106 protein-coding genes and 1 tRNA gene (2 of these 107 running past the window's edge) are annotated in these 114,034 nt (G+C 71.7%); 67 read left to right on the top strand and 40 right to left on the bottom strand.

Annotated elements, in window-relative coordinates; all coding sequences use genetic code 11:
- The 3 genes from OG247_RS10325 to OG247_RS10315 all read left to right on the top strand — a co-directional run.
- Positions 1 to 884, top strand: the 3' portion of a protein-coding gene (locus OG247_RS10325; protein WP_327251957.1) for a CitMHS family transporter. Its footprint begins 601 nt before the window's first position; only the last 884 of its 1,485 coding nucleotides appear in the window; the start codon falls outside the window, past its left edge; its stop codon occupies positions 882 to 884.
- Positions 885 to 1,099: 215 nt separating this feature from the next.
- Entirely contained in the window at positions 1,100 to 2,512 is a 1,413-nt protein-coding gene (locus tag OG247_RS10320; RefSeq protein ID WP_327251956.1) for an aldehyde dehydrogenase family protein, read from the top strand.
- A gap of 91 nt (positions 2,513 to 2,603) precedes the next feature.
- Entirely contained in the window at positions 2,604 to 3,683 is a 1,080-nt protein-coding gene (locus OG247_RS10315; RefSeq protein WP_327251955.1) for an alcohol dehydrogenase catalytic domain-containing protein, read from the top strand.
- A gap of 137 nt (positions 3,684 to 3,820) precedes the next feature.
- Here OG247_RS10315 and OG247_RS10310 read toward each other — a convergent pair whose 3' ends face one another.
- The gene (locus OG247_RS10310) at positions 3,821 to 4,468 is read right to left on the bottom strand and encodes a TetR/AcrR family transcriptional regulator (RefSeq protein WP_327251954.1); all 648 of its coding nucleotides are present in this window, start codon (positions 4,466 to 4,468) and stop codon (positions 3,821 to 3,823) included.
- A gap of 81 nt (positions 4,469 to 4,549) precedes the next feature.
- On the opposite strand from OG247_RS10310, the gene OG247_RS10305 reads away from it, so the two are divergent.
- The 3 genes from OG247_RS10305 to OG247_RS10295 all read left to right on the top strand — a co-directional run bounded on the left by OG247_RS10305 (position 4,550) and on the right by OG247_RS10295 (position 6,787).
- The gene (locus OG247_RS10305) at positions 4,550 to 5,701 is read left to right on the top strand and encodes an acyl-CoA dehydrogenase family protein (protein ID WP_327251953.1); all 1,152 of its coding nucleotides are present in this window, start codon (positions 4,550 to 4,552) and stop codon (positions 5,699 to 5,701) included.
- Positions 5,702 to 5,788: 87 nt separating this feature from the next.
- The gene (locus tag OG247_RS10300; protein ID WP_327251952.1) at positions 5,789 to 6,100 is read left to right on the top strand and encodes a YiaA/YiaB family inner membrane protein; all 312 of its coding nucleotides are present in this window, start codon (positions 5,789 to 5,791) and stop codon (positions 6,098 to 6,100) included.
- Between the two features lie 63 nt (positions 6,101 to 6,163).
- Positions 6,164 to 6,787 carry a TetR/AcrR family transcriptional regulator gene (locus OG247_RS10295; RefSeq protein ID WP_327251951.1) on the top strand — a complete coding sequence of 208 codons (624 nt, stop codon included), beginning with the start codon at positions 6,164 to 6,166 and terminating at the stop codon, positions 6,785 to 6,787.
- A 90-nt stretch (positions 6,788 to 6,877) separates the two neighbouring features.
- Here OG247_RS10295 and OG247_RS10290 read toward each other — a convergent pair whose 3' ends face one another.
- Positions 6,878 to 7,339, bottom strand: a complete 462-nt coding sequence (locus OG247_RS10290; protein WP_327251950.1) for a MaoC family dehydratase — start codon at positions 7,337 to 7,339, stop codon at positions 6,878 to 6,880.
- A 114-nt stretch (positions 7,340 to 7,453) separates the two neighbouring features.
- Here OG247_RS10290 and soxR point away from each other — a divergent pair, with 114 nt between their 5' ends.
- Positions 7,454 to 7,900 carry a redox-sensitive transcriptional activator SoxR gene (soxR, locus tag OG247_RS10285; RefSeq protein WP_327251949.1) on the top strand — a complete coding sequence of 149 codons (447 nt, stop codon included), beginning with the start codon at positions 7,454 to 7,456 and terminating at the stop codon, positions 7,898 to 7,900.
- Here soxR and OG247_RS10280 read toward each other — a convergent pair.
- From OG247_RS10280 to OG247_RS10265, 4 genes are all read right to left on the bottom strand, one after another.
- Positions 7,878 to 8,741, bottom strand: a complete 864-nt coding sequence (locus OG247_RS10280; RefSeq protein WP_442813246.1) for a 3-keto-5-aminohexanoate cleavage protein — start codon at positions 8,739 to 8,741, stop codon at positions 7,878 to 7,880. The two genes, soxR and OG247_RS10280, sit on opposite strands and share 23 nt — an antisense overlap.
- 107 nt (positions 8,742 to 8,848) lie before the next feature.
- Positions 8,849 to 9,448: a hypothetical protein gene (locus tag OG247_RS10275; protein WP_327251947.1), complete on the bottom strand. Its 600-nt coding sequence runs from the start codon at positions 9,446 to 9,448 to the stop codon at positions 8,849 to 8,851.
- Positions 9,449 to 9,600: 152 nt separating this feature from the next.
- On the bottom strand, positions 9,601 to 11,025 hold the full coding sequence (locus OG247_RS10270) for a serine-threonine protein kinase (RefSeq protein ID WP_327251946.1): 1,425 nt from the start codon (positions 11,023 to 11,025) through the stop codon (positions 9,601 to 9,603).
- Between the two features lie 66 nt (positions 11,026 to 11,091).
- Positions 11,092 to 12,354 (bottom strand): exo-beta-N-acetylmuramidase NamZ family protein, encoded by a 1,263-nt coding sequence (locus OG247_RS10265; RefSeq protein ID WP_327251945.1) that lies wholly within the window; start codon positions 12,352 to 12,354, stop codon positions 11,092 to 11,094.
- 148 nt (positions 12,355 to 12,502) lie between these two features.
- On the opposite strand from OG247_RS10265, the gene OG247_RS10260 reads away from it, so the two are divergent.
- From OG247_RS10260 to OG247_RS10250, 3 genes are all read left to right on the top strand, one after another.
- Positions 12,503 to 13,267 carry an SDR family oxidoreductase gene (locus OG247_RS10260; RefSeq protein ID WP_327251944.1) on the top strand — a complete coding sequence of 255 codons (765 nt, stop codon included), beginning with the start codon at positions 12,503 to 12,505 and terminating at the stop codon, positions 13,265 to 13,267.
- A gap of 26 nt (positions 13,268 to 13,293) precedes the next feature.
- The gene (locus OG247_RS10255; RefSeq protein WP_327257407.1) at positions 13,294 to 14,997 is read left to right on the top strand and encodes an AMP-binding protein; all 1,704 of its coding nucleotides are present in this window, start codon (positions 13,294 to 13,296) and stop codon (positions 14,995 to 14,997) included.
- A 64-nt stretch (positions 14,998 to 15,061) separates the two neighbouring features.
- Positions 15,062 to 15,670 carry a TetR/AcrR family transcriptional regulator gene (locus OG247_RS10250; RefSeq protein ID WP_327251943.1) on the top strand — a complete coding sequence of 203 codons (609 nt, stop codon included), beginning with the start codon at positions 15,062 to 15,064 and terminating at the stop codon, positions 15,668 to 15,670.
- Between the two features lie 44 nt (positions 15,671 to 15,714).
- On the opposite strand, the gene OG247_RS10245 is transcribed toward OG247_RS10250, so the two are convergent.
- The 8 genes from OG247_RS10245 to OG247_RS10210 all read right to left on the bottom strand — a co-directional run bounded on the left by OG247_RS10245 (position 15,715) and on the right by OG247_RS10210 (position 21,703).
- Positions 15,715 to 16,350: an acetate uptake transporter gene (locus OG247_RS10245; protein ID WP_327251942.1), complete on the bottom strand. Its 636-nt coding sequence runs from the start codon at positions 16,348 to 16,350 to the stop codon at positions 15,715 to 15,717.
- Positions 16,351 to 16,487: 137 nt separating this feature from the next.
- Entirely contained in the window at positions 16,488 to 17,726 is a 1,239-nt protein-coding gene (locus OG247_RS10240; RefSeq protein ID WP_327251941.1) for an acyl-CoA dehydrogenase family protein, read from the bottom strand.
- A 9-nt stretch (positions 17,727 to 17,735) separates the two neighbouring features.
- Positions 17,736 to 18,800: a phosphotransferase family protein gene (locus OG247_RS10235; RefSeq protein ID WP_327251940.1), complete on the bottom strand. Its 1,065-nt coding sequence runs from the start codon at positions 18,798 to 18,800 to the stop codon at positions 17,736 to 17,738.
- A 179-nt stretch (positions 18,801 to 18,979) separates the two neighbouring features.
- On the bottom strand, positions 18,980 to 19,891 hold the full coding sequence (locus OG247_RS10230; protein ID WP_327251939.1) for an MBL fold metallo-hydrolase: 912 nt from the start codon (positions 19,889 to 19,891) through the stop codon (positions 18,980 to 18,982).
- Positions 19,892 to 20,013: 122 nt separating this feature from the next.
- Complete coding sequence (locus OG247_RS10225) at positions 20,014 to 20,316, bottom strand: hypothetical protein (RefSeq protein ID WP_327251938.1); 303 nt, start codon at positions 20,314 to 20,316, stop codon at positions 20,014 to 20,016.
- 92 nt (positions 20,317 to 20,408) lie between these two features.
- On the bottom strand, positions 20,409 to 20,750 hold the full coding sequence (locus OG247_RS10220) for a DUF202 domain-containing protein (protein WP_327251937.1): 342 nt from the start codon (positions 20,748 to 20,750) through the stop codon (positions 20,409 to 20,411).
- Positions 20,747 to 21,148 (bottom strand): YidH family protein, encoded by a 402-nt coding sequence (locus tag OG247_RS10215; protein ID WP_327251936.1) that lies wholly within the window; start codon positions 21,146 to 21,148, stop codon positions 20,747 to 20,749. The genes OG247_RS10220 and OG247_RS10215 overlap by 4 nt, the downstream gene beginning before the upstream one ends.
- Positions 21,149 to 21,157: 9 nt before the next feature.
- Complete coding sequence (locus OG247_RS10210; RefSeq protein ID WP_327251935.1) at positions 21,158 to 21,703, bottom strand: NUDIX domain-containing protein; 546 nt, start codon at positions 21,701 to 21,703, stop codon at positions 21,158 to 21,160.
- 82 nt (positions 21,704 to 21,785) lie between these two features.
- Here OG247_RS10210 and OG247_RS10205 point away from each other — a divergent pair, with 82 nt between their 5' ends.
- Positions 21,786 to 23,441, top strand: a complete 1,656-nt coding sequence (locus OG247_RS10205) for an FAD-binding dehydrogenase (RefSeq protein ID WP_327251934.1) — start codon at positions 21,786 to 21,788, stop codon at positions 23,439 to 23,441.
- A 19-nt stretch (positions 23,442 to 23,460) separates the two neighbouring features.
- Here OG247_RS10205 and OG247_RS10200 read toward each other — a convergent pair whose 3' ends face one another.
- Complete coding sequence (locus OG247_RS10200) at positions 23,461 to 23,886, bottom strand: ASCH domain-containing protein (RefSeq protein ID WP_327251933.1); 426 nt, start codon at positions 23,884 to 23,886, stop codon at positions 23,461 to 23,463.
- Positions 23,887 to 24,134: 248 nt separating this feature from the next.
- Here OG247_RS10200 and OG247_RS10195 point away from each other — a divergent pair, with 248 nt between their 5' ends.
- Together OG247_RS10195 and OG247_RS10190 are read left to right on the top strand one after the other, a co-directional pair.
- Positions 24,135 to 25,082 (top strand): hypothetical protein, encoded by a 948-nt coding sequence (locus OG247_RS10195; protein ID WP_327251932.1) that lies wholly within the window; start codon positions 24,135 to 24,137, stop codon positions 25,080 to 25,082.
- 106 nt (positions 25,083 to 25,188) lie between these two features.
- The gene (locus OG247_RS10190) at positions 25,189 to 26,784 is read left to right on the top strand and encodes an APC family permease (protein ID WP_327251931.1); all 1,596 of its coding nucleotides are present in this window, start codon (positions 25,189 to 25,191) and stop codon (positions 26,782 to 26,784) included.
- A 75-nt stretch (positions 26,785 to 26,859) separates the two neighbouring features.
- On the opposite strand, the gene OG247_RS10185 is transcribed toward OG247_RS10190, so the two are convergent.
- Positions 26,860 to 27,219 carry a zinc ribbon domain-containing protein YjdM gene (locus tag OG247_RS10185; protein WP_327251930.1) on the bottom strand — a complete coding sequence of 120 codons (360 nt, stop codon included), beginning with the start codon at positions 27,217 to 27,219 and terminating at the stop codon, positions 26,860 to 26,862.
- A gap of 90 nt (positions 27,220 to 27,309) precedes the next feature.
- Positions 27,310 to 27,397: transfer RNA gene (locus OG247_RS10180), tRNA-Leu, on the bottom strand.
- Positions 27,398 to 27,565: 168 nt separating this feature from the next.
- Between OG247_RS10180 and OG247_RS10175 the strand changes: the two genes are divergently transcribed.
- From OG247_RS10175 to OG247_RS10165, 3 genes are all read left to right on the top strand, one after another.
- On the top strand, positions 27,566 to 28,891 hold the full coding sequence (locus tag OG247_RS10175) for a M20/M25/M40 family metallo-hydrolase (protein ID WP_327251929.1): 1,326 nt from the start codon (positions 27,566 to 27,568) through the stop codon (positions 28,889 to 28,891).
- 178 nt (positions 28,892 to 29,069) lie between these two features.
- Entirely contained in the window at positions 29,070 to 29,303 is a 234-nt protein-coding gene (chpH, locus tag OG247_RS10170; RefSeq protein WP_243333973.1) for a chaplin ChpH, read from the top strand.
- Positions 29,304 to 29,480: 177 nt separating this feature from the next.
- The gene (locus OG247_RS10165; protein WP_327251928.1) at positions 29,481 to 30,278 is read left to right on the top strand and encodes a chaplin; all 798 of its coding nucleotides are present in this window, start codon (positions 29,481 to 29,483) and stop codon (positions 30,276 to 30,278) included.
- A gap of 39 nt (positions 30,279 to 30,317) precedes the next feature.
- On the opposite strand, the gene OG247_RS10160 is transcribed toward OG247_RS10165, so the two are convergent.
- The gene (locus OG247_RS10160; RefSeq protein WP_243333977.1) at positions 30,318 to 30,506 is read right to left on the bottom strand and encodes a DUF5703 family protein; all 189 of its coding nucleotides are present in this window, start codon (positions 30,504 to 30,506) and stop codon (positions 30,318 to 30,320) included.
- 47 nt (positions 30,507 to 30,553) lie between these two features.
- Between OG247_RS10160 and OG247_RS10155 the strand changes: the two genes are divergently transcribed.
- A complete protein-coding gene (locus tag OG247_RS10155) occupies positions 30,554 to 31,240 on the top strand; it encodes a hypothetical protein (protein WP_327251927.1) in 687 nt (228 codons plus the stop codon).
- Between the two features lie 88 nt (positions 31,241 to 31,328).
- Here the strand turns inward: OG247_RS10155 and OG247_RS10150 are convergent, their stop codons facing one another.
- Positions 31,329 to 33,584, bottom strand: coding sequence for an ATP-dependent RecD-like DNA helicase (locus OG247_RS10150; RefSeq protein ID WP_327257406.1), 2,256 nt, complete (start codon positions 33,582 to 33,584; stop codon positions 31,329 to 31,331).
- 152 nt (positions 33,585 to 33,736) lie between these two features.
- Positions 33,737 to 34,729 (bottom strand): aldo/keto reductase, encoded by a 993-nt coding sequence (locus tag OG247_RS10145; RefSeq protein WP_327251926.1) that lies wholly within the window; start codon positions 34,727 to 34,729, stop codon positions 33,737 to 33,739.
- 100 nt (positions 34,730 to 34,829) lie between these two features.
- Here OG247_RS10145 and OG247_RS10140 point away from each other — a divergent pair, with 100 nt between their 5' ends.
- Both OG247_RS10140 and OG247_RS10135 read left to right on the top strand, forming a co-directional pair.
- Positions 34,830 to 35,879: an LLM class F420-dependent oxidoreductase gene (locus tag OG247_RS10140; protein WP_243333982.1), complete on the top strand. Its 1,050-nt coding sequence runs from the start codon at positions 34,830 to 34,832 to the stop codon at positions 35,877 to 35,879.
- A 184-nt stretch (positions 35,880 to 36,063) separates the two neighbouring features.
- Positions 36,064 to 36,852, top strand: a complete 789-nt coding sequence (locus tag OG247_RS10135) for a ferritin-like domain-containing protein (RefSeq protein ID WP_327251925.1) — start codon at positions 36,064 to 36,066, stop codon at positions 36,850 to 36,852.
- A 60-nt stretch (positions 36,853 to 36,912) separates the two neighbouring features.
- Here the strand turns inward: OG247_RS10135 and corA are convergent, their stop codons facing one another.
- Complete coding sequence (gene corA, locus OG247_RS10130; RefSeq protein ID WP_327251924.1) at positions 36,913 to 37,896, bottom strand: magnesium/cobalt transporter CorA; 984 nt, start codon at positions 37,894 to 37,896, stop codon at positions 36,913 to 36,915.
- A 62-nt stretch (positions 37,897 to 37,958) separates the two neighbouring features.
- On the opposite strand from corA, the gene OG247_RS10125 reads away from it, so the two are divergent.
- The 4 genes from OG247_RS10125 to mshC all read left to right on the top strand — a co-directional run bounded on the left by OG247_RS10125 (position 37,959) and on the right by mshC (position 41,513).
- Entirely contained in the window at positions 37,959 to 38,681 is a 723-nt protein-coding gene (locus OG247_RS10125; protein WP_327251923.1) for a histidine phosphatase family protein, read from the top strand.
- 77 nt (positions 38,682 to 38,758) lie between these two features.
- Positions 38,759 to 39,349 (top strand): DUF3090 domain-containing protein, encoded by a 591-nt coding sequence (locus tag OG247_RS10120; RefSeq protein WP_243333987.1) that lies wholly within the window; start codon positions 38,759 to 38,761, stop codon positions 39,347 to 39,349.
- The gene (locus OG247_RS10115) at positions 39,313 to 40,158 is read left to right on the top strand and encodes an SCO1664 family protein (protein ID WP_327257405.1); all 846 of its coding nucleotides are present in this window, start codon (positions 39,313 to 39,315) and stop codon (positions 40,156 to 40,158) included. The genes OG247_RS10120 and OG247_RS10115 overlap by 37 nt, the downstream gene beginning before the upstream one ends.
- Before the next feature lie 125 nt (positions 40,159 to 40,283).
- A complete protein-coding gene (gene mshC / locus OG247_RS10110; protein ID WP_327251922.1) occupies positions 40,284 to 41,513 on the top strand; it encodes a cysteine--1-D-myo-inosityl 2-amino-2-deoxy-alpha-D-glucopyranoside ligase in 1,230 nt (409 codons plus the stop codon).
- Positions 41,514 to 41,714: 201 nt separating this feature from the next.
- Here the strand turns inward: mshC and OG247_RS10105 are convergent, their stop codons facing one another.
- The 5 genes from OG247_RS10105 to OG247_RS10085 form a co-directional block, all read right to left on the bottom strand.
- Positions 41,715 to 42,716, bottom strand: a complete 1,002-nt coding sequence (locus tag OG247_RS10105; RefSeq protein WP_327251921.1) for a PAC2 family protein — start codon at positions 42,714 to 42,716, stop codon at positions 41,715 to 41,717.
- A gap of 127 nt (positions 42,717 to 42,843) precedes the next feature.
- On the bottom strand, positions 42,844 to 44,451 hold the full coding sequence (locus OG247_RS10100; RefSeq protein WP_327251920.1) for a glycerol-3-phosphate dehydrogenase/oxidase: 1,608 nt from the start codon (positions 44,449 to 44,451) through the stop codon (positions 42,844 to 42,846).
- A gap of 43 nt (positions 44,452 to 44,494) precedes the next feature.
- Entirely contained in the window at positions 44,495 to 46,021 is a 1,527-nt protein-coding gene (gene glpK / locus OG247_RS10095) for a glycerol kinase GlpK (RefSeq protein ID WP_327251919.1), read from the bottom strand.
- Positions 46,022 to 46,099: 78 nt separating this feature from the next.
- Positions 46,100 to 46,882, bottom strand: a complete 783-nt coding sequence (locus tag OG247_RS10090) for an MIP/aquaporin family protein (RefSeq protein ID WP_327251918.1) — start codon at positions 46,880 to 46,882, stop codon at positions 46,100 to 46,102.
- A gap of 329 nt (positions 46,883 to 47,211) precedes the next feature.
- Positions 47,212 to 47,979 (bottom strand): IclR family transcriptional regulator, encoded by a 768-nt coding sequence (locus OG247_RS10085; RefSeq protein ID WP_327251917.1) that lies wholly within the window; start codon positions 47,977 to 47,979, stop codon positions 47,212 to 47,214.
- A 263-nt stretch (positions 47,980 to 48,242) separates the two neighbouring features.
- On the opposite strand from OG247_RS10085, the gene metH reads away from it, so the two are divergent.
- From metH to OG247_RS10065, 4 genes are all read left to right on the top strand, one after another.
- Positions 48,243 to 51,752, top strand: a complete 3,510-nt coding sequence (metH, locus tag OG247_RS10080; protein ID WP_327251916.1) for a methionine synthase — start codon at positions 48,243 to 48,245, stop codon at positions 51,750 to 51,752.
- Positions 51,753 to 51,960: 208 nt separating this feature from the next.
- Positions 51,961 to 52,662 (top strand): HAD family hydrolase, encoded by a 702-nt coding sequence (locus tag OG247_RS10075; protein ID WP_327251915.1) that lies wholly within the window; start codon positions 51,961 to 51,963, stop codon positions 52,660 to 52,662.
- Positions 52,663 to 53,142: 480 nt separating this feature from the next.
- On the top strand, positions 53,143 to 54,747 hold the full coding sequence (locus tag OG247_RS10070; protein ID WP_327251914.1) for an ABC transporter substrate-binding protein: 1,605 nt from the start codon (positions 53,143 to 53,145) through the stop codon (positions 54,745 to 54,747).
- 109 nt (positions 54,748 to 54,856) lie between these two features.
- Positions 54,857 to 56,437, top strand: coding sequence for an ABC transporter substrate-binding protein (locus tag OG247_RS10065; protein WP_327251913.1), 1,581 nt, complete (start codon positions 54,857 to 54,859; stop codon positions 56,435 to 56,437).
- A 106-nt stretch (positions 56,438 to 56,543) separates the two neighbouring features.
- Here the strand turns inward: OG247_RS10065 and OG247_RS10060 are convergent, their stop codons facing one another.
- The gene (locus OG247_RS10060) at positions 56,544 to 57,218 is read right to left on the bottom strand and encodes a response regulator (protein ID WP_243334010.1); all 675 of its coding nucleotides are present in this window, start codon (positions 57,216 to 57,218) and stop codon (positions 56,544 to 56,546) included.
- A 76-nt stretch (positions 57,219 to 57,294) separates the two neighbouring features.
- Positions 57,295 to 58,188, bottom strand: a complete 894-nt coding sequence (locus OG247_RS10055) for a RecB family exonuclease (protein ID WP_327251912.1) — start codon at positions 58,186 to 58,188, stop codon at positions 57,295 to 57,297.
- A 242-nt stretch (positions 58,189 to 58,430) separates the two neighbouring features.
- On the opposite strand from OG247_RS10055, the gene OG247_RS10050 reads away from it, so the two are divergent.
- From OG247_RS10050 to OG247_RS10040, 3 genes are all read left to right on the top strand, one after another.
- Positions 58,431 to 59,564, top strand: coding sequence for a site-2 protease family protein (locus tag OG247_RS10050; protein WP_388504255.1), 1,134 nt, complete (start codon positions 58,431 to 58,433; stop codon positions 59,562 to 59,564).
- An 18-nt stretch (positions 59,565 to 59,582) separates the two neighbouring features.
- Complete coding sequence (locus tag OG247_RS10045) at positions 59,583 to 60,533, top strand: tRNA (adenine-N1)-methyltransferase (protein WP_327251910.1); 951 nt, start codon at positions 59,583 to 59,585, stop codon at positions 60,531 to 60,533.
- Positions 60,534 to 60,779: 246 nt separating this feature from the next.
- A complete protein-coding gene (locus OG247_RS10040) occupies positions 60,780 to 61,397 on the top strand; it encodes a hypothetical protein (RefSeq protein WP_327251909.1) in 618 nt (205 codons plus the stop codon).
- Positions 61,398 to 61,401: 4 nt separating this feature from the next.
- Here the strand turns inward: OG247_RS10040 and OG247_RS10035 are convergent, their stop codons facing one another.
- Positions 61,402 to 61,722 (bottom strand): ferredoxin, encoded by a 321-nt coding sequence (locus OG247_RS10035; protein ID WP_266910134.1) that lies wholly within the window; start codon positions 61,720 to 61,722, stop codon positions 61,402 to 61,404.
- A gap of 265 nt (positions 61,723 to 61,987) precedes the next feature.
- Between OG247_RS10035 and arc the strand changes: the two genes are divergently transcribed.
- From arc to prcA, 6 genes are all read left to right on the top strand, one after another.
- Complete coding sequence (arc, locus tag OG247_RS10030; RefSeq protein WP_327251908.1) at positions 61,988 to 63,754, top strand: proteasome ATPase; 1,767 nt, start codon at positions 61,988 to 61,990, stop codon at positions 63,752 to 63,754.
- Positions 63,755 to 64,005: 251 nt separating this feature from the next.
- Positions 64,006 to 65,517, top strand: a complete 1,512-nt coding sequence (gene dop / locus OG247_RS10025; RefSeq protein WP_327251907.1) for a depupylase/deamidase Dop — start codon at positions 64,006 to 64,008, stop codon at positions 65,515 to 65,517.
- A 193-nt stretch (positions 65,518 to 65,710) separates the two neighbouring features.
- Positions 65,711 to 65,923: a ubiquitin-like protein Pup gene (locus OG247_RS10020; RefSeq protein WP_133898495.1), complete on the top strand. Its 213-nt coding sequence runs from the start codon at positions 65,711 to 65,713 to the stop codon at positions 65,921 to 65,923.
- 30 nt (positions 65,924 to 65,953) lie between these two features.
- Positions 65,954 to 66,547, top strand: coding sequence for an endonuclease VII domain-containing protein (locus tag OG247_RS10015; protein WP_327251906.1), 594 nt, complete (start codon positions 65,954 to 65,956; stop codon positions 66,545 to 66,547).
- Complete coding sequence (gene prcB, locus OG247_RS10010) at positions 66,499 to 67,338, top strand: proteasome subunit beta (RefSeq protein WP_327251905.1); 840 nt, start codon at positions 66,499 to 66,501, stop codon at positions 67,336 to 67,338. The genes OG247_RS10015 and prcB overlap by 49 nt, the downstream gene beginning before the upstream one ends.
- Before the next feature lie 43 nt (positions 67,339 to 67,381).
- Positions 67,382 to 68,146 (top strand): proteasome subunit alpha, encoded by a 765-nt coding sequence (prcA, locus tag OG247_RS10005; protein ID WP_327251904.1) that lies wholly within the window; start codon positions 67,382 to 67,384, stop codon positions 68,144 to 68,146.
- Positions 68,147 to 68,213: 67 nt separating this feature from the next.
- Here prcA and OG247_RS10000 read toward each other — a convergent pair whose 3' ends face one another.
- Positions 68,214 to 69,215 carry a LacI family DNA-binding transcriptional regulator gene (locus OG247_RS10000; protein ID WP_327251903.1) on the bottom strand — a complete coding sequence of 334 codons (1,002 nt, stop codon included), beginning with the start codon at positions 69,213 to 69,215 and terminating at the stop codon, positions 68,214 to 68,216.
- 148 nt (positions 69,216 to 69,363) lie between these two features.
- On the opposite strand from OG247_RS10000, the gene OG247_RS09995 reads away from it, so the two are divergent.
- The 13 genes from OG247_RS09995 to OG247_RS09935 all read left to right on the top strand — a co-directional run bounded on the left by OG247_RS09995 (position 69,364) and on the right by OG247_RS09935 (position 82,546).
- A complete protein-coding gene (locus OG247_RS09995; protein ID WP_327251902.1) occupies positions 69,364 to 70,653 on the top strand; it encodes an MFS transporter in 1,290 nt (429 codons plus the stop codon).
- Between the two features lie 125 nt (positions 70,654 to 70,778).
- Positions 70,779 to 72,140, top strand: a complete 1,362-nt coding sequence (gene pafA / locus OG247_RS09990; RefSeq protein WP_053678744.1) for a Pup--protein ligase — start codon at positions 70,779 to 70,781, stop codon at positions 72,138 to 72,140.
- A gap of 136 nt (positions 72,141 to 72,276) precedes the next feature.
- The gene (locus tag OG247_RS09985; RefSeq protein ID WP_327251901.1) at positions 72,277 to 73,215 is read left to right on the top strand and encodes an FKBP-type peptidyl-prolyl cis-trans isomerase; all 939 of its coding nucleotides are present in this window, start codon (positions 72,277 to 72,279) and stop codon (positions 73,213 to 73,215) included.
- A 48-nt stretch (positions 73,216 to 73,263) separates the two neighbouring features.
- A complete protein-coding gene (locus tag OG247_RS09980; protein ID WP_327251900.1) occupies positions 73,264 to 73,641 on the top strand; it encodes an FKBP-type peptidyl-prolyl cis-trans isomerase in 378 nt (125 codons plus the stop codon).
- Between the two features lie 171 nt (positions 73,642 to 73,812).
- Positions 73,813 to 74,775: a helix-turn-helix transcriptional regulator gene (locus OG247_RS09975; protein ID WP_327251899.1), complete on the top strand. Its 963-nt coding sequence runs from the start codon at positions 73,813 to 73,815 to the stop codon at positions 74,773 to 74,775.
- Positions 74,776 to 74,895: 120 nt separating this feature from the next.
- Positions 74,896 to 75,954, top strand: coding sequence for a helix-turn-helix transcriptional regulator (locus OG247_RS09970; protein ID WP_327251898.1), 1,059 nt, complete (start codon positions 74,896 to 74,898; stop codon positions 75,952 to 75,954).
- A gap of 23 nt (positions 75,955 to 75,977) precedes the next feature.
- On the top strand, positions 75,978 to 76,190 hold the full coding sequence (locus OG247_RS09965; RefSeq protein ID WP_327251897.1) for a hypothetical protein: 213 nt from the start codon (positions 75,978 to 75,980) through the stop codon (positions 76,188 to 76,190).
- A 26-nt stretch (positions 76,191 to 76,216) separates the two neighbouring features.
- Positions 76,217 to 76,417, top strand: a complete 201-nt coding sequence (locus OG247_RS09960) for a hypothetical protein (RefSeq protein WP_327251896.1) — start codon at positions 76,217 to 76,219, stop codon at positions 76,415 to 76,417.
- Between the two features lie 170 nt (positions 76,418 to 76,587).
- Complete coding sequence (gene tatA, locus OG247_RS09955) at positions 76,588 to 76,887, top strand: Sec-independent protein translocase subunit TatA (RefSeq protein ID WP_327251895.1); 300 nt, start codon at positions 76,588 to 76,590, stop codon at positions 76,885 to 76,887.
- A 61-nt stretch (positions 76,888 to 76,948) separates the two neighbouring features.
- Positions 76,949 to 77,914, top strand: a complete 966-nt coding sequence (tatC, locus tag OG247_RS09950) for a twin-arginine translocase subunit TatC (protein ID WP_327251894.1) — start codon at positions 76,949 to 76,951, stop codon at positions 77,912 to 77,914.
- 37 nt (positions 77,915 to 77,951) lie between these two features.
- A complete protein-coding gene (locus OG247_RS09945; RefSeq protein WP_327251893.1) occupies positions 77,952 to 78,878 on the top strand; it encodes a diacylglycerol kinase in 927 nt (308 codons plus the stop codon).
- A 65-nt stretch (positions 78,879 to 78,943) separates the two neighbouring features.
- On the top strand, positions 78,944 to 81,805 hold the full coding sequence (locus OG247_RS09940) for a DEAD/DEAH box helicase (protein WP_327251892.1): 2,862 nt from the start codon (positions 78,944 to 78,946) through the stop codon (positions 81,803 to 81,805).
- A 90-nt stretch (positions 81,806 to 81,895) separates the two neighbouring features.
- Entirely contained in the window at positions 81,896 to 82,546 is a 651-nt protein-coding gene (locus tag OG247_RS09935; RefSeq protein WP_327251891.1) for a TetR/AcrR family transcriptional regulator, read from the top strand.
- Between the two features lie 13 nt (positions 82,547 to 82,559).
- Here OG247_RS09935 and OG247_RS09930 read toward each other — a convergent pair whose 3' ends face one another.
- From OG247_RS09930 to OG247_RS09915, 4 genes are all read right to left on the bottom strand, one after another.
- Entirely contained in the window at positions 82,560 to 83,531 is a 972-nt protein-coding gene (locus tag OG247_RS09930; protein WP_327251890.1) for an RluA family pseudouridine synthase, read from the bottom strand.
- 18 nt (positions 83,532 to 83,549) lie between these two features.
- Complete coding sequence (locus OG247_RS09925; RefSeq protein ID WP_327251889.1) at positions 83,550 to 85,106, bottom strand: serine hydrolase; 1,557 nt, start codon at positions 85,104 to 85,106, stop codon at positions 83,550 to 83,552.
- Between the two features lie 477 nt (positions 85,107 to 85,583).
- Positions 85,584 to 86,432 carry a siderophore-interacting protein gene (locus OG247_RS09920; protein ID WP_327251888.1) on the bottom strand — a complete coding sequence of 283 codons (849 nt, stop codon included), beginning with the start codon at positions 86,430 to 86,432 and terminating at the stop codon, positions 85,584 to 85,586.
- A 61-nt stretch (positions 86,433 to 86,493) separates the two neighbouring features.
- The gene (locus OG247_RS09915; RefSeq protein ID WP_327257404.1) at positions 86,494 to 87,399 is read right to left on the bottom strand and encodes a 5'-3' exonuclease; all 906 of its coding nucleotides are present in this window, start codon (positions 87,397 to 87,399) and stop codon (positions 86,494 to 86,496) included.
- 186 nt (positions 87,400 to 87,585) lie between these two features.
- On the opposite strand from OG247_RS09915, the gene OG247_RS09910 reads away from it, so the two are divergent.
- Both OG247_RS09910 and OG247_RS09905 read left to right on the top strand, forming a co-directional pair.
- On the top strand, positions 87,586 to 88,239 hold the full coding sequence (locus OG247_RS09910; RefSeq protein WP_442813245.1) for a helix-turn-helix domain-containing protein: 654 nt from the start codon (positions 87,586 to 87,588) through the stop codon (positions 88,237 to 88,239).
- 4 nt (positions 88,240 to 88,243) lie between these two features.
- Positions 88,244 to 88,963, top strand: coding sequence for a helical backbone metal receptor (locus tag OG247_RS09905; RefSeq protein ID WP_327251887.1), 720 nt, complete (start codon positions 88,244 to 88,246; stop codon positions 88,961 to 88,963).
- On the opposite strand, the gene OG247_RS09900 is transcribed toward OG247_RS09905, so the two are convergent.
- Positions 88,960 to 90,096, bottom strand: a complete 1,137-nt coding sequence (locus OG247_RS09900) for a TDT family transporter (protein ID WP_327251886.1) — start codon at positions 90,094 to 90,096, stop codon at positions 88,960 to 88,962. The genes OG247_RS09905 and OG247_RS09900 overlap by 4 nt on opposite strands.
- Before the next feature lie 70 nt (positions 90,097 to 90,166).
- Here OG247_RS09900 and OG247_RS09895 point away from each other — a divergent pair, with 70 nt between their 5' ends.
- Positions 90,167 to 91,108: a LysR family transcriptional regulator gene (locus OG247_RS09895; RefSeq protein WP_327251885.1), complete on the top strand. Its 942-nt coding sequence runs from the start codon at positions 90,167 to 90,169 to the stop codon at positions 91,106 to 91,108.
- Between the two features lie 625 nt (positions 91,109 to 91,733).
- On the opposite strand, the gene OG247_RS09890 is transcribed toward OG247_RS09895, so the two are convergent.
- From OG247_RS09890 to OG247_RS09880, 3 genes are all read right to left on the bottom strand, one after another.
- Positions 91,734 to 92,432: a gamma-glutamyl-gamma-aminobutyrate hydrolase family protein gene (locus tag OG247_RS09890; protein WP_327251884.1), complete on the bottom strand. Its 699-nt coding sequence runs from the start codon at positions 92,430 to 92,432 to the stop codon at positions 91,734 to 91,736.
- Between the two features lie 34 nt (positions 92,433 to 92,466).
- A complete protein-coding gene (gene eat / locus OG247_RS09885) occupies positions 92,467 to 93,939 on the bottom strand; it encodes an ethanolamine permease (RefSeq protein ID WP_327251883.1) in 1,473 nt (490 codons plus the stop codon).
- 119 nt (positions 93,940 to 94,058) lie between these two features.
- The gene (locus OG247_RS09880) at positions 94,059 to 94,805 is read right to left on the bottom strand and encodes a FadR/GntR family transcriptional regulator (RefSeq protein ID WP_327251882.1); all 747 of its coding nucleotides are present in this window, start codon (positions 94,803 to 94,805) and stop codon (positions 94,059 to 94,061) included.
- Positions 94,806 to 94,882: 77 nt separating this feature from the next.
- On the opposite strand from OG247_RS09880, the gene OG247_RS09875 reads away from it, so the two are divergent.
- From OG247_RS09875 to OG247_RS09860, 4 genes are all read left to right on the top strand, one after another.
- A complete protein-coding gene (locus tag OG247_RS09875; protein ID WP_327251881.1) occupies positions 94,883 to 96,262 on the top strand; it encodes a glutamine synthetase family protein in 1,380 nt (459 codons plus the stop codon).
- 147 nt (positions 96,263 to 96,409) lie between these two features.
- A complete protein-coding gene (locus OG247_RS09870; protein WP_327251880.1) occupies positions 96,410 to 97,774 on the top strand; it encodes an aldehyde dehydrogenase family protein in 1,365 nt (454 codons plus the stop codon).
- A 5-nt stretch (positions 97,775 to 97,779) separates the two neighbouring features.
- A complete protein-coding gene (locus OG247_RS09865; RefSeq protein ID WP_243334068.1) occupies positions 97,780 to 98,574 on the top strand; it encodes a 3-oxoacyl-ACP reductase in 795 nt (264 codons plus the stop codon).
- Positions 98,575 to 98,682: 108 nt separating this feature from the next.
- Positions 98,683 to 99,996 carry an HAD family hydrolase gene (locus OG247_RS09860; protein WP_327251879.1) on the top strand — a complete coding sequence of 438 codons (1,314 nt, stop codon included), beginning with the start codon at positions 98,683 to 98,685 and terminating at the stop codon, positions 99,994 to 99,996.
- On the opposite strand, the gene OG247_RS09855 is transcribed toward OG247_RS09860, so the two are convergent.
- Positions 99,993 to 101,195 (bottom strand): amino acid deaminase/aldolase, encoded by a 1,203-nt coding sequence (locus OG247_RS09855; RefSeq protein ID WP_327251878.1) that lies wholly within the window; start codon positions 101,193 to 101,195, stop codon positions 99,993 to 99,995. The genes OG247_RS09860 and OG247_RS09855 overlap by 4 nt on opposite strands.
- Positions 101,196 to 101,450: 255 nt before the next feature.
- Here OG247_RS09855 and OG247_RS09850 point away from each other — a divergent pair, with 255 nt between their 5' ends.
- Genes OG247_RS09850 through OG247_RS09840 form a run of 3 tightly spaced genes read left to right on the top strand, consistent with a single transcriptional unit; the run spans position 101,451 to position 104,278 of the window.
- Positions 101,451 to 102,314 (top strand): hypothetical protein, encoded by an 864-nt coding sequence (locus OG247_RS09850; RefSeq protein WP_327251877.1) that lies wholly within the window; start codon positions 101,451 to 101,453, stop codon positions 102,312 to 102,314.
- Positions 102,311 to 103,495 carry a type VII secretion-associated serine protease mycosin gene (gene mycP / locus OG247_RS09845; protein WP_327251876.1) on the top strand — a complete coding sequence of 395 codons (1,185 nt, stop codon included), beginning with the start codon at positions 102,311 to 102,313 and terminating at the stop codon, positions 103,493 to 103,495. Before OG247_RS09850 ends, mycP begins: the two co-directional genes overlap by 4 nt.
- Before the next feature lie 42 nt (positions 103,496 to 103,537).
- The gene (locus tag OG247_RS09840; protein WP_327251875.1) at positions 103,538 to 104,278 is read left to right on the top strand and encodes an SseB family protein; all 741 of its coding nucleotides are present in this window, start codon (positions 103,538 to 103,540) and stop codon (positions 104,276 to 104,278) included.
- Between the two features lie 89 nt (positions 104,279 to 104,367).
- Here OG247_RS09840 and OG247_RS09835 read toward each other — a convergent pair whose 3' ends face one another.
- Positions 104,368 to 104,739 carry a DUF1844 domain-containing protein gene (locus OG247_RS09835; RefSeq protein WP_327251874.1) on the bottom strand — a complete coding sequence of 124 codons (372 nt, stop codon included), beginning with the start codon at positions 104,737 to 104,739 and terminating at the stop codon, positions 104,368 to 104,370.
- 323 nt (positions 104,740 to 105,062) lie between these two features.
- Between OG247_RS09835 and infC the strand changes: the two genes are divergently transcribed.
- The 8 genes from infC to OG247_RS09795 all read left to right on the top strand — a co-directional run.
- Entirely contained in the window at positions 105,063 to 105,851 is a 789-nt protein-coding gene (infC, locus tag OG247_RS09830) for a translation initiation factor IF-3 (RefSeq protein ID WP_327257403.1), read from the top strand.
- A 104-nt stretch (positions 105,852 to 105,955) separates the two neighbouring features.
- The gene (gene rpmI, locus OG247_RS09825; protein WP_215021864.1) at positions 105,956 to 106,150 is read left to right on the top strand and encodes a 50S ribosomal protein L35; all 195 of its coding nucleotides are present in this window, start codon (positions 105,956 to 105,958) and stop codon (positions 106,148 to 106,150) included.
- 103 nt (positions 106,151 to 106,253) lie between these two features.
- Positions 106,254 to 106,640, top strand: a complete 387-nt coding sequence (gene rplT / locus OG247_RS09820; RefSeq protein ID WP_214948116.1) for a 50S ribosomal protein L20 — start codon at positions 106,254 to 106,256, stop codon at positions 106,638 to 106,640.
- 147 nt (positions 106,641 to 106,787) lie between these two features.
- Entirely contained in the window at positions 106,788 to 107,648 is an 861-nt protein-coding gene (locus tag OG247_RS09815) for a TrmH family RNA methyltransferase (protein ID WP_327251873.1), read from the top strand.
- A gap of 56 nt (positions 107,649 to 107,704) precedes the next feature.
- Positions 107,705 to 108,994, top strand: coding sequence for a sensor histidine kinase (locus OG247_RS09810; protein WP_327251872.1), 1,290 nt, complete (start codon positions 107,705 to 107,707; stop codon positions 108,992 to 108,994).
- A 152-nt stretch (positions 108,995 to 109,146) separates the two neighbouring features.
- A complete protein-coding gene (gene pheS, locus OG247_RS09805) occupies positions 109,147 to 110,274 on the top strand; it encodes a phenylalanine--tRNA ligase subunit alpha (protein WP_327251871.1) in 1,128 nt (375 codons plus the stop codon).
- Positions 110,274 to 112,802 carry a phenylalanine--tRNA ligase subunit beta gene (pheT, locus tag OG247_RS09800; protein WP_327251870.1) on the top strand — a complete coding sequence of 843 codons (2,529 nt, stop codon included), beginning with the start codon at positions 110,274 to 110,276 and terminating at the stop codon, positions 112,800 to 112,802. Before pheS ends, pheT begins: the two co-directional genes overlap by 1 nt.
- A 700-nt stretch (positions 112,803 to 113,502) precedes the next feature.
- Positions 113,503 to 114,034, top strand: the start of a protein-coding gene (locus tag OG247_RS09795) for a transcriptional regulator (RefSeq protein WP_327251869.1). 806 nt of this gene lie beyond the right edge of the window; 532 of the gene's 1,338 nt are visible here — the first part of the coding sequence; it begins with the start codon at positions 113,503 to 113,505; its stop codon lies off the right edge, out of view.

Here is a 114,034-nt window from a genome sequence, read left to right as displayed (position 1 = left end):
GCCGCCTCGGCCTCCTGACCCTCCCCGCCGACACCGAGCGGTCGGCGGAGCCGGCCGAGGAGCTCCTCGTCGCGGCCGGCAAGGGCCCGGCGGCCGCCGGGAGCGCGAGCCCCCGTACGCCCTCCGCAGGCTCCGCCCCGTCCGAGGCGTCCACCCCGTCCACCCAGTCGGACGCGTCCGAGGCGTCCGAGGCGTCCGACGCGTCCGAGGCCGCCGAGGGCGCCGCCCACGGCGAAGACGGCTTCCAGGGCCTCGACCCGCACCGTTCGACGCTGCGTCCCCGCCTCTACTGGTTCAACGCGGGCCTCACCGTCGCCCTGCTCACCGCGATGATCATGGAGTTGCTCCCGATCCCGGTGCTCTTCCTCCTCGGTGCCGCCCTCGCCCTCACCGTCAACTTCCCCCACATGCCGGACCAGAAGGCCCGGATCGCCGCCCACGCCGAGAACGTACTGAACGTCGCCGGCATGGTCTTCGCCGCCGCCGTCTTCACCGGCGTCCTCACCGGCACCGGCATGGTCAAGCACATGGCCGACTGGCTCGTCGGCGCCATCCCGGAGGGCATGGGCCCGCACATGGCCCTGGTCACCGGCCTGCTCAGCCTGCCCCTCACCTACTTCATGTCCAACGACGGCTTCTACTTCGGCGTCCTGCCGGTCCTCGCCGAGGCCGGCGCCGCCCACGGGGTCTCCCCGCTCGAAATCGCCCGCGCCTCCCTGGTCGGGCAGGCACTGCACATGTCGAGCCCGCTCGTTCCGGCCGTCTACGTCCTCGTGGGCATGGCCAAGGTCGAGTTCGGTGACCACACCCGTTTCACCGTGAAATGGGCGGCCCTGACCTCCCTGGTGGTCCTGGCGGCAGGGATGCTTTTCGGCATCATCTGACCCCGTCCGCCCCCTGGCGACACAAAACTACCGGCGCTAGTTTGTAGGGTGTTGGCGACGTAGGATCCGAGTGAGGTCGGGTCGGGTCGGGTCGAGTGGAGTCGACTCGACTCGAGCCGATCGCACGTCACGCGTCACACGCCACACGGTTCAGGTTCACAGCAGGTCCAGAGGTCCACAGGTCCACGCGTTCGCGCGTGCTCGGGAGGATTGCCATGAAGGCCCACGACGGGATGTACATCGGCGGCGAGTGGCGGGCTGCCCTCGGGCAAGGCCGCATCGAGGTCCTCAACCCGGCCGACGAGCAGCTCATCGACTCGGTCCCGGCCGGTACGGCCGAGGACGTGGACGCGGCCGTACGCGCGGCACGCGCGGCCTTCCCGGCCTGGGCGGCCACGGCTCCGGCCGAGCGGGCCGCCCTCATCGGAGCCCTGCGCGACGTGCTGGTCGCCCGCAAGGGGGAGATAGCGCAGGTCATCACCGCCGAGCTGGGATCGCCGCTCGGGTTCTCGGAGATGGTTCACGTCGGGGCGCCGATCGCGGTGGCTTCCTCCTTCGCCGAGCTCGGGGCCTCGTACGCCTTCGAGGAGCGGATCGGGAACTCGACCGTGCTGCTGGAGCCGGTCGGCGTCGTCGGGGCGATCACCCCCTGGAACTACCCGCTGCACCAGATCGTTGCCAAGGTGGCACCCGCTCTCGCCGCAGGCTGCACCATCGTCCTCAAGCCCGCCGAGGACACCCCGCTGACCGCACAGCTCTTCGCCGAAGCCGTGCACGAGGCGGGCATCCCGGCCGGGGTCTTCAACCTGGTGACCGGCACCGGCCTGGTCGCCGGTCAGGCCGTGGCCGCGCACGAGGGAGTCGACCTCGTCTCCTTCACCGGTTCCACCGCCGTCGGCAAGCAGATCGGCGCCACCGCCGGCGCGGCCGTCAAGCGGGTCGCCCTGGAACTGGGTGGCAAATCGGCCAATGTCATCCTGCCCGGAGCCGACCTCGCCAAGGCCGTCGCGGCGGGCGTGGGCCACGTCATGAACAACGCCGGCCAGAGCTGCAACGCGCTCACCCGCATGCTCGTCCACCGCGACGAGTACGAGGAGGCGGTGTCCCTCGCGGCCGCCGCCGCGGCCAAGTACGCCTCCGGCGACCCCCTCGACCCGGGCACCCGGCTCGGCCCGGTCGTGAGCGCCAAGCAGCGCGACCGCGTCCGCGGCTTCATCACCAAGGGTGTGGAGGAGGGCGCGCGCCTCGTCGCGGGCGGGCCCGAGGCGCCGCACGAGCAGGGGTACTTCATCGCCCCGACCGTGTTCGCCGACGTCACGCCCCAGATGACCATCGCCCAGGAGGAGATCTTCGGCCCGGTGCTGTCGATCCTTCCCTACGAGGACCAGGACGAGGCCCTGGCCATCGCGAACGGCACCGACTACGGGCTGGGCGGGGCCGTCTGGGCGGCGGACGCGGAGACGGCCGTGGCCTTCGCCCGCCGGATGGACACCGGCCAGGTGGACATCAACGGTGGCCGCTTCAACCCGCTCGCACCCTTCGGCGGGTACAAGAAGTCGGGCGTGGGCCGCGAGCTGGGTCCGCACGGCCTCGCCGAGTACCTCCAGACCAAGTCCCTGCAGTTCTAGTTCCGCAGCCCGCAGCCCGCAGCCCGCAGCCCGCAGCCCGCAGCCCGCAGCTCCAGCCCAACACGACCCCGCACACACGGAGACGACGATCATGGTTCGCGCCGCCATCCTGCCCGCCGTCGGAGCCCCCCTGGAGATACGGGAGATCGTGCTGCCCGATCCCGGCCCCGGCCAGGTCCGGGTGCGGCTCACCGCCGCCGGGGTCTGCCACTCCGACCTCTCCCTCACCAACGGCACCATGAAGGTCCCCGTACCCGCCGTCCTCGGACACGAGGGCGCGGGCACGGTCCTCGCCGTCGGCGAAGGGGTCACCCATGTCGCGCCCGGCGACGGGGTGGTGCTCAACTGGGCCCCGTCCTGCGGGCAGTGCCACTTCTGCTCGATCGGCGAGGTCTGGCTCTGCGCCAACGCGCTCGCCGGGACCGGGGCGGTGTACGCCCGCGACGCCCGGGGTGTCGATCTGCACCCCGGGCTGAACGTGGCCGCCTTCGCGGAGGAGACGGTCGTCGCCGCCAACTGCGTACTGCCCGCGCCCGCCGGGATCCCGCTCGCCGAGGCGGCACTGCTCGGCTGCGCGGTCCTCACCGGCTACGGAGCCGTCCACCACAGCGCGCAGGTGCGCCCCGGCGAATCGGTGGCCGTCTTCGGGGTCGGAGGTGTGGGACTGGTCGCCCTCCAGGCGGCCCGTATCGCGACGGACGGACCGATCGTGGCCGTGGACGTCTCCCCGGACAAGGAGGACCTGGCCAGGGCGGCCGGGGCCACGGAGTTCCTGCTCGCCTCGGAGACCACCGCCAAGGACATCCGCGCCCTCACCGGCGGCCACGGCGTGGACGTGGCCGTCGAGTGCGTCGGCCGGGCGCAGAGCATCCGGGGCGCCTGGGGATCCACCCGGCGCGGCGGCCGTACGACCGTCGTCGGCATCGGCGGCAAGGAGCAGCAGGTCACCTTCCACGCCCTGGAGATCTTCCACTTCGCCCGCACCCTCACGGGCTGCGTCTACGGCAACAGCGACCCCGCCCGCGACCTCCCGGTGATCGCCGACCACGTCCGCGCGGGCCGGCTCGACCTCGGATCCCTGGTCACCGACCGGATCACCCTCGACGGCATCCCGGCGGCCTTCGACGCGATGCTGGCGGGCAAGGGCGGCCGCTCCCTGGTCGTCTTCTAGCAGTCGGCGAGTCGGCGAGTCGGCCAGTCAGCCAGCCGGCCAGTCAGCCCGGGAGGCCCGCCCCTGCAGGCCTCCCGTCAGGCCGTGTCAGGCCCAGTCGGGCCGAGTCGCGCCGGGGCAGGTGCCCTCAAGCAGCGTCAGGCCGTCTCCCGCAGCGCCGCGTACTGGAGGGCCAGGCCGTCCAGGAGTGCCGTCAGGCCCGTCTCGAAGGCGCCCTCGTCCACCTCGCGCTGGCGTTCCGCCAGCAGGTGGGCCTGGCCCAGGTGCGGGTAGTCCGACGGGTCGTATGCCGTCTCGTCGTCCACGAAACCCCGGGCGAAGGAGCCCACGGCCGAGCCGAGGATGAAGTACCGCATCAGTGCCCCGATCCGGGTCGCGTGCGCCGGCGGCCAGCCGGCCGCGGTCATCGCCCCGTAGACGGCGTCGGCCACCCGCAGGCCGGCCGGCCTGCGGCCCGGTCCGCGCGCCAGCACCGGCACGATGTTCGGATGGTCGGACAGCGCGGCCCGGTAGGAGTGCGCCCAGTCGCGCAGTGCGACCTGCCACTCCCGGCCGTCCCCCGCCTCGAACATCGACAGGTCGACCCGCGCGCTCACCGCGTCCGCGACCGCGTCCAGGATCTCGTCCTTCGTGCGGAAGTGGTTGTACAGCGAAGGCCCGCTGACTCCCAGCGCCGCCGCCAGCCGCCGCGTCGAGACGGCCTCCAGCCCCTCGCCGTCCACCAGGGACCCCGCGGCCTCGACGATGCGGGATCTGCTGAGAAGGGGCTTGCGCGGTCTGGCCATGCGCCACATAGTAAAGCCTGCCGCATTTAAACTAGCGGTGCTAATTAACCCGTCCGATCCCGTCCCGCCCGGAGGTGCCCGGTGAATCTGGAGCTCAGCGAGGAGCAGTCCGCCGTCCGTGATCTCGCCCGTGCGTTCACCGAGCGCGAGATCGTCCCGTACGCCGCCGCGTGGGACCGCGCCGAGAGCGTGGACCGGGCCGTCGTGAAGAAGCTCGGCTCCGTCGGCTTCCTCGGCCTGACCGTCCCCGAGGAGTACGGCGGCTCCGGCGGGGACCACCTCTCCTACGTCCTGGTCACCGAGGAACTCGGCCGAGGGGACTCCGCCGTGCGCGGCATCGTCTCGGTCTCCCTGGGCCTGGTCGCCAAGACCGTCGCCGCCTGGGGGAGCGAGGAGCAGAAGCGCGCCTGGCTGCCCCGCCTGTGCTCCGGCGAAGCCCTCGGCTGCTTCGGGCTCACCGAGCCCGGTACCGGCTCCGACGCCGCCGCCCTGACCACCCGCGCCCGGCGCGAGGGCGACGCGTACGTGATCAGCGGCAGCAAGATGTTCATCACCAACGGCACCTGGGCCGATGTGGTCCTGCTCTTCGCCCGCACGAACGAGGACCCCGGCCACCGCGGCATCTCCGCGTTCCTCGTGCCCACCGACGCCCCGGGCCTGACCCGCCGCGAGATCCACGGCAAGCTGGGCCTGCGCGGCCAGGCCACCGCCGAACTCTCCCTCGACGGCGTGCGCGTGCCCGCCTCCGCGATGCTCGGCCCCGAGGGGAAGGGCTTCTCCGTCGCCATGTCGGCCCTCGCCAAGGGTCGGATGTCCGTCGCCGCGGGCTGTGTCGGCATCGCCCAGGCCGCGCTGGACGCGGCCGTCTCCTACGCCGCCCAGCGCGAGCAGTTCGGCAAGCCGATCGCCCACCACCAGCTCGTCCAGGAGCTGATAGCCGACATCTCCGTCGACGTGGACGCGGCCCGGCTGCTGACCTGGCGGGTCGCCGACCTGGTCGACCGCGGACTGCCCTTCGCCACCGAGTCCTCCACCGCCAAGCTCTTCGCCTCCGAGGCGGCGGTCCGCGCCGCGAGCAACGCCCTCCAGGTGCACGGTGGTTACGGCTACATCGACGAGTACCCGGCCGGCAAACTGCTGCGCGACGCCCGCGTGATGACCCTGTACGAGGGCACCAGTCAGATCCAGAAACTCCTCATCGGCCGTGCCCGTACGGGGGTTTCGGCCTTCTGAGCACCTGAAGTCGCTGAGTACGTACGTGAGGTGCGCATGAGTACGCGCGCGGATGTGCCGAGGCCCGGTCCGCCCGAAGCTGGACCCATGAACGAGACACCGGTCAAGCAGCAGAACACGGGGGCCTACTACGGCCAGGCCGTCGCCTCCTTCGGCATCGCCATCGGCGCGGTGGCCCTGGGGATCTACAACCTGGAGGCGAACGGCTGGGTCCGCGCCTTCCTCGGCATCGCGGTCCTCTACCTCACCACCTCCGCCTTCACCCTCGCCAAGGTGATCCGCGACCGCCAGGAGGTCACCCAGATCGTCACCCGGGTCGACCAGGCCCGGATGGAGAAGATCATGACGGGCTACGATCCCTTCGCCACCCCGAAGCAGCCCACCGCCCAGGATCGCTAAGCGCTTGCTCACCACCCTCCGGTAGGCTGTTCATTCCTACAGGCCGAAGAGGGTGAGCGAGCGATGGACAGCGCGGAGGAGATCGGCGGCTACCGGCCGTGGTCGGAGGTCACTCCCGACGCCGCGCGGCGGCTGCTCGTCGCCGCCGTGGAGGCCTTCGCGGAGCGCGGGTACCACGCCACGACCACGCGGGACATCGCGGGACGGGCCGGCATGAGCCCGGCCGCGCTCTACATCCACTACAAGACCAAGGAAGAGCTGCTCCACCGGATCAGCCGCATCGGCCACGACAAGGCCCTGTGCATCCTGGACACCGCGGCCTCCGGACCCGGCAGCGCCGCCGAGCGGCTCGACGCGGCCGTACGGTCCTTCGTGGGATGGCACGCGGCGCATCACACCACCGCGCGCGTGGTCCAGTACGAGCTCGACGCTCTCGCTCCGGAGCACCGCTCCGAAATCGTGGCACTGCGCCGGCAGAGCGACGCGGCCATCCGCCGCATCCTCGCCGACGGCGTCGAGGCCGGGGAGTTCTTCGTCCCGGACGTCCCCGGCACCACCCTCGCCGTGCTGTCGCTCTGCATCGACGTCGCCCGCTGGTTCAGCGCGGACGGCCGCCGCACGCCCGACGAGGTCGGCGCGCTCTACGCCGGTCTCGTGCTCCGCATGGTGGGCGCGGGCCGCGAGTAGCGGGTCGCAAGGAGCGGTCCAGGAGGAGCCGTTCAGAAGGAGCCGTTCAGAAGGAGGGGTCCGGAAGGAGCGGTCCGGAAGGAGAGCGGCTCAGAAGTAGTACCGGGACACCGACTCCGCCACGCACACCGGCTTCTCGCCGCCCTCGCGCTCGACGGTCACCGTGGCCGACACCTGGACGCCACCGCCCGCCTCCACGACCTCGGTGATCAGCGCGGTCGCGCGCAGCCGCGACCCGACCGGCACCGGCGCCGGGAAACGCACCTTGTCGACCCCGTAGTTGATGCCCATCCTCATGCCCTCGACCCGCATGATCTGCGGCACCAGGCTCGGCAGCAGCGACAGCGTGAGGTATCCGTGCGCGATCGTGGAGCCGAAGGGTCCGGACGCCGCCCGCTCCGGGTCCACGTGGATCCACTGGTGGTCCCCGGTGGCGTCGGCGAAGAGGTCGATCCGCTTCTGGTCCACCTCCAGCCAGTCGCTCGGGCCGAGCGGTGCGCCGACCCCGGCGGTGAGCTCCTCGGCGGACGTGAAGATCCTCGGCTCGGACATACCCGTACCTCTCCCTGGCGAATAAGCGCTTGCTCAGCATGCTGGGGGCGTCGTGGATCTGTCAACGACGTACCCGGCCCCGGATTCCCGGCCCGGCCGATTACCCTCGGCGGTGTGCCGCAGATCCCCGAGAAGGTCCATGAGCTCACCGTCGGCCAGCTGTCCGCCCGCAGCGGCGCGGCCGTCTCCGCACTGCACTTCTACGAGACCAAGGGGCTGATCAGCAGCCGCCGCACCTCCGGCAACCAGCGCCGCTACACCCGTGACACGCTGCGCCGCGTGGCGTTCGTACGGGCCGCCCAGCGCGTCGGCATTCCCCTCGCCAGCATCCGCGACGCCCTCGCCCAACTCCCCGAAGGCCGCACCCCCAACCGTGAGGACTGGGCCCGGCTCTCCGGGAGCTGGCGGGCCGAGCTCGATCAGCGCATCGCCCAACTCGGTCGCCTGCGCGACCATTTGACCGACTGCATCGGCTGCGGATGTCTCTCCCTGGAGAACTGCGCGCTCTCCAACCCGGACGACGTCTTCGGTGAACGCATCACCGGCTCCCGGCTGTTGTGACCTCCCGCGCGCGGGCCGCCGCCGCGACCAGCTCGGCGTTCGACCGGGCCGCCCGTCCGTCCGGCAGGTGCAGCACGTCTCCTACGCCGATCCGCGCCCCGGCGCCGTACCGCGCGGCCAGCCGCAGCGCCGGCCAGGCCGCCGCCTCCCGCCCGAACAGCAGCACCGGCACCGGCGGCAGCCGCCGCAGCAGCTCGGCGACCGGCCCCGGGTCGGCGGAGGCCAGCTCCGCGACCAGCCGGACCCGCGCGGGATCCCGTACCGGCCACGCCAGGAACCGCGCGAGCGAGCCGGACACCGCGCCCGCCGCGCCCGCCGCGATCTCGGTGCCCGCCCAGTCCGCCCCGCGCCCCGTTCTCGCCCCGCCCCCAGTGCCCGCCCCGCCGACCCCGCCCACCCCGCCCACCGCGACCTCCGCGTCCACCGCCGGCCCGCGCTCCAGGAGCGCCTCCGCCAGCTCCCGCGCTCCCGGCTCCGCGAACCGCACCACCGCCCGGTCGGGCAGCACCGTCCAGCTCCGCACCCGCGCCAGCCGCCCCGCGTGATCCGGCTCGGCCCCCGGGCTCACGGCCACGGAAACCGCCACCCCACCGCCGGGCCCGGGGCCGCCCGGGACCCTGCCCCCGCCCCTGAGGCCCCCGCCCCCGAGCCCCGCGTCGCGCAGGGCCTCCAGCAGCGGCCCGACCACCCGGGGCGAGAGGCTCTCGCGCCCGCACGGGGTGCGCGGATGGACCAGCACCTCCCGGGCCCCGGCGGCCACCGCCGCCAGCGCGGCGTCCACCAGGTCCCCGGGGCTCATCGGGACGGCCGGGCCGTCGGCGGCGCCCCGGGATCCGTTCAACGACACCACCAGGGTCGGCCCCGCTCCCGGCCCCGCTCCAGCCCCCGGCCCCGGTCCAGCCCCCGCTCCCGGCCCCGCTCCAGCCCCATCCCTCGCCCTCGCCCCGCTCACGCCGCCCCCGCCAGATCGGCCCCCTGCAGCGCCGTGACCGCGAGCGCCGGTCTCGGCACCACGATGCCGCAGCCCGCGCACACCGGCCCGTCCCACGCCCACCCGACGGCCGAACCCCGGGCCGCCGCCGACGGCACCGGCCAGTGCAACTCCCGCGCCCCGCACACCGGACAGCCCGTCCCCGGCTCCGACTCCAGTGCCTCCACCAGGCGTCTGAGCACCTCGCCCAGCGCCCCCTGCGGCCGCACACCCGGATCGGCGCACCGCACCACCGCGTCCCCGCTGCCGCTCCACGCCCACTCGGGCCGCCGCAGCCCGTCGTGCTTCTCGCGCCTGCGGCGCGCCGCGAACTGCCGCTCGTACTCCAGCCAGACCGCCCGCGCCTCCTCCAGCTCCTCCAGCGCGGCCACCAGCCGCGAGGGGTCCGCCGCCCGGTCCTCCGGGCCGATCCCGTGCCGGTCGCACAGGTGCCACCAGGTCGCGCGGTGCCCGTACGGGGCGAACCGTTCCAGGCAGCGGCGCAGCGAATGGCGCCGCAGGGCCCTGTCGTTGCGTGTATCGCGCACCTGATGGGCCAGACTCCGGAATCCCGCCATCACACCTTCACCTCCGCCGAGCGCCCAGCACCGGGCGCCGTGCCCGCCGCGCTGTGTTCCCCACAGGACCGGCGCCGTGTGCCCAACATGCCCGGCCCGGTGCGGGCGCATGCGGGGGCGGTCGAGGCGTGCGGGTGGCACATGGCCGGAACTCAGCGCCCCATGCGCCCCGCGGCCACCACCAGCCGGGCCAGCTCCTCGTGGCAGATGTCGCTGTGCGCCCCCGAGGGGGCCCCGCCGCGCCGGACCACGGAGCCCGCGTCCACGCTCACGCAGCCCGCGGCGGGCAGGCCGCCCCGCAGCGCCGCGTCCAGTGTCAGCCGCGGGGTTCCCGGCACTCCGTGCACCCCGTCGTGCCCGATCGCGCCCCACCGCTCGTCGAAACCGAGCAGACCGGCCGAATCGCCGGCCATCCGGGAGGCCAGCGGGTAGAACACCTTGAGGGAGGAGTCGTACGGGGAATGGCAGGCCGTCAGCGGCCCGTCGACCCTGCTCTGCAGCCCGCGCAGGGCGCCCCCACGCCCCCGGTCGTGCGGCAGGCTGTCGGCGAACGCGTAGTGGGAGAAGGCCCCTTGGAGGAGGGTCAGGGACTTCACGTTCCGCGCCCCGGACGGCAGCCCGCGCAGCGCGAAGGACACCACCCGGCCGCCGAAGCTGTGGCCGATGAGGTGGACCCGCAGGGCGGGGCGACGGCCGGCCAGCTCCGCCAGCAGCGGCCCGAGGCCGTGCTCGCCGACCACTCCGGCCCGCGCCTTCATCTGGTAGTACGTGGCCTGGCGCAGCACCTCCTTGGCGCCGTTCCACAGCGTCCGCATCCCGCCGCCGGCCGAGAAGCCGGGGGAGTCCCCGGCGCCCGGAGGCTCCCCGGGGAGCGTGGCGCCCGCCTCGGCCAGGGCATCGGTGAACTCCCGGCACACCCGCAGGACGTCCCCGCTGAGGAAGTCCGGCACCTCGCGCGGGGCGAAGGCGGCCGCCAGATCGTCGCCCGTGCCGACCCCGTCGACCCCGGCCAGTTCCCGTACGAGCGCGCCGAACTCGGTGAAGTCGCCCTCTCGCGTGGGCCGTTCCTCCAGCAGCTCGGCGATCCGGTCCAGCTCCGCCGCCCGGCCCGGCCAGAACGCGCCGAGGGCCCGCCGGGTGACCGGGTCCAGGGCCGTTCCGTGGCCCGGCTCCCCGGCGCCGCCCACACCTCCCACACCGGCCCCCGCTCCGCCCACGGCGCCGGGGGCGTCGAAGTCGGGTATCGGCTCGTCCGAGAACCGGATCGAGGGCCACACCACCCCCACGTACCCCAGCCGCACCCCGGTCCCCACCAGATCCGCGAAGGGGGCGTAGAACCGGTCGAAGAGCCGGATCGCGGTGGACCGGTCGGAGTTCCATCCGTGGGCGAAGACCAGCAGGTCCGTGGCCTCGATCCCGAAGACCGCCTCCCGCGCGCCCGGGCCCGCGTCGCCCTGCGCGTCGAAGGTCAGCTCCACGTACGGCCGGGCTCCGATCCCCACCGCCGTCCCCGTCCCCGTCCCGGTCGTCCGCGCGGGCACCGCCCCGCCGATGTGCACCATGACGTCCCCCTCCACGCCGTGTCCCTGCCCGCAGCATCCTGCGGAACGGGCCGCCCGGCCAGCCCCTGCGCACCCACCGGTTCACGGATACAGCAGGTACTCCTCCCGTACCGCGGCGAACCCCGCCAGCCCCGCCGCCCAGTCGCCCGCGATCTCCTCCACGCCCGCCCCCGCGTCGACCATCCGCCGGACCCGGTCCGAGCCCGTCAGCCGGTCGATCCACTGGTCGGATCGCCACGCGAAGCCGCTCCACACCCGCCGCGCGGTGACCAGCAGTCCGATCCCGGCCCGTACCGGATCGAAGCCCTCCCGGTCGTGGACGAGCAGCCGGACCCCGCCGCAGGTCTTGCCCGCGTATTTGGAGAAGGAAGGCGTGAAATAGGCCTCCCGGAACCACACCCCGGGCAGCTCCAGCGCGTTCGCGGCCTCCGCCCACCGCCGGTCCACGCCCTCCGCGCCGACCAGCTCGAAGGGGGTGGTGGTACCGCGCCCCTCCGACAGGTTCGTCCCCTCGAACAGGCAGGTCCCGGCGTACGCCAGGGCCGTGCCCGGCGTCGGCATGTTCGGGCTCGGCGGCACCCAGGGCAGCCCGGTCTCCTCGAAGAAGGACTCCCGCCGCCACCCGGCCATCCGCACCACCTCCAGCCGCGGGGCGGGGCCCGCTCCCCGCAGGAACTCGCCCGCGAAGAGCCCGGCCAGCTCGCCCGCCGTCATCCCGTGCGCCAGCGCGATCGGCTCCCGGCCCACGAAGCTCGCGTACGGGCGCTGCAGGACGGGCCCGGCCGCCCGCCGGGCGCCGACCGGGTTGGGGCGGTCCAGCACCACCACCGCCTTGCCGGCGAGGGCGGCCGCACGCATGCAGTCGTAGAGGGTCCAGATGTAGGTGTAGAAGCGGGCGCCGACGTCCTGGATGTCGAAGACGACGGTGTCGACGCCGGCCGCCGTGAAGACGTCCGCGAGGCGCTGCCCGCTCTTGTCGTACGTGTCGTACACGGGCAGCCCGGTCGCCGGATCCCGCCCGGCCCCCTCCGAACCGCCCGCCTGGGCCGTCCCCCGGAAGCCGTGCTCGGGGCCGAACACCGCGACCAGGTCCACCGCCGCGTCCGCGTGCAGCACGTCGACCAGGTGGCGGGCGTCCGCGGTGATCCCCGTCGGGTTGGTGACCACCCCGACCCGCTGCCCGGCCAGTACGGCGTACCCGTCGGCGGCGAGCCGCTCGAACCCGGTCCGCACCCGCCCCGCGGGCGTGCCCGCCGCCCCCGTTCCCGGGGCTCCCGCCCCCAGGGCGCCCGCGGCGCCCGCCGCCCCGGCCAGACCCAGCAACCCGCGTCGCGACAGCGTCATCGCGCCAAAGTAGGGCTCCGCACCCTTCCGCCGGGACATACCGACTGGTTAGTCTGCCCGTGATCCGGCAGACGGCGCAGGCACCCAGGCGGCGCAGGCACGCAGGGCGCCGGGGCAACCAAGGCACCACCACACGAAGGGCGGACCCGTGAACGCGTTCCAGGACCAGCGAGTCGTCGTCACCGGCGCGGGCGGCGGCATCGGAGCCGCCCTCGCCCACCGCTTCGCCGCCGAGGGGGCCACCGTCGCGGTCAACGACCTCGACCCCGCCAAGGCCGCCTCCGTCGCCGACGCGATCGGCGCCCGCGCCGTCGCGGTGCCCGGCGACGCCTCGGCCGTGGTCGCGGAGGCCCGTGAGGCGCTCGGCGGCACCGTGGACGTCTACTGCGCCAACGCGGGCCTCGCCTCCGGCGGCGACGCCTTCGCCGACGAGGCCGTCTGGGAGGCGGCCTGGGACACCAACGTCATGGCCCACGTCCGCGCCGCCCGGCTGCTGCTGCCCGACTGGCTGGAGCGCGGGACCGGCCGGTTCGTGTCCACCGTCTCGGCCGCCGGGCTGCTGACCATGATCGGAGCGGCCCCGTACAGTGTCACCAAGCACGGCGCGCTCGCCTTCGCGGAATGGCTCTCGCTGACCTACCGCCACCGCGGGCTCCGGGTCCACGCCATCTGCCCGCAGGGTGTCCGGACCGACATGCTCACCGCCGCCGGATCGGCGGGCGAGCTGGTCCTCGCGCCGACCGCGATCGAGCCGGAAGCGGTCGCGGACGCACTGTTCGACGGCATGGAGAAGGGCCGGTTCTTGATCCTCCCGCACCCCGAGGTCGCGGACTTCTACGCGTCCCGCGCCACCGAGCCGGACCGCTGGCTGAGCGGCATGAACCACCTCCAGCGCAAGTGGGAGACCCGGTGACCGCGGACCCGGTGACCCCGGTCCCGGTGACCGCGGACCCCGTGCCCCCGGCCTCCTCCGCCCCCGCGCCGCAGCCCTCCCGTTACGCCGCCAAGCCCTGGCTCGGCCTGCTCAGCCCGGTCCAGCGGGCCCCGATCACGCCCCCGCCCAGCGTGCTCCACGCCTTCCGCGCCGCGGTCGCCCGCGCCCCCGGGCACACCGCGCTGGCCTACTTCGACGGCCGCCTGACCTACGCCGAGGCCGACGCGCTCTCCGACTCCCTCGCCGGCCACCTCGCCTCGAACGGCACCCGCCGCGGGGACCGCGTCGCCGTCATGCTCCAGAACACCCCGCACTTCGTGCTGGCCGTCCTGGCCGCCTGGAAGGCCGGGGCGGTCGTGGTCCCGCTCAACCCCATGTACAAGTCCGGCGAGGTCGGCCACATCCTGCGCGACTCCGGGGCCACCGCCCTGGTCTGCGAGGCCCGCGCCTGGTCCGCGTACCTGCGCGGGGCCGCGCGGGAGACCGCCGTACGCACCGTCCTGACCGCCTGCGACCTGGACTTCCAGACCCGCGACGACGTACGGGTCCTCACGCCGGGCCGCCCGGAGCAGGCGGCCGACGCCGCCGACCTGCACACCGTGGCCCGCCGGGGCCACCCCGCCCCGCCCGACCCGGAGCTCACGGCCGCCGACACCGCCCTCATCAGCTACACCTCCGGCACCAGCGGCACGCCCAAGGGCGCCATGAACCCCCACGGCGCGCTCACCCACAACGCCGTGCGCCAGGTCACCGGCCACCCCCTCCCCGAAGGCGCCGGCTACTTCGCGCTCGCCCCGCTCTTCCACATCACCGGCATGGTGTGCGAGCTCGCCGCCTGCTTCACCAACGCCGGCACCCTCGTCCTCGCCCACCGCTTCGACGCCGGAGCCGTCCTCGACGCCTTCCTCGAACACCGCCCCGCCTACGCCGTGGGCCCGGCCACCGCCTTCATGGCGCTCGCCGCCCACCCCGGGGCCACCTCGGACCACTTCGCCTCGTTCCAGGTGCTCTCCTCCGGCGGCGCCCCGCTGCCGCCCGCCCTGGTCGAACGCCTGCGCGCCGCCTACGGCTTCTACCTGCGCAACGGCTACGGCCTCACCGAGTGCACCGCCCCCTGCGCCTCCGTGCCGGTGCACCGCGAAGCCCCCGTGGACCCGGCCTCGGGCACCCTCTCCGTGGGCGTGCCCGGCGCCGACACCCTCGTACGGATCCTCGACGAGAGCGGCGCCGAGGTGCCCTTCGGCGAGACCGGGGAGATAGCCGTACGCGGACCGCAGGTCGTACCCGGCTACTGGGGCCTGCCCGAGGACACCGCCAAGGCCTTCCCGGACGGCGAACTGCGCACCGGAGACGTCGGGTTCATGGATCCCGAGGGCTGGCTCTACGTGGTCGACCGCAAGAAGGACATGATCAGCGCCTCCGGTTTCAAGGTCTGGCCGCGCGAGGTGGAGGACGTGCTCTACACCCACCCCGCCGTGCGCGAGGCGGCCGTCGTCGGCATCCCGGACCCCTACCGCGGGGAGAGCGTGAAGGCCTACGTCAGCCTGCGCCCCGGCGCCGAGGCCGACCCGGCGGAACTGTCCGCGTACTGCGCCGAGCGCCTCGCCGCGTACAAATACCCGCGCCGTGTGGAGATCCTGCCTGTCCTTCCGAAGACGACCAGTGGCAAGATCCTGCGACGGGAACTGCGGATACGTGACCACGGCTGAAAACGGCCGGACCGCGTCCGCACGGGACCGCACACGCGAGGACCACGAAAGGGAGGCGACAGCCATGGCCGCCAAGACCACGACGGAGACCGTCGGGGCGCACGAGGCCCCGGTACCGCGCCGGCTGCTCGCCGTCGCGACCAGGCTGTTCGCCGAGCGGGGCTACGACCGCACCTCGGTCCAGGAGATCGTCGAGGCGGCCGGGGTCACCAAGGGCGCGCTCTACCACTACTTCGGATCCAAGGACGATCTGCTGCACGAGGTGTACGCGCGCATGCTGCGGCTCCAGCAGCAGCGGCTCGACGCGGTGGCCGGTTCCGGCGCACCCGTGGAGGAGCGGCTGCGGGCCGCGGCCGCCGACGTGGTGGTCACCACGATCGAGAACCTGGACGACGCGGCGATCTTCTTCCGCTCCATGCACCAGCTGAGCCCGGAGAAGTTCAAGCAGGTCCGGGCGGAGCGCCGGCGCTACCACGAGCGCTTCCGCGCCCTGGTCGAGGAGGGCCAGCGGACCGGGGTCTTCTCCGACGCCACCCCGGCCGACCTGGTGGTGGACTACCACTTCGGCTCCGTCCACCACCTGTCGACCTGGTACCACGAGGACGGCCCGCTCACCCCGCAGCAGGTGGCCGACCACCTCGCGGACCTGCTGATGCGGGCGCTGCGCCCGTAGCGAGCACGGGGCCCGTAGCGAGCACGGGGCCGGGCCGCAACGGACTAGCCGAGCGGTGCGACCTCGCGGCCCCAGGTCTCCTTGGCGACCACGGCGAAGGAGATGTACCAGGCGACGCCCGCGGTGAAGAGGCCGAGGAAGCCGCCGGTGTGGCCCAGCGCCGTGCTCTGCGCCAGGTCGCCGAGAGCGAGGAACAGGAAGGTCAGCGCCAGCGAGACGAACAGCACGCGGTGGGCGACGTCCAGCTTCATGGCGGCGATCGACATGTACGCCGTGAAGATGAACCAGGCCACGAGGAACCAGCCGGTCGCCACGTGCGCCTGGTCGGCCGGCAGCGTCGGGACGACGAACTTCACGTAGCCGGCGAAGGACATCCAGAACGCGCCGTACGAGACGAACGCCGTGGTCCCGAAGGTGTTGCCGCGGCGGAACTCCATGACGCCCGCGACGAACTGCGCGAGGCCGCCGTAGAACAGCGCCAGCGGCAGTACGACGGCGCTGAGCGCCGCGTTCGAGATCAGCCCCGAGTTGAAGAGGCTGAGCACGAAGGTGGTGAGGGCGAACGCCGCCAGGCCGAGCGGGCCGGGATTGGCGACCCTTGCCGACGGAGCCGCGGACGCGGTGACGGGGGAGGCCGTGGCGTGCGGCGCGGCGGCGGGGGCCAGGGTGGAGCTGGGCATGGCGAAGGGCACTTTCACTTGGGGGAAATACCGAATATATCGGACTTCCCAAGTGGTCTGGACCACTAAAGGTCCGGTCCCGCGGGACCGAAGTCCCCGCCCCGCCCGCCCGCCCCGCCCGCCCCGCCCGCCGGAGGCTACCGGTACCGCTTCAGCTCCCGGTGCGCGAGCGAGCGCTGGTGCACCTCGTCCGGCCCGTCCGCCAGCCGCAGCGTCCGCGCCGCCGCCCACAGCTCGGCCAGCGGGAAGTCCTGGCTCACCCCGCCCGCGCCGTGCAACTGCACCGCGTCGTCCAGGATCCGCACCACCGCCCGCGGGGTCGCGATCTTGATCGCCTGGATCTCGGTGTGCGCGCCCCGGTTGCCCGCCGTGTCCATCAGCCAGGCCGTCTTCAGCACCAGCAGCCGCAGCTGCTCCACGGTGACCCGGGCGTCCGCGATCCAGTTCTGTACGACGCCCTGCGCGGCCAGCTCCTTGCCGAAGGCGGTACGTCCCACCGCGCGCCGGCACATCAGCTCGATGGCCCGCTCCGCCATGCCGATGAGCCGCATGCAGTGGTGGATCCGCCCCGGCCCGAGGCGGGCCTGGGCGATGGCGAACCCGCCGCCCTCCTCGCCGATCAGGTTCCCCGCGGGGACCCGGGCCCCGTCGAAGACGACCTCGGCGTGCCCGCCGTGGTCGTGGTCCTCGTACCCGTACACGGTCATCGCGCGCCGGATCTCGACGCCCGGAGTGTCCCGGGGCACCAGGATCATGGACTGCTGGCGGCGCGGGTCGGCGCCCCCGGGGTCGGTCTTGCCCATGACGATGAAGATCTTGCAGTCCGGGTTCATGGCACCGGAGATGAACCACTTGCGGCCCGTGATCACGTACTCGTCGCCGCTCGCGGACCGCTCGATGCGGGTCTCGATGTTCGTGGCGTCCGAGGAGGCCACCTCCGGCTCGGTCATCGCGAACGCGGACCGGATCTCCCCGGCCAGCAGCGGCTCCAGCCACTGCTTCTTCTGCGCCTCGTTCCCGAACTGCGAGAGCAGCTCCATGTTCCCGGTGTCCGGAGCCGCGCAGTTCGTCGCCGTCGGCGCCAGGTGCGGGCTGCGTCCGGTGATCTCGGCGAGCGGGGCGTACTGGAGGTTGGTCAGCCCGGCGCCGTACTCATGGTCCGGCGAGCTGTGCTGGTTCGTGAAGAAGAGGTTCCACAGCCCCTGACGGCGCGCCTCGGCCTTCAGTTCACCGAACACGGCCGGGGTGTCCCAGGGCGAGGCCAGCCGCGCGCGCTGCTCGGCGGCGACGGCTTCCGCCGGGTAGACGTACTCGTCCATGAACGCGAGGAGCCGTCCGCGGAGTTCCTCGGTGCGGGCGTCGAATGCGAAATCCATGGGGGTTCCTCAGCCTTCGTGCGGTTGCCGGAGTGTGGTCAGACCGTGCTCGATGAAGACCGGGACCAGCTCGCCGATCCGGTCGAAGCCCGAGCCGACGGTCTGCCCGAGCGTGTAGCGGTAGTGGATGCCCTCGAGGATCACCGCGAGCTTGAACCAGGCGAAGGCCGTGTACCAGGAGACCTGCGAGGCGTCCCGGCCGGAGCGGGCCGCGTACCGCTCGATCAGCTCGGCGGGCGCCGGATGGCCGGGGGCCGCGCTGGTCGTGCTGACCGGGGAGTCGGTCAGCCCCAGGTCGGAGCTGTACATCACCAGCAGCCCGAGGTCCGTCAGCGGATCGCCGAGCGTGGACATCTCCCAGTCCAGCACCGCCCGGATCCGGTCGCCGCCGCCGCCGATCAGCACGTTGTCCAGCCGGAAGTCCCCGTGCACCACGGTGGCCGCGGGGGAGTCGGGCAGGGCGCGTCCGAGGGAGCCGTGCAGTTCGTCGATCCCGGAGAGCTCCCGCCCCCGGGAGGCCGCGAGCTGCTTGCCCCAGCGGCGCAGCTGGCGGTCCAGGAAGCCCTCGGGCCGCCCGAAGTCGCCCAGGCCCACCGCCTCCGGGTCCACCGCGTGCAGGTCGACCAGGGTGTCCACCAGGCCCAGCACCGCGCGCCGGGTCCGCTCGGGGCCGAGCGCCGCGAGCTCGCCGGCCGTCCGGTACGGCACCCCGTCCACGTACTCCATCACGTAGAACGGCGCCCCCAGCACGGCATCGTCCTCGCACAGCAGCAGCGGCTCGGGCACCGGCACCGCGGTGCCGTGCAGGGCCGCGATGACCCGGTGCTCGCGCCGCATGTCGTGCGCGGTGGCCAGTACGTGCCCCAGCGGCGGCCGGCGCACCACCCAGCGCGAGCTCCCGTCGCCCACCTCGTACGTCAGGTTCGAGCGGCCGCCTTCGATCAGCCGGCCGGTCAGTGGCCCGACCACGAGGCCCGGCCGCGCCCGGTCGAGATGGCCCCGCAGCCGCTCCAGATCGAGGCCTCGCGGGCCGGAGGGGGCTGCGGAGGGGGCCGGGCCCGGGGCTGAGGTCATGGTGCGCGCCTCCGTACGGAGTTGACGACGACGGAACGATCGCGACCCATGATGCCGACCAGTCGGTATGCCGTCCAGTGCGTGAGCCGAAGGGACCTCGGTTCCGCCCCCCCGCTCCGCCCTTCCGGCCCGCCCCTCCGGCCGTCTCCCTGCCCCCTCGCGTTCCCCCGCCCGTCCCGTCAGGCGTGGCAGAGGATCGGGGTCCCGCCGTTCATCACCGTCATGTCCCGCAGCACCGCGAGGATGTCCAGCGGGACCCCCTCGGGCTCCCCGGCCAGTTCCGCGTAGGCCCGGTGCAGGTTGGCCACCAGCCGTTCGCTCTCCCGCCAGGCGGCGAATTCCCCGAGGTCGGCCTCCCGGGCGGCCTCCAGCGGGGTCAGCCCCTTCGCGCGGCCCTCCCGGGCCAGCTCGGCCACGTACCGCAGATAGCGCTCGGTGGCCTCGTACGCGCCGGGATCCGTCAGCGGCCCGTGTCCCGGTACGACCGTCTCCGCGCCGAGCGAGCGCAGCAGCTCCATCGCCCGCAGCGAACCGGCCAGCGAGCCCATCGCCAGGAACGGCGTGCCCTCCGCGAAGACCAGGTCGCCGGTGAAGACGATCCGCTGCTCGGGCAGCCACACGAGGGAATCGCCCGTGGTGTGCGCGACACCCGGGTGCAGGACCCGCACCTCGGTCTCCCCGACGTGCAGCGTCAGCCGGTCGCCGTAGGTCAGATCGGGCGCGGTGATGTCCACGGCGCCGAAGTCGGTCGCCGGCCAGATCATCTCCAGCTGGTGCCCGGCCGCGAGTTGCTCGGAGCGTGCGTTGTGGTGCCCCACGATCAGCGCCTCCGGGGCGAACACGCCGTTGCCGTAGGTGTGGTCGCCGTGATGGTGGGTGTTGACCACGGTGCGGGGGAGCGGCGCCCCGGCGGCCAGCACCGCCGCACGCAGGGCCAGCGCCCGCCGTTCGGTGGCCGCCGTGTCGACGAGCAGGGTCCGGCCGCCGCCGGTCACGAAGCCGGCGTTGTTGAGGCACCAGCCGCCGTCCGGCTGCACGTAGGCGTACACCCCCGGCGCGGGCTGGAGGAGGTACGGCTCTTCGACGGGCATGCGCGGTCTCCCCGGGTCGCTGTGACGGGCTGTCGGCATCCTGCCAGTCGCGGCGGCCCGGGGGGAGGGCGTGTTCGGTCAGCGCTCGTCGGCGCTCGTCGGTGGTCGTCAGTGGGCAGTGGTCAGTGGTCGTCGTAGTGGTCTTCGTGCTCCGCGTGCCGGTGCCCGTCGTGCAGGTAGTCGACGTGGTCGCCGTGCGGGACCGAGGAGTGTCCGCAGTCCGCGCCGTGGGCGTGCTCGTGGGCGGAGTGCGGGGCGTGCCCGGCGGGCTCGCACTCGTCCCAGTGCCCGGAGTGCTCGCGGTGCAGATGCCCGTCGTGCGCGTAGTCGACGTGGTCTCCGTGCTCGACCGCCTGGTGGCCGCAGGCCGGACCGTGGGCGTGGGCGTGCTCGTGCGCGGGGTGCTCCTGGTGCAAGGTCGTCATGGCGCCGAGGCTAGTGCGGAACGACCCGGATCGCCCCTTGTGTCCCCTGTGTGCCGAGGGTGGGCCACAAGTCGGACCATCGGTTCGTCACCTCAGATGACGACCGCCATCGCGAAGACCGCGAGACCCACCGTGCACACCGTCGCGGCCACCGCCGCACTGGATGCGAGCCCGGCGGGGCGCGCGGCCGCCAGCTCCCGCATCCGCCGGTGAGCCACCCACACGAAGGCCAGCCAGAGCAGCACGATGACCGCCACCCCCACCAGCTCCATCGGCGAGCCCGGTCCGCGCAGGGCCTGGCGCAGGCCCAGTACGGCCGTCACCACGCACGAGAGCGTCGTACGCCGCCACGCGAGCCGGGTCCGTTCGGGCTGCAGCCCCGGGTCGCGGTCATCGGTCCCCCCGGGGTCGGCCGCGTCGGCCGAGGCGCTCACCGCCCGGTCGTCCAGCCGAGCAGGATGACCACCACCATCCCCACCGCGACCAGCCCCACCCCCAGGCTCAGCACCACCGGGAACCGGGACATCGGCAGGTCCTCCCCCCGCCGCCGCATGGCCCGCTCGCACTGCACCCAGTGGTTCACCGCACGCAGCGCGCAGGCGGCGCCCAGCGCGAGCAGCGCGAAGGCCATCGCCACGCGCACCGCCCACCGCAGGTCGGGCAGGAACTGGTCCACGGCGAACCCGCCGCCGATCAGGGCCAGCGCGGTCCTGATCCAGGCGAGGAAGGTCCGCTCGTTGGCCAGCGAGAAGCGGTAGTCGGGGGTCACGCCCTCGTCCCTCACCCGAGCCGGCGCGAACCACAGCCGCACGTCCTTGACGAAGTCGATCACCAGCCCAATCTACTGGCGCTCCGGCCCACCGGCGCTCCGAGCCGAACCGCGGAACTCCAGCAGCCTGCGGTACGCCTCCAGCCCGTCCGGCACCCACGGCCACGAGCCGTCCGCGACCCGCCGCGCCACCTCCTCCTCCGGGAGCCACGCGTGCCAGGCCACCTCCGAGGCCTGCGGCCGGACCGGCAGCTCGCAGCGCACCTCGTGCACGTGGCTCCACCAGGCCCCGCCCGGACCCTCGTACAGGAACTTGAACAGCGGCTCGGGCTGTTCCAGCCCCGTCACCCCCAGCTCCTCCTCCGCCTCCCGCAGGGCCGCGGCGGCGTAGCCCTCGCCCGCGCCGACCACCCCGCCGACGAACATGTCGTAGTGCGAGGGGAAGACCAGCTTCGAATCCGTCCGCCGGTGCGTGAAGACCCGCCCCCGCCCGTCCCGGGCCAGTACGAACACGCAGCGGTGGATCAGCCCGGCCGCGTACACCTCGCCCCGCGGGGCGCGCCCCGTCACCCGGTCCTCCCGGTCCACCACGTCCAGTACCTCGTCGGCCGCGCTCATGCCGTGATCCCTCCGCTCCTGTTGACTGGTTACCGCTCCGTAGCAAAGGATCGCCCCACCACCGACGGAGGACGGGTTCCACATGACGTACGACGCAGACGTGATCGTGATCGGGGCCGGGCTGGCGGGCCTCGTGGCCACCGCCGAGCTCGTCGACGCCGGCCGCAAGGTCATCCTGCTCGACCAGGAGCCGGAGCAGTCCATGGGCGGCCAGGCCCACTGGTCCTTCGGCGGCCTGTTCTTCGTCGACTCGCCCGAGCAGCGCCGCATGCGGATCAAGGACACCCGCGAGCTGGCCCTCCAGGACTGGTCCGGCACCGCAGGCTTCGACCGCGAGGAGGACGCCTGGCCGCGCCGCTGGGCCGAGGCCTACGTGGACTTCGCGGCCGGCGAGAAGCGCCCCTGGCTGCACGCCCAGGGCGTCCGCTTCTTCCCCGTCGTCGGCTGGGCGGAGCGCGGCGGCTACGACGCGAACGGCCACGGCAACTCCGTCCCCCGCTTCCACATCACCTGGGGCACCGGCCCCGGACTGGTGGAGCCCTTCGAACGCCGCGTACGGGCCGGAGCGGCCCGCGGGCTGGTCCAGTTGAAGTTCCGCCACCGGGTCACCGGGCTCTCCCGCACGGCGGGCACCCTCGACACCGTGACCGGCGAGGTCCTGGCCCCCTCCGACGCCGTCCGCGGCACCGCGAGCGGCCGCGAGGCCACCGGGGAGTTCTCGCTGCGCGCCCAGGCCGTGATCGTGACCAGCGGCGGCATCGGCGGCAACCACGAGCTCGTACGGGCCCAGTGGCCGGCCCGCCTCGGCACCCCGCCCGCGCGGCTGCTCTCCGGGGTCCCGGCCCACGTGGACGGCCTGATGCTGGGCATCGCGGAGGGGGCGGGCGCCAGCCACATCAACAAGGACCGGATGTGGCACTACACCGAGGGCATCGAGAACTGGAACCCGATCTGGTCCAAGCACGGCATCCGCATCCTGCCCGGCCCGTCCTCGCTCTGGCTGGACGCCACCGGCAAGCGGCTGCCCGTACCGCTCTTCCCGGGCTTCGACACCCTGGGCACCCTCGACCACATCATGAAGACCGGCCACGACCACACGTGGTTCGTCCTCAACCAGCGCATCATCGGCAAGGAGTTCGGACTCTCCGGGTCCGAGCAGAACCCGGACCTGACGGGCAAGTCGGTCCGCGGGGTCATCGACCGGGCCCGCCAGGCCGTCCCCGGACCCGTGAAGGCCTTCATGGACAACGGCGCCGACTTCGTGGTCGAGAAGGACCTCTCCGCGCTGGTGCGCGGCATGAACGCGATCACCAAGGACGGACTCCTCGACGAGGAGACCGTCCGCCGCGAGATCGTCGCCCGCGACCGGGAGATCGCCAACCCCTTCACCAAGGACCTCCAGGTCACGGCGATCCACGGCGCCCGCAAGTACCTCGGCGACAAACTGATCCGCACCGCCGCCCCGCACCGGATCCTGGACCCCGCGGCCGGCCCGCTGATCGCCGTCCGGCTCTCCATCCTGACCCGCAAGTCCCTGGGCGGCCTGGAGACCGACCTCTCCTCCCGCGTCCTGACCGCCACGGGAGAACCCCTCCCGGGCCTCTACGCGGCGGGCGAGGCGGCCGGCTTCGGCGGCGGCGGGGTCCACGGCTACCGCGCCCTGGAGGGCACCTTCCTCGGCGGCTGCATCTTCTCGGGCCGCGCGGCCGGCCGCGCGGCGTCGGCCGCCGTCTCCTGAACCGGGCCGCCCCGGCCGCTCAGGGCCGACGGCTCACCAGGCGGAACCGCTCCGCCACGACCGGGGTGTCGTCGTCGACCGTGAAGCCGGGGTCGCCGACGGCCTCCCGCATCTGCGGGCCGTGCCAGAACTCCTCGTGCCCGGCACGCCATTCGGCCACTGACGTGAACCCCTCGCCCTCGTCCAGCGCGTGCCGCAGGTCCACGTCCGCCAGCCGCAGCACCCGTACGTCCGTCACCTCCAGGACGCCCACCGGACGCCCGCCGGAGTCCACGATCACCATCCGCTCGCCCGCCACCGGCAGCGGATCCCCCGCTGCCTCGTAGTCGGCCAGGACGCCCGTGGTCGTGGTCTTGGCACCGCTCAGGACGGCCGCCACCAGCCTGTCGCGCAGCGGCCCCGGGAAGGCGAACTCGATGGGCGGGAGGTCTTCGTAAGCCGTCATGGATCCCAATCTACGGTCCTGCGGGTGCCCCCGCCCGGGCGGGGGCACCCTGCGGGCAACCTGCCGGCAACCCGGCGACAACCTGTCACGAACCGGAACAACCGCATCAACTCACCTGTGGGAAACACCAGTTGAAACGAGCCACGCGGTGGACTGGACCTTGACGCGGAGCTGTGCGTACCGCTTTGCTGTGCGTGATCTTCCAGCCACATCGTCCAACCGCCCGCGTCCTGGAGGGAAATCCGCGGATGTCGCCCCCTCCGCCGCCCCTCGGCCGCGTCCGCAAGCGGGACGCCCAGCTCTTCGACCCCGCCCTCTGCGACACGGAACTCGTCGACGTCCGCGCGCAGTTCACCCAGGGCCGCTGGGTCAAGGCCCGCACCCTCCTCGTCGCCACCGGTGACGACTGGGACCGCCGCGGGCACCGCCTCGTCGTCCTCGCGGAAACCCCGGCCGCCACCGCGTGGGCGCGCGAGTGGCTCCTCGCCGAACCGGAGAGCGCCGACGCCGTCACCCTCCTCGCCTGCGCGGCCGTCTTCGGCGCCCTGCGCCGCAAGGGCACCCCCGAGGCCGCCGAAGAGGCCTGCCGCCGCGCCGCGGCCCTCCTCCCGGCCGACCCCACCCCCTGGCTCGGCCTGCTGCTCCTCACCCGCGCCTTCGGCACCGAAGAGGAGTTCAGCCGTCACTTCGACCAGGTCCGGGCCCGCCACCGCGAGCACCACCACGCCCACCACCTGATGGTCTCCCGACTGGCCGAACGGGCCCCCGCCGCCGGCCGCGACCCGCTCCACGAGGTCTACGACTTCGCCGCCTGGGCCGCCGAGGAATCCCCGGCCGACTCCCCGCTCGCCGTCCTTCCCGTCATCGCCCACGCCGAGCGCTACCGCGTCCTCGCCGCCGGGCAGGGCCGCGTCCCGGGCGCCGGAGCCGAGCACTGGTCCGGCCGCCGCGCCCGCCACGTGCTGCGCTCCGCCTTCGACTGGTGGCTCGAATGGGAGCGCGAGGACCACCCCCGCAACCGGGTGGACCTCAACTTCCTCGCCCACGCCAAGCTCTGCGAGGGCCGCCCCGCCGAGGCCGCCGCGCTCTTCCAGCGCATCGGCAGCCACGCCACCCAGGCCCCGTGGTCCTACCCGGACCTCGACCCGCACAAGGCCTTCCTCGCCGCACGCAGCGCCGCGCTCGGCACCGCCTGACCCCGGCCCGGCCGCCACAGCCCGGCAAGTACCGCTTAGCCAGAACAGCTCGGCAAGTACCGCTCAGCCAGAACCGCTCAGTCCCCGCCCCGAAAGGACCCCCGCCATGCCGACGGGCAGATCCACCACGCTCACCGATCCGGCCGGCCAGGCCGAGATCCGTACGTACAAGGGTCAGGACCGCGCCCTGCGCGCCGACCGCCTCGGCACCGCCGGCCTGCTGCTCTCCGTACTCGCCGCGAGCGCGCCCCTGATGGTCGTCGCGGGCGTCATGCCCACCATCTTCGGGGTCATGGGCATCGCCGGACAGCCCCTGCTCTTCGTGATCCTCGGCGCCGTCCTCGCCCTCTTCAGCGTCGGCTACGCCGAGATGAGCCGGCACGTCCACAACGCCGGCGCCTTCTACGCCTACATCGCGCGCGGACTCGGCCCCACCGCGGGCGCCGGCGCCTCGCTCGTCGCCCTCGTCGCCTACAGCGCCATGCAGGTCGGCGTCTACGGCATCCTCGGCTTCGAGATCTCCGGCCTCTTCGCCACCTACCTCGACACCGAACTCGCCTGGTGGATACCGGCCCTGGCCGCCGTCGCCCTCACCGGAGCCCTCGGCTGGCTCAAGATCGACCTGAACGCCAAGGTCCTCGGAGTCCTCCTGCTCATCGAGGTCCTCCTCGTCGTCGTCTTCGACGTCGCCGCCCTCGGCAAGCCGGGCCCCGACGGCCTCTCGCTGCACGCCTTCGACCCCGCGACCCTGACCGGCGCCGGTCTCGGCACCGCCCTGTGCTTCTGCATCGCCGCCTTCGTCGGCTTCGAGCAGTCCCCGGTGTACGCCGAGGAGACCAGCAGGCCGCACATCGTCGTCTCCCGGGTGATGTTCCTGGGCGTCGGCTTCGTCGCCCTCTTCTTCGCCTTCAGCGCCTGGGCCCTCACCGTCGCCACCGGCCCCGGCGAGGTGGTCAAGGCCTCCGCGGAGGCAGGCCCCGGACTGCTCTTCCAGCTCACCGAGAGCCGCCTGGGCGCCACCTTCACCGACGTCCTGCACATCCTCTTCGTGACCGGCATGTTCGCGGCGATGCTCAGCTTCCACAACGTCGTCTCCCGCTACGCCTTCGCGATGGGCCGCGAGGGCCTGCTGCCGGCCGCCTTCGGCCGCACCAACGCCGGCACCGGCGCGCCCGCCACCGGCTCGCTCCTGCAGACCGTGGTCTCCGTCCTGGTCGTCCTGGCCTTCGCCTTCACCGACGACACCCCGGCCGGTGACCCCACCGTGCCCGTCCTGCACCTGTTCACCTGGATGGGCAGCGTCGGCGCCCTCGGCGTGACCCTCCTCATGGCCACCGCCTCCTTCGCGGTCATCGCCTTCTTCGTCCGCCGCGGCACCGCCGGCGCCCAGCTCTGGCGGCTCGGCGCGGCGGGCCTCGCAGGCCTCGCGCTGCTCGCCATCGCCGTCTACACGGTCAAGGACTTCGGGGTCCTGGTCGGCGCCGCGGAGGGCTCCGCGCTGAGCTGGGTCCTGCCCGGCATCATCGCCGCCGCCGCCGTCGTGGGACTGGCGTACGGGTTCTTCCTGCGCTCCGCCCGCCCCGCGGTGCACGCCCGCATCGGTCTGGGCAACGAGGCCTTCCGTCTCGACCAGGTGGCGGAGTCGGAGGCGGAGTCGGGGTCGGGGTCGGCCGGCCCCGTGATCCCCGCCCCGCGCGGCTGACCCGTACCGGACGCACGAAGAGGGGCCCCGCCAACGGCGGGGCCCCTCTTCGCGTCTTCGCGTGTGGAGCGGTGTTCAGGCCTTCTTGACCACGCTGGACTTCAGCTGCATGGCGCCGAAGCCGTCGATCTTGCAGTCGATGTCGTGCCCGTCGACCCCGTCGATCAGCCGGATGTTGCGCACCTTGGTACCGGCCTTGATCCCCGAGGGGCTGCCCTTGACCTTGAGCGCCTTGACGACGGTCACGGTGTCGCCGTCGGTCAGCACGTTCCCGACGGCGTCCTTCACGACCTGCTCGCCGGCGTCCCCGCCGGTCTCGGCGTCGCTCTCGGCGGGCACCCACTCGTGACCGCACTCGGGGCACACCACGAGCGCGTTCATCTCGTAGGTGTACTCACAGGAGCATTTCGGACAGGGGGGAAGGTTCTCGTTCACCGGCCCAGAATATCCCGTACTCGCCCTGCACCGCTCGCCGCGCGATGCTCCCCAAACGCAGAAAACCCCACGTGAAGTGGGGTTTTCGCTTGGTGTCCGAGGGGGGACTTGAACCCCCACGCCCGATAAAGGGCACTAGCACCTCAAGCTAGCGCGTCTGCCATTCCGCCACCCGGACAAGGTGTCTGTCTCGCGTCCCTCGCGGGCCGTTCCGACGTGGAAAACATTACCAAACAATCCGGGGTCCTCGATCACACCCCCCGACGGCCGGGGATCGCCCTTGGGGGAAGCGGCCCGGAGCGCGAGGATGGAGTCAGTTCGGTACTGATCAGTGGGAGGAAGCAGCGTGAGCGAATCGGGCGCGGGCAGGACCGTCTCCGGCGAGGACGAGGTCGTCGACCTCTGCCGGGACCTCATCCGGATCGACACCAGCAACTACGGGGACCACTCCGGGCCAGGTGAGCGCAAGGCGGCCGAGTGGGTCGCGGAGCAGCTCGCCGAGGTCGGGCTGGAGCCGAAGATCTTCGAATCGCACAAGGGGCGCGCCTCGACCGTGGCGCGGATCGAGGGCGAGGACCCCTCACGGCCGGCCCTGCTGATCCACGGGCACACCGACGTGGTCCCGGCCAACGCCGCCGACTGGACCTACGACCCCTTCGCCGGCGAGATCGCCGACGGATGCGTCTGGGGCCGCGGCGCGGTCGACATGAAGGACATGGACGCGATGACGCTGGCCGTCGTACGCGACCGCATGCGCAGCGGCCGCAAGCCCCCGCGCGACATCGTGCTGGCCTTCCTCGCCGACGAGGAGGCGGGCGGCACCTACGGCGCCCGGTACCTCGTCGACAAGCACCCCGACCTCTTCGAGGGCGTGACCGAGGCGATCGGCGAGGTCGGCGGCTTCTCCTTCACCGTGAACGAGAACCTGCGGCTGTACCTGGTGGAGACGGCCCAGAAGGGCATGCACTGGATGCGTCTGACGGTGGAGGGCACCGCGGGCCACGGGTCGATGACCAACAACGACAACGCCATCACCGAGCTCTGCGAGGCCGTGGGGCGCCTGGGCCGCCACACCTGGCCGGTACGGGTCACCAAGACGGTCCGGCACTTCCTGGACGAGCTCTCGGACGCGCTGGGCACCCCGCTCGACCCGGACGACATGGACGCCACGCTCGCCAAGCTGGGCGGCATCGCCAAGATGGTCGGCGCGACCCTGCGCAACTCCGCCGCCCCGACGATGCTCGGCGCCGGCTACAAGGTCAACGTCATCCCCGGCCAGGCCACCGCCCACGTGGACGGCCGCTTCCTGCCGGGCTACGAGGACGAGTTCTTCGCCGACCTCGACCGGATCCTCGGGCCGCGCGTGAAGCGGGAGGACGTCCACGCGGACAAGGCGCTGGAGACGGGCTTCGACGGCAAGCTCGTCGACGCCATGCAGACCGCCCTGAAGGCGCACGACCCGATCGCTCGCGCGGTCCCGTACATGCTCTCCGGCGGTACGGACGCCAAGTCCTTCGACGACCTCGGCATCCGCTGCTTCGGCTTCGCGCCGCTCCAGCTTCCGCCGGAGCTGGACTTCGCCGGGATGTTCCACGGCGTGGACGAGCGGGTGCCGGTGGAGGGTCTGAAGTTCGGTGTGCGGGTGCTCGACCGGTTCATCGACGAGTCCTGAGGCCGCCGGGAGCGGTCCGGGAGCGGAACGGGCGTAGCTAACGCCCGGGAATCGGGAAGGTGTGCGGAATCCACTGAGAAGAGTGAATGCGCTCATACGCTCGTAGCCCCGGTGATCCCTCCTCGTTACAGGTGGTGCGGTCCGCGGCTGGGACCGCGCTTGCCTACTAGGAGGAACAATGTTCAAGAAGGTTGCCGCCGCTGCGGCTGTCACCGGTGGTCTGGTTCTCGCGGGTGCGGGTCTGGCTGTCGCCGACGCGGGTGCCCAGGGTGCGGCCATCGGCTCCCCCGGTGTCCTGTCCGGCAACGTCGTCCAGGTTCCGGTCCACGTTCCCGTGAACGTCTGCGGTAACACGATCTCCGTGATCGGCCTGCTGAACCCGGCTTTCGGCAACACCTGCGTCAACGCCTGACGTATCTGAAGTACTCGGCCCCGGAGCGCATTCCAGCGCTCCGGGGCTGCCGGGCTTTACGGGCCCGATGACGATCTTTTCGGCGCGCCAGGCGGGGGAGCCTGTGCGGCCGGTGCGCCGATCGGGCGTGCACGTGCGTGCGCGTGCACGACGCACACACCAGGGGACGAAGTACAGATGCGACGACAGGTACAGGTCACCGGCAAGAAGACCTTGATCACCATGGCGGCCGCGGGGGGTCTGCTCGCGCTCGGAGGGGGCTACGCGCACGCGGACTCCGGCGCCTCCGGCCGCGCCGCACACTCACCGGGACTGCTGTCCGGGAACGCCCTCGAGGCACCCGTGGACGCACCGCTGAACGCCTGCGGGAACACGGTGACGGTGGTGGGGGCCCTGAATCCGGCCTTCGGAAACCGCTGCGCGAACCTCCCGGGCCGGCCCGGACATCCGCAGCACCCACAACACCCTCAGCACCCGGACCACCCCGAACACCCCGAACACCCAGGCAACCCGCACGAACCGTGCGACGAGGACACCGGCCCGGGGCACCCGGACCACCCGGGCGGTCCGGGCGACCACGGGAATCCGGGCGGTCCGGGGGATCACGGGAATCCGGGCAACCCCGGTGACCACGGCAACCCCGGTGGCCCCGGCGGTCCTGGTGACCACGGCAACCCGGGCGGCCCCGGCACCCCCGTCGGTCCGGGTACCGGGCAGCAGCCCGGTACTCCCGCCGGGCCCGGCCCCGGTGCGGGCCCCGGAACGGGTCCCGGCGCCGGCTCGGCGACCCCGGTGACGCACCCCGCCCAGGGAGCCGGCCCCGGGACGGGGGCGGGTAGCGGGACTGGTGCAACCCCCGCCGGGGGACTCGCCGCCACGGGTTCCGGTGACGTCCTCACCGCCGGGGTGCCCCTGGCCGCGGGCATGCTGCTGGCCGGCGCCGTGCTCTACCGCCGGGCACGCAGCGCGGCCTGACGGTTCCTCAGGACGCGGGCCCCGCCCCAGGGGCCCGCGTCACCAGGTCGCGCGGACCTGGCGGATGATCCGGCGGCGCAGTCGCACGCGGCGACTGCCGTCCCGAAGCAGGGTCAGCCGGTCGAGCTCCCAATGCCCGTACTCGGCGTGTTCTGTCAGCAGGCGGGTCGTTTCCTGACGTGGAACCCCGCGGGGCACGTACAAGTCGACAAATTCGTATTCCGGCATCGCATCTATTGTGCCGCGAGAGCCCCGCTACGGATAGCGTCTGCACTATGTCTGATGCCGCTCTGCCCACTGTTGCCGAGGTACGCGCCGCCGCCGAGGCGGTCAAGGCCGCGCTCGACCGTCACCTCGCCGCGGTCGAGAGCAGGATCGGGGACGATGATCCGGACGTCTACGCCGCGTTCAACGAACTCGCCGCCGCCGCCGAGGAGTACGACGAGCTCCTCTACGACCGCTACGACGAGGTCACCCCGTTCGAGATCCCCACTCCCGAGGACGGGCTCCCGTACACCGGCCCCGCCGAACCCGCCGCCTTCAGCGTGCTCATCCGCCGCGACTACGCCGTCGTCGAGCCGGCGCGCCTGATCGCCCAGGCCGAACGCGTCGTCGCGCACGACCGCGAAGCCGAACTCGACCACGACGGCGGCACCGCCGACGCGCTCGGCGTTCTCTTCGGCGAGTACGAGCCGGACGAAATCGCCTCCCGCGCCAAGGACTTCGGTCTGGAGGAGGGCGACTCCACGCTGTGGATCGCCGCTTCGGAAGAGGTCGCCGAACCGGGGGAGTGGCTCGGCACGCCCTTCGCCCACATCGACCCGCAGGACGTGATGCACCGGTTCGACGTCAGCTCGGTCTTCGACGGGGAAGACGAAGACGACGAGTACGCGGAGGACGCCGAAGGCGGCGAGGGGGCCGAGGACGGCGCGCCGGCCGAGCGGGGCCTGACCCCGGCCTGACCCCGGTCTGGCCCCGACCCGCGCGACACCTCGTACGGAACGCACCGCGGCCCCCGTCCCACCCGGGACGGGGGCCGCGGTACGTCCGTCAGAGGGGCTCCGCCGTCGCGGACGCCACGAGCGCCCGCAGTAGACCCGCCAGCCGGGTCGTACGGGGCTTCGCCGGTACTTCCGCGACCGCACGCGGCAGCGCCTGGTCCACTCCGTGCACCACCGACAGGTGACGCTCGGCCCGGCCGAAAGCCGTGTAGACCCAGTCCCGCGACAGGGCCTGAGCCGCGTCCCCGGGCAGGACGACGACCGCCGCGGGCCAGCGCGAGCCGACGGCCTGGTGCGCCGTCACGGCCCAGCCGTGCCGCACCTGCGACTCCACCCGCTCCTTCGGTACGACGATCCGCGCGCCCGCGGCTCCGGCCAGGTGCAGCCCCTGTGCGTCGGCCGACACCACACGGGCCGGCAGCGCCCGCCCGGCGGAGGGCACGTGGACGACCCGGTCACCGGGGTCGAAGCCGCCGAACCGGCCGGGGCCCGGGTTCAGCCGCTCCTTGAGGGCCGCGTTGAGCGCGCGGGTGCCGGCCGGGCCGCCGTGGCCCGGGGTGATCACCTGGACGGCGTCCGCCGGGATCCCGAAGGCGCGGGGCACCGACTCGGCGACCAGCTGTACGGTGCGGTGCACCGCCTCCCCGGCGTCGCGGACCGGGACGATGACGACCTCCTTGCCGGGGGCGTCGACCTGGTTCAGCTCGCCGACGCCGACGCCCGAGACCAGCTCGCCGATCGGGCCCCTGTCGGGGATCCGGGAGACGAGCTGCGGGCAGGCGCGGGCCGCGAGCACATCGGCGAAGACCCGGCCGGGACCGGCGGAGCCGAGCACCGACGGGTCGCCGGACAACACCAGGCGGGCGCCGTCGGGGACGGACTCCACCAGCGCGGCGGCCGTCTCCACGTCCAGCTGCGGGGCGTCCAGGACGATGAGCAGGTCCAGCGCGAACTGCCCGTCCGCGTCCCGGCCCGGGCCCTCGGCGCCTGCCAGCAGGCCCGCCACGGTGACGGCCCCCTCGGCCGGGGCGTGCGCGGCCAGGCAGGCCCGCAGGCCGAACTCCCGGGCGGCGGCGAGCAGTGCGCGGGGTTCGGCGCGGGCGGCCTCGCCGCCGGTGTGGGTGACCAGCCCGTGCCCGGCGGCGGCGCGGATCAGCTCGGCGCCGGTGCCGGTGGCGGCCTTGTTCCAGTCGGCGGGGTCCGTGAAGGTGTTGGCGAGCCGGGCCAGGCCCTCGGCGAGGCTCTCCTCGGCCATGGCGCAGCCCTCCAGGCCCACCAGGATCCGTACGGGCTGCTCCTCGTCCTCGGTGGGCTCGGCTACGGGCGGCCCGACGGGCTCCTCGAAAGCCAGCGCGGCGCCCTCGCCGACGGCCGCCTCCAGGGCCTCCGCGGGGTCCGGCACGCCGTACTGGGCGAGGGCCGACTCCAGGGTCGGGGCTTCGAGCACGGTGTGGCCCTTGGCGGCGGCCTGCGCCAGCAGCCAGCCCACCAGGGCGGCGGCCCGCCGCTCGTCCCCGGGGCCGGTCGCCTCCGCGCCGAGCAGGGCGCGGGCGAACCCGTCGGCCTGGGTCGGGCGGACCCCGGCGACGGCCAGCAGCCGCCAGGGGGACTCGGCGAGCTGCTCGGCGGCGTCCTCGCCGAGGGCGGCGGCGGTCTGCGGGGCGAGGGTCTCGGGGGCGCCGCCCCTGGCCAGGACGGCTCGGATCGCCTGGACGGCGTCGGGGGAGGGGGCGTCCGCCTGCGGCGCGGGGGCGGGTGCGGGGGTGCGCGCCGGGGTGGGCGCCGCCGCGGGCTCCGGCCGGCGGGGCGCCGGGGGCGCGTCGAACACGGCGGGGGGCTTGCCGCCGCCCTCCACGGCCCGTACGGCGGCCAGCAGGTCGGCGGCCGTGCCGCTGAGCTTGGCGCCGGCCTCTACGGGGGCTTCGCGCTCCGCCTTGCGGCGGGCGATGCGCTCCCGCTCGATCTTCTGCGCGGCCAGCTCGGCCGCGGCTTCGCTGAGCTGGGGCGCGGCCTCGGCGGCCCCCGCCGCCCCCGTGCCGCCGTCGGTGGGCCCTGCGGGGCTTTCCCCCACCCCGCCCCTTCCCGAAACCGAGGGCTCCGCCCCCGGCCCCCCGTCCAGCTCCACGGCTTCGCCGTCCGCACCTTCGGCTTCGCCGACAGAACCCGCGGCTTCGCCGCCCGGCTCCCCGGCTTCGCCGTCCGGGCCCCCGGTCTCGTCCTCCGGCTCCCCGGCTTCGCCGGAGGCGGCCGTCTGGGGTTTCGGCTCGTCGGTGTCGGGGGCGTCGGAGTCGGTCGGCTGGGGCATCGGGGTGGGTTCCGGTGCCGGCGGGTGGGTTTCCGCGGGTGCGTCACCTTGGGCCGGGGCGGTCTCCGGGTCCGGTGCCGTCCCGGGCTCCGCAGCGGGGGCGGCCGGGTCCTCCGGGGCCGCGGCGGCGGCATCGGTGGCGGCGGTGTCGCTCACAAAGTGCTCCAGTCCTGATCGGGGTAGCGGTGGACGGGCGCCGAGACGTCGTCCAGCGCTTGGCGGATCTCCTCCGGAAGACTAAGGGCCTCCACCGACAGGGCCTGCCCGAGCTGCGCCGACGTGCGCGCGCCGACGATCGGGGCGGCCACCCCGGGGCGGTCCCGGACCCAGGCCAGGGCCACCTGGAGCGGGGTCACCGCCAGTCCGTGCGCGGCCGTCGCCACCGCGTCCACGATCCGGCTCGCCGGCTCGTCGAGGTACGGGTCCACGAACGCCGCGAGGGTTTCCGAAGCGCCCCGGGAGTCCGCCGGGGTGCCGGACCGGTACTTGCCCGTCAGGACGCCCCGGCCCAGCGGGGAGGAGGGGAGGAGGGAGACCCCCAGGTCCAGCGCGGCCGGGACCACCTCCCGTTCCACGCCGCGCTGGAGCAGGGAGTACTCCATCTGGGTCGACGCCAGCCGGGTGCGTACCCCCGGCGCCGCGAGCTGCCAGGTCGCCGCCTTCGCGAGCTGCCAGCCGCTGAAGTTCGACACGCCCGCGTACCGCGTCCGGCCGCTGCTCACCGCGATGTCCAGCGCCTGGAGGGTCTCCTCCAGCGGGGTCCAGGGATCGAAGGCGTGGACCTGCCAGAGGTCGACGTAGTCCGTGTCCAGACGCGCCAGGGAATCGTCCAGCGCGGCAAGGAGGTGGCCGCGCGAGGCGTCGAAGCGGCGGTCCGGATCCGCGACGCCGCCCGCCTTCGTCGCGATCACCAGATCCCGCCGCGGGACGACGGAACCGATCAACTGCCCGAGGAGGTACTCCGCTTCACCGCCGCCGTACACGTCGGCGGTGTCCACGAGCGTGCCGCCCGCGTTCCAGAACGTCTTCAACTGCGCGGCCGCTTCCGCCTCGTCCGGTCCGTCCGCCGACCGGCCCCAGGTCAGTGTGCCGAGACCGATCCGGGAGACGCGCAGTCCGGTGCGGCCGAGATGCCTCTGCTCCATGAGGGCTGAGACTACTGCCGCACTGACGCGGGACGGCCGGGCGCGCTACAGTCCCCGCAGACCTACGTTACTGATCGGTAAACCGGTAAGGGGACGACTTATGCGGCTCGGCATCAATCTCGGCTACTGGGGCGCTGGCATGGACGCCGACAACCTGGCCGTCGCGCAGGAGGCCGACCGCCTCGGCTACGACGTCTGCTGGGCCGCGGAGGCCTACGGCTCCGACGCGCCGACCGTGCTCGCCTGGGTCGCCGCCCAGACCGAGCGCATCGACGTGGGCTCCGCCATCCTGCAGATCCCGGCCCGCCAGCCCGCCATGACGGCCATGACGGCCGCCACCCTCGACTCCCTCACCAAGGGCCGTTTCCGGCTCGGCCTCGGGGTCTCCGGACCCCAGGTGTCCGAGGGCTGGTACGGGGTGAAGTTCGACAAGCCGCTCGCGCGGACCCGCGAGTACGTGGAGATCGTCCGCAAGGCGATGACCCGGGAACGGCTGTCCTACGAGGGCGAGCACTGGACCCTGCCGCTGCCCGGCGGGCCGGGCAAGCCGCTCAAGCTGACCGTGCACCCCGAGCGAGAGCACATCCCGCTCTACATCGCCGCCATCGGCCCGAAGAACCTGGAGCAGACCGGCGAGATCGCCGACGGCGCCCTCCTGATCTTCCCGGCCGCCGAGCACCTGGAAGCCACCGCGCTCACCCACATCCGGGCGGGCCGCGAAAAGGCCGGGCTGACGATGGACGGCTTCGACGTCTGCCCGACCGTGCCGCTGGCCCTCGGCGAGGACGTGGCCGGGCTCGCGGACATGTTCCGCCCCTACACCGCCCTGTACGTGGGCGGCATGGGCAGCCGCAAGCAGAACTTCTACAACCAGCTGGCCCAGCGCATGGGCTACGAGAAGGAAGCCGCCGAGATCCAGGACAAGTACCTGGCGGGCGACAAGCAGGGCGCGGCCGCCGCGGTCCCGCACTCGCTGATCGACTCCACCACCCTGCTGGGCCCGGTCGAGCGGATCGCCGACGGGATGCGGGCCTACGCGGAGGCCGGGGTCACCACCCTGACGCTCGCCCCGGCCGGCTTCACCCTGGAGGAGCGGACCGCCGCCCTGCGGGCCGGCGTCGAGGCCATGGAGCTCGCCGGCCTGGCGTGAAAAAGGAGATCTGCGGCCGTGGTGGGGGCTCGGGGGGTCTTCCCCGCCACGGCCGACACAGCCAACAACGCGCGGGGTGCCCGGGGGGTTACGCCCCCGGCCCCACCGGTCGCGGTCGTTCATTCGGCCGAGCCGTACGCCGCACCCGGTTGCCCCGCCCGCGAATCGGCCCTTGACTCGAGACATGCTCTCTGCGCGCAGCCTGTTCCGGGAGATCGTCGACCACGACGCTTCCTTCCAGCTGTTCTGCTCCATCGCCGCCGGCGGCGAGTCCCAGGGCGGCTGGGAGAACGCCCGGATCGCGGCCCTGGTGCCCGATTCCATGCGCGACCTCGCGCCCAAGATCACCCGGCACGGCGCCGACGAGGACAAACACGGCCGGATCTTCAACGCGCTGCTCCGCAAGCGCGGCCTGCCCCCCGTACCCGTCCCGCCGGAGACCGACTACACGAAGCTGCTGGAGCGCCGCGGCGTCGGCCTGAGCCACGAGAAGCTGCGCGGCGAGCGGGCCCTGAGCGAGGAGGACATCGTCGTCTACCTCGCGCACAGCCGGGTCACCGAGCAGCGCGCCGCCGACCAGATGGTCATGCTCGTCCGGTACTTCGGGAGCGACCCGGAGCTCGGCAAGGCCATCCGCATCATCGGCGGGGACGAGGACAACCACCTGGCCTACTGCCACGAGGAACTGCTCCGCCTCGCCCGCGCCGGCCACGGCCGCACCATCCACCGGGTGCTGCGCGAGTGCGCGCTCGCCGAGATCGGCGTCTACCGGGACGTGAGCCTCGCCGTCATGGGCCACATGGGGCGGCTGCTGGGCTGGCCCGCACCGAAGGCGGCCGCGCTGGCCGCCGGGATCCGCGGGATGTACGCGTACGAGCGGTTCAGCGGCTGGCACCGCATGGTCGACCTGCGCCCGCCGGAGCGGAGCAACCCGCTGGGCGGCACGCCGACCTCGGCACCCGAGTTCGCCTAGGCCGTCCCTTCAGACCGTCCCGTTCGGACCCGGCCCGGCCCGGGTCCGCCCGGACACCCCCTAGAGCCAGCCGCGCCGCTTGAACATCCGGTGCAGGCCCACGCAGACGACCGCCATCACCAGCAGCACCAGCGGATAGCCCCAGCGGTGCGTGAGCTCCGGCATGTGCTCGAAGTTCATCCCGTAGATCCCCGCCACCATGGTCGGGACCGCCGCCATGGCCGCCCAGGCGGAGATCTTGCGCATGTCGTCGTTCTGCCGGACGCCCATCTGCGCCAGGTGCGCGGCCAGCGCGTCCGACAGCAGCCGGTCCAGGCCCTCGATGTACTCGTTCGCCTTCGTCAGGTGGTCGGCGACGTCGCGGAAGAACGGCTGCGCGTGCTCGTGCACGAAGGGCACGTTCCCGAAGGCGAGCCGGTCCATCGGCTGCAGCAGCGGACTCGTGGCCCGGCGGAACTCCAGGACCTGCCGCTTGAACCCGTAGATCCGGGCGGCGGTGTTCTTGCTGTCCGCGGGATTCGGAGAGAAGACCTCCGCCTCCAGCTCCTCCAGATCCGCCTGGAGCTCGGCTGCCACATCGATGTAGTGGTCCACCACGGCGTCCGAGACCGCGTACAGCACCGCCGTGGGGCCGTGCCGGAGCACCTCGGGGTCCTGCTCCAGGCGGTGGCGCACGGCGGCCAGCGCGGCCCCCTCGCCGTGCCGGACCGTGACGACGAAGGAGTCGCCGATGAACACCATCAGCTCGCCCGTGGTCACCGTGTCGGCAGCGTCGTCGTACATCACCGGCTTCAGGACCACGAACAGCGAATCGTCGTAGACCTCCATCTTCGGCCGCTGGTGCGCGGTCAGCGCGTCCTCCACCGCCAGCGGGTGCAGCCCGAACTCCTGGCTGACGTGCTCGAATTCCTTCTCCGTGGGCTCGTACATGCCCACCCAGAGGAAGGCGTCGCCGATGGACCGCGCCTCCTCGAGGGCATCGGAGAAGTCGTCGGGCGCCTCTGAGCGGCGGCCTTCGCGGTACATGGCGCAGTCCACAATCACTCGCGCATTGTTCCCTGCCCCGGCCCCGTCCGCACGCCGGCGGTACCGCATACCCTTCTGCCATGGCCACGCTGATCCTCGTACGACACGGGCGGTCCACCGCCAACACCGCAGGGCTGCTCGCCGGATGGACCCCGGGGGTGACCCTCGACGAGCACGGAGCCGCACAGGCCGCCGCGCTGCCCGGGCGGCTCGCCGCCGTGCCCCTGGCCGCGGCCGTCACCAGCCCGCTGGAGCGGTGCGGCGAAACCCTGGCCCCGCTGCTGGCGGCCCGGCCCGGTCTCGCCCTGCACACCGACGAGCGGATCGGCGAATGCCACTACGGCGACTGGTCGGGCCGCAAACTCTCCGAACTGTCCGGAGAACCGCTGATGCGCATCGTCCAGCAGCACCCCTCGGCCGCAGCCTTCCCCGGAGGCGAGTCCATGCGCGCCATGCAGGCCCGCGCCGTGGACGCCGTACGCGACTGGAACGCGCGGATCGAGGAGGAGCACGGCGCCGACGCCGTGTACCTGATGTGCTCGCACGGCGACATCATCAAGTCCCTTGTCGCGGACGCCCTCGGCATGCACCTGGACCTCTTCCAGCGGATCCACGTCGACCCCTGCTCCGTCACCGCCATCCGCTACACGCCGACCCGACCCTTCCTGCTCCGCCTCGGCGACACCGGGGACTTCTCCTCCTTCGCGCCCCGCGACAACGCGTCGCCGGACGCCGCCGCGGCCGGGGACGACACGGAAGCGGGCGGTGAGGCGGTCGTAGGGGGTGGTGCGGGCGCGGTGTGATCGAACGGCGCAGTAGGGTGGACGGGCCAACCCATGGGCGCAGCCCTGCCCCTGCTGCCGACGCTTGGAGACTGGACGTGCCCCGTCAGGTGTTCCTCTACGACCCACCGGACCGTTTCGTGGCCGGCACGGTCGGCCTGCCTGGACGCCGTACGTTCTTCCTGCAGGCCTCCACCGGCCCCCGCGTCACCTCCGTCTCCCTGGAGAAGACCCAGGTGGCGGCGCTCGCGGAGCGGATGGAAGAGCTGCTCGACGAGGTCGTACGGCGCACCGGGGGCAATGCCCCCGTCCCGGCCGTGGCCCCCGCCGAGGCGACCGACACCGCACCCCTGGACGTCCCCGTCGAGGAGGAGTTCCGCGTCGGCACCATGGCCCTGGCCTGGGACGGCGAGGACCAGCGCATGATCGTCGAGGCGCAGGCCCTGGTGGAGCTCGACGCCGACTCGGAGGAGGACCTCGCCGAGGCGGAGGAGCGGCTGCTCCAGGACGAGGAGAACGGGCCGCCCATGCTGCGCGTCCGCCTCACCGGCGCCCAGGCCCGGGCCTTCACCAAGCGGGCCCTGGACGTGGTCAACGCGGGCCGTCCGCCCTGCCCGCTGTGCAGCCTCCCGCTGGACCCAGAAGGGCACGTCTGCCCGCGCCAGAACGGCTACCGGCGCCAGGCGTGAACGCCACGGGGGGAACGGCGGCATTGGAAGCACTGCTGGCCCGCGGGGAACTCACCGTCGTCGGCCGGATCCGGGAGGCGTCCAACGCCGTCCTGTTGTGCACCGTCACGCACGGGGACGCGAGCACCGACTGCGTCTACAAACCGGTCAAGGGCGAGCGCCCGCTGTGGGACTTCCCCGACGGGAACCTCGCCCAGCGCGAGGTCGCCGCGTACCTGGTCTCCGAGGCCACCGGCTGGGGGCTGGTGCCCCCGACCGTGCTGCGCGACGGACCGTACGGCGAGGGCATGGTCCAGCAGTGGATCGAGACGGGGGAGTCCCCCGAGGCGGAACTGCTCGCGCTCGTGGACGGCGAGGAAGCGGGGGAGGGCTGGAAGCCCGTCGCCTTCGCCGAGGTCGGCGAGGGCCGCACCGCGCTCCTCGTGCACGCCGACGACGAACGGCTGCGCCGCATGTCCGTCCTCGACGCGGTGATCAACAACGGCGACCGCAAGGGCGGCCACCTGCTGCCCGCTCCCGGCGGACGCCTCTACGGCATCGACCACGGAGTGACCTTCCACACCGAGGACAAGCTGCGCACCCTGCTGTGGGGCTGGGCCGGGGAGCCGCTGACCGAGGAAGCGGGATCCGTGCTGAGCTCCCTGGAGGCCGCCCTGGCCGCCGGGCAGCCCCTCGCCACCCGCCTGGCCGAACTGGTCACCACCGCCGAGCTGGACGCCGTACGGGCCCGCGTGGCCCTGCTGCTGCGCACCGGGAAGCATCCTCAGCCCTCGGGTCAGTGGCCCGCGATCCCGTGGCCGCCCGTCTGACCGGGCCGGGCCGGGTCCCGCAGCAGGACGTACGCACAGAACCGGCCGTGGCGCAAGAGTGCCGATCAGGACAACAGTGCAGGTCCGGTTCGTTTGATGAACACCTGTCCGGTTAGGCTCGAGACATGCATGCCTGGCCCGCTTCTGAGGTCCCCGCCCTTCCTGGCAAGGGCCGCGACCTCCAGATCCACGACACCGCGACCCAAGGGACGATCACCCTCGCCCCCGGTCCCGTCGCCCGTATCTACGTCTGCGGGATCACCCCGTACGACGCGACGCACATCGGTCACGCGGCGACCTACAACGCGTTCGACCTCGTGCAGCGCGTGTGGCTCGACACCAAGCGGCAGGTCATCTACGTCCAGAACGTCACGGACGTCGACGATCCACTGCTGGAGCGGGCCCTGCGCGACAACCAGGACTGGACCGAGCTCGCCGAACGCGAGACCGCTCTCTTCCGTGAGGACATGACCGCCCTGCGGATGCTGCCTCCGCAGCACTACATCGGCGCCGTCGAGGCCATACCCGGCATCGTGCCGCTGGTCGAGCGGCTGAGGGACGCGGGCGCCGCCTACGAGCTGGACGGCGACGTCTACTTCTCCGTGGAGTCCGACCCGAACTTCGGCAAGGTGTCCAACCTGGACGCCGAGGCGATGCGGCTGCTGTCGGCCGAGCGGGGCGGCGACCCGGACCGCGTGGGCAAGAAGAACCCGCTCGACCCGATGCTGTGGATGGCGGCCCGCCCGGGCGAGCCGAGCTGGGACGGCGGCTCGCTGGGCCGCGGCCGGCCCGGCTGGCACATCGAGTGCGTGGCCATCGCCCTGGACCACCTGGGGATGACCTTCGACATCCAGGGCGGCGGCTCCGACCTGGCCTTCCCGCACCACGAGATGGGCGCCTCGCACGCCCAGGTGCTGACGGGCGAGTTCCCGATGGCCAAGGCGTACGTGCACGCCGGGATGGTCGCGCTGCACGGCGAGAAGATGTCGAAGTCCAAGGGCAACCTGGTCTTCGTATCGGCGCTGCGCCGGGCCGGCGTGGACCCGGCGGCGATCCGCCTGGCCCTGCTCTCGCACCACTACCGCGCCGACTGGGAATGGACCGACGAGGTCCTCGCGGAGGCGGTGGCCCGCCTGGAGCGCTGGCGCGCGGCCGTCTCCCGCCCCGACGGCATCGCGGCGGACGCCCTCGTCGAGGAGGTCCGCGAGGCCCTCGCCAACGACCTGGACGCCCCTGCTGCTCTCGCGGCGGTGGACCGCTGGGTCGAGCGCCAGCTCGTCTCCGACGGGGACGACGAATCGGCGCCGGGCCTCGTGTCCCGCACGGTCGACGCCCTGCTGGGCGTGGCCCTGTAAGCAACCTGCGGCGCCGTGGCCGGGGGCTCCGCCCCCGGACCCCCGCGCCTGGACGTAACCGGAGGGGCTGGGACTGCCGTCAGGCAATCCCAGCCCCTCCGGCGTTTGAGGAGCGGGGTCCGGGGCGGAGCCCCGGGATACGGCGAAAGGGCGGGGCGGGGAGAAGATCCCCGCCCCGCCCTTTCGCGGCCCACCGTCCGGCTACGCCTCCGGAGGCGTCTCGTCCTCGTCCGGCGAGGCCGCCGGAGGGGCCGGGGGCTCGTCCCCGGACCCGGACGGCTCAGACTTCCGCTTCGGCGCCCGCGGCATGCCACCCGAGGTGTCCCTCAGGTACGACCCGTCACCCGGCTCCGCGCCGGCGGAAGGATCCCGCCGCCGCAGGTACCGCTCGAACTCCCGGGCGATCGCGTCCCCGGAGGCCTCCGGCAGGTCCGCGGTGTCCCGCGCCTCCTCCAGCGTCTGGACGTACTCCGCCACCTCGCTGTCCTCCGCGGCCAGTTGGTCCACGCCCAGCTGCCACGCCCGCGCGTCCTCGGGGAGTTCGCCCAGCGGGATCCGGATGTCGATCAGATCCTCCAGCCGGTTGAGCAGCGCGAGGGTGGCCTTCGGGTTCGGCGGCTGGGACACGTAGTGCGGCACCGCCGCCCACAGGGACACCGCCGGCACCCCGGCATGCGTGCAGGCCTCCTGGAGGATGCCCACGATCCCCGTCGGGCCCTCGTACTTGGTCTCCTCCAGGTCCATCGTCCGCGCCAGATCGGCGTCCGAGGTCACCCCGCTGACCGGCACCGGGCGCGTGTGCGGGGTGTCGCCCAGCAGCGCCCCCAGGATGACGACCATCTCCACGCCCAGCTCGTGGGCGAAGCCCAGGATCTCGTTGCAGAACGAACGCCACCGCATGGACGGTTCGATGCCCCGCACCAGCACCAGGTCGCGCGGTTTGGTCCCGCCGATCCGGACCACCGAAAGCCGGGTCGTCGGCCACGTGATCTTCCGTACCCCGTTGTCCAGCCACACCGTCGGCCGGTTGACCTGGAAGTCGTAGTAGTCCTCGGCGTCCAGAGCCGCGAAGACCTCGCCCTTCCACTCCCGGTCCAGGTGTGCGACCGCACCGGAGGCCGCGTCACCCGCGTCGTTCCAGCCCTCGAACGCGGCCACCATGACCGGGTCGATCAGCTCGGGCACGCCCTCAAGCTCGATCACCCAGGTCTCCTTCCGAAGTTCCCTTGTGTACGTGGGTCAGCCTAAGCCTTCATGAGGCACCGGCCACAGCCCACGACAGAGGGGCGGTTCCCCCTGGAACCGCCCCTCTGCCCTTTCACGCCACCGCTTATGCCTTGTCGGCCAGCATCTCCTCGACCCGGCCGCGCACTTCGGCGCTGTCCAGACCGCGCACCGTCACCGTCGTACGGCGGCGCAGCACGTCGTCGGCCGTCTCGGCCCACTCGTTGTCCCGTGCGTAGGCGACCTGCGCCCAGATCTCCGGCCCGTCCGGGTGGATCCGCTCGGCCAGTGCCGGGTCCTCGTTCGCGATCCGCGCGATGTCGAAGGCCAGCGAACCGTAGTGCGAGGCCAGGTGCCGGGCGGTCAGCGGGTCCATCCGGGAGCCCGGCTCGCGGTCCACGAGCAGCCGGTGAGCCACCGCGTTCGGGTTGGCGACACCGGGCAGCGCGATCCGTCGTACGAGGGACTTCACCGGCTCCATGTCGTCGGTCAGCGGGCTGCCCGGAAGCTTGGCCAGCTTGTCCATGACCACGCGGCCGATGTGCCGGTACGTGGTCCACTTGCCGCCGGCCACCGACAGCATGCCGCCCGCGCCCTCGGAGACGACCGTCTCGCGCTTGGCCTTCTCCACCCCGCCGGGACCGCCGGGCAGCACGCGCAGGCCCGCGAAGGCGTACGTCATCAGCGAGCGGTCCAGATCGGCGTCCTTCACCGAGAAGGCCGCCTCGTCCAGGATCTGCTGGATGTCGCCCTCGGTGGCCCGCACGTCCGCCGGGTCGCCCTCGTACACCTCGTCGGTGGTGCCCAGCAGCAGCTGGTCCTCCCACGGCAGGGCGAAGGTGATGCGGTACTTGTCGATCGGGGTGGCCATGGCGGCCTTCCACGGCGACTTGCGCTTCATCACGATGTGCGCGCCCTTGGAAAGGCGGATGGACGGCATCGAGTGCTTGTCCTCCATGCGCCGCAGGTGGTCCACCCACGGGCCGGTGGCGTTGAGCACGACGCGGGCGTCCACACCGAACTCGGTGCCGTCCAGGCGGTCCTTGAGCTCGGCGCCCGAGACCCGGCCGCGCGTCATGCGCAGCCCGGTGACCTCGGCGTGGTTCAGGACGACCGCGCCCGACTCGACGGCCGCGCGGACCGTCATGACGGCGACGCGCGAGTCGTTCATCTGGTGGTCGTAGTAGACGGCTACGGCCTTCAGGTTGTCCGTCTTCAGACCCGGGTTGTCGGCGGCGGCACGGGCCGGAGAAATGATCTTGCCCATGCCGTCGCCGAAGCCCGACAGCGCCGAGTACGCGAACACGCCCGCGCCCAGCTTCGCCGCGCCCACCGGACCGCCCTTGTAGACGGGGAGGTAGAAGGTGAGCGGGTTGACCAGGTGCGGGGCCACGTCCTTGGCCAGGACCCGGCGCTCGTGGTGGTTCTCGGCGACCAGCTTGACCGAACCGGTCTGCAGGTAGCGCAGGCCGCCGTGGACGAGCTTGGAGGAGGCCGAGGAGGTGGCGCCGGCGAAGTCGCCGGCGTCCACCATGGCGACCCGCAGACCCGACTGCGCGGCGTGCCAGGCCACCGAGGTGCCCAGGATCCCACCGCCGATGACCAGCAGGTCGTACGTGGCCTTCGCCAGCTGCTCACGGGTCTCGGCGCGGCTCGCGTTCGAACCGGCGGTCGGGTGCGTACCCAGGGTGGGAACGCTCTGCAGGGTGCTCATGTCCGTTGACTCCTACTTGCTCGTCGATTGCGCCGCTGTGCGGTCAGCTGGCGTCTTCGTCATCGACCCAGCCCATGGACCGCTCCACGGCCTTGAGCCAGCTCTTGTACTCGCGCTCCCGCTGCTCGGCGGGCATCCGCGGGGTCCACTCCGCCGCGCGGCGCCAGTTGGCGCGCAGGGCATCGGTGTCGGGCCAGAAGCCGACGGCCAGGCCGGCGGCATAGGCGGCGCCGAGGCAGGTGGTCTCGGCGACCATCGGGCGCACCACGGGGGCGTCCACGAAGTCGGAGAGCGTCTGCATCAGCAGGTTGTTGGAGGTCATGCCGCCGTCGACCTTGAGGGCGGCGAGCTCGACGCCCGAGTCCTTGGTCATGGCGTCGGTGATCTCGCGGGTCTGCCAGGCGGTGGCCTCCAGGACGGCACGGGCGATGTGCGCCTTGGTGACGTACCGGGTGAGGCCGGCGATCACACCGCGGGCGTCGGAGCGCCAGTACGGGGCGAACAGGCCGGAGAAGGCGGGCACGAAGTACGCGCCGCCGTTGTCCTCGACGGAGGAGGCCAGGGTCTCGATCTCGGCCGCGGTCTTGATCATGCCCATCTGGTCGCGCATCCACTGGACGAGCGAGCCGGTGACGGCGATGGAGCCCTCCAGCGCGTAGACCGGCTTCTGGTCGCCGATCTGGTAGCCGACGGTGGTCAGCAGGCCGCTGTAGGAGTTGATGATCTTGTCGCCGGTGTTCATCAGCATGAACGTGCCGGTGCCGTACGTGGACTTCGCCTCGCCCTCGGCGAAACAGGTCTGGCCGAACAGCGCGGCCTGCTGGTCGCCGAGCGCCGAGGCGACCGGGACGCCCGCGAGGACGCCCTCCTTGACGTGGCCGTAGACCTCGGCGGAGGACTTGATCTCCGGGAGGACGTTGAGCGGGACGCCCATGGACTCGGCGATCTTCTCGTCCCAGGCCAGGGTGTGCAGGTTCATCAGCATGGTGCGCGAGGCATTGGTGACGTCCGTGACGTGCACGCCGCCCTGGGGTCCGCCGGTCAGGTTCCAGATGACCCACGAGTCCATGGTGCCGAAGAGGATGTCCCCGGCCTCGGCGCGCTCGCGCAGGCCCTCGACGTTGTCGATCAGCCAGCGGGCCTTCGGGCCGGCGAAGTAGCTCGCCAGCGGCAGGCCCGTCTCGCGGCGGAAACGGTCCTGGCCGACGTTGCGGCCGAGTTCCTTGCACAGGGCGTCGGTGCGGGTGTCCTGCCAGACGAGCGCATTGTGCACGGGCTCGCCGGTGTGGCGGTCCCACATGACGGTGGTCTCGCGCTGGTTGGTGATGCCGACGGCCTTGACGTCGGCGGCGGTGATCTCCGCCTTGGCGATGGCTCCGGCGACGACCTCCTGGACGTTGGTCCAGATCTCGACGGCGTCGTGCTCGACCCAGCCCGGCTTCGGGAAGATCTGCGCGTGCTCCTTCTGGTCGACGGCGACGATGCGCCCGTCACGGTCGAAGACGATGCAGCGGGAGGAGGTGGTGCCCTGGTCGATCGCGGCGATGAAGGGGCCGGTGCTGGTGGTCATGGTGGCTGCTCCTGGCAGGTGTCGAAGTAGGCGGAATCAGAATGGCGGTGCGGATGGTGCCGTGGTGCCGATTACTGATCAGGCGAACGCGATGTTGTACAGACCGCCGGCGAGCGCGGCACCCGCGAGGGGGCCGAGGACCGGGATCCAGGAGTAGCTCCAGTCCGAGCCGCCCTTGTTGGGGAGCGGCAGCAGGGAGTGGACGATGCGGGGGCCGAGGTCGCGCACCGGGTTGATGGCGTAACCGGTCGGGCCGCCCAGCGAGAGGCCGATGCCGACGACGACGAACGAGGTGATCAGGACGCCGATGACGCCGAGGCCCTTGCCGTCGTCCTGGAGGCCCTGGGTCAGGATGGCCAGGACCAGGACGGCGGTGCCGATGATCTCGGTGGTGAGGTTCTGGACGACGTTGCGGATCTCGGGGCCCGTGGAGAAGATGCCGAGCACCGGGCCGGCCACGTCGTGCGGGTGCGGGTCCTCGGGGCCGAGCTTGGCGTCGCGGATGTGCTCCGGGTCGGCCAGGTGCGCCTGGAACTGTCCGTAGTAGGCGAGCCACATCAGGACCGAGCCGATCATGGCGCCGAGCAGCTGGCCGGCGAAGTAGACCGGTACGTCGCCCCAGGCGCCGTCCTTGATCGCGATGCCGACGGTGACGGCCGGGTTGAGGTGCGCACCGGAGAGCGGCGCGGAGACGTAGGCGGCGATCAGGACGGCGAAACCCCAGCCGAAGGTGATCGCGAGCCAGCCGGCGCCCCGGGCCTTGGAGCTCTTGAGCGTCAGTGCGGCGCACACGCCGCCACCGAGCAGGGTGAGCAGGGCGGTACCGATGGTCTCGCCGATGAAGATGTCGGAGCTGGACACCCGCGACTCCTTTGTCGTTCAGGGGTGGTGGCCGCCGGGTCCCTCCGGCGGTCCACGCACTCGGTGAGTGCTGCACCGGTCCTTGGCCTTGCCACACCCTAACGCGTATTGCCGGTAGGTGTTCGGCATTGCCGACCGATGAACGGCAGTTTTCCGCCCAGGTGAAGCGGGCGTCAAGAGTTGACCAGGCCAATGAGCCGGATCGTTACCGGCCGGTGTGATCGAACAAATCGCGCCAATAAGTGATCATCAAACGCCAAAAACCACCCAAATGCCACTTTGGTGTGGCTCTTGGGTGGTCAAGGTGGAGCGATGAGGTCATGCCAAGGTCAGAACCGGCCCGCTCCGAGATCGCGCGAAACCGACCGCGCGCAGTCCCGTACGGACGCCACCAGGGACGCCCGCGGCTCCCCGGACTCCCCGCACACCCGCTCCACGGCCCCCGCGACGGCCACCGCGCCGACCGGCATCCGGCGGCGGTCGTGGATGGGGGCCGCCACCGAGGCGATCCCGTCCCAGGTCTCCTCGATGTCACTGGCCCAGCCCCGGGCCCGGATCAGACCCAGGACCTCCTCGAAGCCGGCGTCGTCGGTGACCGTGCGGGGCGTGAACGCCTCCCGCTCCACCTCCGTGACCTGCGTGTGCGCCACCGGGTCGTACGCGGACAGCACCTTGCCCAGGGCCGTGGAATGCAGCGGCTGCATGGCGCCCACCTCCAGCACCTGACGGCTGTCGTCGGGCCGGAACACGTGGTGCATGATCAGCACCCCGCTCTTGTGCAGCACCCCCACGTACACGCTCTCCCCGCTCGCACGGGCCAGATCGTCCGTCCAGACCAGGGCGCGCGCCCGCAGCTCGTGGACGTCCAGATAGCTGTTGCCCAGGCGCAGCAGCTCCGCGCCGAGCTGGTAGCGGCCCGAAGCCGGGTCCTGCTCCACGAAACCCTCGGCCTGCAGCGTGCGCAGGATCCCGTGCGCCGTTCCCTTGGCCAGGCCGAGGGAAGAGGCCACGTCCGAGAGCCCCAGCCGGCGCTCGCCGCCCGCCAGGAGTCGCAGCATCGCAGCGGCTCGTTCGAGCGACTGGATGTTCCGTGCCATCGCGCAGCCTCCTGCTGACGTAGTTCGACAATGCTGAACACTATCGGTCGATGCCGACTTTGTGCATGATGAGGGCGGAGTCCACCGATACGAGTGGCCCAGGACACCCCGGCCGGAAGTCGCCGCCCCCCGGGCACAGAATGCAGTCCGCCACGTGGGACGACCTCACCGGGGCCGGTCCCACACCGTTACCCTGGCCGCGTGCACCCTTGACACAGAGGGGGTGCAAAGCCGACAGCCGTCGCATCCCAGGGAGCTCAACCATGGCCTCGTTGCCGAACCCGCCCGCAGACACCCAGACCCGGGCCGATGCCCTCCGCCGGGCACTGGCGACCCGCGTGGTCGTCGCCGACGGAGCCATGGGAACCATGCTCCAGGCCCAGGACCCCACCCTGGAAGACTTCGAACAGCTCGAAGGCTGCAACGAGGTCCTCAACGTCACCCGCCCCGACATCGTGGCCAACGTGCACCGCGAGTACTTCGAGGCCGGCGTGGACTGCGTCGAGACCAACACCTTCGGCACCAACTACGCCGCACTCGCCGAGTACGACATCGCGGACCGCAACCACGAGCTGTCGGTCGCCGGCGCCCGCATCGCCCGCGAGATCGCCGACGAGTTCACCGCCTCCACCGGGCAGCAGCGCTGGGTCCTCGGCTCGATGGGCCCCGGCACCAAGCTCCCCACCCTGGGCCACATCGACTACGGAACCATCCGCGACGCCTACCAGATCAACGCCGAAGGCCTGATCACCGGCGGCGCCGACGCGCTCCTCGTGGAAACCACCCAGGACCTGCTGCAGACCAAGTCCTCCATCGTCGGCGCCCGCCGCGCCATGGAGGCCCTCGGCGTGTCCGTCCCGCTGATCTGCTCCGTCACCGTGGAGACCACCGGCACGATGCTGCTCGGCTCGGAGATCGGCGCCGCGCTCACCGCGCTGGAGCCCCTGGGCATCGACATGATCGGCCTGAACTGCGCCACCGGCCCCGCCGAGATGAGCGAGCACCTGCGCTACCTCGCGCGCAACTCCCGCATCCCGCTCTCCTGCATGCCCAACGCGGGCCTGCCCGTCCTCGGCAAGAACGGCGCCCACTACCCGCTGTCCGCGAGCGAGCTCGCCGACGCCCAGGAAACCTTCGTCCGCGAGTACGGACTCTCCCTCGTCGGCGGCTGCTGCGGCACCACCCCCGAGCACCTGCGCCAGGTCGTCGAGCGCGTCCGCGGACTGAACCCGGCCGTCCGGGACCCGCGCCCCGAGCCCGGCGCGTCCTCCCTCTACCAGACCGTCCCCTTCCGCCAGGACATCTCGTACATGGCGATCGGCGAGCGCACCAACGCGAACGGATCGAAGAAGTTCCGCGAGGCCATGCTCGAAGCCCGCTGGGACGACTGCGTGGAGATGGTCCGCGACCAGATCCGCGAGGGCGCGCACATGCTCGACCTGTGCGTGGACTACGTCGGCCGCGACGGCGTCGCCGACATGAAGGAGCTGGCCGGACGCTTCGCGACCGCCTCCACCCTGCCCATCGTCCTGGACTCCACCGAGGTCCCCGTCCTGCGGGCCGGCCTGGAGAAGCTCGGCGGACGCGCCGTCATCAACTCCGTGAACTACGAGGACGGCGACGGCCCCGAGTCCCGCTTCGCGAAGGTCACCCGCCTCGCCCAGGAACACGGCGCCGCGCTCATCGCACTGACCATCGACGAGGAGGGCCAGGCCCGCACCGTCGAGCACAAGGTCGCCATCGCCGAGCGCCTCATCGACGACCTCACCGGGAACTGGGGCATCCTCGAGTCGGACATCCTCATCGACACCCTGACCTTCACGATCTGCACCGGCCAGGAAGAGTCCCGCAAGGACGGCATCGCCACGATCGAGTCGATCCGCGAACTCAAGCGCCGCCACCCCGACGTCCAGACCACCCTGGGCCTGTCCAACATCTCCTTCGGCCTCAACCCGGCCGCCCGCGTCCTGCTGAACTCCGTCTTCCTCGACGAGTGCGTCAAGGCCGGCCTCGACTCCGCGATCGTCCACGCCTCCAAGATCCTGCCGATCGCACGCTTCGACGAGGAGCAGGTGACCACCGCCCTCGACCTGATCTACGACCGGCGCGCCGAGGGCTACGACCCGCTGCAGAAGCTGATGGCCCTCTTCGAGGGCGTCAACACCAAGTCGATGAAGGCCGGCCGCGCCGAGGAGCTCCTCGCCCTGCCGCTGGACGAGCGCCTCCAGCGCCGCATCATCGACGGCGAGAAGAACGGCCTGGACGCCGACCTCGACGAGGCCCTCCAGACCCGCCCGGCCCTCGACATCGTCAACGACACCCTCCTGGAGGGCATGAAGGTCGTCGGCGAACTCTTCGGCTCCGGCCAGATGCAGCTCCCCTTCGTGCTCCAGTCCGCCGAGGTCATGAAGACCGCGGTGGCCCACCTGGAACCGCACATGGAGAAGAGCGACGACGAGGGCAAGGGCACCATCGTCCTGGCCACCGTCCGCGGCGACGTCCACGACATCGGCAAGAACCTCGTCGACATCATCCTCACCAACAACGGCTACAACGTCGTCAACATCGGCATCAAGCAGCCGGTCTCCGCGATCCTCGAAGCCGCACAGGAGCACAAGGCCGACGTCATCGGCATGTCCGGCCTGCTGGTGAAGTCCACGGTGATCATGAAGGAGAACCTGGAGGAGCTCAACCAGCGCAAGCTGGCAGCCGACTACCCGGTCATCCTCGGCGGCGCCGCCCTCACCCGCGCCTACGTCGAACAGGACCTCCACGAAATCTACGAGGGCGAAGTCCGCTACGCCCGCGACGCCTTCGAGGGCCTGCGCCTGATGGACGCCCTCATCGCCGTCAAGCGCGGAGTCCCCGGCGCCTCCCTCCCCGAACTCAAGCAGCGCCGCGTCGCCAAGCGCGCCACCCCTGCCCTCGTCGAGGAGACCGAAGAGCCCGGCGGCCGCTCCGACACCTCCACCGACAACCCCGTGCCCACCCCGCCCTTCTGGGGCACCCGCGTCGTCAAGGGCATCCCGCTCAAGGACTACGCCTCCTGGCTCGACGAAGGCGCCCTCTTCAAGGGCCAGTGGGGCCTCAAGCAGGCCCGCGCCGGCGGAGCCACCTACGAGGAACTCGTCGAGAGCGAGGGCCGCCCGCGCCTGCGCGGCCTCCTCGACAAGCTGCACACCGAGAACCTCCTCGAAGCAGCCGTCGTCTACGGATACTTCCCCTGCGTCTCCAAGGGCGAGGACCTGATCATCCTCGACGACGCCGGCAACGAGCGCACCCGCTTCACCTTCCCGCGCCAGCGCCGCGGCCGCCGCCTGTGCCTCGCCGACTTCTTCCGCCCCGAAGAATCAGGCGAAACCGACGTCGTCGGCCTCCAGGTCGTCACCGTCGGCTCCAGGATCGGCGAAGCGACCGCCAAGCTGTTCGAGTCCGACTCCTACCGCGACTACCTCGAGCTCCACGGCCTCTCCGTCCAGCTCGCCGAGGCCATGGCCGAGTACTGGCACGCCCGCGTCCGCGCCGAGCTCGGCTTCGGCGGCGAGGACCCCGCCAAGGTCGAGGACATGTTCGACCTGAAGTACCGCGGCGCCCGCTTCTCCCTCGGCTACGGCGCCTGCCCCGACCTGGAGGACCGCGCCAAGATCGCCGACCTCCTCCAGCCCGAGCGCATCGGCGTCCACCTCTCCGAGGAATTCCAGCTCCACCCCGAGCAGTCCACCGACGCCATCGTCATCCACCACCCCGAAGCGAAGTACTTCAACGCACGCTGAGGCGCGCCTCACCGCATGCCGAGACGCACTTCCACTCACGCTGAGGCGCACTTCCACGCACGCTGAGGCGTAATTCAACGCACATCGAGACGGACCGGCGTACACTAGTCGGTCCCATACAGGCCGGTCACCTGTTCCCCCGGGCACGCCCCCGGAGGTGAGGTGACCGGCCTTCTCGTCCCCAACGGACCCCCGGAAAGGTGCGCGCATGACGAGCACAGTCCCCGCCCCCGTCGCCCGTACGGCCGACGGACACGCCCTGCAGGCGGTGCTGCTCGACATGGACGGCACCCTCGTCGACACCGAGGGATTCTGGTGGGAGATCGAAGTCGGCGTCTTCGGCGAACTCGGCCACCGCCTCGACGAATCCTGGCGGGACATCGTCGTCGGCGGCCCCATGACCCGCAGCGCCGGCTTCCTCATCGAATCCACCGGCGCCGACATCGGCCTCGCCGAACTCACCGTCCTGCTCAACGAGCGCTTCGAAGCCCGCATCGCCGACGCCGTCCCCCTCATGCCCGGCGCCGAACGCCTCCTGAGCGAACTGGCCCGCCACAACGTCCCCACCGCCCTGGTCTCCGCCTCCCACCGGCGCGTCATCGACCAGGTCCTCCTCACCCTCGGCCGCGACCGCTTCACCATGACCGTCGCAGGCGACGAGGTCCCGCGCACCAAACCACACCCCGACCCCTACCTCCTCGCCGCCCACGCCCTCGGCGCCCACCCCTCCCGCTGCGCCGTCATCGAGGACACCGCCACCGGCGTCGCCGCCGCCGAAGCCGCCGGATGCAGGGTCGTCGCCATCCCCTCCGTGGGCCGGATCGCGCCCGCCCCCGGCCGCACCATCGTCGGCTCCCTCGAAGACGTCGACCTGCCCTTCCTGCGCTCCCTCATCACTCCGCTGAACTGACCGCGCACGCTCCGTACCGGACGATCCGCCCCAGGACCGAGGTCCCGCGGGCGGATCTCCCGCGCACTTCCCCGGAGGCCGAAATTCCATCCCTACCGGGGGAGTTGTCCCGGGTGACCTTTGTCACCCACAAAGCCCCCTTCGCACCACTGCGCGCCCTCCCGTGCCACCCCTTGTGTCCCCATTGATCAGCACCTGACCGAATCTGTGCACCGCCCCGCGCACACCCCGGGTCAACTCCCGCAACGGAGCGACAACACCCCCGATCCACACGGTTCAAGCCACCCCTCCGCAGGCCACTAATGTCGATCCGGGCACTGCGCCGCACCTCAGCCGTCCCGGACACACACCCCTGTTTCCGGAACCGCGTGGACCGATCGTCACACCACCGGCCCGATCGTTCCGCCCAGAACGGGCGACCGCCGCGATGCCCTCCACGCCAGCTTTGAACAAGTGCCGGGTCGAGGGAGTACTTCCAGCATGAACCGCAAGACCATGGCGCTGACGGCAGCCGCCGGACTGCTCACCCCCGCGCTGACCGCCTGCGGCAGCACCAGCGGCGCAGGAGCGGGATCCGGAGCGATCGTCGTCGGCACCACCGACCGGTTCGAGGCGGCCGACTACGCCCCCGCCCCGCTCGACCCCGCCTACGCCTACGACGCCGGCACCTGGAACATCCTCCGCCAGACCGTCCAGACCCTCATGCACACCCCGCGCGGCGGCGGCAAGCCCGTCCCCGAAGCAGCCACCGACTGCCGCTTCACCGACACCGGCAACGAGAGCTACCGCTGCATCCTGCGCCCCGGCCTCACCTTCGCCGACGGCAGCCCCCTCACCGCCCAGGACGTCAAGTTCTCCCTCGAGCGCGTCCTCGCCATCAAGGACGAGAACGGCCCCTCCTCGCTGCTCTCCACCATCGACACCGTCGAAGCCAAGGGCACCGACACCGTCGTCTTCCACCTGAAGACCGCCGACGCCACCTTCCCGTACAAACTCTCCACCCCCGCCGCCGGCATCGTCAGCTCCAAGAAGTACGACGCCAAAAAGCTCCGCGCGGGCTTCGCCGTCGACGGCTCAGGCCCCTACACCATGAAGGCCGAAGTCAAGGGCAACCGCCTCGTCCGCGCCGTCTTCAGCAAGAACCCCCACTACAAGGGCGATCTGAAGCTCCAGAACGACAAGGCCGAACTGCGCACCTTCGACGACGCCGACGCCGTGGTCAAGGCCCTGGAAAGCGGCACCGTCCACATGGTCTCCCGCACCCTGTCGCCCGCCCAGGTCACCGAGCTCTCCACCAATCCCCCCAAGGGCATCAAGCTCGTCCCCATGCCCGGCCTGGAGATCCGCTACCTCGGCTTCAACACCGACGCCCCCGGAGTCAAGGACAAGGCCGTACGCCAGGCCCTCGCCGCCGCCGTCGACCGCAACGCCCTCATCGCCAAGGTCTACGGCAAGTCCGCGCAGCCCCTGTACTCCCTGGTCCCCACCACCCTCAGCGGCCACGTCAACTCCTTCTTCAACAAGTACGGCGAAGCCAACACCGCCAAGGCCGCCGACCTGCTGAAGGCCGCCGGAATCAAAACCCCGGTCAAACTGACCCTCAACTACACCAACGACCACTACGGCGAAGCCACCGCCGCCGAGTTCGAAGCCCTCAAGAGCCAGCTGAACTCCACCCAGCTCTTCGACATCACCGTCCAGGGCACCGACTGGGCCGACTTCAGGCCCGCCCAGAAGAAGGGCGACTACGCCGCCTACGGGCTCGGCTGGTTCCCCGACTACCCCGACGCCGACAACTTCCTCGCCCCCTTCCTGGAGCAGGACAACTTCCTGGGCACGCCGTACGCCAACACCACGGTGCGCACCAAGCTCATCCCCGAATCGCGCCGCGCCGTCGACCGGGGCGTCGCAGGCCCCGCGATCGCGGAGATGCAGGACATCGTCGCCGAGGACGTACCCGTCCTGCCCCTGTGGCAGGGCAAGCAGTACGCCGCCGCACGCGACGGGATCACCGGAGTGGAGTGGTCGGTCAACGCCATCTCCGACCTCCAGCTGTGGGAACTCGGCCGCGGCGTCAGCGGCTGACACCCCGACACCAGGCCCCGCCCCAGCCCCCGGCCCGTGACCCCACCACGGGCCGGAACACCAGCCAGACAGAACCAGACGAGCCAGTGAGACTGAGAAGGACGTTCACGTGAAGACACGCAACCAGTGGTTGGCCGCCCCGCTCGGAGCAGCCACCGCCGCCGCGCTGCTCAGCGGTTGCGGTGCGACGGACGGCTCCACCGCCGGCAGCTCCAAGGGCGTCGTCATGGGCATATCCGACAAGGTGAAGGCCACCGACCCCGCCTCGGGCTACGACCCGGGCTCCTGGCTGCTCTTCAACAACGTCTTCCAGTCCCTGCTCAGCTTCCCCAAGGGCGGCACCACCCCCGAACCCGACGCCGCACAGTCCTGCGGGTTCGAGGCCGGCGCGAGCAAGACCTACGTGTGCACCCTGCGCGGCGGCCTGAAGTTCAGCAACGGCAACAGCCTCACCGCCAAGGACGTCAAGTACTCCTTCGAGCGCACCCTCAAGATCAACGACGAGAACGGCCCCGCCGTCATGCTCGCGTCGATCGGCTCCATCGACACCCCCGACGACAAGACCGTGGTCTTCCACCTCAAGACCCCCGACGCGACCTTCCCCAGCAAGATCGCATCCGGCGCCGGCTCCATCGTCGACCACACCGAGTACCCCGCGGACAAGCTCCGCACCGACGGCAAGGCCTTCGGCTCCGGCGTCTACAAGCTGGACTCGATCAACGACAAGAGCGCCGCCTTCTCCGTCAACGACACCTACAGCGGCAAGGCCAAGCCGAAGAACAGCGGCGTCACCATGAAGTTCTTCAACGAGGACCAGGCCGCCCTCAAGAAGGTCCTCGAAAGCGGAGACGTCGACTTCGCCTTCCGCGGCCTCGCCGCCAAGGACATCGCCGGCCTCGCCTCCCAGACCGGCGAACAGAAGGTCGAGGTCGTCCAGGGCGCCGGCGCCGAAGTCGAACACCTCGTCTTCAACACGAACGACCCCGTCGCCGGAAAGCTCCCCGTCCGCAAGGCCATCGCCTACCTCGTCGACCGGGAAGCCCTCGTACGCGAGGTCTACGAGGGCACCGCCACGCCGCTCTACTCCATCGTCCCGGCCGGCATCGCCTCCCACACCACCGCCTTCTTCGACCGCTACGGCGGCACCCCCCAGCCCGAGAAGGCCAAGGCCGCCCTCCGCGCCGCCGGCATCAAGGACAAGGTGAAGCTCACCCTGTACTCGACGCCCTCCCGCTACGGCCCCTCCACCGACGAGGAATTCCGGCTCATCGCCAAGCAGCTCAACGACAGCGGCCTCTTCGAAGCCGACGTCAAGTCCGTCGAGTACGAGCAGTACGAGAAGGACATCCTGGCCGGCAAGTACGGCGTCTACGTCAAGGGCTGGGTCCCCGACTACCCCGACGCCGACAACTTCACGCAGCCCTTCTTCGGCCCCGACAACGTGCTGCACAACAACTACGACAACAAGGAGATCACCGGGACGATCATCCCGTCGACCTCCGCGAAGTCCGACCGCGGCTCCGCCAGCAACGACTACGCCCGCCTCCAGGACATCGTCGCCGACGAGATCCCGCTCCTCCCGCTGTGGCAGGGCAAGCAGTACGCCGTCACCCGCCCCAACGTGACCGGCCTGCAGTGGTCCCTGGACGCCTCCACCGTCTTCCGCTTCTGGGAGATCAGCAAGGGCTGAGCCGCCCCCAGGGCAACCGCGACGACAACGGGCCCGCCTCCGCACCCGGCGGAAGCGGGCCCGAACCCGTACCTGCGACGACCCGCGCCCCGGCGACCCGAGCCGCCTACTGACCGGCCCCCGGACGCACCAGACCGCTCTCGTACGCGTACACCGCCGCCTGCACCCGGTCCCGCAGACCCAGCTTCGTCAGCACATGCCCCACATGCGTCTTCACCGTCGTCTCGCTCACGAACAGATCCGCCGCGATCTCCGCGTTCGACAACCCGCGGGCCACCAGCTTCAACACCTCGACCTCACGCTCCGTCAACGAAGCGATCATGTCCGGAACACTGTCCTCACCCGACGGCAGATGCCCCGCGTACTTGTCCAGCAACCGCCGCGTGATGCTCGGCGCCAGCATCGCCTCGCCACCCGCCACCACCCGGATCGCCTGCACCAGCTCCGCCGCCGGCGCATCCTTCAGCAAGAACCCACTGGCCCCCGCCCGCAGCGCCTCCACCACGTACTCGTCCAGATCGAACGTCGTCAGCACCAGCACCTTCGCCGGACCGTCCCGCCCCGGACCCGTGATCTGCCGCGTCGCCTCCACACCGTCCATCCGCGGCATCCGGATGTCCATCAGCACCACATCGGGCTGCAACGCCCGAACCTGGTCCAACGCCTGCAGACCGTCCCCGGCCTCACCGACCACCGCCACATCCTGCTCGGCCTCCAGGATCATCCGGAAACCGGTACGCAGCAGCGGCTGATCGTCGACCAGCAGTACGCGGATCGCCACAGGGTCTACCTCGCGTTCATCGGAACCATTCGGACCCCAACGGGGAACCCCGCCCATTCTGCCCTGACCCCCAAGATCAGGATTCGCCGCGGCCCGCGGACGGCAGCGCCAGCGGATACACCGGGGGAGTACCACCGAACTCCGGACACACCGCCTGATGATCACACCAGCCGCACAGCTTCGACTGCCGCGGCCGCCAGTCACCCGTCTCCGTCGCCTCCCGGATCGCCTCCCACAGCGCCAGCAGCTTGCGCTCCATCCGCTCCAGATCCTCGATCACCGGGTCGTACGTCACCACATCACCACTGCCCAGGTACACCAGCTGCAGCCGCCGCGGCACCACCCGCTTCAACCGCCACACCACCAGCGCGTAGAACTTCATCTGGAACAGCGCACCCTCGGCATACTCCGGCCGCGGCGCCTTCCCCGTCTTGTAATCGACGATCCGCACCTCACCCGTCGGCGCCACATCCACCCGGTCGATGATCCCGCGCAGCCGAAGCCCCGACTCCAGCTCCGTCTCCACGAAGAACTCCCGCTCCACCGGCTCCAGCCGCGTCGGGTCCTCCAACGTGAACCACCGGTCCACCAACGCCTCGGCCTCCGTCAGCCAGCGCGCCAGCCCCGCCCCCTCGTCACCCGCCGGGAACAGCTCCGTCAGCTCCGGCTTCGACTCCAGCAGACGGTCCCACTGCCCCGGGATCAACGCCTTCGCCCGCGGCGCCGTCCGCTCCTCCGCAGGATGATCGAAGAGACGCTCCAGCACCGCGTGCACCAACGTCCCCCGCGTCGCCGCCGCACTCGGCTTCTCCGGCAACTTGTCGATCACCCGGAACCGGTACAGCAACGGACACCGCATGAAATCACTCGCCCGCGAAGGCGACAGCGAAGAAGGAGCCACCGCCACCGCCTGAGCGGGCACGGGACTGGTCACTGCATCGTCCGGACCGCTGCCGGGGCTCGTCGTCATGGACAAAACCCTACGACCCGCCACCGACAGCACGCGCATACCATCGACGCCGACCCCCCTCGCACTGCATGATCGGAGCATCACACCGCGCAACAGCGCACCCCGGCACCACGGGAAAACCACACCGGAACCACCGGCGCACCACCCGACCGGACAGCAGCGAACGAAGGACAACCGTGGCAGACACCGACGAAACCGGCGAGCGCGCGGGCCGGCGCTCAGGACCGGGCGGCGGACTCCTCATGGGCCGCCCCTTCGGCGTGCCCGTCTACGTCTCGCCCAGCTGGTTCCTCGTCGCCGCCCTCATCACCTGGGTCTTCGGCGACCAGCTCGACCGCATCCTCCCCGACCTCGGCACCCTGCGCTACCTCGTGGCCCTCTTCTTCGCCGTCGCCTTCTACGCCTCGGTCCTCGTCCACGAACTCGCCCACACCATCGCCGCCCTCCGCTTCAAACTCCCCGTACGCCGCATCCAGCTCCAGTTCTTCGGCGGCGTCTCCGAGATCGAGAAGGAATCCGAAACCCCCGGCCGCGAATTCGTCCTCGCCTTCGTCGGCCCCCTCCTCTCCCTCCTCCTCGCCGGCGCCTTCTACCTCGGCATGAAGACCGTCGAACCCGCCAGCGTCCCCGGCGTCCTCCTCGCCGGCCTCATGATCTCCAACCTCCTCGTCGCCGCCTTCAACCTCCTCCCCGGCCTCCCCCTCGACGGCGGCCGCATGCTCCGCGCCGTCATCTGGGGCATCACCGGCAAACCCATGACCGGCACCATCGCCGCCGCCTGGGCCGGCCGCGCCCTCGCCGTCGCCGTCCTCCTCGGCCTGCCCCTCCTGAACTACACCGGGACCCTCGGCAACCGCACCGACGACATCGGCGGCATGGACACCGTCATGGACGCCCTCCTCGCCGCCATCCTCGCCGGCATCATCTGGACCGGCGCCGGCAACAGCCTCCGCGTCGCCCGCCTCCGCGAGCACCTCCCGGAACTCCACGCCCGCAAACTCACCCGCCGCGCCATCCCCGTCGAGAACGCCACCCCCCTCTCCGAAGCCCTCCGCCGCGCCAACGAAGCCGGCGCCCGCGCCCTCGTCATCGTCGACGGACTCGGAGACCCCACCGGCATCGTCCGCGAGAGCGCCATCGCCTCCGTCCCCGAACACCGCCGCCCCTGGGTCACGGCCGGCACCCTCGCCCAAGACCTCACCGACGGCATGAAGGTTTCAGCAGACCTCACCGGCGAAGAACTCCTCGACCACCTCCGCACCACCCCCGCCACCGAATACCTCGTCCTCCAGCCCGACGGCGCGATCTACGGAGTCCTCTCCACCCTCGACGTCGAAAAGGCCTTCGTGAAGGCCATGGCGCGGCCCCAGTCCTGAAGCCAATACACTGGTCACATGTCCGAACCGACCGGTGCCGCCCGCCGACGCGGGCCCTTCGAGGTCGGGGACCAGGTACAGCTCACCGACCCCAAGGGCCGCCACTACACGTTCACGCTCGAAGCCGGGAAGAATTTCCACACCCACAAGGGTTCCTTCCCGCACGACGAGCTGATCGGCTCCCCCGAGGGAAGCGTTGTCCGTACCACGGGCAACGTCGCCTACCTCGCGCTGCGTCCCCTGCTCCCCGACTATGTCCTGTCCATGCCCCGCGGTGCCGCCGTGGTCTACCCCAAGGACGCAGGCCAGATCCTGGCCTTCGCCGACATCTTCCCCGGCGCCCGCGTCGTGGAAGCAGGCGTCGGCTCCGGCTCCCTGAGCAGCTTCCTGCTGCGCGCCATCGGCGACCAGGGCATGCTCCACAGCTACGAGCGCCGCCCGGACTTCGCCGAGATCGCCACGGCCAACGTCGAACGCTACTTCGGCGGCCCGCACCCCGCGTGGCAGCTGACCGTCGGCGACCTCCAGGACAACCTGTCCGACACGGACGTCGACCGCGTGATCCTCGACATGCTCGCCCCCTGGGAATGCCTGGAGGCCGTCTCCAAGGCCCTGGTCCCCGGCGGCATCCTCTGCTGCTACGTGGCCACCACCACCCAGCTCTCCCGGACCGTCGAATCCATCCGCGAGTTCGGCTGCTACGCCGAACCGCAGCCCTGGGAATCGATGATCCGCAACTGGCACGTCGAGGGCCTGGCCGTCCGCCCCGACCACCGCATGATCGGCCACACCGGCTTCCTCGTCACCGCCCGCCGCCTCGCGGACGGCGTCGAGCCCCCCATGCGCCGCCGCCGCCCCTCCAAGGGCGCCTACGGCGAGGACTACGACGGCCCCGGCAGCCGCTCCGCCGTCAAGACCGCCGACACGGCCGAAGCCGCCGAAGCCGCCGAGACCGGCGACCGCGACTGAGCCGACCAGGCCCGGCCCGCCACCCGGCAGGCCACCCCGCCCCACCAACAAACAGAGCGCAACGAACAGACGCTGTGGCGCAGTTCCCCCCGAACACCCGGGAACTGCGCCACAGCGTCTTTTCGTTGTCCCACGGGACGGCCCCGCGCGAGCGCCCCGGCCGGCCCGGACCCACCCGTTCCACCCCGATGTGAGGTGTGGCACGATGCTGGCTCCCCGTCACCCTTCGCACAGGAGACACCCCGCGTGCCGCACAGCCCCGCCGAGCCGGCGCCGAGCACACCCACCCCGGCGCACCACCGGGCCCGGCCCGTCCACTGGCTCGCCACGGCCTCGGCCCTGGCCGCCGTCATAGCCGCCGCCGGACTCCTTCAGCCCGACCCGGCCACCGGAGCCTCCGCGGACCCCGCACGCACCACGAGCCCCGAGAGCCCCGTGAGCGGCCCCCAGACAGCCGCCCCCGACGCGCACGCGGTCGCGTACCCCCTGGACTGCAAGGGCGCCCCACAAGCCGTCACGGCCACCGCCGAAGGCGACCTCGACGGCGACGGACGCCCCGAAACCGTCGCGGCCGTCCGCTGCGACGCCGGCTCCGGCACCCCGCCGCACGCCATCTACGTCCTCGCCCAGGCCCCCGCGAAAACCCCGAACCCCCGCGTCGTCGCCACACTGCTCGAAGCCGCCCGCATGCAGACCGCGACCGACCTCACCGTCCGCGACGGACTCGTCACCGCGAACCTCCTCGGGTACTCCTCGCCCGAAGTGCCCCGCTACAGCCCCGACACGGAACAGCTCGCCAAGTGGCGCTGGACCGGCGGGAAATTCCGCCAGGAGCTTACGGATCCGACCCCCACGGGAGTTTGAACCGTCACTCCGCGTCCGGACCGAAGACTTCCACCCTGTCCGAAACCCGCCTTACGTGGATGCAATCCCCGGGACATTCCTTCGCGGAATCCACCACGTCCTGAAGCAGCACCAGCGGAACCGGAGTGGTCGCCCCCGCCTCCACGAGCAACTCGTCGGCAGGGCTCTTCACGTACGCCAGACCATCGATGTCCAGCTCGAACACCTCCGGTGCGTACTGCACACAGATGCCGTCGCCAGTGCAGAGGTCCTGGTCGATCCAGACCTCGAGCGGCTCTCCGGCCACGCCGGAACCCCCCGCGGAAACCTCCTGCTGCACGGTCATATCTCCTGCCGTTCCCTGCCTCGAGTGATCCATCCCGCTCGGATACTCGCGGCAAGTCGCACGAGCTCGGACGGGTGTTGAACAGTTCGACCTTACAACCGGCCGCTTCCCGAGTTTGATGGGTGGGTATTTCCTTGACGGGAGGGAGTACGCAAGGGTGAAGATCGGACACACCCCTACCGTCTTTGTGATCTAGGGGTTTCAATCACCACCAGCCCAGGTAGGGTCAGAAAGCGTCCAGCTCCCCTTGGAGGAGGTGAGGACCGTGGCAGCCCACGACGACGACATCAACCGCGGCATCCGGCCCGGGCGAGGGTCTGAGGACCCCGCCGGCCAGGTTGCCTATCTCGAGCAGGAAATCGCCGTCCTGCGACGTAAGCTCGCCGACTCTCCGCGACACACGAGGATTCTCGAAGAGCGGATCGTCGAGCTCCAGACAAACCTGGCAGGCGTCTCCGCACAGAACGAGCGGCTGGCGAACACCCTGCGCGAGGCCCGCGACCAGATCGTGGCCCTCAAGGAAGAAGTCGACCGGCTCGCACAGCCGCCGGCCGGCTTCGGAGTCTTCCTGCAGTCGAACGAAGACGGAACCGTCGACATCTTCACCGGCGGCCGAAAGCTCCGAGTGAACGTGAGCCCCAGCGTCGAACCGGATGACCTCCGGCGCGGCCAGGAGGTCATGCTCAACGAGGCCCTCAACGTGGTCGAGGCCATGGAGTACGAGCGGGCCGGGGACATCGTCACCCTCAAGGAAATCCTCGAGGACGGCGAGCGCGCCCTGGTGGTCGGGCACACCGACGAGGAAAGGGTGGTGAGGCTCGCCGAGCCGCTCCTGGACGTCACCATCCGCCCCGGCGACTCCCTGCTGCTCGAACCCCGCTCCGGCTACGTCTACGAGATCGTCCCCAAGAGCGAGGTCGAAGACCTCGTCCTCGAAGAGGTCCCGGACATCGACTACGACAAGATCGGCGGCCTGGGCGACCAGATCGAACTGATCCGCGACGCCGTCGAGCTCCCCTACCTCTACCCCGACCTCTTCAAGGAACACGAACTGCGGCCCCCGAAGGGCATCCTGCTCTACGGCCCTCCCGGCTGTGGCAAGACGCTCATCGCCAAGGCCGTGGCCAACTCCCTTGCCAAGAAGGTCGCCGAGGTCACCGGCCAGCCCACCGGGAAGTCCTACTTCCTGAACATCAAGGGCCCCGAACTCCTCAACAAGTACGTCGGCGAGACCGAGCGGCACATCCGCCTCGTCTTCCAGCGTGCGAGGGAGAAGGCGAGCGAGGGCACCCCCGTCATCGTCTTCTTCGACGAGATGGAATCCCTCTTCCGCACCCGCGGATCCGGAGTCAGCTCGGACGTGGAAAACACCATCGTCCCCCAGCTGCTCGCCGAGATCGACGGCGTGGAAGGCCTGGAGAACGTCATCGTCATCGGCGCCTCCAACCGCGAAGACATGATCGACCCGGCCATCCTGCGCCCCGGCCGGCTCGACGTGAAGATCAAGATCGAGCGCCCCGGCGCCGAGGCCGCCAAGGACATCTTCGCGAAGTACCTCAAGGCCACCCTGCCCCTGCACACCGACGACCTCGGCGAGCACCAGGGATCCACCGCGGAAACCGTCCACAGCATGATCCAGACCGTCGTCGAGCAGATGTACGCCGAAACCGAGGAGAACCGCTTCCTCGAGGTCACGTACGCCAACGGCGACAAGGAAGTCCTCTACTTCAAGGACTTCAACTCGGGCGCGATGATCCAGAACATCGTGGACCGTGCGAAGAAGATGGCCATCAAGGCCTTCCTCGAGCACAACCAGAAGGGCCTTCGCGTCGCCCACCTCCTCCAGGCTTGCGTGGACGAGTTCAAGGAGAACGAAGACCTGCCCAACACCACCAACCCCGACGACTGGGCCCGAATCTCCGGAAAGAAGGGCGAGCGGATCGTATTCATCCGAACCCTCGTCACCGGAAAGCAAGGCGCGGACACCGGACGCTCCATCGACACGGTGGCCAACACCGGTCAGTACCTCTGACAAAGCGGGCCGGCTGCGGGCGCCCGGCAAGGGCACCCGCAGCCGACTGCTTTACCAAACGTTCTTTTCAGCCGGTGACAGGGCAAAGTCAATGACTGAAATGATCTCCCCACCAGCGCGGAGTGGTTCTAGGCTCTTCCATACCGCAGGTCGCGCAGTGCGGGGACGGGCACCGCACACGACGCACCGGAGCACCAGCGGTACTTGAGCGCCGCTCCCGAACGGGAGCGCCGCCGGGCAAGGAGGGCCGCATGACCGTACGGCGAGTAATGGGGATCGAGACGGAGTACGGGATCTCCGTCCCGGGGCACCCGAACGCCAATGCCATGCTCACCTCGTCCCAGATCGTCAACGCCTACGCGGCGGCGATGCACCGGGCGCGACGCGCCCGCTGGGACTTCGAGGAAGAGAACCCGCTGCGGGACGCCCGCGGCTTCGACCTCGCCCGCGAGGCCGCCGACAACAGCCAGCTCACCGACGAGGACATCGGCCTCGCCAACGTCATCCTCACCAACGGCGCACGCCTCTACGTCGACCACGCACACCCCGAATACAGCTCCCCGGAGATCACCAACCCGCTCGACGCCGTCCTCTGGGACAAGGCCGGCGAGCGGATCATGGCCGAAGCGGCTGTCAGGGCCGCCCAGCTCCCCGGGGCCCAGCCCATCCACCTCTACAAGAACAACACCGACAACAAGGGCGCTTCCTACGGCACGCACGAGAACTACCTGATGAAGCGGGAAACCCCCTTCTCGGACATCGTGCGCCACCTCACCCCCTTCTTCGTCTCCCGCCTCGTCTTCACCGGCGCCGGCCGCGTCGGCATCGGCCAGGACGGCCGCGAACACGGCTTCCAGATCAGCCAGCGCGCCGACTACTTCGAAGTCGAGGTCGGCCTGGAGACCACCCTCAAGCGCCCCATCATCAACACGAGGGACGAGCCGCACTCGGACGCGGAGAAATACCGCCGCCTCCACGTGATCATCGGCGACGCCAACCTCTCCGAGATCTCCACCTACCTCAAACTCGGCACCACCGCCCTGGTCCTGTCCATGATCGAAGACGGCTACATCAACGTCGACCTCGCCGTGGACCAGCCCGTACGCACCCTCCACCAGGTCTCCCACGACCCCGACCTGCAGCACCTGATCACGCTGCGCAGCGGGCGGACGCTGACCGCCGTACAGCTCCAGATGGAGTACTACGAGCTGGCCAGGAAGTACGTGGAGGAGCGTTTCGGCTCCGACGCGGACGAGCAGACCAAGGATGTGCTGGCCCGCTGGGAGGACGTACTGGGCCGGCTGGAAACCGACCCGATGAGCCTGTCGGGAGAGCTCGACTGGATCGCGAAGCGGGAGATCCTCGAGGGCTACCGGCGCCGGGACGGCCTCGAATGGGACGCGGCCCGTCTCCACCTGGTGGACCTCCAGTACGCGGACGTACGGCCCGAGAAGGGGCTCTACAACCGCCTGGTGGCCCGCGGCAAGATGAAGCGCCTGCTGGAGGAGCCGGCGGTGGATCGGGCGCAGAGCAAGCCGCCGGAGGACACCCGGGCGTACTTCCGGGGGCGGTGCCTGGAGCAGTACGCGGACGACGTGGCGGCGGCCTCGTGGGACTCGGTGATCTTCGACCTGCCGGGCCACGACTCCCTCCAGCGGGTCCCGACCCTGGAACCCCTGCGGGGCACCCGTGCCCACGTGAAGGAGCTCCTGGACCGCTGCCGCACGGCGGAGGACCTGGTGCGGGTGCTGTCGGGGCGGTAAGCCTTTCCGGTACACGGGGCGGGGGCTGAAAGGCCCCCGGCCCGGGAATCATGAAGACATCCGGACGTTATGAAAGTACCGGGACGGATGTCGGGCCCTCCTTGTAGGGTCCGACGTAGAGTCTGATCTTGAGGGATCCCGAATTCGCGGGGTCTTTCACGTGAGCGTGCGAACCGAGCGGGGTGAGCTACACATGGCGACCAAGGACACCGGCGGCGGACAGCAGAAGGCGCAGCGCTCGACCGAGGAGGTCGAGGAGGCGGCGGTCGAGGAATCGACCGACCTCAAGGAGCGACAGGAAAAGCTCTCGGACGACGTCGACTCCGTACTTGACGAGATTGACGATGTACTCGAGGAGAACGCCGAGGACTTCGTTCGCTCATTCGTTCAAAAAGGTGGCCAGTAGCCTTTGAATCGAAGGTGAAGGGTGGGGTGGATGCCCGTAAGGGCAGGGTCGAAGCGTTGTGTGCGGTGCGGCGAGGAGCGGCCGCGCGCAGCCTTCGGCATCAAGCGGTCGAACATGGATGGCTTGCAAAAACACTGCAGGGACTGCGCTCCGAGGGGTCACCTCAAAGCGCTGTCGGCGGAGGCCGGGATGGTCCGTCGGCGTGTGGAAGTGCCGGAAGGGCACAAGCTCTGCACGCGCTGCGGGGAGGTTAAGCCGCATTCCGGGTTTCATCGCAATTCATCCGCTCCTGATGGCCGCAATGCGCGATGCAAGACGTGCCGGGCCGTGGAGGGTCGGGCGGGTCACCTTAGGCGCAAGTACGGAATCACCGAGGGCGAGCGCGACCAGATGATCGCGGATCAGGGCGGTCTCTGTTGCATCTGCCTTCGGGCTCCTGCCGTACATGTGGATCACTGCCACAAAACGGGTAGGGTCCGGGGCGTACTTTGCTTCAACTGCAATACGGGCGTTGGCCTGTTGCAGGATGATCCCGACCATGCCCGTCGGGCAGTCGAATATCTGGAAGGAAACCTGTGGAACCCAACATTCGAAGCACAGGGCGTCTGCCGGCAGCCTTCCTGACGCCGGGGTCGTCGTCCTTCATGGACTTCTTGGGCGCGCACCAGCCCGAGATGCTCCCGGGCAACCGGAAGCTGCCCGACGGGGTCATCGAGGCGCCGCACGGGACGACCATCGTGGCCGCCACCTTCCCCGGCGGGGTGGTCCTCGCCGGTGACCGGCGGGCGACCATGGGGAACATGATCGCGCAGCGGGACATCGAGAAGGTGTTCCCGGCCGACGAGTACTCCGCCGTCGGCATCGCCGGCACCGCCGGTCTCGCCGTGGAGATGGTGAAGCTGTTCCAGCTGGAGCTGGAGCACTTCGAGAAGGTGGAGGGGGCGACCCTCAGTCTCGAAGGTAAGGCGAACCGGCTCTCCACCATGATCCGCAGCAACCTGGGCATGGCCATGCAGGGCCTGGCCGTCGTCCCGCTCTTCGCGGGGTACGACGAGGCCAAGGAGAGGGGCCGGATCTTCTCCTACGACGTGACCGGCGGCCGCTCCGAGGAGCACGGCTACGCCGCGACCGGGTCGGGCTCGATCTTCGCCCGCGGTTCGATGAAGAAGCTGTACCACTCGAAGCTGACGGAGGAAGAGGCCACGACGCTGGTCGTGCAGGCGTTGTACGACGCCGCCGACGACGACTCGGCCACCGGCGGTCCGGACCTCTACCGCCACATCTACCCCATCGTCACCGTCATGACCGACGAGGGATTCCGCAGGCTGACCGACGAGGAGTCCTCGGAGCTGGCCCGCAAGATCACGAACCGCCGGCTGGAGCAGCCCGACGGTCCGCGCGCCGCCCTGCTCTGACCTCTGACCTCCTCGTCGTCCAGAAGAAAGGGACGGAAAGCCGGTGTCGACTCCGTTCTATGTGTCACCCCAGCAGGCCATGGCCGACCGGGCGGAATACGCCCGCAAGGGCATTGCCCGCGGTCGCAGCCTTGTTGTGATCCAGTACGCCGACGGCATCGTGTTCGTCGGTGAGAACCCGTCCCGCGCGCTGCACAAGTTCAGCGAGATCTACGACCGGATCGGCTTCGCGGCCGCCGGCAAGTACAACGAGTACGAGAACCTGCGCATCGGCGGTGTGCGGTACGCCGATCTGCGTGGATACACCTACGACCGTGACGATGTGACGGCCCGTGGGCTGGCGAACGTCTACGCGCAGACGCTCGGCACGATCTTCTCGAGTGCGGGGGAGAAGCCGTACGAGGTGGAGCTGGTCGTTGCCGAGGTCGGTCCGACCGCCGCGGGCGACCAGATCTATCGTCTTCCGCACGACGGGTCGATCGTCGACGAGCACGGGTCCGTCGCCGTGGGTGGCAACGCCGAGCAGATCAGCACCTATCTGGATCAGCGGCACCAGGACGGGATGACCCTGTCCGAGGCGCTGAAGCTGGCGGTGCAGGCGCTGTCGAGCCAGGCGAACGGTACGGACAAGTCGATTCCGGCGGAGCGGCTGGAGGTGGCGGTGCTGGACCGTACGCGGGCTCAGCAGCGCAAGTTCAAGCGGATCCGTGGCCGGCAGCTGTCGCGGCTGCTGGAGGCGGACGTTCCGGCGGCCGCTCAGGCGGATGCCGTGTCGAACGACGAGGCTCCCGAAGAGGAAGCCGAGTAGAGCGAGTCGTAGTGAGTGTGGGCGCCCCTGGCCTTCGGGTCGGGGGCGCTTTCGCGTTTCCGGGGGCTCAGGTGCGGGGTGCGGGTCCCGTGGAGTCGCGGACGACGAGGTGGACCGGGATGTCGACGGGGGTCCAGGGGGTGCCTTCGAGGACGGCGAGGAGGGCGGTCATGCCTTGTTCGCCGACGCGTTCGGCGGGGAGGTGGACGGTGGTGAGTTCGGGTTCGACGGCGGTGGCGAGGGCGAGGTCGTCGAAGCCGGTGACGGAGAGGTCTTCGGGGATGCGCAGGCCGAGGCGGCGGGCGGCTTTGCAGGCGCCGGCGGCGAGGATGTCGTCGTCGCAGACGACGGCGGTGGGGCGGCGGTCCGCGGGGGTGTCCAGGGCGCGCTCCATGGCCGTACGGGCGGCTTCCACGCTGAGGTGGGCCCGTACGGTGCGCAGCTCGGTGGGGGGCGGCAGGTGGGCGGCGAGGGCGTTCGCGCGGATGGTGAAGGTCCAGGAGTCGATGGCGGAGGCGAGGTGGAGGAAGCGGTGGTGGCCGTGGGTGAGGAGGTGTTGGGCGGTTTGGCGCATGCCGTCGGCGATGGCGAGGTTGACGTGGGCGTGGGCGGTGTCGGCGGTGGGGTCGCTGTCGAGCATGACGAGGGGGAGTTCGTTGCCGCCGAGGGCGTGGAGGGCGTCGGCGGCCATGGAGGAGGCGATGACTCCGTCGAGGGCGGCGCGGGCGGAGGCGAAGGGGTTGCGGGCGGGGCCGGTGCCGTCGGGGGAGGGGTAGAGGACGACGCCGAAGCCGTGTTCGGCGGCGATGCGGGCGGCGCCGGTGTAGACGCGGGCGAAGAATTCGTTGGTGAGGGCGGGGACGACGAGGAGGGCGGTGCGGGTGGATCCGAGGCGGAGGTTGCGGGCGGCGAGGTTGGGGCGGTAGCCGAGTTCGGTGGCGGTGTGGCGGACGTGGTCGGCGGTGCGTTGGGAGACGCGGCCGCGCCATTTGTCGCCGAGGACGAGGGAGACGGTGGCCTGGGAGACTCCGGCGGCGGTGGCCACGTCGCGGCTGGTGGGTCTCGTCACACGGTGCTCCTGTAGTGCGAGGTCGCGGGGGGTGTGGGGGGTCGGGTGGGTGGACCGTCCGACTGTGGTCATGGTACGTATGACCGGTCACGTTATACGTATTACTTGGGTTGTTCCGGGCTGGGTCCGGGCGGAGGAGGGGGCGGACATGGCCGCGGGTTACGCGGAGCTGCTCAGGACCCGGCATGCCGCGAGGCTGCTGGTGGGCACGCTCATAGGCCGGCTGCCGAACGGGACGGGGCCGATCGCGATCGTGCTGTTCACCCGGGCGGAGGGTGGCAGTTACAGCCTGGCGGGTGCGCTGGCGGCCGTGTACGGGGTGTCGAACGCGGTGGGGCAGCCGTTGCTGGGGCGGGCGGTGGACCTTTTCGGGCAGCCGCGGGTGCAGTTGCCGGCGGCGGTGGTGTCGGCGCTGGGCATGGTGTGGCTGGCGCTGGCCGGTACGGGGTCGGTGGCGGTGGCGTACGCGGCGGTGGTGGTCGCGGGGCTGTTCACGCCGCCGCTGGAGGGCGGGCTGCGGGCGCTGTGGCCGAGTGTGCTGGGGGGCAAGGAGGAGCGGGTCCACGCGGCGTACGCGATGGACGCGGTGGCCCAGGAGGTCATGTTCACGGTGGGGCCGCTGCTGGTGACGCTGTGCGTGGCGCTGTGGGATCCGGCGGTGGCGCTGCTGGTGCTGAACGGGATCGGGGTGCTGGGGGCGCTGTCGGTCGTGGTGTCGGAGCCTTCGCGTACGTGGCGTTCGGAGCCGCGGGAGGCGCACTGGCTGGGGGCGCTGCGTTCGCGGGGTCTGCTGGCGTTGCTGGGGGCGTTCTTCTTCGTGGGTACGGCGCTGGGGTCGATCACGGTGGCGGGTGTGGCGTACGCGGATGAGCACGGGGGGCAGGCGGTGTACGGCTGGCTGATGGCGGCGCTGGGTCTGGGTGCGCTGTTCGGTGGTGTGCTGTACGGGGCGCGGCAGTGGGTGGGTGCGCCGGAGCGGCGGCTCTGGTTGTTGCTGGCGTTGTTGGCGGTGTGTTATTTGCCGTTGATGCTGGTGCCGGGTGTGGTGGCGATGACGGGGTTCGCGGCGTTGGCGGGGGTGTTCCTGGCTCCGGCTCTGGCGTGTGCGTTCATCGTGGTGGACCGGCATGCTCCGGCGGGCACGGTGACGGAGGCGTTCTCGTGGCTGGTGACGTTCTTCGGGGTGGGTGCGGCGATCGGTACGGCGGCGGCGGGTCCTGCGGTGGAGGCGGGGGGTACGGCGGCGGGTTTCGCGGTGGCGAGCGTGGCGGGGTTCGCCGCGCTGCTGGTGCTGACGGTGACTCAGCGGGTGCTGGCGCGTCCGGGTGCGAGCCGTGCGGTGGCGGGTTCGGCGCCGGGGTCGGTGGCCGGGGAGCCGGTGGCGGGTTCGGCGGGGCCGTTGGAGGGCTCTGCGGAGGCTTCTGTGACGGGGGCTTAGGCGGGCTGGTGGTCGGCCGGTGGGCGGGCCGGTGGGTGGGTGGTGGGGTGGTCTCTCGGGAAAATGATCGAAACGGCGCCTGCGAACTCGGTTTCAGAACAGAGCAGAAGGCGTAATGTTCAGTCATGGACCGCCGCATTTTCGGGCTGGAGAACGAGTACGGCGTCACGTGCACGTTCAGGGGACAGCGCCGACTGTCTCCTGACGAAGTGGCGCGCTACCTCTTCCGCCGTGTTGTGTCATGGGGCCGCAGTAGCAATGTCTTCCTGCGGAACGGCGCCCGCCTCTACCTCGACGTGGGTTCGCATCCGGAGTATGCAACTCCCGAATGCGACAACCTGATCGAACTGGTCACCCACGACAAGGCCGGCGAGCGCATTCTCGAGGGCCTGCTCGTCGACGCCGAACGCCGCCTGCACGAGGAGGGAATCGCGGGCGACGTCTATCTGTTCAAGAACAACACCGACTCGGCGGGAAACTCGTACGGCTGCCATGAGAACTACCTGGTGGCCCGGCACGGGGAATTCTCCCGGCTGGCGGACATTCTGATCCCGTTCCTCGTCACGCGGCAGCTGATCTGTGGTGCGGGCAAGGTGCTGCAGACGCCCCGGGGCGCGGTCTACTGCGTGAGTCAGCGGGCCGAGCACATCTGGGAGGGTGTCAGTTCGGCCACGACCCGTTCGCGGCCGATCATCAACACGCGGGACGAGCCGCATGCGGACGCGGAGCGTTACCGGCGCCTGCACGTGATCGTGGGCGACTCGAACATGTCCGAGACGACCATGCTGCTGAAGGTCGGGGCGACCGATCTGGTGCTGCGCATGATCGAGGCGGGCACGGTGATGCGGGACCTGACGCTGGAGAACCCGATCCGGGCGATCCGCGAGGTCAGTCACGACATCACGGGTCAGCGCAAGGTGCGTCTGGCGAGCGGGCGGGAGGCCTCCGCGCTGGAGATCCAGCGGGAGTACTACGACAAGGCCGTGGACTTCGCGGAGCGCCGGGGCATCCGCACGGGTGTCGTGGACCAGGTGCTGGAGCTGTGGGGCCGGACGCTGGACGCGATCGACGCGGAGGATCTGGACCGGATCGGGACCGAGATCGACTGGGTGATGAAGTACCAGCTGATCGAGCGGTACCGGGCGAAGCACAACATGACGATGTCGAATCCGCGGGTGGCTCAGATAGACCTCGCGTATCACGACATCCACCGCAGGCGCGGGCTGTACTACCTGCTGGAGCGCAAGGGGCAGGCGGCGCGGATCTGCAACGACCTGAAGATCTTCGAGGGCAAGTCGGTGCCTCCGCAGACGACGAGGGCGAGGCTGCGGGGTGACTTCATCCGTCGTGCGCAGGAGCAGCGGCGGGACTTCACGGTCGACTGGGTGCATCTGAAGCTGAACGACCAGGCGCAGCGCACGGTGCTGTGCAAGGACCCGTTCCGGTCGGTGGACGACCGGGTGGAGAAGCTGATCGCGGGGATGTGAGGGCGTACAAGGCGCTGATTGGCGTCGTGTGACATCGCACTGATCTTGGCCAGGGCCTCGTACGGATCTCGTACGGGGCCCTGTCCACGCCTTAGAGTGGCGACGACCTATGTGCCGTCTGAGATCTGAGGAACACGTGCGCCGACTTGCCGGCCTGCTTGTCGTACCCCTTCTGCTGCTGTCGACAGCGGCCTGTGGCGACAGCGGCTCCGACTCCGCCGAGATGAAGAACGGGGCGCCCGCGATCACGAAGGGCGCCAAGTTCGGGGAGACCCCCACCCTGTCGAAGGGGTCGGGCAACCCGCCGAAGGAACTGAAGGTGGTGACCATCAGCGAGGGTGACGGCCCGGCGCTGAAGAAGGGCGACATCGCCCAGGTCAACTACCTCGGCCAGGTCTGGGACGGCAAGGAGCCGTTCGACCAGAGCTTCGGCAAGGGCAAGCCGTTCGACGTGACCATCGGTGCGGGCCAGGTCATCAAGGGCTGGGACCAGGGCCTGGAGGGCAAGAAGGTCGGCAGCCGGCTGGAGCTCGTGATTCCGCCGGACCTCGGTTACGGCGAGCAGGGCTCGGGCGAGAAGATCAAGGCGAACGCCACGCTGGTCTTCGTCGTGGACATCGTCAAGGGCACCTCCGTCCCGGTTTCGGCCAAGGGCAAGGAGGTCCCGCAGACGGACGCCGCCCTGCCGAAGGTCGGTACGAACACGGACGGCAAGGAAGTCTCCGTGGCCGTTCCGAAGGACGGCACGCCGCCGGCGAAGCTCGTGTCGAACTACGTCCTGGAGAGCGACGGCGCGGTCGTGAAGGACACCGACAGCGTCGTCGTCAAGTTCAACGGCAAGACGTGGAAGGACGACAAGACGTTCGAGAGCACCTACGGCACCGACACGACGGTGACGTGGCCGCTCGCGGAGCTTCAGGTCAAGGGTCTGAAGGACGGCATCGTCGGCAAGAAGGCCGGCAGCCGCATCCTGCTGGTCATCCCGGCGGACCAGGGTTTCGGTGACAAGGAGCAGGGCACCATCCCGGCCAACTCGACGCTGGTCTTCAGCCTCGACATCCTCGCCGTGGTGTAAGACTGTCCAGGTTGTCCCCCTGTTCGTAAGTTTTTGAGGAGCAGTTCCGTGAGCGACAAGCTCGAGAAGCCCGAGATCGACTTCCCCGAGGGTCCGGTCCCGGCCGACCTCGTCATCGAGGACATCTGGGTCGGCGAAGGTGCCGAGGCCAAGGCGGGTTCCCGCGTCTCCGTCCACTACGTGGGCGTGGCCTTCTCCTCCGGCGAGGAGTTCGACGCTTCCTGGGGCCGCGGCGCGCCGCTGCAGTTCCAGCTCGGTGTCGGCCAGGTCATCTCCGGATGGGACCAGGGCGTCCAGGGCATGAAGGTCGGCGGCCGTCGCAAGCTGACGATCCCGGCCCACCTGGCGTACGGCGACCGTGGCGCCGGCGGTGCCATCAAGCCGGGCGAGACGCTGATCTTCGTGTGCGACCTGATGGCCGCCTGATCGGTCCGCTGTGAGGCGACGCTGCGAAGCGGCGCCGTGAAGCGTGTGGGGCCCCTGCCGTGAAGGCAGGGGCCCTCGCTTTTGCCCAGGACCATCGGGGCGGTACGGTCAGCGGTCACGAGGGTGTACCGGGGACACGACTCGAAGGTCTGGAAGGGCGGATGGGCGTCGATGGCGATTGCCAAGGCCGAGCGGCTGATGAATCTGGCGCTGTGTCTGCTGGGGACGCGCCGGCCGCTCAGCAAGCGGGAACTGCGCGGCTCCATCGAGGCCTACATGGAAGCCGGGAACGACGAGTCCTTCAACCGCATGTTCGAGCGGGACAAGGACGATCTGCGGGAGCTCGGGCTGGTCATCGAGACCGTCGAGAACCTGGAGGGCGACACCGGGTATCTGGCCCGCCGTGATTCCAACCGGCTGCCGCCCGTGGCGCTGGACGCCGAGGAGGCCGCGGCCCTGGGGCTCGCGGCCAAGGTCTGGCAGCAGGCCCGGCTCGCCGGGGCGGCCAGTGGCGCCCTGCAGAAGCTGCGCGCCGGCGGCATGCCGGAGGCCTCGGATCCGTACGAGGGCCAGCACAGTGCCATCGAACCGCGGATCCCGGTGCACGAGGCGGCCTTCGAGCCGCTGATGCTGGCTTGCCGTGACCGCCGCCCGGTCGTCTTCGACTACCGCAAGTCGACCGCGGCACGTCCCGAGACGCGCCAGGTCGAGCCGTGGGCCCTGGAGTGCTGGCGCGGCCACTGGTACCTGGCGGGCTTCGACCGCGACCGCGGGGCGGAGCGCGTGTTCCGGCTCTCCCGGATCACGGGCAAGGTCCGCTCGCGCGCCGCCAAGTACACCGCCGAGGTCCCGGACGTGGTGACCGTACGGGAGACCGTGGCGAGCTGGGCCGGGGAGAGCGCGGAGCGCTCCGCGCTGATCCGGCTGCGTGCGGGGGCGGGCTATCCGCTGCGGGCCAAGGCCACGGCGGTGCGCGAGGGGGCCGGCGGCGAGGGCTGGGACGAGCTGGAGATTCCGTACGGGCACGGGCTGGACGCCTGGCTGGTGGAGTTCGGCCCCGATGTCGTGGTGCTGGAGCCGGCAGACCTGCGGGCCGGCGTGGTGGACCGGCTGCGGGCCGTGGCCAAGGGCTAGGGCCGGCCCGTCGGCGGACCGCGCGGGCCGAGCGGAGCCGCGCGGGAGCGGGCGGACCGGGTGGACCGGGTGGACCGGGCAAGATCATTGAGCAACGCCCTGAGGGGGAGACGTACCAGCATGGCTGCCAACGCCATCGATCAGACGCGCCGGATGCTGTCCCTGGTGACCTACCTGCGCGAGCGCCCGGGTGCGCACGTCGCGGACGTGGCCCGGGCCTTCGGGATCACCGAGGACGAGCTGATTTCGGACCTCGACGTGCTGCCCATGTGCGGGACCAGCTTCCGGGGCGGTGACCTGCTCGACATCGACACCGACGGGGAGCGCATCTGGTGGCGCAACCCCGACGCTTCGGGGGAGTCGACCGCCGAGCCGCTGCGGCTGGCCGCCGACGAGGCGACGGCGCTGCTGGTGGCGGCCCGCGCCGTGGCCACGCTGCCGGGGCTGCGCGAGGGGGACCGCCAGGCCCTGCTGCGGGCCACCGCCAAGCTGGAGGCGGCCGCGGGCGAGGTGGCCGGGGCCAGTTCCCGGCTCTCGGTGACCTTCGAGTCCGAGGGCGGGGTCTTCGCCGACGTGGACCGGGCCATCGCGGAGCGGCGCCGGCTGTGGCTGCGCTACTACTCGCCGGCGCGCGACGAGCTCACCGAACGCAAGGTCGACCCGATCCGGCTGTTCGCCGTCGGGCACACCTACATGGAGGGGTGGTGCCACCTCTCCGAGGCCCGGCGCACCTTCCGTCTGGACCGGGTGGCCGAGATCCGGCTGCTCGACGAGCGGGCCGATCCGCCGGTCATCGAGCCCCGTGACCTCTCCGAGGGGCTGGTCCAGCCGGCCGCCGAGGACCCGGAGGTCGTGGTCGAGGTCGGTCCCGGCGGGCGCTGGGTCGCCGAGTACTACCCGCACGACAGTGCCGAGGAGCTGCCCGAGGGCGGCCTGCGGATCACCTTGCGCACCCCCGACCCGGGCTCGCTGCGGCGCCTCGCGCTGCGGCTGGGCCGTGAGGGGCGGATCGTGGCCCCCGTGGAGCTGGCGGACAGCGCGCGCCGGGCGGCGCGGGAGGCGCTCGCCGCGTACGAGGGCAGCGCGGCCGAGGACCTGCCGGCAGGGGGCGCGGCGGCAGGGGGCGCGGCGGTCGAGGGCGTGGCGGTCGAGAGCGGCACGGCCGGGGAACAGGGCTGAGGGGCCGAGGGGGGATCCGCGCGATGTCGGTCGCGTTCAAGGCGTCCTGCCCCGACTGCCGGGCCCGCTTCGAGCTGGACGCGGGCTCCCTGCGTCTGGCCATCGGCGGCAGCCGGCGTACGACCTTCTACTCCTTCACCTGTCCCGAGTGCGACGCTCCGGTACGCAAACCGGCCGGTGAGCGCATCGTGGAACTGCTGACCGGTGGCGGCGTGAGCACCCTGCGCAGCGTGTGAGCCGGGCGGTGGCCTACGCTCGTCGCATGCTGTGGCCGATGCTCGCAATCGCTCTGGGCTTCCTCGGGGTCGCCGTCCTCGCCGTGCTCGCCGTGCGGGTCTTCGTGGAGGTGCGCAGGCTCTCCGTCCAGGTCGAGGACGCCGGGCGCCGGATCGCGGACGCCTCCGCGGAGCTGGAGCGGGCCGCGACGGGCCTGGCCAGGGCCGGGCGCTCCGTGCGGCCATAGCCATCGTCGGGCAACCGTCGTACTGTCGGACCACGCAAGCGGCGATGCCCCAGGGGATTGCCTGGCGTTAACCCCCGGGGGTTACGATCCATGTCAGAACGGCTTACCGATCTCGGTCAGGGCCGTCTCGACTACCACAAGCAGCCGTTTCGGTGAGAAGGAAGACACACATGATCGGCAACCTGAAGCCCCTCGAAATCCTCCTGATCGTCGCCGTGATCTTCCTGCTGTTCGGTGCCAAGAAGCTTCCCGACATGGCCCGCTCGCTCGGCAAGTCCGCCCGCATCCTCAAGAGCGAGGCGAAGGCGATGAAGAAGGAGGGGGAGGCGGAGGACGCCACCACCGCCGCTTCCGTCGCCGACCCGGCACCCCAGCAGCAGACCACGGCTCCGCGCACGATCCAGGCCTCGCCCGGTGACGTGACCAGCGCCCGCCCCGTGAACGAGCCCAACCACACCACGCAGGGCTGACGGCGGCCGGTTCGCCGGTCGCGGTCGCACCAGTCAACTGCAACGAGACAAGGGACGTGGGTTGCTCAAGTCTGCCCGCAAGCAGGAGAAGCAGGACCAGAAGGCAAAGGACGCCGAAGGGCGGATGCCTCTTGTCGAGCACCTGCGTGAGCTGAGAAACCGGCTGCTGAAGGCAGTCCTTGGGATCCTCGTGATCACGATCGTGGCCGCGTTCTTCTACAAGGACCTCATCGACTTCATGATGAAGCCGATCCTGGACTCCGTCGGCTGCACCAACGGCGTGATCGAGCAGCGCAACGGGAAGCCCTGCGCCGCCATGACGGTCAACGGTCTCATCGCTCCGTTCTCCATCGCCCTGAAGGTCTCCCTCACCGCCGGTGTCGTGCTCTCCGCGCCGGTGTGGCTCTACCAGCTGTGGGCCTTCGTGGCCCCGGGTCTGCACAACCACGAGAAGAAGTACGCCGTGGCCTTCGTCGCGGTCGGTGCGCCGCTGTTCGGCGCCGGCGCGGTCCTCGCGTACAACGTCCTGCCGCAGACCGCCGTGATCCTGCTGGAGTTCACCCCCGAGAACGCGAGCAACCTGCTGCCGGTCGACGACTACCTCGACCTGGTCACACGCATGATCGTGGTCTTCGGCCTGGCCTTCGAGCTGCCGCTGCTGCTGATCCTGCTCAACGTCACGGGGGTGCTGACCGCGAAGCGGCTCGCGAGCTGGTGGCGGGCCATGGTGCTGGGCATCACCCTCTTCGCGGCCTTCGCGACCCCCACCGGTGACCCGCTGACGATGCTGGCGCTGGCCGCGCCGATCGTCGCCCTGTACTTCATCGCCCTCCTGGTCTGTTACCTCAACGACCGCAGGCGCGCACGGAACAACCCCGACGCGGGCCTGGACGACGACGAGGCCTCCGCGGTGGACCTGACCCCGGCGGAGGTGGGCGCGGTCGAGGCCGTGGCGGCCCCGGGCGCCCTGCCCGAGCAGGCCGACGGCGGACGCCAGCGGATCAACGGCTACGACGACGCCACCTGATCGACGCGGGTCCGCATCGGCGGGTACATTCCCGCGGGTGAGTGCTGAGATCACCCTCTTCGTCAATCCCACCGCCGGAAGCGGCCGGGCCGCGCACGCCGCGCAGCCGGCCGCTTCCGCGCTTCGCGAGGCCGGTTTCTCGGTGCGGACCGTCGTCGGCGGCGATGCCCCCGACGCCCTGGCCCGGCTGCGCACCGCGGTGCGCGAGGGCACCGGGGCGGTGATCGCGGTCGGTGGCGACGGGATGGTCTCCCTCGCGCTGCAGGCGCTCGCGGGCACCCTGGTGCCGCTCGGGGTGGTCGCGGTGGGCACCGGGAACGATTTCGCGCGTGCGATGGGACTGCCCGTACGGGAACCCGCGCGGGCGGGCCGGCTGGCCGCCGAGGCGCTCAAGGAGGGCCGGGTCCGCGAGATCGACCTCGGCCGGGTGGGCGAGGACGGCGCCGGGGACGGCGCCGCGGACGGTGCCGGTGGCACCTGGTACGGGACCGTGCTGTGCTCCGGCTTCGACTCGCGGGTCAACGACCGGGGCAACCGGATGCGGCTGCCGGTGGGCCGGTTCAAGTACGACCTGGCGATGGCTCTGGAACTGGCCGCCTTCCGGCCCTTCCCCTACCGGATCACCCTGGACGGCGGGCCGGTCCTGGAGACCGAGGCCACGCTGGTGGCCGTCGGCAACGGCTCCTCCTACGGCGGCGGGATGCGCATCTGCGCGGACGCGGTCCCCGACGACGGGCTGTTCGACGTCACCGTCGTCGGCGACTGCAGCCGCACCACCCTGCTGAAGGTCTTCCCGCGGGTCTACAGGGGCACCCACCTCGACCATCCGAAGGTCACCGTCCACCGCGCCGCGAAGGTGACCCTGGAGGCGGCCGGCATCACGGCGTACGCGGACGGCGAGCCGCTCGGTCCGCTGCCGGTGAGCGCGCGCTGCGTCCCGGGGGCCCTGCGGCTCCTGGCGTAGGACGTCCGGGCCCGCGCAAAAGATCGCGACTGTTGTCAGGGGCGGCGGGTAGGCTCGAGAACAAGATGACCGAAGAACTTTCTCCCGCCGAGCGGTACGCCGCTGCCCGGATCCGCGCCGCCGAAGAGGCCACGGCCCTGGCGCCCTTCCGCGAGATGTACGAATTCGACCTGGATCCTTACCAGATCGAGGCCTGCAAGGCACTGGAGGCCGGCAAGGGCGTCCTCGTCGCCGCCCCGACCGGCTCGGGCAAGACGATCGTCGGCGAGTTCGCCGTGCACCTGGCGCTGGCGCAGGGCCGCAAGTGCTTCTACACCACGCCCATCAAGGCCCTGTCGAACCAGAAGTACGCCGACCTCGCCAAGCGCTACGGCGCCGACAAGGTCGGCCTGCTCACCGGCGACAACAGCGTCAACTCCGATGCTCCGGTGGTCGTCATGACCACCGAGGTGCTCCGCAACATGCTGTACGCGGGCTCGCAAGCGCTCATCGGTCTGGGCTACGTGGTGATGGACGAGGTGCACTACCTCTCCGACCGGTTCCGCGGAGCCGTCTGGGAGGAAGTGATCATCCACCTCCCCGAGTCGGTGACCCTGGTCTCGCTCTCCGCCACCGTCTCCAACGCCGAGGAGTTCGGCGACTGGCTCGACACCGTGCGCGGCGACACGCAGGTGATCGTCTCCGAGGAGCGGCCCGTGCCGCTGTGGCAGCACGTCATGGCCGGCCGGCGGATCTACGACCTCTTCGAGGAGGGGTCCGACCACGGCGGCCGCGGCTCCGCGCGCCGCGAGGTCAACCCCGATCTGCTGCGGATGGCGCGCGAGGAGAACAGCAGCCGGTACAACCCGAAGGACCGGCGGCGCGGAAAGATGGTCCGCGAGGCCGACCGCGAGCGCGAGCGGCGCTCCCGCGGCCGGATCTGGACCCCCTCGCGCCCCGAGGTCATCGCCCGGCTGGACGGCGACGGGCTGCTGCCCGCCATCAACTTCATCTTCAGCCGGGCCGGCTGCGAGGCCGCCGTCCAGCAGTGCCTGTACGCGGGGCTGCGGCTCAACGACGACACCGCGCGCCTGAAGGTGCGCGAGATCGTCGAGGAGCGGACCGCCTCCATCCCCACCGAGGACCTGCACGTCCTGGGGTACTACGAATGGCTCGAAGGCCTGGAGCGGGGCATCGCCGCGCACCACGCGGGCATGCTGCCCACCTTCAAGGAGGTCGTCGAGGAACTGTTCGTACGGGGCCTGGTGAAGGCGGTGTTCGCCACCGAGACCCTGGCGCTGGGCATCAACATGCCGGCGCGCACGGTCATCCTGGAGAAGCTCGTCAAGTGGAACGGCGAACAGCACGCCGACATCACCCCCGGCGAGTACACGCAGCTCACGGGCCGGGCCGGGCGTCGCGGCATCGACGTCGAGGGCCATGCGGTGGTGCTGTGGCAGCGGGGCATGGACCCGGCGGGCCTGGCCGGGCTCGCGGGTACCCGTACGTATCCGCTGCGCTCCAGCTTCAAGCCCTCGTACAACATGGCCGTCAACCTGGTCCAGCAGTTCGGGCGGCACCGCTCGCGCGAGCTGCTGGAGACCTCTTTCGCGCAGTTCCAGGCCGACCGCTCGGTCGTCGGGATCTCCCGGCAGGTGCAGCGCAACGAGGAGGGCCTGGACGGCTACCGGGAGGGCATGACCTGCCACCTCGGTGACTTCGAGGAGTACGCGCGGCTGCGCCGCGACCTCAAGGACCGCGAGAACGACCTGGCCAAGCAGGGTGCGGCGCAGCGGCGGGCCCAGGCGGCCGCGTCGCTGGAGAAGCTCAAGCCGGGCGACATCATCCACGTGCCGACGGGCAAGTTCGCCGGTCTGGCCCTGGTGCTGGACCCGGGGGTCCCGGCCGGGCGGTCCAACGGGCACCGCGGGCACGAGTACACGGAGGGCCCGCGCCCGCTGGTGCTCACCGTGGAGCGGCAGGTCAAGCGGCTCGCCGGGATCGACTTCCCCGTCCCCGTCGAGGCCATCGAGCGGATGCGGATCCCCAAGACGTTCAACGCGCGCTCCCCGCAGTCCCGTCGGGACCTGGCGTCGCAGCTGCGGACCAAGGCCGGGCACCTCACCGTGGAACGGCATGCGCGCGGGCGGGCGGCCGCGGCCGACGACCGGGAGATCACGCGGCTGCGCACCGCACTGCGGGCGCACCCGTGCCACGGCTGTGACGAGCGCGAGGACCACGCCCGTTGGGCGGAGCGCCACCACCGGCTCCAGCGGGACACGCGGCAGCTGGAGCAGCGCATCGAAGGCCGGACGAACACCATCGCCCGTACCTTCGACCGGATCCACGCGCTGCTGACGGACCTGGACTACCTGCGCGAGGACGAGGTGACCCCGCACGGGCGGCGGCTCGCGCGGCTCTACGGAGAGCTCGACCTGCTGGCGTCGGAATGCCTGCGGGCCGGTGTCTGGGAGGGGCTGAGCCCGGCCGAACTGGCCGCCTGCGTCTCGGCGCTGGTCTTCGAGGCCCGGCAGTCCGACGACGCGGTCGCGCCGAAGGTGCCCGGCGGCGCGGCGAAGGCCGCGCTCGGCGAGATGGTCCATATCTGGGGCCGGCTCGACGCGCTGGAGGAGGAGCACGGCATCAACCAGGCGGAGGGCGTGGGCCAGCGCGAGCCGGACCTCGGTTTCGCGTGGGCGGTGTACCAGTGGGCTTCCGACAAGAGCCTGGACGAGGTGCTGCGCGAGGCGGAGATGCCGGCCGGTGACTTCGTGCGCTGGTGCAAGCAGGTCATCGACGTACTGGGGCAGGTGGCCGCCGCGGCGCCCTCCTCCTCCGCGCCTCCCTCCTCCGGTTCCTCGGGGGGTGGCAGCACCGTGGCCCGCAACGCCCGCAAGGCGGTGGACGCGCTGCTGCGCGGTGTGGTGGCCTACAGCTCGGTGGGGTAGCCGGACTTGTAGGTTCCTCCAGAAGTGGTCATGGCTGGATCTCACCTCTTGCCATGATCACTTCGGTGTGTCCTGTGGGAAAATCAGGCCATGACTGGTGGAACGGATGACGGGCCGAGACGGGTCGGTCGGCCACGCGCCGATCAGCTGAGACAGGCGAGCGGGCGGCCGCCGCGCGAGGAACTCCTCTGCGCGGCGGCCGAATTGTTCACGGTGAAGGGGTACGCGGCCACCACCACGCGGGCGGTGGCCGAACGGGCCGGAATGCGCCAGGCCACGATGTACCACTACTTCGGCGGCAAGGAGGAACTCCTCGCCGAACTCCTGGAGTCCACGGTCGCACCCTCCCTGGAGCTGGCCCGCCGACTGGTCCGGGAAGCGGACCGGCCCGCGGGCCGCAGGCTCTGGGAGCTGTGCCGCTCGGACGTGATGCTGCTGTGCGGAGGGCCGTACAACCTGGGCGCGCTCTACCTGTTGCCCGAGGTCTCCGGTGCGCGCTTCGCGCGCTTCCGCCGGATGCGCCAGGAACTCAAGGACATCTACCGGGAGTTGCTCGACGAGGCCCACGCCGGAGCGGAACTCGCCTGCGACAAGGCCGGGTTGGTGCTCCGCAACGACCTCGTCTTCGGCCTCATCGAAGGCGTGATGCTGATCCACCGCTCCGATCCGGCGCGCCCGGTGGCCGCCTTCGCGGAGGCCACCGCCGACGCGGCGCTGCGGATCGCGGACGTGGGCCGCTAGGACCTCCGGGTTCTCAGGCCTGGTCCTCGGATCCCTCTTCCCAGCCGGGCAGGTCCTCCCAGGCCCGCAGGGTGCGGCCGCTCTCGATCCGGTGCGCGATCCCGGTGACGGGATCGGTGAACTCCAGGGTGCGGGCCAGGAGCTGGAGCGGGCGCCGGTAGTCGTCGGGCGCTGGGTCGCGGACCACCGGATAGACCGGGTCGCCCAGGATCGGCAGGCCCAGGCTGTTCATGTGCACCCGCAGCTGGTGGGTGCGCCCGGTGTGCGGGGTCAGCCGGTAGCGACCGGTGTCCCCCCGGACCGCGAGGAGTTCGGCCAGGGTCTCGGCGTTGGGCTCGGCGCCCGCGACCTCCGTCGCCGCCATCACCCCGCGCACCTTCTCGATATGGCTGCGCAGGGTCCGGGGGAACTCCACCGCCGGGTCGTGGGGCGCGAGCGCCTCGTACTCCTTGCGGATCCGCCGCTCCTGGAACATCAGCTGGTAGGCGCCCCGGTCCTCGGGGCGGATGCTGAACAGCACCAGCCCGGCCGTCATCCGGTCCAGCCGGTGCGCGGGGCTCAGCGCGGGCAGGTCGAGCTCCACCCGGAGCCGGGCCAGGGCCGTCTGGAAGACGTGGCTGCCGCGCGGGGTGGTGGCCAGGAAGTGTGGTTTGTCGGCCACCAGCAGGTGCTCGTCGCGGTAGACGACCCCGATGGGGAAGGGCACCACGGGCTCGGGCGGCATGTCCCGGTGGAACCACAGGAAGCCGCCCGGCTCGTACGGGTCCTGCGGCCGCAGCACCCGGCCGCCGACGCCCAGCACCCGGCCGTCCCGCAGCAGGCGGGCCATGGACTCCTCGCCGCGCGTGCCCTCGTAGCGTGCCGTGAGGTAGGAGCCGAGGTCCGGCCAGGTCCCGTCCGGGTCGGGGGGCAGCCGCATGCGGACCGGGTCGATGCCACAGACCTGGGGCAGGGGCGCGTCGGGGAGGTGGGATCTGCGCTTCACCGGGTACAGGCTATGCGGCTAGGGCATGGTGAAGGTCCCCAGGTGGTCGGCGTCCAGGTACTCGATGCGGACCGTGCGGTCGGCGGGGGAGAAGAACACCCCGGTGCGGCCGACGGCGTTCTCCCCGGCGGTCTCGTAGCTGAAGGTGTCCCCGTCGTAGTGGGTCAGGGGGAAGACCATCGGCTCCGGGCCGAGGGACAGGGTCAGCTTGCCCTCGCTCGTGGCCGCCACGGTCGCCTTGCCGTAGTAGGGATTTTCGTAGGTGCCGGTGTACGCGGAGTCCTCCCCGGCCGGCTTCGCACCGGTGGGCGGGCGGGCGTAGTCGGTGGCGGAGCGGCCCTCCGCGTTGATCTGGGCGTAGAGGGCACCCGTCAGGGCCAGCCAGTCGGTGGTGGCCTTCCCGTGTTCGGCGGTGTCGAAGAAGTCGGCGGCGACGGCGTCGGGGAGGCCGACGGGGGCGCCGTTGGTGAGGACGACGATGCCGAGCTTCTCCAGCGGGAGCATGGTGACGCTGGTGTTGGCGCCGAGCTCGAAGGCGCCGGAGTGGCTCAGGCGCAGGCGGCCCGCGTCGTCGTAGCCGACGTTCCAGCCCATCCCGTAGAAGCCGGTGCGGCCGGTGGGGGAGGCGGGCGGCTGCGACACGATCTCGGGGAGATGGGTGCGGGCCAGGGTGTCGGCCGGGATGATCCGCTTGCCGTCGAGGGTGCCGCCGGAGAGCTGGAGCCGCAGCCAGCGGGACATGTCGCGGGCCGTGCTGCTCACCCCGCCGGCCGGGGCCTGGGCGTCGGGATCGCGGACGTAGCGCGGGCTCCAGGCGCCGTCACCCTTCGGACCGGCGGTCTTGACGTGGGTGGCCGCGTGGTCGGGGGAGTCGACGAAGGCCTGGAACTCGGTGCTGGTGTGCGTCATGCCGGCGGGCTTGAAGAGGGTGTCGGCGCTGAGCTTCTGCCAGGTGGCGCCGTGGGAGCGGGCGATCGCCTCGGCGGCGGCGGTGAACCCGTAGTTGGTGTAGGCGTAGCTCGCGCGGAAGGGGCTCAGGGGCGCCAGGCGCAGGTGGTCGAGGATGTACGCCTGGTCGTAGCCGAGGTCTTCGAGGAGGTCCCCGGCGTGGTCGGGCAGACCGCTGCGGTGGGAGAACAGGTCGGCGGTGGTGACGTGGGAGGTCACCCACGGGTCCTTGAGGGCGAAGCCGGGCAGTTCGGTGTGCCGGTCGAAGTCGGCGGGGGCCTTGAGGACCCCGGCGACGACGGTGGAGGAGATCGGCTTGGAGAGCGAGGCGACCTGGAAGACGGTGTCGGGATTCACCGTCGCCGGGTCGCCGACGCGGCGCAGGCCGAAGCCCTTGAGGTAGAGCACCTCGTCGTCGTGGACGACGGCGACGGAGACCCCCGGGACCCCGGTGCGGCGCATCATCTCGGCGACCGTCGCATCGAGCCGCCGCACCGCGGTGTCGACCTGGGCGTCGGTGAGCTGGGCGGTGGGCGCGGGCGGCGGAGTCGGCGCGGCGGTCGCGGTCCCGACCGAGGCCAGGAGGGCGGCTGCTCCGGCTGCCGTGAATGCGCGGAGCGTACGCATGGGGCCATTGTGCCGCCGAACGGGTGATCCTGCCTTGCGTGGCCGCGTTGCCGCTGGCCGCTGTCTGCTGGCCGCGGGATCCGAGGGGGCGGGGTGTCGCCGCCGCGCGGGTCCCGGTGCGGCTGCTTCGGGGCCTGGTCCGGGCTGGGCGGGGGCTGCGTGCCGGGGCAGGGCGGGACGCCGGGGCAGGGCGGACGCGCCGGGGCAGGGCGGGACGTGCCGGGTCCGGGCCGGTTGTCGCACCTGGGCTGTGCGGGTGTCCGGTTGGGGACGGACGTGCCGGGTCCGGGTCGGTTGTGGCACCTGGGCTGTGCGGGTGTCCGGTTGGGGACGGACGTGCCGGGTCCGGGCCGGTTGTCGCACCCCGGTCCGGGCGGGGACGTGCGGGGGCGGCGCCGGACGTTCCTGTGGGGGATTTCGTGCCGGTCGGTGGGTGTCGGGCCCCCGGATCCGTCCGGGGCGCCCCCCACCGGCGGGTCAGGAAGTGGCGCCGGCCAGGGTGCGTTCCTGCTCGGCTTCGACTTCCGCGTTCCAGTCCCGCTTGATCGCGCGCCAGCCCTCGTCGGTCTGGCCCAGGCGCCAGTAGCCCGAGATGGACAGGCGCTCGCGCGGGATGCCGCGTTCGATGCGCAGGTGGTGGCGGAGGGATCTGACGAAGCCGGCCTCGCCGTGCACGAACGCGTGCACGTCGGAGGAGGGGAAGGCCAGGGCCTCGACGGCCGCGGTCAGCGCCTCCCCGATCGGGCGGGAGCCGCGGTGGATCCAGACCGGGACGACGCCGTCGGGGGTGGCGATCCGCTGCTCGTCCTCCGGGCCCCGGACCTCCACGAGGGCGTGGACCCGCGCCCCGGCGGGCATCCGCTCCATCGCCGCGCCGATCGCCGGCAGGGCGCTCTCGTCGCCGACCAGGAGGTGCCAGCCGGCGACCGGGTCCGGGGCGTAGGCCCCGCCCGGACCGAGGAAGCGTACGAGCTCACCCGGCTGGACGCGGGCCGCCCAGGGGCCGGCCAGTCCCTCGTCGCCGTGGACCACGAAGTCGAGGGTCAGCTCCAGGCGGACCGGGTCCCAGGCGCGCACGGTGTACGCGCGCTGGCGCGGCCATTCCTCGCGGGGGTGGGCCGCCCGGATCCGGTCCAGGTCCCAGGGGGTGGTGTAGGTGACGCCGGCCGGTGCGAAGAGCAGTTTCACGTAGTGGTCCGTGTACCTGCCCGCACTGAATCCGGCCAGCCCCGCACCGCCCAGCACGATCCGCACCATGTGCGGACTCAACCGCTCGGTCCGCACGACCACTGCGGTGCCGACCTTGCGGGCGCGTCCTTCTGCCACGACGTCTCCCTGACTCTCCGACCCTGACTCCGTGAAGCTTAGGATTACCTAAGTTAGCACCTCAGTGGCGGAGTGCGCTGCCCAGACGTTCAACGGCACCACTCAGGCCCCACCGGTGCGCGAGCGCGGCCACCAGATCCGGCCGGGCGGGAACGGCGGGGAGCGCCGGGTCGAACTGCGGAAGCGGAACGTCCGAGGCGACCTGGACCACCTTCGGGGCGACCGCCAGATAGGGCCTCGATTCGTCCAGCCGCTTGCGCTGGGTGGGTGTCAGCTTCGACTTCGGGTCCTCGATGGCGGCGATGATTCCGGCCAGGTCCCCGTAGGCGTCCAGCAGCTTCGCCGCCGTCTTCTCGCCGATTCCGGGGACGCCCGGCAGGCCGTCGCTCGGGTCCCCGCGCAGCAGCGCCAGATCGGCGTAGCCGGGGCCGTCGACCCCGTACTTCTCGCGGAGCCACGCCTCGTCGGTGACCTGGAGGGTGCCCACGCCCTTCAGCGGGTACAGCACGCGGCGCTGCTTGGCGTCGTCGACCAGCTGGTACAGGTCCCGGTCGCCCGTGACGATGTCCACGGGGCCCGTCGCGCGGCCGGTCAGGGTGCCGATCACGTCGTCGGCCTCGTACCCGGCGACCCCCACCCGGGCGATGCCGAAGGCGTCCAGGGCCGCCTCGATGATCGGGACCTGCGGGGCCAGGGTGTCCGGGGTCTCCTCGACGTCCGGGCCGCTCTCGGTCTCCTGCGCGACCCGGTGGGCCTTGTACGACGGGATCAGCTCCACCCGCCAGTGGGGCCGCCAGTCGGCGTCCATGCAGGCGACCAGGTCGTCGGGCCGGTGGTCCTGCACGAGGCGGCCGATGAAGTCGAGCAGGCCGCGGACGGCGTTGACCGGAGTGCCGTCGGGGGCCTTCACGGAGTCCGGCACGCCGAAGTACGCGCGGTAGTAGAGGGAAGCGGTGTCCAGGAGCATCAGGCGTCGTGTCGTCGTCACGGTCACGATGATGCACTGAGGGGAAACGGAAAGTGGCGCAGGTACGGCCTCCTCTGCTCTTGAGCGCGAAACCGGAGCCGGTTGCTGCGTAAGGTGCTTACAGCACACCGATGTGCGATGTGCGATGGACCGGACCACCCGGAACAAGGGGAGGGCAGCCCCGCCATGGACGACAGGGACGGCACCGACGGGAAGAACGGACGCGGAGCGACGACCGGCGCGGACGACAAGGAGCGGGACCGGGACAAGGATTCCAAGGAACCGCTCAGGGTGGGCGTGGCCGTGCGCAAGAGACGCCGGGCCCTGCACCTCACCCTCGCCGCCGTGTCCGCGCGCAGCGGACTGTCGGTTCCCTTCCTGAGCCAGATAGAGAACGAGCGGGCCCGGCCCAGCATGCGGTCCCTCGAGCGGGTCGCCGACGCGCTGGAGACCACGGCCGTCGATCTGCTGGCCGCCTCCGACACCGCGCGCACCGTGGACCTCGTACGGGCCGGCGACGATTCCGCGCTGACCCCCGTCCCGGGCGTACGGCCCCTCGTGCGCGGGCACCACCAGCTGCACGCGCTGGAGTTCACCGGGGACCAGGACGCGGGCCGCGAGTACCAGCACCGCAACGACGAGCTGATGTACGTGGTCTCGGGCGCCTGCCAGGTGGAGGCCGAGGGGCGGGCGTACCGGCTGGAGAACGGCGACGCGCTGTTCCTGTCCGGCGGGGTGCGCCACCGCTGGCGGGCCGTCACCGAGGACACCCGGATCCTGATCGTCGCGGTCGGCGAACACATCCACGCGACCTCCGAACCGCCCTCCCCGGGACACTGACCGGATGAGGGTCGTTTCGCTGGTGCCGTCCCTGACCGAGGCGGTGGCCGTGAGCGCGCCCGGGGCGCTGGTGGGGGTGACCGACTGGTGCACGCACCCCGCCGACCTGGGGGGTGCGGCGCGCATCGGGGGGACGAAGAACCCCGACGTACGGGCGATCGCGGAGCTGCGCCCGGATCTGGTCCTCGCCAACGAGGAGGAGAACCGGGCTCCCGACCTGGCGGCGCTGCGGGCGGCCGGGCTGGAGGTGCTGGTCACCGAGGTACGGGACCTGCCGCAGGCGTTCCGCGAACTGGACCGGGTGCTGGTGGGGGCCATGGGACTGGAGCGGCCCCGGTGGCTCGCGGACGCGGAGGCTGCGTGGGCGCGGGTGGAGCCCGCCGGGGAGCCGCGGACGGCCTTCGTGCCGGTCTGGCGCCGGCCCTGGATGGTGCTGGGCCGTGACACCTTCGCGGGAGACCTGCTGGCCCGCCTCGGCGTGCGCAACGCCTACGCCGGGCATGCGGAGCGGTACCCGAGGATCCCGGCGGCCGAGCTCGCCGCCGCCGGCTGCGAGCTCGTGGTGTTCCCCGACGAGCCGTACCGCTTCACCGCCGGGGACGGGCCCGAGGCCTTCCCCGGTATCCCGGCCGCGTTCGTCGACGGCCGTCACCTGACCTGGTACGGGCCCTCGCTCGCCGAGGCCCCGGAGACCTTGGCCGCGGCCCTGCGGGCCTCGCTCTAGCGGGGTGCGGCCAGCAGGCGGCCGGAGCGCAGGCCGCGCAGGGTGTTCGCGGCGGCCAGGAGCCAGGCGGTCAGTAGGGCCGCGAAGAGGGCGGCGGCCAGCCAGGAGAAGGCGGTGAGGCCGGTGTGCCGGGCCAGCCCGGCGGCGCCGGTGACGCAGGTGCCGACGGGGAAGGTCAGCGCCCACCAGGTCATGGCGAACCCCATGCCGTCCCGGGCGGCCCGCAGCAGCATCGCCGCGGCCAGCGCCAGCCACAGCAGGGCGAATCCCATCACGGGGACCCCGTAGACGACCGCGAAGGCGGAGAAGGCGCCCGCGTAGGGGCCGGCCATCGACTGGGGTGCCATGTCCGCGAGGGAGTTCACCGCGGTGGTCGACTGGCCCAGGGGTCCCAGGACCAGGAACAGGGTCGGGGTGAGGACCAGGGGGAGGGGGCCGCTGACGATCAGCCGGCCGAAGATCAGGGGGAGCAGCAGCAGGGTGGCGAGCAGGCTGAGGCCGAACATCGCGTAGCAGCCGAGCAGCATGGCCTCGCGGGCCTGGCCGGCGGGCAGGTGGGGGATGAGCAGGGGGCCCAGCGCGGCGGAGACCATGGGGGCGACCACGGGGAGCAGCCAGACGGGGGTGGCCTGGTGGGCCTCCACCTTGTGGCGGACCACCATCAGGTAGGGGACGGCGACGGCCGCGAGGAGGCCTATCGCGGTGCCGGCGGTGAACAGGACGGTGTCCACGGCCACGGCGGCGGGGACGCCGATGAGGTCCTTGCCGACGATGAGCGTGCCGCCGCCGACGGCCAGCAGGGCCATCGAGAGACAGCCGTAGAAGGGGGCCACGGCGGGGTCCAGGAGGTGGGCGCGGGCCTGGTCGCGGTGGTGGAGCCAGTGGCCGGCCCGTGCGGTCAGCAGGACCGTGAGAGCGGTGGCGGCCAGCACCCAGAAGATCTGGCAGACCACGCGCTGGCCGGGGAGCTGGTACGGGAGGGTCGCGCCGGCGTTGGCGATGATCGCCGTGCCCATGACGGAGGCGTACCAGTTGGGGCCGAGGTGCCGCAGGGAGGGAGCCTTGTGGGCTGCGGCTGCGGCTGCGGGGGTCCCGGGGGTGGTGGGAGCGGGGCGTACGAGGGTGGTGGCCATGGGTCCAGCGTCCCGCCGGGCGGGGCCGGACGGCAGAGGGTCTCTTCCTATGAGGGCATAAACTGAAGTTATGGGTAATGGGTACGGTCATGAGGAGTGGGTCGAGGGGCAGGTTCCCCTGGCGCACCGGGTCCCCGACCTGGGGGCCATGGAACTGCTGCTCGCGGTCGCGCGCGTGGGCAGTCTGAGCGCCGCCGCACGGCGGCTCGGGATCACCCAGCCCGCCGCCAGCAGCCGCATCCGGGCGATGGAGACCCGGCTCGGGGTCGCGCTCGTGGACCGCTCCCCCCGCGGGTCGACGCTGACCCCGGAGGGTGCGCTGGTCACCGACTGGGCCCGGCGGGTCGTGGAGGCGGCCGAGGCCTTCGACGCGGGCGCGCAGGCGCTGCGGGGCCGCCGCGACTCCCGGCTGCGGGTCGCCGCCAGCATGACCATCGCGGAGTACCTGCTCCCCGGCTGGCTGATCGCCCTGCGCGGGCAGCGGCCGGACACGGCGGTGTCCCTGCACGCGGGGAACTCGGCGGTGGTGGCGGAGCGGGTACTGGCGCACGAGGCGGACCTCGGCTTCGTGGAGGGGCTGAGCGTGCCGGAGGGACTGGACTCGGTGGTCATCGCGCAGGACCGCCTCGTGGTGGCGGTGGCCCCCGGGCACCCCTGGGCCCGGCGCACGCGCGGGGTGGAGCCGGCGGAGCTGGCCGCGACCCCGCTGATCCTGCGGGAGCGGGGCTCGGGGACCCGGCAGGTCCTGGACGCGGCGCTGGCCGGGTGCGGGGGGCTGGCGGAGCCGCTGCTGGAACTGGCCTCCACCACCGCGGTGAAGGCGGCGGCGGTGAGCGGGGCCGGGCCGTGCGTGCTGTCGGAACTGGCGGTCGGGGACGAGCTCGCGGGGCGGCGGCTGGTGTGCGTGCCGGTGCTCGGGGCGGGGCTGGAGCGGGAGCTCCGCGCGGTGTGGCCCGCGGGGGCGCGGCCTGCGGGGCCCGCGCGGGATCTGCTCTCGCTGACGCGGCGCTGACCTCGCGCTGACGCGGCGCTCGCCGGGTGTTGATGTGGCGCGCCGGCGTGCGGATGGCCCGGTGCGGGCCCGGTGCGGCCCGGGGCCGACGCTGCGCGGGCGCGGAGGTGGCCCGGCGCGGGTCTGGCGCGGGTCTGGCGCGGGCTCTGCGCCCACGGGGGCCGGGGCGAAGCCCCGGGGAACGGTGGAAGGGTGGGTAGGGGACGACTCCGCCCCGGCCCCCGCGGCCGGACCCCCGAGTACGGGGCGGCGGGTGGGTGGCCCTGCTGGGCGAAGTCCCCTACCCGCCCTTCCTCCGTTCCCCGGGCGCTGCCCGGACCCCGGGTCCTCAAACGCCGGACGGGCTGGAGGGGTGCCGGGCTGCGCCCCGACCCCCGGGGCTCCGCCCCGGACCCCGGTCCTCAAGCGCCGGACGGCTGGAAAGGGCCCTCAAGCGCCGGGCGGGCTGGGAGGGGTGTCGGGCTGCGCCCGGACCCCCGGGGCTCCGCCCCGGACCCCGGTCCTCAAGCGCCGGACGGCTGGAAAGGGCCCTCAAGCGCCGGGCGGGCTGGGAGGGGTGCGGGGCTGGGCGGGCTGGGAGCGTGGGCCTGGTGGTGGGGGAGGTTCGGGGCTCGGGTGCCCGGGGTCAGGGGTGGGTTCGGGTGGAGGCTGCTGCGATCAGGGCTGACATGATTCGGGTGTCCTTGTCCAGTTCCGGGTGCCATTGGACGCCCAGGGTCCAGGGGGCGGGGGCGGGGAGTTCGATGGACTCCACCGTGCCGTCGGTGGCGTGGGAGGAGGCGATCAGGCCCCGGCCCAGGTGGTCCACGGCCTGGTGGTGGTAGGTCGGGACCTCCGCTTCCTCCGGGACCAGCGCCGCGTACAGCGTGCCGGGGACCGGGCGGACCGGGTGCCAGGAGATCTCGCCCGGGCCCGCCACGTGGCCGTCGATGTGCTGGATCAGGGTGCCGCCGAGGACCACGTTCAGCGCCTGCATGCCACGGCAGACGCCGAGCAGGGGCATGCCCGAGGCCAGGGCCGCCCGGATCAGGGAGAGTTCCCACGCGTCGCGCACGGTCGCCGCCGGTCCGGTACGGGGATCGCGCGGAGCTCCGTACTGGACCGGGTCCATGTCCGGGCCGCCCGCCACCACCAGGCCGTCCACCCGGCGGAGCACCTCCGCCGCCGCCTCCGGGTCGTCCGGCGGCAGCAGGACGGCGGTGCCGCCCGAGGCCTGGACGAGCCGGTAGTACCCGCTGGGGACGAGGGCCGTCGGGACGTCCCACACCCCGTAGCGGGTGGACTGCTCGACGTAGGTGGTGATGCCGATGAGCGGCCTGGGCACGGGGGGTTCCTCCGGAGGGGGCAGTGGGTGGTGATCAGTCGCGGGAGAGCTCGGCCTCGGCTTCCGCCAGCGCCGCGAACTCCTCTTCCGGCGCCGACGCGACCAGGTGGTGCCGACTGTAGAACGCGAAGTAGGCGAGGGCGACGGCGTACACGGCCAGCGCGATGAAGGCCGCGTCCTTGTCCACCAGGAAGGTGGCGACCAGGGCCGAGAGCGCGAGGACGAAGGCCACGGTGGAGGTCGCGATGCCGCCCGGGGTGCGGTACGGGCGTTCCAGGCCGGGCTCGCGGCGCCGCAGGACGATGTGGGAGAGGGCCATCAGCGCGTAGGAGATGGTCGCCCCGAACACCGCCATGTTCAGCATGCGCGGGCCGTTGCCGGTGGCGGCGGCCAGTGCGAAGCCGATGGCGCCGGGGATGAGCAGGCCCAGGTACGGGGCCTTGCGCTTCGAGGTCAGGGACAGGAAGCGCGGGAGGTAGCCCGCCCGGGAGAGGGCGAACAGCTGGCGGGAGCCGGCGTAGATGAGGGAGAAGAAGGAGGCCACCAGCCCGGCCAGGCCGGCGTAGTTGACGAAGGTCTTCAGCCAGGAGAGGCCGGGGTCGCCCTCCAGGGCGACGACGAGCGGGTTGCCCGCGTCCTTGATGGCGTCGGCTCCGCGCGCACCGGTGGAGGCGAGGAAGGTGACCAGGGCGAGCAGGACCAGGATGCCCATGGAGATCGACAGGGCGCGCGGTACCGAGCGGACCGGGTCCTTGGCCTCCTCGGCGGCCAGCGGCACGCCCTCGACCCCGAGGAAGAACCACATGCCGAAGGGGAAGGCGGCCCAGATGCCGAGGATGCCCAGCGGCAGCCAGGAGCTCGCTCCGGCGGCGGTGGTGTCGACGGCGATGTTGTCGAGGTTGGCGGGGTCGAACTGGGTGAAGGCGCCGACGGCGAAGACGACCAGCGCGATCACGGCGATGGCGGTGACGACGAGGGAGAAGCTCAGGGCCTCGCCCACGCCCCACAGGTGGATGCCTATGAAGACCACGAAGCAGGCGAGGTAGACCGGCCAGCCCGAGGTGAGGCCGAAGAGGTTGAGGGACTCCACGTAGTCGCCGATGAAGATGGCGATGGCGGCCGGGGCGAGGATGTACTCGATGAGGATCGCGGTGCCGGTGAGGAAGCCGCCCCAGGTGCCGAGGGCCCGGCGGGCGAAGCCGTAACCGCCGCCCGCGGTGGGCAGGATCGCCGACAGCTCGGCGAGGGAGTAGACCAGGCACGCGTACATCGCGCCCATCAGGACGGTGGCGATGGCGAGGCCGCCGAAACCGCCCTGGGCGAGGCCGATGTTCCAGCCGGAGAAATCGCCGGAGACCACGTACGCGACGCCGAGACCGGTCAGCAGCAGCCAGCCGGCGCTGCCGCGGCGCAGGGTGCGGCGCTCCAGGTAGCCGTCGGTGCCGTTCTCGGGAGACTGAGTGGGTTCGGGCACGGCTGCCAGCCGTGCGCCGGTGTCGTCGGCCATGTGCGCTCCTGCCTAGGGCAATGGTTGTGGGGCGTACCTTTGCTGCTCGGGCGTGGCGGGCGCAAGACCCCTGCGTTAAACAGCGGTTACGAATGCCTCTCGGTCGGGGCGGGTCCGGATCAGGTCAGGAACCCCCGCAGCAGCGCCGCCGTGCCGCAGCAGTGCTCCCGCATCACCTCGCGCGCCGCGCGCGGGTCCCGGTCCAGCACCGCCTCCACCAGCGTGCTGTGCTGCTGCTGCGAGTGCTCCAGGTTGCGCACGAGCAGCGGGATGCAGTCCAGCAGGTCGTTCACGGTGGCCCGGACGGCCGCGTACTGGGCCGTCAGGGTGGCGGATCCGGCGAGTTCGCACAGGGTGAGGTGGAAGAGGGTGTCCTGGCGGCGGTAGTCGGGCAGCGGGGCGTCGTGGGTGGCGGTCAGCGCGCCGAGCAGCCGGTCGGTGTCCCGCTCCGACAGCCCCTGGGAGGCGCACAGGCCGGCCGCCCCCACCTCCAGGACCTCGCGGAAGCGCAGGACGTCCTCGATGTCCACGCCCGCGACCCGGCGCCGCAGCTCCTCCTCGGTGCCCCCGGCCGGCGTGTCGGGGCGGTGCAGCACAAACGTTCCGCCGTACCGCCCGCGCCGGGCCTCCACCAGGCCCTGGTCCTGGAGCACCTTCAGCACCTCGCGGAGCGTCACCCGGCTGATTCCCATCCGCTCGGCCAACTCGCGTTCCGGCGGCAGCCGTTCCCCGCCCGGTACCAGTCCGAGTCGGACCACCTGGAGGATCTGCTCCAGCGCCTCCTCGAAACCGTTGCCCGCCCGCACCTGTCGCAGTACGGGATTGAGCCGGGCGACCGCGTCGCCTTCGCTCGCCGTATCGGTCATGTGGGCTCCTCCCCTTCCCAAGCAATGGTTCTATTCAATACCTTAGGCCTACTCGGCTCACCGAAGGAGATCATCCCGTGGTAGACCGCAAGCCGCCGCTTTCGCCCGAGGAGCTCCACGCCCTCGTCGCCAGCGGTGAAATCGACACAGTGGTCCTGGCCTTCCCCGACATGCAGGGTCGCCTCCAGGGCAAGCGGTTCGCCGCACAGTTCTTCCTCGACGAGGTCCTCCGGCACGGCACCGAGGGCTGCAACTACCTCCTCGCCGTCGACACGGACATGAACACCGTCGACGGATTCGAGATGTCCTCCTGGGACCGGGGCTACGGCGACTTCGCCATGCACCCCGACCTCGCCACCCTGCGCCGGATCCCCTGGAACCCGGGCAGCGCCTTCGTCCTCGCCGACCTCGCCTGGAACGACGGCACGCCCGTGGTCGCCGCGCCCCGGCAGATCCTGCGACGCCAGCTCGAGCGCCTCGGCGAACACGGGTACACCGCGATGGTGGGCACCGAGCTGGAGTTCATGGTCTTCCTGGACACCTACGAGCAGGCCTGGAACTCCGACTATCGCGGTCTGACCCCCGCCAACCAGTACAACACCGACTACTCCATCCTCGGGACCGGCCGCGTCGAACCCCTGCTGCGCCGCATCCGCAACGAGATGCAGGCCGCCGGTCTGGTCGTCGAGTCGGCGAAGGGCGAGTGCAACCTCGGCCAGCACGAGATCGTCTTCCGCTACGACGAGGCGCTGACCACCTGTGACCAGCACTCCGTCTACAAGACGGGAGCCAAGGAGATCGCCGCCCAGGAGGGCGTCTCGCTCACCTTCATGGCCAAGTACGACGAGCGCGAGGGCAACTCCTGTCACATCCACCTCTCGCTCAACGACGCCGACGGACGCAGCGCGATGGCCGCCGAGGGCCCGGACGCGCACGACCACAGCGGTATGTCACCCGTGATGCGCCACTTCCTGGCCGGCCAGCTCGCCGCGCTGCGCGACTTCTCCCTTCTCTACGCCCCCAACATCAACTCCTACAAGCGTTTCCGACCGGGATCCTTCGCGCCGACCGCCGTCGCCTGGGGCGTGGACAACCGGACCTGCGCGCTCCGAGTGGTCGGCCACGGCCCCTCCATGCGCTTCGAGAACCGGCTGCCCGGCGGCGACGTCAATCCGTACCTCGCCGTCGCCGGCCTGGTCGCCGCCGGGATCTACGGCATCGAGAACCGGCTGGAGCTGCCCGAGGCCTGCGCGGGCAACGCCTACACCGCCGACTTCGCGCACGTTCCCACCACCTTGCGCGAGGCCGCCGAGCTCTGGGAGAACAGCGAGATCGCCAAGGCCGCCTTCGGCCCCGAGGTCGTCGCCCACTACCGGAACATGGCCCGCGTCGAACTGGACGCGTACGACTCCGCCGTGACCGACTGGGAACTGCGCCGGTCCTTCGAACGCCTCTAGGCCCGGGGCCGGGGCCGGGACCGTCTCGCACCCGACCGTCCCGCACCCGACCGCCCCGGCGCCCGGCACCCGGCACCCGCCGTCCCGCGGCACCGCGCTACCGGACCCACCGCACCCACCGCACCCGAACGTCTGAAAGGCCACCACGTGTCCGATGCGCTGGAAGTCTTGAATCCGGCCACCGAGGAACTCGTCGCCGTCGTCCCGGCCGCCACACGGGACGACGTCGACGCCGCCGTCGTACGGGCCACCGCGGCCCAGCGGGCCTGGGCGGCCGCCGCCCCCGGCGACCGGGCCAGGCTGCTGCGCCGCTTCGCCTCGGTCGTCGACGGGCACATCGAGGAACTGGCGCAGCTGGAGGTCCGGGAAGCGGGCCACACCCTCGGCAACGCCCGCTGGGAAGCCGGCAACGTCCGTGACGTGCTCGACTTCGCCGCCGGGGGAGTGGAACGGCTCTCCGGCCGCCAGATCCCCGTCGCCGGCGGCATCGACGTCACCTTCCTCGAACCCCTCGGCGTCATCGGCGTGATCGCGCCGTGGAACTTCCCCATGCCGATCGCCGCCTGGGGCCTGGCCCCGGCGCTGGCCGCCGGCAACGCGGTCATCCTCAAGCCCGCCGAGACCACCCCGCTCACCGCCCTGCGCCTCGCCGAGCTCGCCCTGGAGGCCGGACTCCCCGAGCACCTGTTCCAGGTGCTGCCCGGCCGGGGCGAGGTGGCGGGCGACGCCCTCGTCGAGCACCCCGGAGTGGCCAAGATCGTGTTCACCGGTTCCACCCGGACCGGCAAGCGGATCATGGCCAAGTGCGCCGACCGGGTGAAGCGCCTCACCCTCGAACTCGGCGGCAAGAACCCCAACATCGTCTTCGCCGACGCGGACCTGGAAGCCGCGGCGGCCGCGGCCCCGATGTCCTTCCTGGACAACACCGGGCAGGACTGCTGCGCCCGTACGCGGATCCTCGTACAGCGCTCCGCGTACGACCGGTTCATGGAACTGCTCGTCCCCGCCGTCGAGAAGGTGGTCGTCGGGGACCCGTACGACGAGAACACGCAGCTGGGGCCGCTGATCTCGCGGGCTCAGTTGGACCGCGTACGGTCCTACGTCACCGACGACCTCACCGTGGTCCGCGGCACCGCCCCCGAGGGCCCCGGCTTCTGGTACCCCCCGACCCTCGTCACCGGCGTCGACCCCACCGCCGCCGTGGCCACCGAGGAGGTCTTCGGACCGGTCGCCGTCGTCCTGCCCTTCGAGGACGAGGAGGACGCCGTGCGCCTGGCCAACGCCACCGACTACGGCCTCGCCGGCTCCCTGTGGACCCGTGACGTGGGCCGCGCGCTGCGCGTCTCGCGCGCCGTCGCCGCGGGCAACCTGTCCGTCAACTCCCACAGCAGCGTCCGCTACTGGACCCCCTTCGGCGGCTACAAGCAGTCCGGACTCGGGCGCGAGCTCGGACCCGACTCCCTCACCGCATTCACCGAGACCAAGAACGTCTTCATCAGCACGGAGGCCTGAAGAACATGAGCATCGAGCCCACCGAAGAGATCGTCTGCCGCCGTCTGGTCGGCCGTACCGCCGTCATCACCGGAGCCGGCAGCGGCATCGGCCTCGCCACGGCCCGCCGACTGGCCTCCGAAGGCGCCAACGTCGTCTGCGGCGACATCGACGAGACCGCGGGCAAGGCCGCGGCCGAGGAGGTCGGCGGCACCTTCGTCAAGGTCGACGTCACCAGCCCGGAGGAGGTCGAGGCGCTGTTCAAGACCGCCTTCGACACCTACGGCTCCGTGGACATCGCCTTCAACAACGCCGGCATCTCGCCCCCGGACGACGACTCGATCCTCACCACGGGCCTGGAGGCCTGGAAGCGGGTCCAGGACGTCAACCTCACCTCCGTCTACCTCTGCTGCAAGGCCGCCCTGCCCTACATGCAGCGCCAGGGCCGGGGCTCCATCATCAACACCGCCTCCTTCGTGGCCCGGATGGGAGCCGCCACCTCGCAGATCTCCTACACCGCCTCCAAGGGCGGCGTGCTCGCCATGTCCCGCGAGCTCGGCGTGCAGTTCGCCCGCGAGGGCATCCGCGTCAACGCGCTCTGCCCGGGGCCCGTCAACACCCCGCTCCTGCAGGAGCTGTTCGCCAAGGACCCGGAGCGCGCCGCCCGCCGGATCGTGCACATCCCGCTGGGCCGGTTCGCCGAGCCCACCGAGATCGCCGCCGCCGTCGCCTTCCTCGCGAGCGACGACTCCTCCTTCATCAACGCCACCGACTTCCTGGTCGACGGCGGCATCTCCGGCGCGTACGTCACCCCCCTCTAAGCCGTCGCCTCACCCCCCACCCACCCGACAGCCGGGCGTCGCACGACGCCCGGCTGTCGTGCTCCTCCGTCCGCGACGATCGTGAAAGAACCAGGAGAACCCACCTCAGTGACCCGACTCAGCTCCTCGCGGCGGCTCCAGGCCGTCGGCGCCGCCGCCGCGATAGCCGCCGGCACCCTCGTGGCCGCCGCCCCCACCGTCCAGGCCCACCCCGGCGGCCACTGCACGACCCCGCAGCTCAAGGCGGCCTGGTACGGCGACAACCAGGCCCGGCTCCAGCAGCTCATCGACGACTACGGGACGTGCAACCCGTACCGGCCGAACCGCAACAAGCCCGTCGCCGTCTTCGACTGGGACAACACCGTCGTCAAGAACGACGTGGGCGACGCGCAGATGTTCTGGCTGCTGCGCAACGGCAAGATCCGCCAGCCCGCCGCGGGCGACTGGGCCGCCACCAGCCGCCACCTCACCCCGGCCGCCGCCCGGGCCCTGGCCGAGGCCTGCGGCGCCCTCGCGCGGCCCGGCGCCCCGCTGCCGACCGGAACCCCCGAGGGAGCCGGCTGCGCCGACGAGATCAACGCCGTCTACGGCACCGCCGCCACCCGCGCGGGCGCCCCCGCCTTCGCCGGCTGGGACCGCCGTACCTTCGAGCCCGCCTACGCCTGGCTGCCGCAGCTCATGCAGGGCTGGACCGCGCGCGAGATCCGCGGCTTCACGGCCGCCGCGCGGGCCGAGAACCTCGCCGCCCCGGTCGACGCCAAGCAGCAGGTCGGCTCCACCACCGCCACGGGCTGGGTGCGCTACTACGACCAGCAGAAGGAGCTCATCGGCGCCCTGCGCAAGGCCGGCTTCGACGTCTGGATCAGCTCGGCCTCGCCGCAGCCGGTCGTCGAGGTGTGGGCCGAGGGCGTGGGCATCGACGCCGGGCACGTCATCGGCATCCGCAACACCACCACGTACGGCGGGAAGTTCACCTCCCACCTGCAGGGCTGCGGATCCGTCGCGGACGGCGCCGACACGATGATCACGTACATCGACGGCAAGCGCTGCTGGATCAACAAGGAGATCTTCGGGGTCCGCGGCGCCGCGGCCGAGAGGGTCCAGCCGGCCGCCCGCCGCCAGGTGTTCGCCGCGGGCGACTCCGACACCGACATCTCGTTCCTGCGGGACGCGACCGTGCTGCGGCTCGTCGTGAACCGGAACAAGAACGAGCTGATGTGCCGGGCCTACGACAACAGCGACGGCAAGTGGATCGTGAACCCGATGTTCATCCAGCCCAAGAAGCAGAAGGCCACGCCGTACCCGTGCGCGACCACCGGCTTCACCGGCCGTGACGGCACCCCGGGGCCCGTGCTCCGGGGTGACGCCAGTGTCGTCCCGGACCAGACGGACTCCGTCTTCCAGGCGGGTCTGCGGGTCTAGAGGAAGGTGCGGCCCTCGCCCCGGTAGGTCGGGGCGGTGGCCGTCACCCGGTCGCCCTGGACCAGGTGCAAGGTGTCGAAGCGCTCGCACAGTTCACCGGCCTTCGCGTGCCGGAACCAGACCCGGTCGCCGATCAGCAGATCGTCGGCCGGGCTGCCGAGCAGCGGGGTCTGCACCTCGCCGGCCCCCTCCTGCGGGTCGTAGCGCAGCCCCTCGGGGAGGTACGGCACCGGCAGCCGGTCCGCACCGGGCGCGCCGGAGGCCGGGTACCCGCCGCCGAGGACCGTGACCACCCCGACCCCGGGCCGGCGGACCACGGGCTGGGCGAAGAGCGCCGCCGGGCGGCCGCTGAACGAGGTGTAGTTGTCGAACAGTCGCGGTACGTACAGCCCCGACCCGGCGGCGATCTCGGTGACCGCGTCCTCGGCGGCGGTCTGCTGGACGCTGCCGGTGCCGCCGCCGTTGACGAACTCCAGGTCCGGGACCACCGCGCGCACGGCCCGTACGGCCTCGGCCCGGCGGGCGGCCAGCTCCTTGCGGGCCGCGCCCTGCATCAGGCGGATGGCGCGCGACCTCAGGGGACGCCCCGCGAGCGCGTCGCCGACCCCGGCCACGTGGCCCTCGTAGCCCATCAGACCGACCACCCGGAAGCCGGGCCGGGCGCTCACCGCGCGGGCCAGCTCGGCCAGCTGGGCGGGCTCGCGCAGCGGGGAGCGGCGGGCGCCGACGCGCACCCTGCCGCCGAAGAGGTGCAGGGCGGTGTCCAGTTCCAGGCAGACCCGGATCTCCTGGGCGCCGCCGTCGCGGGCCCGGTCCACGAGCTCCAGCTGCGCGAGGTCGTCGACCATCACGGTGACCGCCCCGGCCAGCTTCGGATCGGCGGCGAGCTCGGCGAAGCCGGCCCGGTCGGCGGACGGGTAGGCGAGCAGCACGTCCTCGAAGCCCGAGCGGGCCAGCCAGATCGACTCGGCGAGGGTGTAGGACATGATCCCGGCGAACCCCGGCCGCGCCAGCACCCGCTCGAGGAGCGCACGGCAGCGTACGGACTTGCTCGCCACCCGGACCGGCTTCCCGCCGGCGCGACGCACGAGATCGTCGGCGTTGGCGTCGAACGCTTCCAGGTCCACGAGGGCGAGCGGAGCGTCGAGATGCGCGGTGGCCCGGTCGTAACGGGCCCGGTCGGCGGCGGGGGAGTTCATGGGCGGCAGCCTGCCAGATGGGTGTACTCGTGGGTAGGGGTTCACGGAGGCCGAGGGATGCCCTGCCAGGTCAGAGGCACGGCAGGGCGCTCCGGTCACATCTCGGTCTCGACCTCCCGATGCCCCTTTTGGATATTGAGACGGCAGTTCGGATGTGTTTACTGTCGCTCCTCCCCGGCCGACGTTTCAGGCGCTGACGGGCGCGTAAAGTAGGAGACGGCAGCAGCCGACGGGAACGGGGGGCTGAGCCGCCGGATGAGTACGTCCACACCGCACGGCGGGGTCCTGACCACGCCCGACCAGGTCTCGGTAGCGCCACGGCGGCGCCCGGGAACGGTCCTCGCCGCCGCCCTGTGCGGCCTCCTCGGCCTCGGTCTCACCGGTGCGGCCGGCTACAAGGCGGTCTCCGACCACCAGGCCGCGCACCGGCCCGTGGACCCCGCCGAGGCCTACCGCAAGGCCGCGTCCCTCTGGCACAGCACCCCCGTCGACACCCTGTTCCCGCCCGTCCTCGACGGCCAGGACGCCGGGCCGGGCGGCGCCGACCGCACGTGGACCCGGATCACCCCGGCCGCCGACGCCGCCTGCCCCGAGGCGCTCGGCGCCGACTGGAAGGCCCTCTTCGCCACGACCGGGTGCACCCGCGTGCTCCGCGCCACCTACACCGACGCCACCCGCAGCTCCCTGGTCACCGTCGGCATGGTCTTCACCCCCGCCGAGGCCCCCGCCGCCATGGAATCGCTGCGCGGCCGGCTGCCCGCTCCGACCGGCTACGGATTCCGCGACTACCGCCGCGGCGCCTGGACCGCCTCCGTGCTCGCCGAAGCCCCGGTCGTCGTCTACACGGTCTCCGCCTTCGCCGACGGCCGCCGCCTCAACGCCCCCAGCCCCGCAGAGGACAAGATGGCCGAGGACGCCCGCGGACGCGTCGCCCAGGCGGGCCTCGGCCACGAGGCCAAGGCCATCGGCGAACTGGTGGAACGCACCCTGCGCACCCTCGCGACCTCCCCGCAGGGCAAGCCGGTCCGGCCGGCCGCGGAGCCGTCGCAGAACCCGCCGTCCTCGCAGAGCCCGCAGCCGTCCCAGGCCCCGACGGCGACCCCGGAGGCCGCCCGATGACCCGCCGCGCCCTGTTCCCGGCGGCCCTCGCCCTCGGAGCCCTGTTCGCCGTCACCGCCGCGCCGCCGGCCGCCGCCGACGCCATCCGCGACCGCCAGTGGGGGCTGGCCGCCCTGCGCACCGACGAGGCCTGGGGCATCACCGAGGGCGAAGGGGTCACCGTGGCCGTCCTCGACACCGGGGTCGACCCGACCCACCCCGACCTGGCCGGCCAGGTCCTGGAGGGCGCCGACCTCGTCGGCATGGGCGCCGTCCGCGGCGACCGCGCCTGGGCCCGCCACGGCACCGCCATGGCCGGGATCATCGCCGGCCACGGCCACGGCTCCCAGCGCCTGGGCGGCGTCCGCGGCGTCGCCCCGCGAGCGAAGATCCTCCCGGTCCGGGTGATCCTCGAAGAGGGCGACCCCGGCCGCGACAAGGCCCGCGACAGCAAGGGCGGCGCCCTCGCCGAGGGCATCCGCTGGGCCGCCGACCACGGCGCCGACGTGATCAACCTCTCGCTCGGCGACGACAGCCGATCCGCCCACCACGAGGCCGCCGAGGACGAAGCCGTCCAGTACGCCCTCGCCAAGGGAGTGGTCCTGGTCGCCTCCGCCGGCAACGGCGGCAAGGCGGGGGACCGCATCTCCTACCCGGCGGCCTATCCCGGGGTCATCGCCGTCACGGCCGTCGACCGCAAGAACAAGAAGGCCTCCTTCTCCACCCGCAGCTGGTACGCGACCGTCAGCGCCCCGGGCGTCGGCGTGGTCATCGCCGACCCCGACCGCTCCTACTACGAGGGCTGGGGCACCAGCGCCGCCTCCGCCTTCGTCTCGGGCGCCGTCGCCCTGGTCAAGGCCGTCCACCCCGACCTGTCCCCGGCGCAGATCAAGAACCTGCTGGAGGACACCGCCTCCAGCTCCCCGCCCGGCGGCCGCGACGACTCCCGCGGCTTCGGCCTGGTGGACCCGGTCGCCGCCCTCCAGGCCGCCGACGAGATGCCCCCCGAGCCGGTGCTGCCCGCACCCGTCGCGGGCGGGAGCCCCTACTTCGGCCCCGGTCCCGACCCGGTGCCCGACCCCGGGCCCTGGGCCCGCTTCGGAGCGCCGGCGGGCGTGGCCGCGGGGCTGGCACTGCTCGCGGCGGCCGGCGTACTGGCCCGGCGGCCCCGGGCCGGACGGCGGGACCCCGACGCGGGATAGGCTCGGGGGACTGTGGCGGACAAGGCTGAGTTGAACAAGGCTGTGTTGAACAAAAACATCCCGGACCCCGGTTTCTCCGACGACGACGGCTCCGCCGACCCCCGGCTGAGCGCGGCCCTGGCCGCCTGGGCCGAGGACAGAACCAGGCAGCCGGAGGTGCTGGCGGCCCTCAAGGACGCCCGCCTGCTGGTTCCCGTCGTCGCGGTCCTCGGCGAGGTCGAGACCGACCCCGAGACCGGACTCAAGCGCGAGAAGACCAGCGACATGGCCGTGCCCACCCTGCGGGCCGGGGACCGGCGGGCGCTGCCCGCCTTCACCTCCATCGCCTCGCTGGCCCTGTGGGACCCGGCTGCCCGCCCGGTGGCGGTGCCGCTGCACCAGGCGCTGGCCGCCGCCGCGCACGAGAAGGCCGACACCATCGTCCTCGACCTGTCCGGGCCGGTCCCGTACCAGCTCGCGGGCCCCGCGCTGCTCGCCCTCGCCGAGGGCCGCACGGACGCCGGCCCGCTCGCCGACCCCGCCGTGCGCGAGGCCGTACGGGCCGTCGTGAGCGCCGAGCCTGCCGTACTCGGTGCCCACCTGGGCCCGGGCGGCGCGGACGCCGACGGAACCCTGGCGATCGTGCTGGCCGCCGGTCCCCAGGCCGCGGCGGCGGCCCGCCGGGTGGCCGAGGCGCTGGCGGCCGACGAGACCCTGCGCGCACGCCTCGTAGCCGGACTGGACCTGGCGCTGCTCCCCGAGGGCGCCCCGGTCCCGCCGGGCGAGCCGCTCTTCACGCGCTGAGCCCGGGACCGGCAGGAGTACGAAACGCGAAGGGCGCCTCCCGGTCTCGGGAGGCGCCCTTCGCGTTCTGTTTCCTGCCGGTTCCGGAGTTACGCGTACACGGGACCCGTGAACTTCTCGCCCGGGCCCTGCCCCGGCTCGTCCTGCACCAGCGAGGCCTCGCGGAAGGCCAGCTGGAGGGACTTCAGGCCGTCGCGCAGCGGGGCGGCGTGGAAGGAGCTGATCTCGGTGGCGCTCGCGGTGACCAGCCCGGCCAGGGCGGTGATCAGCTTGCGGGCCTCGTCGAGGTCCTTGTACTCGGAGTCGGGCTTGTCCAGGCCCAGGTTGACCGCCGCCGCGCTGAGCAGGTGGACGGCCACCGTGGTGATGACCTCGACGGCCGGCACGTCCGCGATGTCGCGGGTCAGGTCGTCGTAGTCGGGAGCGTCAGTGGGGGAACCGGAGGGCGTCGCGTCAGTCATGTGCCCCACGATATGCCGTGCGGCGGGCTTGCAACGCGGGTGCTAGTATGTACTTCGACCGGCCGGACACTTATGTGCCCGGCCCACAAGTGGAGGCTCCGATTCTCCCACCCAGCCGCCCTCACGGGAGGCGGGTCACCGGTCTGGTGGTATCCATCGTTCCGTACGGACGATGGAAAGCTGCCCGATTTTGCGCCCCGCGGTTCGCACGCGACGGTGCTCCGGTTGTATTGGAGCCCTCGTCTGTGCCCGGCGGGGCTTTTTTCATTCTCCGCCGCGGTCGGTCTGACGGAAAAACGTCAGCGGCTGTCCTCCAGGCAGCCGTGTGGTGCTACCGAGGAGGATCCATCAGCACCGAGCCCCGCATCAACGACCGGATTCGCGTTCCCGAGGTACGACTCGTCGGCCCGAGTGGCGAGCAGGTCGGCATCGTGCCGCTTGCCAAGGCGCTCGAGCTCGCGCAGGAGTACGACCTCGACCTGGTCGAGGTCGCGGCGTCCGCACGCCCGCCGGTCTGCAAGCTCATGGACTACGGCAAGTTCAAGTACGAGTCGGCCATGAAGGCCCGTGAGGCGCGCAAGAACCAGGCGCACACGGTCATCAAGGAAATGAAGCTCCGGCCGAAGATCGACCCGCACGACTATGACACCAAGAAGGGTCACGTCGTTCGGTTCCTCAAGCAGGGCGACAAGGTCAAGATCACGATCATGTTCCGCGGTCGCGAGCAGTCCAGGCCGGAACTCGGCTACCGACTGCTGCAGCGTCTGGCTTCGGACGTCGAGGACCTCGGGTTCATCGAGTCGAACCCGAAGCAGGACGGCCGAAACATGATCATGGTTCTCGGTCCGCACAAGAAGAAGACCGAGGCGATGGCCGAAGCCCGCGAGGCGCAGGCCGCCCGCAAGGCCGAGCGCCAGGGTGTTGCGGTCAGCGACGAGAGTGGTGACGAGGCCCTGGCCGCCGACGCCGCGCTCGAGGCGGAGAACGCCGCACTCGAAGCCGAGGACGTGGACGCCGAGGACGCTTCCGACGAAGCGACCGACGCGGCCGAGGCGGCCGAGGCCGGCACCGACGAGGCAGCCGCCTCCGACGAGGCTTCTGCCCAGGCCTGATTCCGAGGCAGCCCGTCTCGGATCACCGATACAACATGACGCTCCCGTGAGCCGGCCCCCACCAGGGCCGGTGGGGGCGCCACCGACGAGGAGATAACGGCGCTATGCCGAAGAACAAGACGCACTCCGGGACCAAGAAGCGCTTCAAGATCACCGGCTCCGGCAAGGTGCTCCGTGAGCGCGCCGGCAAGCGCCACCTGCTCGAGCACAAGTCGTCCCGTGTCACCCGCCGCCTGACCGGCACCGCGGAGATGGCCCCCGGCGACGCCAAGAAGATCAAGAAGCTTCTCGGCAAGTGACGTCCTCCGCTCCCCTTCCGGGAGCGGGAGCACGTCAAGACCGGGACCCCATCGAATTCGGGCCGTGTGAAGTCATCCACGGCCCCGCTACAAGGAGTACACAGTGGCACGCGTCAAGCGGGCAGTAAACGCGCACAAGAAGCGTCGGGCAATCCTCGAGGCGGCGAAGGGTTACCGCGGTCAGCGTTCGCGCCTGTACCGCAAGGCCAAGGAGCAGGTCACCCACTCCCTGGTCTACAACTTCAACGACCGCAAGAAGCGCAAGGGCGACTTCCGTCGGCTCTGGATCCAGCGCATCAACGCGGCTGCCCGTCAGAACGGCATGACGTACAACCGCCTCATCCAGGGTCTGAACGCCGCCAACATCGAGGTGGACCGCAAGATCCTCGCCGAGCTGGCCGTCAACGACGCCAACGCGTTCGCCGCGCTGGTCGAGGTCGCGCAGAAGGCCCTCCCGGCCGACGTCAACGCCCCGAAGGTCGCTGCCTAAGCAGCACGCCCTCAAGGCTGCAGTAACTTGCCCGGACCCGCAGGCCACGCGCCTGCGGGTCCGGTGCGTTGATCAGTGATTTCGAATGAGTTCGACCGAGTTCGTCTGAGTTCCACCCGCTGTACGTACGGAAGCGAGCCGACCGCCATGGGCACCCCCGCCGAGCTGATCTCCCCCCGGTCCACCCGGGTGGCCGCCGCCAGGCGACTGGCGCGACGCAATTTCCGTACCAAGGAGCGCCGCTTCATCGCCGAGGGCCCGCAAGCCGTGCGCGAGGCCGTGGAACACCGCGGCGCCGGAGGCGAGTCCACGCTGATCGAGCTGTTCGCGACCGTGGAGGCCGCCGAGCGCTACGCCGACATCGTCGACGCCGCGTACGCCGCCGGAGCCCGCGTCCACTACGCCTCCGACGAGGTGCTCGCGGAGGTCTCCCAAACCGTCACCCCGCAGGGCCTGGTCGGCGTCTGCCACTTCCTGGACTCGCCCTTCGAGGAGATCCTGGCCGCACGGCCCAAGCTGGTCGCCGTCCTCGCGCACGTCCGCGACCCCGGCAACGCCGGTACGGTGCTGCGCTGCGCCGACGCCGCCGGAGCCGACGCCGTCGTGCTGACCGACGCCTCCGTGGACCTGTACAACCCCAAGTCGGTACGCGCCTCCGTGGGCTCCCTCTTCCACCTTCCGGTGGCCGTCGGCGTGCCCGTGGAGCAGGCCGTCGAGGGACTGCGCGCGGCCGGCGTGCGGATCCTGGCCGCCGACGGGGCCGGCGCGGACGACCTCGACGCCGAGCTCGACGCGGGCACCATGGGAACCCCCTCGGCCTGGATCTTCGGCAACGAGGCCTGGGGCCTGCCCGAGGAGACCAGGGCGCTCGCCGACGCGGTCGTACGGGTTCCGATCCACGGAAAGGCCGAAAGCCTGAACCTCGCCACGGCCGCCGCCGTGTGCCTGTACGCCTCCGCGCGTGCACAGCGGGCGCCCGGAGGGTGCCGCTCCGTGACCCCCAGCTAGTAATGTGGCGGCCCGGGGGGCCCACTGTGCTACTCGGAGATGTGGGGTACGGGGACATGACCGTCGGTACGAACAGCTCGCCAGGTGCCGCCAAGGCGGCCGGCGCACCGGTCCTGGCGACCGTGTCCCAGCTGGCCGCGCCCGCCGCCCGGGTGCCGGTGCAGCCGCCCCAGGCAGCCTCCGCCGCCACCGCCCCGCCCCCGCAGGCCCTGCCCGCGCCCGCGAGCCCCGTAGGCCCCGCCGAGGCGGAGGCCGCGGACGTGTACGGCGAGTGCGCCGCGCTCGGGATCGATCCCGACGACCTGCCCGACGGGCTGGTGATCGCCGACGCCACCGGCCGGGTCATCTGCTTCAACTCCGCCGCCGCCCGGATCACCGCCCTCGTGGCAGGTGAGGCCCTCGGCCTGGGCATCGAGCGGGCGCTTCCGCTGGAGGACCTCGAAGGCCGCCGCTGGTGGGCGCTGACCGACCCCTACGGAGGCCTCGCCACCCGGCGCGGACAGCCCGAGCGCAACCTGCTGCTCCCCGGCGGCCGCGAGGTGCTCGTCTCCGCCCGGTACGTACGCACCCACCCCCAGGGCCCGGTGCGCCGGCTCGTGGTCACCCTGCGCGGCACCGAGGCCCGGCGGCGCACCGAGCGCAGCCACGCCGAACTGATCGCCACCGTCGCGCACGAGCTGCGCTCCCCGCTCACCTCCGTGAAGGGGTTCACGGCCACCCTGCTCGCCAAGTGGGAGCGGTTCACCGACGACCAGAAACGGTTGATGCTGGAGACCGTCGACGCCGACGCGAACCGGGTCACGCGGCTCATCGCCGAACTCCTGGACATCTCCCGCATCGACTCGGGCCGCCTGGAGGTGCGCCGCCAGCCGGTCGACATCTCCACGGCCGTGGGACGCCACGTCCAGGCGCTCACCGCGAACGGGCAGGCCCCGGAGTGCTTCCTGGTCAGCGTGAGCAGGCCGCTGCCCGACTTGTGGGCGGACCCGGACAAAATTGACCAGATCCTCGGCAACCTGCTCGAAAATGCGGTGCGCCACGGCGAGGGAACCGTCACCATCGACGTGACGCCGACCAGCTTCGCGAACGCCGCGGGGAAGACCGAGAAGGGAACCGCCGTCACCGTGACCGATGAAGGCCCCGGTATCCCCGAGGAGTCGATGGGCCGCGTCTTCACCCGTTTCTGGCGGGGCAGCAAGCGCGGCGGCACCGGTCTGGGCCTCTACATCGTCAAGGGCATCGTGGAAGCCCACGGCGGCACCATCAAGGTCGGCCGCGGCCCCGGCGGCGGCGCCGAGTTCCGATTTATCCTGCCCGTCGGCGCCCCGGCGTACCTCACGCAGTAGACCTGCGGAGCGTCTCGCCGGGCGGCCCACGGGCTCCTTCACCCCCAGCGACCTTTAGACTCGACCTTTGGCACCTTTGTGTCCTTGTGCCGAGCGCGTCCTGCGCGTCGCGCGGGGGACCCACCAGCCAGCCATCGGAAGTACGGGAAGAGATGTCGGCACCGAACAAGTCGTACGACCCTGTCGAGGTCGAGGCACTGAAACCGGAAGAGATCGAGCGCATGCGGGACGAGGCGCTCGCCGCCTTCGCCGCCGCCGGCGACCTCGACGAACTTCGCGAGGCGAAGACCGCGCACATGGGCGACCGCTCGCCCCTGGCGCTCGCCAACCGAGAGATCGGCGCGCTGCCCCCGCAGGCCAAGGCCACCGCGGGCAAGCTCGTGGGTCAGGCCCGGGGCGCCGTGAACAAGGCCTTCGGGGCCCGCACGGTCGCGCTCGAAGCCGAGCGCGACGAGCGGGTGCTGGTCGAGGAGGCGGTGGACGTCACGCTGCCCTACGACCGCGTGCCCGCCGGCGCCCGGCACCCCCTGACCACGCTGATGGACCGCATCGCGGACATCTTCACGGCCATGGGGTACGAGGTCGCGGAGGGCCCCGAAGTCGAGGCGGAGTGGTTCAACTTCGACGCCCTCAACTTCACGCCCGACCACCCCGCGCGCCAGATGCAGGACACCTTCTTCGTCCGGGGGCCGGAAGGCACCGAGGGCGACGAGTCGGGCGTCGTGCTGCGCACCCACACCTCCCCGGTGCAGGCGCGCTCGCTGCTGGAGCGCAAGCCCCCCGTCTACATCGTGTGCCCGGGGCGGGTGTACCGCACCGACGAGCTCGACGCGACGCACACCCCGGTCTTCCACCAGGTCGAGCTGCTCGCCGTGGACGAGGGCCTGACCATGGCGGACCTCAAGGGCACCATGGACCACATGGTCCAGGAGCTGTTCGGCGAGGGCACCACCACGCGCCTGCGCCCGCACTTCTTCCCCTTCACCGAGCCGTCCGCCGAGATGGACATGCAGTGCTACGTGTGCCGCGGCGCCTCGGTGGGCAACCCCGACCGCCCGTGCCGTACCTGCTCCAGCGAGGGCTGGATCGAGCTCGGCGGCTGCGGCATGGTCAACCCGAAGGTGCTCATCGCCTGCGGTGTGGACCCGGAGAAGTACAGCGGGTTCGCCTTCGGCTTCGGCATCGAGCGGATGCTGATGTTCCGGCACAACGTCGAAGACATGCGAGACATGGTCGAGGGTGACATCCGTTTCACCCGGCCGTTCGGGATGGAGATCTGATGCGGGTCCCGCTTTCTTGGCTGCGGGAGTACGTCGACCTCCCCGCGGGTGAAACCGGTCGCGACGTCGCGACCAAGCTCGTCGACGCAGGCCTCGAGGTCGAGACCGTCGAGCAGCTCGGCGGCGGCCTCAAGGGCCCGCTCGTCGTCGGCCAGGTGCTGACCATCGAGGAGCTCGAAGGCTTCCGCAAGCCGATCCGCTTCTGCACGGTGGACGTCGGCCGGGCCAACGGCACCGGCCTGCCGCAGGAGATCGTCTGCGGCGCCCGGAACTTCTCCGTCGGCGACAAGGTCGTCGTGGTCCTGCCGGGCGCGGTCCTGCCCGGCGACTTCGCGATCGCCGCGCGCGAGACGTACGGCCGCACCTCCCACGGCATGATCTGCTCCGGCGACGAGCTGGGCATGGGCGACGACGGCACGCACGGCATCATCGTGCTGCCGCACGAGCACGAGGTCGGCACCGACGCGATCAAGCTCCTGGAGCTGGTCGACGAGGTCCTCGACATCGACATCACCCCGGACCGCGGCTACTGCATGTCCATGCGCGGTGTGGCCCGCGAGGCCGCCACCGCGTACGGCCTGCCGCTGCGCGACCCGGCGCTGCTCGACGTGCCCGCGCCGAACTCGTACGGCTACCCCGTCAGGATCGACGACCCGCAGGGCTGCGACCGCTTCACCGCGCGCACGGTGACCGGCCTCGACCCCGAGGCGCGCTCCCCGATCTGGCTCACGCGCCGCCTCCAGAAGGCGGGCATGCGCCCGATCTCGCTCGCGGTCGACATCACCAACTACGTGATGCTCGAGCTCGGCCAGCCGCTGCACGCCTACGACCGCTCGCGGATCGACGGCGCCATCGGCGTCCGCCGTGCCGAGCAGGGCGAGAAGTTCACCACCCTCGACGGAGTCAAGCGCACGCTCGACTCCGAGGACCTGGTGATCACCGACGGCAGCGGCCCGATCGGGATCGCCGGTGTCATGGGCGGCGCCAACACCGAGATCGCCGACTCCGTCACCGACCCCGAGACCGGCGTCGTCACCGGCACCACCGAGGTGGTCGTGGAGGCCGCGCACTTCGACTCCGTGTCGATCTCGCGCACCGCCCGCCGCCTCAAGCTGTCCTCCGAGGCGTCCAAGCGCTTCGAGCGCGGCGTCGACCCGCAGGCCGCCGCCGCTGCCGCGCAGCGCACCGTCGACCTGCTCGTGCTGCTCGCGGGCGGCACCGCCGAGGCCGGCGTCACCGAGCTCACCGCCCCGGGCGCCCCGCGCACCATCGCGATGAGCGCGGACCACCCCGACAAGGTCGCGGGCATGGAGTACGGCCGGGAGACCGTCGTACGCCGCCTGCAGGAGGTCGGCTGCGACGTCTACGGGCAGGACGAGCTCGTCGTCACCGCACCCTCGTGGCGGCCCGACCTCGCCGAGCCCAACGACCTCGCTGAGGAAGTCATCCGGCTGGAGGGCTACGGGAACCTCCCCTCCACCCTCCCGCAGGTGCCCTCCGGCCGCGGTCTCACCGCCCGGCAGCAGCTGCACCGCCGGGTGGGCCGCGCGCTGGCCGGCGCGGGCTACGTGGAGGCGCTCAGCTACCCCTTCATCGGGGAGGGCGTCTTCGACCAGCTCCAGCTGCCCGCGCACGACGCCTCCCGCCAGGTCGTCAAGCTGGTCAACCCGATCTCCGACGAGGAGCCGGCGCTGCGCACCACGCTGCTGCCGGGTCTGCTCGGCGCGCTGCGCCGCAACGACAGCCGGGGCAGCCACGACCTCGCCCTCTTCGAGACCGGCTCGGTCTTCCGGGCCGCCGCGCAGCCGGGCGTCGCCGTACGCCTCGGCGTCGACCGGCGTCCCACCGACGAGGAGATCGCCACCCTGAACGCGGCCCTGCCCGCGCAGCCGCGCTACGCCGCGGTCGTGCTGGCCGGGGCCCGCGAGCAGGCCGGCTGGTGGGGCAAGGGCCGTCCGGCCGACTGGGCCGACGCGGTCCAGGCGGCGCGCTCGCTGGCCGTCGAGGCCGGTGCGGAGCTCGTCGTGCGCCAGGGCCGGTACGGCCCCTGGCACCCGGGCCGCTGCGCCGAGCTGCTCGTCACCCTGGACGGGGTGGAGACGGTCATCGGCCACGCGGGCGAGCTGCACCCGCGCGTGGTCAAGGCGATGGGCCTGCCGGCCCGCACCAGCGCCATGGAGCTCGACCTGGACCGCCTCGCGGCGGCCGGCGGCGAGGCCCTCCAGGCGCCCCGGATCTCCTCCTTCCCGGTGGCGACCCAGGACGTCGCGCTGATCGTGGACGCGTCGGTGCCGGCATCCGCCGTCGAGGACGCGCTGCACAAGGGCGCCGGTGAACTGCTGGAGTCCCTGCGGCTGTTCGACGTGTTCGAGGGCGAGCAGGTGGGCGAGGGCAAGAAGTCCCTCGCGTACGCGCTGCGGTTCCGCGCGGCCGACCGGACGCTGACCGCCGAGGAGTCCACGGCGGCGCGTGACGCGGCGGTTGCTCTCGCCGGGGAGCGTACGGGGGCGGTGCTGCGCGGCGCGTAGCCGCTGCCGCTGCCGTGTCGAGGGGGTGCATCCCGGATCCGTCCGGGATGCACCCCCTCACCCGTTCCCGCGGGTGCGCCGAGCGGCGGGCCGTCCCTGCGGGGCTGGGTCCCCTACCCGCCCTTCGCCCGTTCCCCGGGGCTCCGCCCCGGACCCCGCGCCTCAAACGCCGGCGGGGCTGATCTTTCAGCCCGTCCGGCGTTCGAGGACCGGGTCCGGGCCGAGCCCGGTTTCGGGAAGGGGCGGGGTGGGGGAAGCCGCCCGCAGGGCCCCGTGGCCGGGCCGCGCCGGGGCGCGGACGTCCGTGCGGCTGGGGCGCGGACGTCCGGGCCGGTATCGGGGACCTCGCGGGCCGGAGGGGGGACCACGCGGGCCGGGCCCGGTGGGTGGGTCCGGCCCGCGTTCGGTCCGGCTCGGCCGGGTCCCGGCGACCAACCAGGACCCGGCGGAGCCGAAGCGCGCCGCCCGCCTGCCGTGGAGTGTCGGGCAGACAACAGGACGGGCGGCGCGGTTGACGGGTCGTCGCACTGTACGAGGGGGAGCCGACGACCCGGGCTACCTCTTGGCGAGGCCCTTAAGTGAAGCGCTCCGGGCGACTCCGGCGGCAGGGTGCGTATCGCATTTATGCGCGTACTCCGTTCACACCCCGTGTGAAGCGCGCACCCACTAGCCTGGATCCGACGAGCCCTTGGAGGGGCCCATGCAGCCCAATGCCCTGCTCGATGCCCTCCTCGCCGAGGCGGGCATGTCCCACGCCGGACTCGCCGCGCACGTGAACCAGGCCGGCCGCACCCGCGGACTGGCCCTGAGGTACGAACACACCGCCGTGACCCGGTGGTTGAAGGGCCAGCGCCCGCGCGGCCAGGTCCCGGACCTGATCTGCGAGGTCATCGCGGGCCGGCTGCGGCGGCCGCTCTCCCTCGACGACGTCGGGCTCGGTCTGCCCGGGCAGCCCGCCGATCCGCACGGGGCCCCGCTCAGCGGCTTCGTCGACCGGGCGGCCGCCCTGTGGCGCTCCGACGGCAACGGGTGCCAAGGGCCCGACGCCGGGGCCGTCACCGGTACGCCCGCCGTGATTCCGGTGTGGGAATGGGAGAACCCGCCGGAGGACGCCGACGTGTCCCGCGAGGGGCCGACCCGCGTCGGACCCGAGCATGTGGAGATCCTGAAGGCCGCCCGCGCGCACTACGAGCTGATGTACCGCCGGGCCGGGGGCGTGGCCACCCGCGACC

This window comes from Streptomyces sp. NBC_01244 (assembly GCF_035987325.1).
Taxonomy (GTDB): domain Bacteria; phylum Actinomycetota; class Actinomycetes; order Streptomycetales; family Streptomycetaceae; genus Streptomyces.
Note: the sequence above shows the minus strand (reverse complement) of the source record. Positions and strands in the feature narration are given on the sequence as shown.

Coding starts and splice junctions, on each gene's coding strand:
- OG247_RS09925 (WP_327251889.1), bottom strand. CDS start 85,106: ATGCGTACGCTCCGCGCATTCACGGCAGCCGGAGCAGCCGCCCTCCTG.
- OG247_RS10315 (WP_327251955.1), top strand. CDS start 2,604: ATGGTTCGCGCCGCCATCCTGCCCGCCGTCGGAGCCCCCCTGGAGATA.
- pafA (WP_053678744.1), top strand. CDS start 70,779: ATGGACCGCCGCATTTTCGGGCTGGAGAACGAGTACGGCGTCACGTGC.
- OG247_RS10155 (WP_327251927.1), top strand. CDS start 30,554: ATGTCTGATGCCGCTCTGCCCACTGTTGCCGAGGTACGCGCCGCCGCC.
- OG247_RS10240 (WP_327251941.1), bottom strand. CDS start 17,726: ATGGATTTCGCATTCGACGCCCGCACCGAGGAACTCCGCGGACGGCTC.
- eat (WP_327251883.1), bottom strand. CDS start 93,939: ATGGCCGACGACACCGGCGCACGGCTGGCAGCCGTGCCCGAACCCACT.
- OG247_RS10020 (WP_133898495.1), top strand. CDS start 65,711: ATGGCGACCAAGGACACCGGCGGCGGACAGCAGAAGGCGCAGCGCTCG.
- OG247_RS09915 (WP_327257404.1), bottom strand. CDS start 87,399: ATGCTCCTGGACACCGCTTCCCTCTACTACCGCGCGTACTTCGGCGTG.
- OG247_RS10190 (WP_327251931.1), top strand. CDS start 25,189: ATGCCGACGGGCAGATCCACCACGCTCACCGATCCGGCCGGCCAGGCC.
- OG247_RS10015 (WP_327251906.1), top strand. CDS start 65,954: ATGCCCGTAAGGGCAGGGTCGAAGCGTTGTGTGCGGTGCGGCGAGGAG.
- OG247_RS10160 (WP_243333977.1), bottom strand. CDS start 30,506: ATGCCGGAATACGAATTTGTCGACTTGTACGTGCCCCGCGGGGTTCCA.
- OG247_RS10140 (WP_243333982.1), top strand. CDS start 34,830: ATGCGGCTCGGCATCAATCTCGGCTACTGGGGCGCTGGCATGGACGCC.
- OG247_RS10135 (WP_327251925.1), top strand. CDS start 36,064: ATGCTCTCTGCGCGCAGCCTGTTCCGGGAGATCGTCGACCACGACGCT.
- OG247_RS10165 (WP_327251928.1), top strand. CDS start 29,481: ATGCGACGACAGGTACAGGTCACCGGCAAGAAGACCTTGATCACCATG.
- OG247_RS10290 (WP_327251950.1), bottom strand. CDS start 7,339: ATGTCCGAGCCGAGGATCTTCACGTCCGCCGAGGAGCTCACCGCCGGG.
- OG247_RS10085 (WP_327251917.1), bottom strand. CDS start 47,979: ATGGCACGGAACATCCAGTCGCTCGAACGAGCCGCTGCGATGCTGCGA.
- OG247_RS09960 (WP_327251896.1), top strand. CDS start 76,217: ATGCTGTGGCCGATGCTCGCAATCGCTCTGGGCTTCCTCGGGGTCGCC.
- OG247_RS10310 (WP_327251954.1), bottom strand. CDS start 4,468: ATGGCCAGACCGCGCAAGCCCCTTCTCAGCAGATCCCGCATCGTCGAG.
- OG247_RS09835 (WP_327251874.1), bottom strand. CDS start 104,739: ATGACTGACGCGACGCCCTCCGGTTCCCCCACTGACGCTCCCGACTAC.
- OG247_RS10210 (WP_327251935.1), bottom strand. CDS start 21,703: ATGAGCGCGGCCGACGAGGTACTGGACGTGGTGGACCGGGAGGACCGG.
- pheT (WP_327251870.1), top strand. CDS start 110,274: ATGCGGGTCCCGCTTTCTTGGCTGCGGGAGTACGTCGACCTCCCCGCG.
- OG247_RS10200 (WP_327251933.1), bottom strand. CDS start 23,886: ATGACGGCTTACGAAGACCTCCCGCCCATCGAGTTCGCCTTCCCGGGG.
- OG247_RS10250 (WP_327251943.1), top strand. CDS start 15,062: ATGGCCGCCAAGACCACGACGGAGACCGTCGGGGCGCACGAGGCCCCG.
- OG247_RS09810 (WP_327251872.1), top strand. CDS start 107,705: ATGACCGTCGGTACGAACAGCTCGCCAGGTGCCGCCAAGGCGGCCGGC.
- rpmI (WP_215021864.1), top strand. CDS start 105,956: ATGCCGAAGAACAAGACGCACTCCGGGACCAAGAAGCGCTTCAAGATC.
- mshC (WP_327251922.1), top strand. CDS start 40,284: ATGCATGCCTGGCCCGCTTCTGAGGTCCCCGCCCTTCCTGGCAAGGGC.
- chpH (WP_243333973.1), top strand. CDS start 29,070: ATGTTCAAGAAGGTTGCCGCCGCTGCGGCTGTCACCGGTGGTCTGGTT.
- OG247_RS10150 (WP_327257406.1), bottom strand. CDS start 33,584: ATGCCCCAGCCGACCGACTCCGACGCCCCCGACACCGACGAGCCGAAA.
- OG247_RS09910 (WP_442813245.1), top strand. CDS start 87,586: ATGGACGACAGGGACGGCACCGACGGGAAGAACGGACGCGGAGCGACG.
- OG247_RS10275 (WP_327251947.1), bottom strand. CDS start 9,448: ATGGCGGGATTCCGGAGTCTGGCCCATCAGGTGCGCGATACACGCAAC.
- OG247_RS09865 (WP_243334068.1), top strand. CDS start 97,780: ATGAGCATCGAGCCCACCGAAGAGATCGTCTGCCGCCGTCTGGTCGGC.
- OG247_RS09850 (WP_327251877.1), top strand. CDS start 101,451: ATGAGTACGTCCACACCGCACGGCGGGGTCCTGACCACGCCCGACCAG.
- pheS (WP_327251871.1), top strand. CDS start 109,147: ATGTCGGCACCGAACAAGTCGTACGACCCTGTCGAGGTCGAGGCACTG.
- OG247_RS09815 (WP_327251873.1), top strand. CDS start 106,788: ATGGGCACCCCCGCCGAGCTGATCTCCCCCCGGTCCACCCGGGTGGCC.
- dop (WP_327251907.1), top strand. CDS start 64,006: ATGACCGTACGGCGAGTAATGGGGATCGAGACGGAGTACGGGATCTCC.
- OG247_RS10265 (WP_327251945.1), bottom strand. CDS start 12,354: ATGACGCTGTCGCGACGCGGGTTGCTGGGTCTGGCCGGGGCGGCGGGC.
- OG247_RS09880 (WP_327251882.1), bottom strand. CDS start 94,805: ATGACCGATACGGCGAGCGAAGGCGACGCGGTCGCCCGGCTCAATCCC.
- metH (WP_327251916.1), top strand. CDS start 48,243: ATGGCCTCGTTGCCGAACCCGCCCGCAGACACCCAGACCCGGGCCGAT.
- OG247_RS10195 (WP_327251932.1), top strand. CDS start 24,135: ATGTCGCCCCCTCCGCCGCCCCTCGGCCGCGTCCGCAAGCGGGACGCC.
- OG247_RS09855 (WP_327251878.1), bottom strand. CDS start 101,195: ATGAACTCCCCCGCCGCCGACCGGGCCCGTTACGACCGGGCCACCGCG.
- OG247_RS09975 (WP_327251899.1), top strand. CDS start 73,813: ATGGCGATTGCCAAGGCCGAGCGGCTGATGAATCTGGCGCTGTGTCTG.
- OG247_RS09900 (WP_327251886.1), bottom strand. CDS start 90,096: ATGGCCACCACCCTCGTACGCCCCGCTCCCACCACCCCCGGGACCCCC.
- OG247_RS09965 (WP_327251897.1), top strand. CDS start 75,978: ATGTCGGTCGCGTTCAAGGCGTCCTGCCCCGACTGCCGGGCCCGCTTC.
- OG247_RS09940 (WP_327251892.1), top strand. CDS start 78,944: ATGACCGAAGAACTTTCTCCCGCCGAGCGGTACGCCGCTGCCCGGATC.
- OG247_RS09935 (WP_327251891.1), top strand. CDS start 81,896: ATGACTGGTGGAACGGATGACGGGCCGAGACGGGTCGGTCGGCCACGC.
- OG247_RS10300 (WP_327251952.1), top strand. CDS start 5,789: ATGAACGAGACACCGGTCAAGCAGCAGAACACGGGGGCCTACTACGGC.
- mycP (WP_327251876.1), top strand. CDS start 102,311: ATGACCCGCCGCGCCCTGTTCCCGGCGGCCCTCGCCCTCGGAGCCCTG.
- OG247_RS09895 (WP_327251885.1), top strand. CDS start 90,167: ATGGGTAATGGGTACGGTCATGAGGAGTGGGTCGAGGGGCAGGTTCCC.
- OG247_RS09995 (WP_327251902.1), top strand. CDS start 69,364: ATGGCCGCGGGTTACGCGGAGCTGCTCAGGACCCGGCATGCCGCGAGG.
- OG247_RS10205 (WP_327251934.1), top strand. CDS start 21,786: ATGACGTACGACGCAGACGTGATCGTGATCGGGGCCGGGCTGGCGGGC.
- OG247_RS10070 (WP_327251914.1), top strand. CDS start 53,143: ATGAACCGCAAGACCATGGCGCTGACGGCAGCCGCCGGACTGCTCACC.
- OG247_RS09970 (WP_327251898.1), top strand. CDS start 74,896: ATGGCTGCCAACGCCATCGATCAGACGCGCCGGATGCTGTCCCTGGTG.
- OG247_RS10050 (WP_388504255.1), top strand. CDS start 58,431: ATGGGCCGCCCCTTCGGCGTGCCCGTCTACGTCTCGCCCAGCTGGTTC.
- OG247_RS10125 (WP_327251923.1), top strand. CDS start 37,959: ATGGCCACGCTGATCCTCGTACGACACGGGCGGTCCACCGCCAACACC.
- OG247_RS10145 (WP_327251926.1), bottom strand. CDS start 34,729: ATGGAGCAGAGGCATCTCGGCCGCACCGGACTGCGCGTCTCCCGGATC.
- OG247_RS10235 (WP_327251940.1), bottom strand. CDS start 18,800: ATGACCTCAGCCCCGGGCCCGGCCCCCTCCGCAGCCCCCTCCGGCCCG.
- OG247_RS09905 (WP_327251887.1), top strand. CDS start 88,244: ATGAGGGTCGTTTCGCTGGTGCCGTCCCTGACCGAGGCGGTGGCCGTG.
- OG247_RS10055 (WP_327251912.1), bottom strand. CDS start 58,188: ATGACGACGAGCCCCGGCAGCGGTCCGGACGATGCAGTGACCAGTCCC.
- OG247_RS10245 (WP_327251942.1), bottom strand. CDS start 16,350: ATGCCCAGCTCCACCCTGGCCCCCGCCGCCGCGCCGCACGCCACGGCC.
- glpK (WP_327251919.1), bottom strand. CDS start 46,021: ATGACCACCAGCACCGGCCCCTTCATCGCCGCGATCGACCAGGGCACC.
- OG247_RS10045 (WP_327251910.1), top strand. CDS start 59,583: ATGTCCGAACCGACCGGTGCCGCCCGCCGACGCGGGCCCTTCGAGGTC.
- tatA (WP_327251895.1), top strand. CDS start 76,588: ATGATCGGCAACCTGAAGCCCCTCGAAATCCTCCTGATCGTCGCCGTG.
- OG247_RS10320 (WP_327251956.1), top strand. CDS start 1,100: ATGAAGGCCCACGACGGGATGTACATCGGCGGCGAGTGGCGGGCTGCC.
- OG247_RS10035 (WP_266910134.1), bottom strand. CDS start 61,722: ATGACCGTGCAGCAGGAGGTTTCCGCGGGGGGTTCCGGCGTGGCCGGA.
- OG247_RS10295 (WP_327251951.1), top strand. CDS start 6,164: ATGGACAGCGCGGAGGAGATCGGCGGCTACCGGCCGTGGTCGGAGGTC.
- OG247_RS10100 (WP_327251920.1), bottom strand. CDS start 44,451: ATGAGCACCCTGCAGAGCGTTCCCACCCTGGGTACGCACCCGACCGCC.
- OG247_RS10230 (WP_327251939.1), bottom strand. CDS start 19,891: ATGCCCGTCGAAGAGCCGTACCTCCTCCAGCCCGCGCCGGGGGTGTAC.
- OG247_RS10225 (WP_327251938.1), bottom strand. CDS start 20,316: ATGACGACCTTGCACCAGGAGCACCCCGCGCACGAGCACGCCCACGCC.
- OG247_RS10075 (WP_327251915.1), top strand. CDS start 51,961: ATGACGAGCACAGTCCCCGCCCCCGTCGCCCGTACGGCCGACGGACAC.